Below are 115343 nucleotides of genomic sequence, written 5' to 3' on the forward strand. Positions count from 1 at the left end.
CTAACAGTTATTGATTTCTGTTCGTTTCGGGAAAGAAGTGGCATGGCAAGCAGCGCAAATCTCGGACAGCATCTGGAAGACTACGTGACGGATCTCGTGAAAACCGGACGTTATAATTCCCGCAGCGAAGTGCTGCGGGAAGGCGTGCGAATGATCGAGGAGCGCGAAAAGCGCCTCTCGGCGCTTGATCTGTCTATCGCCCGCGGTCTCGCCGATGTGGAAGCCGGTCGAGTGACCTCGGGCAAGACTGTTCTGGCGGACTTGATTGCCAAGCATGGAGACGAGGAGAAAGACAGCGACGTATGATCGTTGTTTTTACCGACGAGGCCGAACAGGATATAGGACGCATCGTTGACTATATCGCAGCGGACAATCCTGCTCGCGCAATGACTTTTGCTCGGGAATTGATTGATCGGTGCGAACAGATCGCTGATATGCCCCAATCCTTTCCGTTGGTGCCTCGATATAGGGCAATGGGTATTCGCCGGCGGCCTTCTCGCGGTTATCTGATCTTTTATATGATAGATGAACGTACCATCCACATCATCCATGTGCTGAATGGCGCACAGGATTACGAAGCGATCCTGTTTCCGGAAAACTGAAGTCGTTTCCCATTGCATGAATCGATATTGACATTTCCTCGCAGCCTTTTACTGCAACGTTGCAGTTCCCCCGTCCCCTGGAGTGCTTCCCATGATCGACCCCAAAACCCTTGCTGCCCGCTTCCCCGGCGATTTCGTTTTCGGTGTTGCGACGGCCGCGTTCCAGATCGAAGGCGCCACCAAGGTTGACGGCCGCAAGCCCTCCATCTGGGATGCCTTCTCCAACATGCCGGGTCGCGTCTACAAGGGGCACAATGGCGACGTCGCCTGCGATCACTACAACCGCCTCGATGAAGACCTCGATCTGATCCAGTCGCTCGGCGTGGAGGCCTATCGGTTTTCCATCGCCTGGCCCCGGATCATTCCGGAAGGCACCGGTCCCATCAATGAGAAGGGGCTGGATTTTTATGACCGTCTTGTCGATGGCCTGAAGGCGCGAGGCATCAAGGCCTTTGCGACGCTCTACCATTGGGATCTGCCGCTGGCCCTGATGGGCGATGGCGGCTGGACGGCGCGCACCACTGCTTATGCCTACCAACGATACGCCAAAACCATTATCCAGCGCCTCGGCGATCGTCTCGATGCGGTTGCGACCTTCAACGAGCCATGGTGCTCTGTCTGGCTCAGCCATCTCTACGGCATTCATGCGCCGGGCGAACGCAACATGGACGCGGCGCTGCATGCGATGCACTTCACCAATCTTGCCCATGGCCTCGGCGTGTCCGCCATTCGCAGTGAGCGGCCGGACCTGCCTGTTGGTCTCGTCTTCAATCCGATGCACGTTTATGCCGGCAGCGAAAGCGCCGATGACAAGGCCGCCGCCGACCGCGCCTTCGATTTCCACAACGGCGCCTTTTTCGGCCCGGTGTTCATGGGCGCGTATCCCGAAAGCTTGATGAGCGCGCTTGGTCACCGCATGCCGGCGATCGAACCGGGCGATATGGAAACCATCAGCCAGAAACTGGATTGGTGGGGCATCAACTATTACACGCCGATGCGCGTCAGCCATGATCCGGCACCCGGTGCCGAATATCCGGCAACGATTGGCGCCAGCTTCGTCAGCGACGTCAAGACGGATATCGGCTGGGAGGTGTTTCCGCAGGCGCTGGGCGATGTCGTGCGCAAGCTGAACGCGGAATACACGATGCCCGATTGCTACATCACCGAAAACGGCGCCTGCTACAATACGGATGTCGAGGATGGCGTCGTCGACGACCAGCCGCGCCTCGACTACATCTCCGACCATCTCGCCGTGACGGCCGACCTGATTGCGGAGGGCTATCCGATGAAGGGCTATTTTGCCTGGAGCCTGATGGACAATTTCGAATGGGCGGAAGGCTACAGGATGCGCTTCGGGATCGTCCATGTGGATTATGACACGCAGGTTCGCACCATCAAGAAAAGCGGCCAGTGGTACCAGGAACTGGCCGAGCAGTTTCCGAAGGGAAACCACAAAGTGGGCTGACAGGAGCCGTGCTACCTGCATGATCTCCTTTTGAAATCGATTCTGACAGGACTTCCTGCATGGCCGGCCTTTTTCTCTATGCTCTCTGTGGGAGCCTTCGAAAAAACTCATCGAACCTAGCGTTGCTTGAAGCCATCGGTGCCGAGGCACGAAATGGGCTCGGCGTCGAAATTTGCACGTTGATCGGCGATCTGCCGATCTTCAATCCGGATCATGAGGGCGAAGTCACGCCCAACGCAGTCCTCGAACTCGCGCAAAAAGTCCGAAGCGCCGATGGTCTGATTATTTCTGCGCCGGAATATGCCCGTGGCATTCCGGGTGGCCTCAAGAATGCGCTTGACTGGCTGGTCTCGCGTGACGAGCTTCCGCACAAGCCGGTTATGCTCGTCCACGCCTCGCATCGCGGCGACTATGCGCTGGAGGCCTTGACGGAGGTCTTGAAAACGATCTCCGTCACGCTCGTCGATAAAGCCTTCTTTCGGATCAACCTGCTCGGCAAGACGCCCGAGCAGCGGCGGGATATTCTTGCGGACCGGGAAACCCGCGATATGATGCGAACGCATCTGGAAACTTTCATCACAACCATCGAGTTTCGTGCGAAATTTGAGGTTTGACGCGCAGGGGGCATGATCTTGAAGGGTGGATGTCTTTGCGGCGCGGTGCGATATGAAGCGCATAGGAGACCAAAAGTTTCCGGCTTCTGTCATTGCCGCGATTGCCAGCGTGCAACCGGCACGGGGCATTGCTGCTACATGATCTTCAGCCGCGATGACGTTGTCTTTACCGGAGCTCTGAGGGCGTACAGTATGACGGGCGGCAGCGGTATGGAAACCGTGCGGTATGCCTGCGAAATTTGTAGCAGCCAGATCTTTGGTTCCGGTCCGCCGGAAGACGACCGCTGGACTGTCTATGCCGGAACACTCGACGAACCGTCTTGTTTCAAACCGGATATAGCAGTCATGACCCGTTGCCGCGCGGACTGGGATCATCTCGCCTGGGATTTCGCGGAGCATGACGGTATGCCGGGGTGAGAGGGTGATTGACACCTGTGGAGCGTGCGGCCTAATCCAGTTTCATGGCTCCTTCTCTTTCCGCCTTCGATCAGGAACTGCTCGCCGGCACCCATGGTGAGGCAGCTGCCTTCTGCATGCGGCTGCTGACGCGTTTTGCCGAGGCCGTCGGCGCTGAAAGCTTCATCGATATCGAGGCGGCGCATATCGACGGCTGTCTTTATCTCGGCGAAGTCAGCCTCGATTTCGTCGAGCATTTGGTGCGCCACGGCGGTCGGGTCCGCGTGCCGACGACGCTCAATGTCGGGTCGGTCGATCTCATCCACCCGGAACTCTTCATCGGCGAGCCGAAGATCGGCAGCGGCGGCGCGCGGCTCATGAAAGCGCATGAAGAACTGGGCTGCATGCCGACCTTCACCTGCGCACCCTATCAGACGATGTTCCGGCCGCGCTTTGGCGCGCAGATCGCCTGGGCGGAATCCAATGCCATCGTCTTTGCCAATTCGGTGATCGGTGCGCGCACCAATCGTTACGGCGATTTCATCGATCTCTGTTGCGCGATGACGGGACGGGCGCCGCTTTACGGCCTGCACATTACCGAAAACCGGCGGGCGGAAATCCTGGTCGAGATCGAAAGCCTGCCGGCGGAATGGGAGGACGCCGGTCCCGCTTGTGTTGCGGTCGGCCATACGATCGGAAAACGGTGCGGCAGCCTAGTTCCGGCGATCGTTGGCTTACCCCGGAATACAAGGGAAGACGACCTGAAGGCACTCGGGGCTGTTGCCGCTTCGTCAGGGGCTGTGGCGCTGTTTCATGCGGTCGGGCTGACGCCGGAAGCGGCGACGGTCGAACAGGCGTTTCAGGGGCTGCCACCCGTCGAGGTGATCCGGTTGACGGCGGACGATTTGCGCCAGACCATCTGCAATCTTTCGACGGTCCCGGATGGCACGCCGCTTTCCGGGGTCAGTTTCGGCACGCCGCATTTCTCATTTGCTGAGTTTTCCCGCCTGATGCCGCTGATCGAGGGCGAAAGGCCGGTGGTCGATATCTACATCAACACCAATCGCGGCGTTCTCGACCAACTCGCGATGCCGGGCTGGGACAAGGCGCTCGAGGCTGCAGGTGTCACCCTGGTCATCGACACCTGCACCTATGTCACCGCGATCATGCGCGACATGTCCGGCGCGATCATGACCAATTCCGGAAAAATGGCCTATTACGCACCGGGCAACATCGGCGTGGAGATCGCCTTCGGCTCGCTCGCCGACTGCATGGCCTCCGCGCGGGCGGGAAAGGTGGTGCGGCTGTGAGCGGGCCTCAGCGACAGTTTTCCGCCACCCTGCTTGCACCTGGCGCTGCCGCGGGCCTCGTCTTCCTGCTTGCCGAACCCTTGAGCTTCTGGGGTGGGCTCGATTCCTCCACGGGGCGGATCATCGATCGCTGGCATCCGCAGAAGGATGAGATTATCACCGGCAAAATACTGCTGATGAAGGCGGGCAGGGGGTCGAGTTCCGGCAGTTCGGTGCTAGCAGAGGCGATCCGCCTGGGCAAAGGACCGGCCGGGATCGTGCTTTTGAGCCGCGACGCGATCGTCATCGTCGGTGCCATGGTTGCCGCCGAGCTTTATGGCATCGCCTGTCCCGTCGTCATGGCGCGGGAGGAGGACTGGGCCGGGATTTCGACGGCGCCGCGTTTGGCGCTACATGCAACAGCCGATCAGGCGCACATTACCCTGTCCTAGCCACCTGCAAAGTCCTCAGCTGCCCAGATGCCTGAGGCCGCGCGCCTTGGCGATTTCGATCTGCTGCTGCCGCTGGCGGTAACGCTTGCGGTCGGCTTCGGTGCGGGTCTCGTGGCAATGGATGCAGGCGACGCCCGGCTCGTGATGCGGCGATTTCAGGTCTTCGAGCGTGAGCGGCTGCCGGCAGGCATGGCAAAGCGTGTGTTCGCCCTCGGCAAGGCCGTGCGTCACGGAAACACGGTCGTCGAAGACGAAGCAGGCGCCGTCCCAGAGGCTTTCCTCTTCCGGCGTTTCCTCAAGATATTTCAGGATGCCGCCCTTGAGGTGATAGACCTCGTCGAAACCCTGTTCCTTCATGAAGGCCGTCGCTTTTTCGCAACGAATGCCGCCGGTGCAATACATGGCGATCTTCGGCTTGTTGTGCAGGCCGGGATTGCTGCGCACCCAATCGGGAAAGTCCCGGAAGCTCTTGGTCTTCGGATCGACGGCGCCACGAAACGTACCGATCGCCGTCTCGTAGTCGTTGCGAGTATCGATGACGATCGTATCCGGATCGGAAATCAGCGCGTTCCAGTCTCTGGGCGCAACATAGGTGCCGACGACCCGCTTGGGATCGATATCCTCGATGCCCATCGTGACGATTTCCTTTTCAGCCGCACCTTCATGCGCAGGAAGGGCATGGCAGAGGCGCGGCTTTCCTTGTGCTCAAGGGTCGCAAACTCCGGCTGGGCCCGGAGATAGGACAGGACGGCATGGATGCCGGCATCAGTGCCGGCGATTGTGCCGTTGATGCCTTCATGTGCGACCAGCAGCGTGCCCTTGACACCCTCGGCGTCGCACAGCGCCTGCAGCGGCGCGCGGAAATCCGCAAAACGTGCGAAGGAAACGAAATGATAGAGCGCGGCCACAAGGAACTCGCCCTCGGCTTGTGGGCGAGGAAGCGGCGGGCGTGCAATGGAAAGAGCGTCGGTCATGCGGCGTGAAATACAGCGTTCCTCGCATCGGCGCAATTCCCCCGCTTTGCCGCACCTGTCGTCCTATTCCGGCGGGCGACCGTCCAGCGCCAGATACTGGTTGGAATATCTCCGCTCGCCGGTGACCTCCCTGCCGATCCAGTCCGGCAGGTCCGGCGTGTCGTCCTCGCTCGTCATCTCGACCTCGGCGATTACCAATCCCTGGAGGGCACCGTCATAGACATCCACTTCCCAGATAAACCCGCGAAAGGGCACGCGGTAGCGGGTTTTATCGATGACGATGCCGACGGCGAGATCGATCATGCCCTGTGCGTCCGCAAGCGGGATGACGTATTCGAATTCATCGCGCACCAAGGCGCTCTTGCCGACTTTGACGGTCATCCGCGCCGTGGTACCATCGGCGATCCGCACCCGCACCGAACGGTCATCCATGGTCACGATATAGGCCTGCCGGAAGACGCTTCCCGCGTCGGCGTCCGGGCGCCAGCCGTCGCTCGACACCAGAAACTTGCGTTCGATCTCTTTGGCCATTCCAACTCCCGAACGAAATCTGCCAGCGTCCTGCCTTTGCTCGTTGGCAAATAGATGTAAACCTAAAGCAGGTTGTCAATGCGCTGTCGCCATGTACGTATAAACGCATACGACAGGCAAAGCCGGCTTTGGTCTCGACAAAGCGGATCGGCGAGCGTATTCGGGGTCCAACATTCAATCGTTTTAAAAGGCGTTTCGGCATGAGCGAAAAAAACGACAAGCTCCTTTCCATCCTGAAATTGCAGCCGGTCGTTCCGGTTCTCGTGATCGATGATCTGGCCACTGCTGTGCCATTGGCACGCGCGCTCGTGGCCGGTGGCCTGAAAGCGATCGAAATCACGTTGCGCACGACGGCGGCACTGGAAGCCATCCGCGCTGTTGCCAATGAGGTCGAAGGCGCCGTTACCGGTGCCGGTACTATTCTCAATGCCGCCCAGTATGAGGCCGCGGTCGAGGCCGGTTCGCAGTTCATCGTCAGCCCCGGCACGACGCAGGAACTGATCGACGCCGCAGCCGATTCCGAAGTGCCGCTCCTGCCGGGTGCGGCCACCGCGAGCGAAGTCATGGGTCTGCGCGAAGAAGGCTTCACCATGTTGAAGTTCTTCCCGGCCGAACAGGCAGGCGGCGCCGCCTATCTGAAATCGCTGTCCTCGCCACTCGCCGGCACGTTCTTCTGCCCGACAGGCGGGATTTCGCTGGCGAATGCCAAGGATTACCTGTCGCTGCCCAACGTCGTCTGCGTCGGCGGATCCTGGGTCGCGCCCAAGGAACTCGTCGCCAGGGGCGACTGGGCCGGCATCACCAAGCTTGCCTCCGAGGCCTTTGCCCTGCGCGGCTGATGATGTCACGACCTGTTTATTTTCGAAGCCGGGCGGAAACGTCCGGCTTTGTCGTTTCCGTCATTCGATTGTATTTCCGCTCCTGCATTCCTATGTTCCCACGAACCTCAACACGGGACGGAGTGAGATACATATGTTCGACGCTAAAAAATTGCTGGACCAGTTGCTGGGCTCTCAGGTTCCGGGTGCCGGCGGCACGGTCCGCGATCGCGCCGGCCAGTTGACGCAACTGGCCAAGGACAATCCGCTGAAGACGGCAGGTCTTGCCGCCGTGTTGCTCGGCACGGGCACGGGCCGCGATATCGCCGGTGGTGCCCTCAAGCTCGGTGGCCTCGCCGCCATCGCCGGGCTCGGATACCAGGCCTACAAGAATTACCAGGCAGGACAGACGCCGGTCGCCGCCGATGCGCCAGCGCAGTCGACACCGGTTCTTTTGCCGCCGCCAGCCGATTCGGGTTTCAGCGCCGAGCCTGAGGTCATGCGCAATGATTTCGTCCTTGTGCTCGTTCGAGCCATGATTGCCGCTGCCCGCGCCGACGGCCATATCGATGATACCGAGCGCGCCCGCATCATGGACAAGGTCAAGTTGTCCGGCCTTGATTCGGAAGCCGAGAGCTTCCTGCGGGACGAATTGAGCAAGCCCGTCGATCTCGATGCCATGGTTTCGGCGGCAAAGACCGAGGAAGAACGCGTGGAGCTTTACACGGCTTCGCGCCTGGCGATTGATGCCGACAATCGCGCAGAACGCGGTTATCTCGATCAGCTGGCCGGTCGTCTCGGTCTGGCAGACGCCCTGATCGATCACATCGAAGCCACGGTTTCGGCGGCAAAGACCGGGGCTATCGAAGTGCAACCGGCCCAGACACAGACGTCCGTGCCGCAGGTTGGCGAAACGCCGATCAAGTCGCCCTGGTAATTTCCGCCGCCTTTTTAGGAAAAACGGATCTATAAAACTTGCGGCGCGTCGAAGCGCCGCAACTTCAATACCCTGTCGTCGGGCTTTACTGAGAGCCGCTTTCGGGGCATGGCTGTCGCCACTGGATGCAACATCCGCAGCGCAGCAAAGCTGCTGACGAAAATTCGGCCACTGACCCTAAGGATACAGCATGACCGATCCGGTCCAGAAAGAACGCTCGCCGGCAATCGCAGCTGCCATCATCCTCATCGTCGTTTGTGTCGGATTTTTCTTCCTGCCGCCGATGATGCTGTGGCTTGGTGATTTTTCGCCGTGGCTGGCCGCCGTGTTCGGCAGTCTTTTCGTGCTGGGTTTCTTCATTATCTTCTGGCTGCGCGCCCGGTATCAGCGTCGGCGCGGTCTTTGATCGAGCTCAAGCCTGCAGGGACGCGCCGAGCAGGATCAGGCCGAGCACCAGAACGAGCAGGGCACCGGCAATTTCGATGCCGTTCCCGACCCTGACGGCCACCGCCTCGCTCGAGGTATAACGCACCGCAAATCCCTTTGCCGTGACGGCCATGGTCGCCAGAAGCGAAACGGTCATCGCCGTACCGATCGACATGGCGAAGACGGAAAGAATGCCACCGAGATAAAGCCCGTTCAACAGCGCGAAGCTCAGCACGATCAGCGCGCCGGAGCAGGGCCGCAAACCGACGGCAATAATTGCGGACCAGGCCTCGCGCAGCGCGAAACGATCGCCTCTCAGCATCGCCGGATCAGGCGCATGCGCATGGCCGCATGTATCGCAAACCTCGCCATGCGCGTGGTTTTGGTGGCCATGGTTATGCGCATGATGGTCGCGGTTGTGATGCGTGTGCTCATGATGGTTATCGTGAGAATGGCCGTGGTCCTGCACCGCCGCCCGGCTTGCCGCCATCGCGCGTAATTTTCGAAACAGCAGCCAGCCGCCGAACGCCGAGATCAGGCCGAAGCTCACGACCTCAAGGAAATGCGTCGCCTGCGTCATCGAGATCGAGGAACCGCGCAGGACGAGATAGGTGGCGCCCACCAAAAGGATGGCAACGATGCCCTGCAGGAAGGAGGACAGGAAGGACAGCAGCACGCCGCGCTTCAGTTCGGTTTCGTTGGCAATCATGTAGGAGGAGATCACTGCCTTGCCGTGGCCCGGGCCCGCTGCGTGGAAGACGCCATAGGCGAAGGACAGGCCGACGAGCGAGGTCAGTTGCCACGGGTTTTCCCGCATGCCTTTCAAGGCACCGGTCAGGGTGTGGTAGAAGCTCTGCTGCTCCATATTGACCCAGGAGAAGAAGCCACCGAACAGGCCCGTCGTCTTGAAGGCCGGTTCCGCCGTGCCGATCCCGAGCGGCGACTGGGCATGGGCAACGGCCACGAAAGCAGCGGTGAGGCAAAGCGCGATCGTTGCGACACGAGCGGCAGTTCCCGTTTTCAGCATGTCAGCTCCATGCGGGTGGCAAACATCTTCGACATGTCGGTGCCTGTTGGATCGGTGAAAAAGGCGTCCGTCAGGCTGCTCTGGTTCTGGGCGAGAACTTCGTCCGGATCGGGCCGCACCACCTTGTGCGCGCAGGCGTTGACCTTGTCGCCGACCAGAACAAGATCCTCGTCGGTCGGAAAATCCATGGCCGTATACATCGACGGATCATAGACGCCGAAGGACATCTTACCCTTCAACGCAACCGTTTCTGCCGGCTTGACGCTGAAGAACAGGAGCAGCTGGCCGTCCTTGTAGTCGGCATGGATTTCCGCCGGTTTCAGGACTTTCACGTTCTTGCCGTTGTCGAGGATGGTTGTGTAATAATCATATTCCTGTAGGGAATCGAGAACCGTCTTGCCGACTTCCGCCAGTTCGTCTGGCTCAAGTTGCGCGTTGGAATTCTTGTCGAAATCGAGCACCACGCTGGAGGAAAACAATTCGTCGAACCGCCAGATGTTGCGTAGCTCGCTGATCTCGTTCTTGTCGTCGGAGACGATTTCAAGACGGGCCTCGGCAAAGATATGCGGGTGCGCGAAGGCGAGCGACGGCGTCAAAGCCAGTGCTGCAGCGAGTGTCCAGAACTTTGCCTTCATCGCGCCGTCATTCCGTTTGCCTGTGCCGAAGCAGTGTGGGTTGGACTTCCTTGTAGCGGAATTGGGACGGAATTGGGACCCCGATCAGGCGTTCTTCCGGAACCAGGCATGCAGGAAATCCACCAGCGTGCGCACCTTGGCCGGCAGATAGCGCCGGTGTGGATAGATGGCATAGATGCCGCGATCCTTGGGCAGATAGTCTTCCAGCAGCGAGACAAGCGTGCCGGCGGCAATTTTCGGCCGGGCGATGAATTCCGGAACGCCGGAGACGCCGAGGCCCGATTCGGCTGCACGCACCGAAGCCAGAGGGCTGTTGACCTCGATCGGGCCGGCAACGGGAACGCTGAAGCCTGAGCCATCCTTTTCGATAAAGCGCCAGTTGCTGTAGGAGCGGCCATTCGTGTCGATGATGCAGGGCACGCGCGACAGGTCGGACGGATGGCGGATCGGCCCATGCCGCTCCAGAAAATCCGGCGAGGCGCAGTAGTTGATGTGAAAATCATCAAGCTTGCGGGCAATCAGCGTTGAATCTTCCAGCTTGGTGATGCGGATGGCGACATCGAAACCCTCTTCGACCAGATCGACGAAACGGTCGTCGGAGACGATGTCAAGCGCAAGCTCCGGATGTTCCTTGGCGAAATCGATCAGCGACTGGCCGATATCCGCATCGATGAAGGTGCGCGGCGCGGTGATCCGCAGCTTGCCCTTGAGATCGGAATTGTTGGCGCGCACGAGGTCGGCCAGGTTGTCGATTTCCTTCAGGATTTCCGACGCCGTCCGGTAATAGGTATGGCCGGCTTCCGTCAGCGAGAATTGCCGGGTCGTGCGATTGAGCAGGAGCGCGCCGAGTTCGTCTTCAAGCTCGCGAACGTATTTTGACAGAAGGGCCTTCGAGCGGCCGATCCGCCGGGCCGCAGCCGAAAAGCCCTCCGCATCGACAACGTCGATGAAGGCACGAATCCGGGTGAGAGTGTCCATGACTTGTGCTCCTTGCTCGGTCGTGCGGAACGCCGCTGCTTGTGATTCGATCGCATCTCGGCATCACCCCGAAAACTTATGCAAAGAAGGGGTTTGCTGACTTTGTTGTGCCAGGTCAAAATTCTACTGGAATTTCTAAAGTAAAATCTTTGAAATTCAGTGGCTTGCCTCGCGATTTCGTGGTGGCCGCATTGTTCAGGAAATTTGAACGATCGCGCCGAGTTCGTCCAGAGGAAAAATTCAAAGGCGATTTTGAAAAAGCCTTGATTACGACAATGTTTTTTCTTATCTCAACGTCAGCCCAAAGTCGCACGTGCCCATGGCTGTCCGCCGACCCTCGAATTTGGTGAGGAAATCGGTAAGGTACCTGGAACTAACCCCTCCAGTCGCTATTCCGGCCAACCGGAAAATGCGAGGACATCTGAAGCAACGACGGTGCGGGCCTTTTTGTTCTCTTCCGGCTTTCCATCAGCCGGGGTTACTGAAGAGGCACACCTTCATTGCCGGAAGTGCGGGCGGGTCACCCCTCCAATCCATGGCAGACAAAGCCGGATATGAGCCTAGGCGGGCTTGTATCCACAATCAGCGCATCATGCGCATGTCTGGATCCGGGGTTTCCACCGGCTGGTTCCAGGTCGTGTTCATGTATGCCCTTTGTCCTCCGGTTTTTCCGGAGCGTTTGGAATATGGGGAATACAGCTATGACGACTGCACGCATCATCGACTTCATCAACACCCGACGTCCCGAAGGCCCTTGCCTGGTCGTGGACCTCAATGTCGTCGCCGGCAATTTCAACGCCTTCAAGCATGCGCTGCCGGACAGCTCGATTTATTATGCCGTCAAGGCAAATCCGGCCCCCGAGATTCTGCGCCTTCTCGCCGGTCTCGGCTCCAATTTCGATTGCGCCGGTGTGGCTGAAATCGAAATGGCACTGAACGCCGGTGCGACTGCCGCTCGCATCTCCTACGGCAACACGATCAAGAAAGAACGTGATATCGCCAAGGCGCATGCGCTCGGCGTGTCCCTCTTTGCGGTCGACAGCCATGAGGAAGTCGAAAAGATCGCCAGGGCCGCTCCGGGAGCCCGCGTATTCTGCCGCGTCCTGACGGATGGCGAAGGTGCCGAATGGCCGCTGTCGCGCAAGTTCGGCTGCGTGCCGCAGATGGCCGTCGACGTGCTCGTCTACGCCCACCAGCTCGGCCTCGTCTCGCACGGCGTCTCGTTCCATGTTGGTTCGCAGATGACCAAGGTCGATGCCTGGGATTCGGCCCTTGCCGATGCCAAGCGCGTCTTCGTTTCGCTGGCCAAGCAGGGCATTGAGCTGAAGATGGTCAATATGGGCGGTGGCTTTCCGACGAAGTACCTGAAGGACGTGCCGACGGCGGAAGCCTACGGCCAGGCGATCTTCGGTTCGCTGCGCAAGCACTTCGGCAACAACATTCCGGAGACCATCATCGAGCCCGGTCGCGGCATGGTCGGCAATGCCGGTGTGATCAAGGCGGAAGTCGTTCTGATTTCGAAGAAGTCGGACAATGACAACCACCGCTGGGTTTTCCTCGATATCGGAAAATTCGGCGGTCTCGCCGAAACCATGGACGAGGCGATCCGCTACCCGATCCGCACTGCCCATGACGGCGACGTCATGGAGCCGTGCGTGCTGGCCGGCCCGACCTGCGATTCGGCAGACGTGCTGTACGAGAAGAACATGTATCCGCTGCCGATCTCGCTTTCGATCGGTGACGAAGTTCTGATCGAGGGCACGGGCGCCTACACGACGACTTACTCGGCCGTCGCCTTCAACGGCTTCGATCCGCTGAAGTCTTACGTCATCTAACGGGCGTCATCTGATCCTGCCAGCCCCGTAACCAGCCGGGGTGGCACCTTCACAATTCATCATAACCGCCGCTAACTACGGTATTGGGTACGGGAGGCCGACATGGCCGCTGTTCTTGATTCTGTCCGCGCCTATTTTGCGCAGAATGCCTTCACCATCGACCTTGAAAACGCCGGCGACGTCGTCGCGCGCGAAAACCTGCTTGACCGCGCCATGGGTCCAGGCCGCCGCCGCAAGTCGTCCGAGACGCTGCGCCGCAACCGCGTGCCGGCCGAAGGTCTGGCACTGGTCGCCCGCGACGAGGACGGTCACGTCATCGGTACGGTTCGCCTTTGGAACGTCCATGCCGGTATCAGCCAGGAAGGCAATGCCGTCGATGCGCTGCTGCTCGGCCCGCTGGCCGTCGATGCCGCGCATGAAGGCAAGGGCATTGGTGGCGCGTTGATGCGGGCCGTGATCACCGAAGCCAAGAAGCGCGGCCACGGCGCTATCCTGCTTGTCGGCGATGCCGCCTATTACGAGCGTTTTGGATTCTTTGCCCACAACGCGCAGCATCTCGTGATGCCCGGCCCATTCGAGCGCAGCCGTTTCCTTGGCCTCGAGCTCAAGGCAGGCTGGCTGGGTGGTGCGGCCGGCATGCTGGTCGCCACCGGCCGCAAGCTGATGCAGGCGCCGATGAAGCGGGCCGCCTAAGCTGAACTTGGGTGATTTGGCGAAACGACCGGATATTCCAGTATCCGGTCGTTTTCGTTGAAATCCGCCCGGCATGCCGGAAATTGACATTTCGAACCTCATCTTGTAGCTAACGATCACGGGTGAGAGCCCCGGCCGTCCGCAAGCCACTGGCTTTGGTGAAGTCTCTCCGAATACATCCACTCGTTCATCCATCATCATGGCATGCGAACTGGCGGCAATGCGGATCCCTCCGAAAGATTGCATGCGAATGCTGGAGAACCGTCATGCGTGGAACAACCCCACTCCCATCTCTCGAAGCCCTGAAGGATCAGGCGAAGCGTCTGCGCTCGTCTCTTACTGCCAGGGGTGGAGACGTCAGTCACTCGAAAGCGCTGGAGATCATAGCGATCCAGCATGGTTTTCGTGACTGGAACACCTTGCACGCCGCCGTCGGCAATCGTCCGCCGCTCAATCCCTATATGCTGGGATCGCGGGTAAAGGGCCACTATCTCGGCCAGCCCTTCGAGGCCGAAATTCTTGGCGTCCAGGCTCTCACGTCCCATCCGGGCCGCTTCCGGTTGACCTTGAACTTCACTGAAGCTGTGGATGTCGTCACCTTCGAAAGCTTCTCGGCCTTTCGCAAACGGGTGAATTGCACCATCGACGAGACCGGCCGCACCAGGGAGAAGACCTCGAACGGCAGGCCACATCTCGAATTGATGTGGTGAAGGCTCCGTCGGGAGCGTCAGCCGCCGCTCTTGACCGCCAGCCAGATCGTGTGGCGGGCGCCGCCGCGCTTGCCGTTGGCGCGCACGCTCACTTCCTCTGCCGTAAAACCCGCCGTCTTCAACCTTCGCGTAAACTGGTTGTCGGGGGCCGAGGACCAGACAGCGAGAACGCCACCGGGGCGGAGGGCGGCCTTCGCGGCATGGAGGCCGGAGAGATTATAAATATCGTCATTGGCCGGCCGTGTCAGTGCCTCGGGTCCGTTGTCAACGTCGAGCAGGATTGCGTCATAGGCGTTGCGCTCGGATCGGATCAGGGCGCCGACATCGGTTTCGCGGATCGTCACCCGCGGATCGGCGAGGCTGCTGCCGAAAACCTCAGCCATCGGACCGCGAGCCCAGGCGACCACGGCCGGCACGAGTTCAGCAACGACGATTTCGGCTGTCTCCCCAATTTCGGCCAGCGCCGCACGCAGGGTGAAGCCCATGCCGAGGCCACCGATCAGGATGCGCGGTTGCGGGGCACTTCTGATGCGGTCGCAAGACAGCTTGGCGAGCGCTTCCTCCGAGCCGCTCAGCCGGCTGTTCATCAACTCGTTGGTCCCGAGCATGATCGAGAATTCCGCGCCGCGCTGCTTCAGGCGAAGCTCGTCGGTTCCACCCGGCATCTTGGCAGTATCGAGCACGGTCCAGGGGATCATCGCTTGCTCTTCCGGTGCGGCGGCGGCTGACTGCCGGCGCTCTTGTTTCAGGCGGTGATATCGACGACGCCGCAATCGCCGGCTTCCGATCCGAAGGCCAGTTGCTTGCCGTTCCGGTTCCAGGCCATGGCGGTGATTGCCCCCTTGCCGGGACGGCGCAACAGCACTTCCTTGGCGTCGGCAAAACGAACGGCGAGGATCATGCCGTCGGCGTAGCCGATGGCGGCGATCTCGTCGGTCGGATGGCAGGCGACCTGGGTAACCATGATATTGGCGCGGGTGCCGAGTTCGAGTGGTGCCTTGCCCATCGGGCCGTCCTTTGCCTGGAACGGCCAAACGATGGCGGCCGGTGCGCCCGAGGAGGCGAGCCATTTGCCCTTTGCCGACCAGGAAATCGATTTAATCTTGGCGGGATAGCCGGTCATGCGCATGTGGCGCGTCTCTGAGCCGGGTTTGGTGTCCATCTTCCAGCCGTGCAGCGCGTTTTCCTGCATCATCGTCACGACGAAGCGGCCATCCGGCGAAAAGCTGACGCCAGTGTGGGCGCCCTTCCACTCCAGATCAACCGGCTGACCTGCCGTGCCGACCCAATGCAGCGAGACGCCGTTGTAACGGGCGACAGCGATGCGCAGGCCCTTGGGTGCAAGGCGATGCCTTCGACCGTGCGGTCTTCGGTGAAATGCTTCGTTGTCCCGTCCGCCAGTCGGACATGGGTGGTCTTGCCATAGGCATAGGCGACGGCACCCTGCGGGCCTGCGGCAATCTGCGAGATCCATTTGCGCGGCACATGAGCGATCTCGGTCACCGAACCGTCGGCACCGACGCGCAGCACCTTGCCATCCTCGCCGCCGGTCAGCAACGTATCGGTCGCCTCGTCGCGTATGCAAGCGAGTAACCCCTCATGCGCCTCTATGGTCTTGTGGCCATGGTCAAGACGGTGGATCGGACCGGCGGATTCGGCAAAGAAGGGGATGTCGCCGAGATAGGCAACGCCGGCCACATGGCCGGCGAGATCGAGAGGAGCAACGGTCGGCATCAGTTCGGCTTCGCCTCTGCTGCGCAGGCGTTGAACGTCCGCTCGAGCTTTTCGCGGTCGAGCTCGCGTCCGATGAAGACGAGGCGGCTTTCGCGCTTCTCGCCGTCCTTCCAGGGGCGCTGGTGATCGCCTTCGATGATCATGTGCACGCCCTGAACGACATATCGTTCCTCGTCGCCCTTGAAGGCGATGATACCCTTGAGGCGAAGAATATTGGGGCCTTCCGTCTGGGTGATCTTCTGGATCCAGGGGAAAACCGGTCCGGGTTCATTTCGCCACCGCGCAGCGAAACCGACTGCACCGTCACATCATGGATGGGCGAGGGGCGTGATCGTGATGCCCATGATCGTGGCTATGGTCATGCCCGTGATCATGCCCGTGATGATCATGACCATGATCGTGGTGACCGTGATCATGATGGTGGTGGTCATGGCCGCAATCCGGGCCGCAGGTGTGATCGTGCTCATGGTGATCGTGATCGAGGAAATTCGGCTCGTTTTCCAACGCCCGTTCCAGGTTGAAGGCGCCCTGGTTGAGAACCTTGGTCAGGTCGATGTTAGAGCGCTCGGTGCGATGGATGCGGGCCGAGGGGTTGATAGCGCGCACGGTAGCCTCGATCTTCGCCAGTTCTTCCGGCGTCACGAGATCGGTCTTGTTGAGCAGCACGACGTCGGCAAAGGCGATCTGGTCTTCGGCTTCTCGGCTGTCCTTCAGGCGCAGCGGCAGATGCTTGGCATCGACAAGCGTGACGACGGCATCAAGCTCGGTCTTGGCACGCACGTCGTCATCCATGAAGAAGGTCTGCGCGACCGGAACCGGATCGGCAAGGCCCGTGGTCTCGACGATGATCCCGTCGAAACGGCCCGGACGGCGCATCAGGCCTTCGACCACGCGGATCAGGTCGCCGCGCACCGTGCAGCAGACGCAGCCATTGTTCATCTCGTAGATTTCCTCGTCGGATTCGACGATGAGATCATTGTCGATGCCGATCTCGCCGAACTCGTTGACGATGACGGCATATTTCTTGCCGTGATTGTCCGACAGGATACGGTTGAGCAAGGTCGTCTTGCCGGCGCCGAGATAGCCGGTGAGCACGGTGACGGGAATGGGCTTTATTGCAGCTGCGGTTTCGGTCATGGGAGGGCCTCGACAGATTGGCGGGCCGGCGATCCGGCCATCGGTGTTGAAATCTCATATAGGAGATGCAAGGCGGTCGCGCTACCCGTTGGCTGCAGCGAAATCACTCATATCAAACCGAGCGACATCCTGCAGCAGTTCGATGATGCCTTTCACCGCATGGGCAATGAGCGCTTCGCCCCTCTCCGCCGTTGCCGCTGCGGCATTCCCGGCGACGCCCTGTGTATTGAGGTCGGTCATCTTCCATCCGAAGGCATGCGGTCCGTAGGCGCGCAGGTGCCTGAAGCGCTGCGCGAAATCGCTCTGCCGCGAGGAAAATTTCCGGCCCTCGTCCTGTCGACCCTGTCCGGATAGAGTGCCAGCATGACGGAGGTCTCAATATCACCGCCATGGATGTCGATCGCCTTGTCCTCCGGGTTGATCCAGCCCTCCGGTTGGCCGAACCGCGTCCAACTGGTGGCAACGGCCAGCATGCCGAAACGCACGCGGGCCTCGGTGGCGACGATCGTCATCAAAGGTGCATTGCCGCCATGGGCGTTGAGCATTACGAATTTGCGAATGCCCTGTTTGCAAAGGCCCTCTGCGATACCAAGCCATCGCTCGATGGCTTCGTCGTAGGTCAGAGACCGCGTACCCTCGATGTCCATATGTTCGATCGAATAACCGACAGGCTCGGTCGGCAGGAAGGTGACCGGCAGGTTTTGGGGCAGGGCCGCGATGACACGGCTGGCGAGGCCTTCGGCGATCAGCGTGTCGGTATCGAAAGGCAGATGCGGGCCATGCTGCTCGTGTGCGCCGAAGGGCAGCACGGCAATCCAGTCGCTTCTCGCGTCGCGGGAAAGCCCGGCATCGGTGTTGGTCCAGCGGGCGGGCGGGAATGGCATTTCTTTTCAAGCCTTTCGCTTCTGCTTGCGGGAGTGGTGTTACTTGAGTCATACAGAGGTGATAAGGCCGTGCAAGAAATTTGGTGGAGGACCGATGGGAAAGAAAAGCAAGGCCGAGAAGAAAAGCAAGGGCAGCAAGAAGAAGCACGATATTTCCGGCGGCCCGCAGGATATTGCATCGCTTCTGGTTCAGGCTGCGCGCTCCATGCGCACGGTCCTGTCACGCAACCTGTTGGACAGCGGCCTTTACGCCGGCCAGGATGGCGTCATGCTCTCTCTGGCGGAAACGGACGGGCTGACCGCAGGCAGTCTCGCCGCCAAGCTCGGCGTCAAGGCCCCGACCATGACGCGCACCATCGGCCGCATGGAAGCGCAGGGTTTCGTCGAGCGACGCACCGATGATGGTGACGGGCGACTGACCAAGGTTTATCTGACCGAGCACGGCCGCAACAGCTTGCAGACCATCGAGGCGGCGGGAAAATCATCCGAAAAGATCGCGACGCAGGATCTCAGCGACAAGGATATCAAGACGCTGATGAAGCTTCTTCGGGCCGTGGATGCCAATCTTCAAGGCTCGACACCGGAGGAATAGCCCCGCTGTCCCCTTTGTTTTGCCGATTGCAGCGTCAATTTAAACAGTTTAAAGAGGATTTAAAAAGAGCGGCCTTGAGGCCGACATGGAACGGCCGGAGGAAACGTGGCTCAAAAGGTCAAACTGTCAACGATCGCCGAAACGCTTGGCGTATCCACCGCCACCGTGTCGCTCGCCCTGCGCGACAGCCCGCTCGTTGCCGCCACCACCCGAGACAAGATCAAGGAACAGGCCCGCGCGCTGGGCTATATCTACAATCGCCGTGCCGCAAGCCTGCGAACCTCGCGCTCGGGCATCATCGGCGTTGTCGTGCACGACATCATGAACCCGTTCTACGGCGAAATCCTGAAGGCGATCGAAGCCGAACTCGACCGCGACCGCCAGACCTTCATCCTCTCCAATCACTATGATTCCGTCGAAAAGCAGCGGGCTTTCATTGAAACACTGCTGCAACTGGGTGGCGATGGCGTGATCATGTCGCCCGCGATCGGCACGCCGCCGGAAGATATCCAGCTGGCCGAGGACAACGGCATGCCGGCGATCCTGATTGCCCGCTCGATCGAAGGGCTGGACGTCCCGATCTTCCGCGGCGACGACGCCTACGGCATCTCTCTTGCCACCAACCATCTGATCAGCCTCGGCCACCGGGTCATTGCCATGGTGGGCGGTACGGACCAGACATCAACCGGTCGCGACCGCTATCAGGGCTATGTGAATGCCTTGCGCAAAGCAAACATCGATGTCGATCCCAACCTGCGCATTCCCGGTCCCCGCTCCAAGCAGGGTGGTTTCGAGGCGGCGGTGCATCTGCTGTCCCTGCCGCAGAAGCCGACGGCTGTCGTCTGCTGGAACGATCTGGTCGCCATCGGCATGATGAACGGCATTGCCCGCGCCGGCCTGGTTCCCGGCCGCGACGTCTCGGTCACCGGTTACGACGACCTTGAGGAAGCCTCCATCGCCACGCCGGCCCTGACGACGGTCTGGAACGGCCAGGCGGAAGTCGGCCGCAGTGCGGCACGGGCGCTCCTGGATAAACTCTCCGGCAGCCATGAACCTGATGGTATACACCTGATCAAGCCGGAAATGCGCATTCGCCAATCGACCGGCCCGCTGCGCGTCACGGTAGCCGACATTTCATAACTGTTTTCAAAGGAGCGAACCATGCCGCAAGGCCGCCCTCGTATTCTCGTGCCCGGAAAGATCAACAAGCGCGTTCTCGACCGTCTGCCGGATCATTTCGAACCTGTCTTTGTCGCTGCGGTCGATCCGGCGCTGATCACGCCGGAGCTTGCAACTGGCGTTTCAGGAATTGCGGTGCAGGGCAAGGTTTCCGCTGATTTCATGGATGCATTCCGGAATCTCGAGATCATCGCCAATTTCGGCGTCGGCTATGATGGCGTCGATGCCGCGCATGCCGGTCGCAAGGGCATCACGGTGACCAATACGCCGGATGTTCTGACCGAAGAGGTGGCCGATACGACGATCGGTCTGCTGCTCAACACCGTCAGACAGTTGCCGCAGGCCGAGAACTGGCTGCGCGCCGGTCGCTGGGTGCGGGAAGGGGCGTTTGCGCTGTCGCCCCTGACGTTGCGCGGTCGCACTGTGGGCCTTTACGGCATGGGCCGCATCGGTCTTGCCATTGCCAAGCGTGTGGAAAGTTTCGGCGTTGCCATTCATTACCATACACGCACCCCACGCGAAGGGCTTGCCTATACCTATCACCCGACCTTGAAGGGCATGGCCGAGGCTGTCGACACGATCATTGTCATCGTGCCGGGAACCGAAAGCACCGCAAAGACGATCAATGCGGAAATTCTTGTGGCTCTGGGTGCAAACGGCGTACTGATCAATGTCGGCCGTGGCTCTACGGTGGACGAGGCGGCGTTAACGGATGCGCTTAAGCGTGGTGTCATCGCCGGTGCCGGGCTGGACGTCTTTGAAAACGAACCGCATGTCGGCGAAGACCTTATGGCGCTTGAAAACGTCTCGCTGCTGCCGCATGTCGGTTCCGCCTCGCAGGCCACCCGCGATGCCATGGCCGATCTTGTGGTCGATAATCTTGTAGCGTGGTTCACCACGGGCAAGGCGCTGACGCCGGTTCCGGAAACGCCGTTTACCCGCAAGGCAGGCTGAAGCATTCAGCCGGCCTTGCTGGCGGCATAGACCCGCACGGCATCGCCGAATGCTGCGAAAAGCGTCGAGGACGGTCCGTCCGTCCCGACCCAGTATTCTGGATGCCACTGCACGCCGACGGCGAAGGCCTTGGCGTCGATCACGGACACGGCCTCGATCGTGCCGTCCTCGGCGACGGCTTCGACGGCAAGGCGAGGTGCCGCCTGTGAAATGGCCTGACGATGCAGGGAATTGACCTGCACCGAGCCTGCACCGAGAACTGAGGCAAGGCAGGTTCCCTCGCGGACGATGACATTCTGCCGGATACCGTAGGCAACGTCGAGTTCGGGAACGTCTGGCTTGCGGTGATCCCAGTTTCCGGGGATCTCCTGGATTTCGCTGGCCAGCGTTCCCCGAGCGCGACATTGAGTTCCTGAATGCCGCGGCAGATCGCCAGCAGCGGAATACCGCGCTCGAGCGCCCTGCGGATCAGGGGCAGGCTGGTCGCGTCGCGGCCCGGATCGAACGGTCCGTCGCTTTCCACTGCGACCTTGCCATAGAGCGAGGGATGAACGTTCGAGCGTGATCCGCTGACGAGGACACCGTCGACTCGATCAAGAATTTCATCGGTCTCATTGCCGTTTTCCAGCGCCGGCACCAGAAAGGCCATGACCCCGGAACCGTCGACTGCTGCACGGACATACTGATGAGGAACCCCATGCCAGACGTTCCCGTCAAACTCACGGAAGTCTGCAGGAATGGCAACAATCGGCTTAGGCATCGTTCGTCTCCAGGCATTTCCAGCGGCGCTTCCCGCCGGCAGACCTATGGTTCTTGCGATCTTTTTGCCTTTTCGCTTTGCCGTTACAAAGGCCAAAAAGTCAACTCCGTTGCGCTATCGCAATCGATGGGGACGGAGAAAATGCAATTGCTGCGAGTCCTTGTGGTCAAATCTGGCCTATTTTATTAGAGACCAGGTAACCATTTCCCGATTTAAGTCATTGAACAAGCGGATACGCTGATGTTTCGAAGCAAGAACCGAAGGTAAATGATTTTGCAGCGATCACTATGCAAGGTTGCAAAAATCGAGTATTCTTTAGGATTGCTGCAATATTTGGTTGAATTACCTCAGGTAGTCTTTTCCACCACTGCATGTGGGGCCGATCAGCAACCCATTTTACCAGAGAATGACTGAAATCTTTCGTTAAAGCCTCCGGCATAACAATTCTCCAAACCGGAGCAGAGGGTTCATGAAAGCAAATGAGCAGGGCGCTCTTCCAACGGATGTCTACCTTTCGTTTGTAAGTTCGCTCTATGAGCATCGGAACACTCTTCTGATCGGCATGCTTTCGCATGTCGTAACGTTCAGCCTTGTTTTCGCGAAGACCTCGGATTTTTTATATCGCCTGCTGTGTGGCGGTCGTGCTTGTCTGGCTGGTGCGCCGATCGGGCATGCTTAAGTTCGACCGCGTTGATCTCTCTGCCTTGGATTACCAGAGCATCCGCACCTGGGAAAATCGCTACAATGCAGGTGCAGTCTGCGCAACGCTGACGCTGGGATCGGCGTGCGGCTATGCAGTCCTGGTTTCGCAGGATGCCTTTGCCGAGTTGGCCTGCATCTCGGTTACACTGGCAACCATGGTTTCCGTTGTCGGTCGCAATTACGGTTCAGCGCGCGCGGTGGTGTTGCTGACATTCTCCGCCTGCGGTCCGATCGTAATTGGATTGTTGGCCTTATTTGACGGCTACATGGCTATTCTGGCCCTGTTGATGGTGCCTTTCATCCTGACCACGTGGGCAATGGCAACGGGGGTCCGCGAGTTCCTCTACAAGAACGTTATGGCGGCCAGGGAAATTTCAACGATTGCGGCGCGTTTTGATGTGGCACTCAACAACATGCCACACGGTCTGTTCATGCTGGATTCCGGCAACCGGATTCTCGTTGCCAACCGCCGCGCCTGTGAACTGCTCAATCTGGGGGATCATGCGCGGCTCAAGGATTGCCATCTCGATGCGGTTCTCCGTTACGGCGTGCGTCATACATTCCTTGATCACGATCGGGCAAAGCAGGTCCTGCGCCAGCTCGACCAACTGGTGAAGGGCGTGCAGTCGCGCGCCTTGATCCCCTTCTCCGATGATCTGTTTCTTGAATTCTCGGCCAGTCGTCGTGCCCATGGCGGGGTCGTCCTGATTTTCGAAGATGTCACCGCAAGGGTCCGGGCAGAAAAGAAAATTCTGCAGATGGTGCGGTTCGATACGCTGACTGGTCTTCCCAATCGGGACTATTTCTCCGACCTCGTCAACAATGCGCTGGCGGAGCGCATGGAGCCCGGTCCGATCGGTTTCATGGTTCTCGATGTTGCCGAGTTCAAGCATGTCAACGACACGAAGGGCCATGTCGTCGGCGACAGGTTGTTGTGCGCCATCGCCGAGCGGCTGAAAAAATCAGCGCCGAATCGGCAATCGCCGCCCGCTTGATGGGCGACGAATTTGTGCTGTTCTTCCCGAACGAGTGCAATCGCGACGATCTCGAAGAGCGCATGCGCGCCGTTCACGGGCAAATGCGTGGCTCCTACAATGCACGCGGCTTCACCTTCAGCATGTCGATGAGCGCGGGCTACGTCGTTGCATCGAGCGCCGGTTTCCGCCTCGATGACCTGCAGATTAAGGCCGACCTTGCGCTTTTCGAAACAAAGAGCCGCAACAAGGGCGGCTGCACCGCGTTCGAGGCGGAGATGGATGCGCTTTATCTCGATCGCCAGAAACTGAAATCCGATCTACGGGAAGCGCTCGAAAATAGTCATCTTTCCGTCGCCTATCAGCCTATGTTCCTGCCGGATGGGACGGGGATAGAATGCTGTGAGGCACTGGCGCGCTGGACACACCGCGAGCGCGGGCCGGTGTCGCCAGTCGTTTTTATTCAACTGGCCGAAGAAATGGGCGTTGTCTCGGAGATAACGCATTTCATGCTTCGTCAGGCCTGCCGGGATTGTTTGACATGGCCCGCTCATATCGCCGTTTCGGTCAACCTGTCGGCATTGGATCTTAGAAACAGCGATATCGTCGCATTTATCACGGATACATTGGCGGAGACAGGGCTTGATCCTTCTCGGCTACATCTCGAGGTCACCGAAAGCTGCCTGCTGGAAGAGGCGGTTAAGGTTCAGACCATCCTGCAGGAATTGCGGGCACGCGGTATAACGATCGCTATTGACGATTTTGGTACCGGTTATTCCAGCCTCAGCTATCTCGATGCGCTGCCGCTGGACATCGTCAAGATCGACCGTTCTTTCGTTCGCAACATTCGCGAGGACGAGCGCCGCTTCAAGCTGTTGCGCGGCACCGTCAACCTTTCCCGCGAGCTGGGCCTGAAGATTGTCATCGAAGGGGTCGAAACAGAAGACCAGCTTGCCCTGATCAACGAGTTCAAATGCGCCGATCTGGTGCAAGGCTACGTGTTTGCCGCCCCGATGCCCTCCCTTTCGATCGAGAGTCTCTGCGAGACCCTGGCGAAGAAGACCCAAACTGCCAAGCGGCGCAGTCGACATATCGCCTGACATTCCTCCGAAATTTGCACCAGTCGGCTGGTTTGGAAAATTTCGGTGTTCCCCGAAATAGCTCTGATTGAATTTTACGCGCAGTTTTCTAGTGAATTATGGTTGTGAGGCGATTTCTTGCTATTAAAACTTAACCTTTTATTAACCTTAATAAATAGTATCTGACCGAGTTTATTTAATTAGATTGTGACTTTATCGACTCTTGATAGATTAATATTTCGTTAATGAGGTATTATTCATGAGTCCAGCCGCTTCAACGCAGGGTCGTTTCTCGGAAAAATTATTGGAGTTGCTGGATCACGTGGAATATCGCCGGGTCGAGACCGGGGAGGATATGGAAGATGTTGCCCGCATTCGATTCAAGGCCTACCAGATGGCCGACATTCTGCCCTTGTCCGGTTCAACGCTGATCGATGATATCGATTTCGATAGCCACGCCTACGTCTTCGGCATCTATTTCGAGGAACGGCTGATCAGCACGGTGCGCGTCCATCACGTGACGCCTGAGCATCGGGTCAGTTCATCCGGGTCGGTCTTTGGCAAGGAGATCGATGGTTTTCTCGATGCCGGGATGAGCCTGATCGATCCAGTGCGGCTGGCGGCTGATCCTGAAATCCTGAAAGAGATGCCGGCTATCCCCTATCTGACGTTGCGGGTCGCAACCATGGCGTCGGAACATTTCGATGTCGATCGTTGCCTGTCCCTGGTCAAGCCGCAGCATGCGGCATTCTACAAACGCATCTTCGATGCCGATACGATCGTTTCGCCGCAAAAGAACTGCGGCAACTATAAGATCGATCTCACGTTGCTTGCCGCCCGCGTCCGTGAAATCAGGCCATGGCTCTACACGCGGTTTCCATTCTTCGATTCGGAACCGTTCGAACGGCGCCTGATGTTCCAGGGCAATGAGCAGGCCGCATTCAGGCCGTTGACGATCCGGCCAACCGCGCGGCTTGCGATGACCACGCACAATCGAACGCAGCTGCCCGCCGAATAGCCTCGAGCGAGCCGCGTAAAGCGATATGCCGCAGTTTGGGGAGGCGGGTTTTTATTGCGCTTCCACGCTGGTTTGTATAAGGCCAAGAGACGAGGTTGTGGGCGTGTTGCGGGCCGGCTTCGGTGGCATTGGTTTTATACGAAGTGCGGTTTCGACGGCTTTGTCGTAGAGAGCGCAGAATTCTGGGAGATATTGACGATGGCTGAACATCAATCCGGACCGGTTGAAACCGGTGCACCGATGGATTATGCGGAGCATGAGAAGACATACACCTTCTTTCTGGCCGCGTCGAAGTATGTGACGATCTTCTGCGTCGCGCTTCTGATTGCCATGGCTGCCGGTTTCTTCACCAGTGCCGGCTTTTTTACGGCAACCGTGCTGTTCATTCTTCTCAACGTCGCCGGTGTCGTGCTTCTGCGCTAACCGGCCGGCTTTCCGGACATTGATCGAAACGGATCATGGGAGTGATGGTCCTGTTTCCTTTTTCCTGATGTTTCAGTCGGGTTGTCAGGCGCGTGCGTTGGCCGATGGTTAGGGCCGCGGTTCATGCGCGAATTAAATGAGGATGGAGGAGAGGATCCCGCGCAACGCCGGAAGGTGGCCGGGGCCTGTTCATCTGGGGGAGGACATGTGGTCCAGACTGTATTTGTAGCCAATGAAAGCCATCCCGACGAGGGGCGCGTTTCCGCATCGCCGGACAGTGTGAAAAAGCTGAAGACGCTGGGTTTCGACGTTGTCGTTGAAGCGGGCGCCGGTCTCCTGTCGCGCATACCGGACGCCGATTTCGAGAAAGCCGGTGCGCGGATTGGCGCGGCTGCCGATGCGAAGGAGGCCGATGTCGTGTTGCGCGTTCGTCGTCCGGCGAGCGCGGAGATTGCGGGCTACAAGTCCGGCGCCATCGTCATCGCGATCATGGACCCTTACGGTCAGGAGGCTGCGCTTTCCGAGATGGCGTCTGCCGGGCTGACTGCCTTTGCCATGGAACTGATGCCGCGCATCACCCGCGCCCAGTCGATGGACGTGCTGTCGAGCCAGGCAAACCTTGCCGGCTATCAGGCCGTCATAGATGCCGCGGGCGAATTCGACCGCGCCATGCCGATGATGATGACGGCGGCCGGCACGGTTCCGGCGGCCAAGGTCTTTGTCATGGGTGCCGGCGTTGCCGGTCTGCAGGCGATCGCGACCGCGCGTCGCCTCGGCGCTGTCGTCTCCGCCACCGATGTTCGTCCTGCCTCCAAGGAGCAGGTGGCCTCGCTCGGCGCCAAGTTCATCGCAGTCGAGGACGACGAGTTCAAGGCTGCAGAAACCTCGGGCGGTTATGCCAAGCCGATGTCGGAAGCCTATCAGGCCAAACAGGCCGTATTGACCGCCGAGCATCTTGCCAAGCAGGATATCGTCATTACCACGGCGCTGATCCCGGGACGTCCGGCGCCGCGGTTGATCACCCGCGACATGCTGAAGGCGATGAAACCCGGTTCGATCGCGGTCGATCTCGCGGTCGAACGCGGCGGCAATATCGAGGGTGCCGTTGCCGGCTCCATTGTCGAGGTCGAAGGCGTCAAGGTCGTCGGCTATAACAATGTGCCAGGCCGTATCGCCACCAGCGCGTCCTCGCTCTACGCCAAGAACCTCGTCACGTTCCTTGAGACCATGGTCGACAAGGAAACCAAGGTGCTTGCCCTCAACACCGAGGATGAACTGGTCAAGGCAACGATGCTGACTCATGGCGGAACCATCGTCCATCCGAATTTCGCACCGGTTCCGGCCGAAGGCGTAGCTACAGCTTAAGAATTTAAGAGGGCGGTTTTGCGCTTCGGGGAGAGGTGCTGCCGTTCAAGGGAGATGATTTATGGCCAATGACCTTCTCGACAAGGCAATCGGCGACCTCGACCGGGCGGTCGAAGCGGTGCGTATCGCAGCTGAATATATACCGGACGCGGCAGGTGCGGCCGCCCACGGGCTCAGCGGCGGCATGATCGATCCCTTCGTTTTCCAACTGGCGATTTTCGTGCTGTCGATCTTCGTCGGCTACTACGTCGTCTGGTCGGTGACGCCAGCGCTGCACACGCCGCTGATGGCCGTCACCAATGCGATTTCGTCTGTCATCGTCGTCGGCGCGCTTCTCGCGGTCGGCATTTCGGCGTCCGGCCTTGCCACGGGCTTTGGCTTCGTGGCGCTGATCCTCGCCTCGGTCAATATCTTCGGCGGTTTCCTCGTCACCCAGCGCATGCTTGCCATGTACAAGAAAAAGACAAGTGAGGGCCTGAGCCGATGTCACCCAATATCGCTGCGTTCCTCTATCTCGTCTCCGGCGTGCTGTTCATCATGGCACTGCGCGGCCTGTCGCACCCGACCACTTCGCGCCGCGGCAATATCCTCGGCATGAGCGGCATGGGCATCGCCATCGTTACGACGCTGCTGCTCGCGATGCCGTCCTTTGGCGGCCTTGTGCTGATCCTGCTCGGTCTTGCCATTGGCGGCGGGGCAGGGGCCTATATCGCCCGCTCGATCCCGATGACCTCGATGCCGCAGCTTGTTGCCGGCTTCCATTCGCTGGTTGGCCTTGCTGCCGTTCTGGTCGCAGCCTCCGCGCTCTATACGCCGTCCTCCTTCGGCATCGGCGCGGTCGGCTCTATCCATGCCGTGGCACTGGTCGAAATGGCGCTTGGCGTTGCCATCGGCGCGATCACCTTTACCGGTTCGATCGTCGCCTTCCTGAAGCTTGACGGGCGCATGTCCGGCAAGCCGATCATGCTGCCCTACCGGCACGCTATCAACATCGCGCTTCTGGCCCTGATTATCTTCTTCATCGTCGGGCTGGCCGCATCCGAAAGCCATTTCGATTTCTGGGCAATCGTTGTCCTGGCGCTGGCGCTGGGTGTTCTCCTGATCGTGCCGATTGGCGGCGCCGACATGCCGGTCGTCGTCTCGATGCTGAATTCCTACTCCGGCTGGGCGGCCGCCGCGCTCGGCTTCACGCTCGGCAATCTGGCGCTGATCATCACCGGCGCGCTGGTCGGCTCATCGGGTGCGATCCTGTCCTACATCATGTGCAAAGGCATGAACCGCTCGTTTATTTCGGTCATTCTGGGCGGCTTTGGCGGTGATTCCAGCGTTGCTGCTGGCGATGACGGCGTGCAACGCACGGTCAAGCAGGGTTCGGCGGACGATGCTGCCTTCCTGATGGCCAATGCCTCGAAGGTGATCATCGTGCCGGGTTACGGCATGGCCGTCGCCCAGGCGCAGCATGCGGTGCGCGAACTCGCCGATGCGTTGAAGAAAAACGGTGTCGAGGTGACATACGCCATCCATCCGGTCGCCGGCCGCATGCCCGGGCACATGAACGTGCTGCTCGCCGAAGCCAACGTGCCCTATGACGAAGTGTTCGAGCTGGAGGACATCAACTCGCAATTCGCGCAGGCCGATGTCGCCTATGTTATCGGCGCCAACGACGTCACCAATCCGGCGGCCCGCGATGACAAGACGTCGCCGATCTACGGCATGCCGATCCTTGATGTCGATAAGGCCAAGACCTGTTTGTTCGTCAAGCGCTCGCTCGGCTCCGGCTATGCCGGCATCGACAATACGCTGTTCTACAAGGATGGCACGATGATGCTTTTGGGCGACGCCAAGAAAATGACCGACGACATCGTCAAGGCAATGGCGCATTGAGCCGATTGGGCCGCCAATTCGAGCGGCCCAATCTTTCCCGCCTACTTTTTAATCGAAATTCAATGCTCTTCACATAATGGTTCTTTGTCACCCGCAATGGTTGGCGTAGGTTATGGAAGAGGAACATGACGTCACCTTCGCAATTCGGCTACTCAAGGGTCGGGCGGTATGTCCAACAGCTTGACGCTGGAATCGGGTGGTTGCGGTTTGATGACGACATCGAGCGTGAATACGCGCTGCAGGTCGACAGGGATCAGCGCCGGCCCGCGATGATCAGTGGGGTCTTCTCCCTAGCCTTCATGATTCTATTCGCGATATCCGATTGCGCACGATTGTCGCTGGTGGAGCGTTTTCCCGATCTGACCGTCGATATGTGGGGTATCCTCGCAAGCCGGTTGGTGACAATCCTGGTTCTGCTTGGCTGTCTGTATATTTGTTATCGACAGCAGATGGCGTCGCGGGTGGCGCCTTTGTCCGTGGTCGCGGTGTTGACGCTAGCGGCATGTGGGGCGGTGGCGGTTTGTCTCTACAAGCGTAACGGTCTCGGCCATGCCGAGTTCGCCCAACTTCTGTTCGTCATGGGTGCGTTCGCTCCGCTGGGGCTTCGCTTCCGTCACAGCATTGTGCTCGCAGCCGGCGTTGTCGCCATGACGTTCGCATTGCGATACTGGCTGCTGCCGATGGACATGCATGGGCAGCAATTCAACGCCATGCTGCTCTTGATGCTGATCTTCTCGGCGGTCGGCGGTTATCTCCGCGAGCGTGCGTATCGGGAGCAATTCCTGTTGCGCGGCATTCTCAAAGAGCAGGCGTCGCGCGATCCCCTGACAGGGCTCGCCAACCGGCGTGATCTTGATGAGCAGCTTGAGATGATCCGTCTGCAAGCCCGGCGGGAAAAAGTGTCGGTCGGCTTGCTGTTGCTCGATATCGACTTTTTCAAGCGTTACAATGATCGCTACGGGCATCAGGCCGGCGATCTGGCATTGCGGCGCGTGGCAGCGTGTCTGGACGCTTTTGCGCGCCGCCCGCTCGATATGGCCTGCCGGATGGGCGGAGAAGAATTCGCGCTTGTACTCTATGATTGCGGGGGAGCGTCGCTGAAGGACCGTGCGGATGAGCTTTGCGCAGAGGTGAGGGCGCTCCGTATCGAGCATGCCAAGTCCGATATCTGTGCTTTCGTGACGATCAGTATCGGAGGTGTGTTGTTCCTGCCGCAGGAAACGGCCTGGGCGGCTCTCGATCGAGCCGACCAGTTGCTTTACGAGGCCAAACGCGAAGGGCGCAATCGCACCTCTGTCGAGCGTCTATCGCCCACCGCTGCGGTCGCTTGACCGGAGCGGCGTCTTTTCTCGTCAGCCGGTCGCTTTTACGCGTGCAAGTCCGGCGCGGGCAGGTTCGTATTTGGTGTCGAGCGACAGCGCGTGGCCGTAGGATTTTGCCGCCTTGGCCTTTTCGCCGCGACGTTCATAGACCAGCGCCTGGTTTGCCCAGGATTCAGCGATCTTGCCGTTCAGGTTGATGGCGGTGTTGAAATCCGCGAAGGCATTGTCGTCGTCGCCCTGTGCAACATAGGAAATACCGCGGCCGTTATACGGCTCCGCCGAACTTGGCGACAGCGAAATCGCGGTCGAGAAATCCTCGATCGCCTGGCCGTGCTGGTTGCGAGCCTGGTAGATCAGGCCGCGATTGTGATAGGCGCGCGGGTCGGTGGTGTCGAGCTCGATCGCCTTGTTGAAATCCGCAAAGGCCTGATCGAGCTGGCCGGCTTGGCGATAGAGATTGCCGCGACCGATATAGGCAACGTCATAGCGCGGGTTGAGCTGCAGCGCCATGTTGTAGTCGCTGGCGGCGTCCGCCTGATTGCCCATGTTGCGCTGAACCAGCGCGCGGTTGGCATAGGCCTGGTAAAAGCGCGGATTGAGCTGGATCGCCTGGTTGAAGTCCGACAGCGCCCGGCGGAATTCACCGGCGCGGCCATAGGCCGAACCGCGGACATTGTAGCCTTCCGGATCGCTTGGGTTCGAGGCGATGACGCTCGACAGCGAAGCGATGTTTTCTTCCGTGCCCTGCGCCCGCTCGACGCGGATCATGTCCTCGGACGTGTCGGCGGTCTGGCAGCCGGACAAGGCGAGCCCGGAAGCAACCGCAATCAGCGAAGCGACAACGCGGCCGCGCGCGTTGATCTGACGAATACCGTTGCCGATCTGGCCCGAAATACCCGAAGTCATGGCAGCAAATGTCAAGATTGATCCCTCGATACAGCGATGCGTCCAGGCCGTTTCGGACGCTATAACATGAATATGCGTTGTTTTGCCTGCTTTGGAAACACTTTGGCCTCGCAAGGAAGCCTCTATCGTTCCGTTTTTCAAGGGCATCACAGCCCGGCCGCCAGGAACGCGGAAAGTTCTACGCAGCAGTCAACGCGTAAAACTGAAAAAGGCGGTGGCGACTGTGTCGCCCCCGCCGGAGTATACGTCTGAAAGCGTCGAAAAGACGACCGATCAGCGTGCAGGTGCTGCTGCTGCCGGACGGCCGGTGACGATGCCGCTTTCGCGCTGTGCGCGCTTGCGGGCCAGCTTGCGAACGCGGCGAACGGCTTCAGCCTTTTCGCGGGCGCGCTTCTGGGAAGGCTTCTCGTAATAATCGCGCATCTTCATTTCGCGGAAAATGCCTTCGCGCTGCATCTTCTTCTTGAGTGCGCGAAGCGCTTGATCGACGTTGTTGTCGCGGACTAGTACCTGCACGTTAATCCCGTTCCTTTGTTTCGAGTGTCTGCCCCTGAGAAAGCTCAACGAGGCAAAAAAATAACGTTCGCGGAGCCATGGGCTTTACGATTGGGTGAGCGGATACCAGATCGCTCTCTCAAAGTCCAGCCGGGAGTTTGCCGGGCTGGCCGAAAATTCCGTTGAGGGCATCTTTTCACCTTTGTTCGCCGTATCATACCCTATCGGCGCTGCAGCGGTGCGGCCGATGCTTTATAGGGTATTACTGCGGATGTGAGGCGGATCGTGGGCGCAATTCGTGACCATGTCGCAAGTCGTGCACGTCGCGGCGGATTGCGTCGCAAAAGAAACGTTGCGTCGTCGAAGGATTTGTCATCTCTAGCGGCGACAAGGAAGTTCACCGGATTACGGAGTGTGAAAGCGGATGCGCAAATATTCGGTTTTTGCTGTCGCTCGCGAAGCGATGCGCGGCCACAGGGGTTGGGAGGCGCAGTGGACCTCGCCCGAGCCGCGCAAGGAATATGATGTCATCATCATCGGCGCCGGCGGCCATGGTCTGGGCACCGCCTATTACCTCGCGAAGGAACACGGCATCACCAATATCGCCGTGCTGGAAAAGGGCTGGCTCGGCGGTGGCAATACCGGCCGCAACACCACCATCATCCGCTCCAACTATCTCTACGACGAAAGCGCTGGCATTTACGATCACGCACTGAAGCTCTGGGATGGCCTGAGCCAGGATCTCAACTACAACGTCATGTATTCGGCGCGCGGCGTGATGATGCTGTCGCACAACATCCATGACCAGCAGGTGTTCAAGCGCCATATCCACGCCAATCGCCTGAACGGCATCGACAATGAGTGGCTGACGCCCGAGCAGGCGCAGGAATTCTGCCCGCCGCTGGATATTTCCCGCTCGGCCCGCTACCCGATCAACGGTGCGGCCCTGCAGCGCCGCGGCGGCACCGCCCGCCATGACGCCGTCGCCTGGGGCTACGCCCGTGCTGCCGCCGATCGCGGCGTGCACATCATCCAGAATTGTGAAGTCACTGGGATTCGTCGCAATCCGGATGGTTCCGTTGCTGGTGTCGATACCAATCGTGGCCAGATCAACGCCAAGAAGGTTGGCGTCGTTGCCGCCGGCCATACCTCGGTGCTGATGGAAATGGCCGGCGTGCGCATGCCGCTGGTCAGCTATCCGCTGCAGGCGCTGGTCTCCGAGCCGGTCAAGCCGATCTTCCCCTGCGTCGTCATGTCCAACACCGTGCATGCTTATATCTCGCAGTCCGACAAGGGCGAACTTGTTATCGGCGCCGGCACCGACCAGTATTCGTCCTATTCCCAGACCGGCGGCCTGCAGATCATCACGCACACGCTCGACGCCATCTGCGAGCTCTTCCCGATCTTCCGCCGCATGAAGATGATGCGCTCCTGGGGCGGCATCGTCGACGTCACGCCGGACCGTTCGCCGATCCTCGCCAAGACCCCCGTGCAGGGCCTTTACGTCAATTGCGGCTGGGGCACTGGCGGCTTCAAGGCAACGCCGGGCTCGGCCAATGTCTTTGCCCACACCATCGCGAATGACGCGCCGCACAAGATCAACGCGCCGTTCACGCTGGAACGCTTCCGCTCGGGCCGCCTGATCGACGAAGCGGCCGCTGCCGCCGTTGCGCATTAAAGGGAAATACAATGCTTCTGATCTATTGCCCCTATTGCGAGGAAGAGCGTTCCGAGCTCGAATTCCGTCAGGGCGGCGACGCCCATATCGCGCGCCCGACCAATATGACCGAGATGTCCGACGAGGACTTCGAGGCCTTCTTCTTCCTGCGTGACAATGTGAAGGGCCTGACCTTCGAGCGCTGGCGCCACCTGAACGGCTGCGGCCGGTTCTTCAATGCCGCCCGCGATACCGTCAGCGACAAGTTCCTGACCACCTACAAGGCCGGCCTGCCGCGCCCGGATGTCAGCACGCTGCGCCCGGCCGCTTCCGCCCCTGTTGAAACCTATGAAGCCACGGAGTCAGACGCAAAATGAGCGGCGCCAATCGTATCCCCGGTGCAGGCCGTCTCACCCCTGCAAAGACTGCCCGTTTCTTCTTCGACGGCAAGAGCTATGCCGCGCTTGAAGGCGACACCGTCGCCTCGGCTCTGCTTGCCAACGGTGTTCATCTCGTCGGTCGCTCGTTCAAGTATCACCGGCCTCGCGGTATCGTTTCTGCCGGCGCCGAGGAGCCGAACGCCTTGATCGGTGTGGAGCGGGATGCCGCCCGCAAGCAGCCGAACGTCCGCGCCACGGTGCAGGACGTGTTCGACGGCATGAAGGTGATTTCACAGAACCGCTGGCCGTCGCTCGCTTTCGACGTCGGCGCGGTCAACAACCTTTGGCGCCGTTTTTGCCGCCGGCTTCTACTACAAGACCTTCATGTGGCCGAAGCAGGCCTGGAAGCATGTCTATGAACCGCAGATCCGCGCCGCCGCCGGTCTGGGCGTGTCGCCAACCGAAGACGATACCGACCATTATTCCAGCCGCTACGCCCATTGCGACGTGCTGGTCATCGGCGCCGGCCTTGCCGGCCTTTCGGCAGCGCTGGCTGCCGCCAAAACCGGTGCCCGCGTCATCATCTGCGACGAGCAGCCGGAAGTCGGCGGCGCGCTGCACTACGACAAGAGCGTAACCATCGACGGGCTTGACGGCTTCACCTGGGCGCAGGCAACCGCCGCCAATCTCAAGCAGATGAAGAACGTCAAGGTTCTGCCGCGCACGACCGCTTTTGGTTATTACGCCCAGAACTTTGTTGGCCTCAATGAACGCGTCACCGAGCATCTGGCAAAGCCGGACAAGAAGCTGCCGCGCGAGCGTCTCTGGCAGGTCCGCGCCAAGCGCGTCATCATCGCCACGGGCGCGATCGAACGCCATATGGTGTTCGCCAACAACGACCGCCCCGGCATCATGCTGGCCTCAGCCGCCCGCACCTTCCTTAACCATTTCGGCGTTGCCGTCGGCAAGAAGATCGGCGTCTACACGGCCAATGATTCGGCCTACGAGGCTGCGTTCGATCTGAAGCGGGCGGGTGTCACCATCGCTGCCATCGTCGACAGCCGCGAAAAGCCGGGCGAGGGCGTTCTGGCAGAAGCTCGTTCGCTCGGCATCGAAGTCCTGACCGGCCACGGCGTCGTCACTACCTCAGGCAATCTGCGCGTTTCGTCCATGTCGGTCGCCCGCAATGGCGGCGGCGCTGCCCGCAAGATCGCCATCGATGCGCTTTTGATGTCAGCCGGCTGGACGCCGTCGGTGCACATGTTCTCGCAGTCGCGCGGCAAGGTCGCCTATGACAACGAGACGCAACGCTTCCTGCCCGGCACCTATGCCCAGGATTGCCTGTCCGTCGGCGCCTGCAACGGCACCAACGACCTGCAGGCAACAATAGAGGAATCGCTGGCTGCCGGTGAACTGATGGCCCAGGCTTCCGGCTATTCCGCTTCGCAGAAGCTGGAGCTTCAGGGCAGCAACGCCTTCTCATGGAGCGGTGGCATGGCGGGTGCAGCCGAAGGCGCAGGCCCCGACACCACGGTCAAGGCGTTCATCGATTTCCAGAACGACGTCTGCGCCAAGGATATCCGTCTTGCCGTGCGCGAAGGCATGCACTCGATCGAGCATATCAAGCGCTTCACCACCAACGGCATGGCGACCGACCAGGGCAAGCTCTCCAATATCCATGGTCTGGCGATCGCCGCCGAAACGCTGGGTCGCGAAATTCCGAAGGTGGGTCTCACCACTTTCCGCGCGCCTTATACGCCGGTTACTTTCGGTACGCTGATCAACCATGCGCGCGGCGAATTGTTCGACCCGACCCGCAAGACGCCGACGCACGCGCTGGAAGAAGCACAAGGCGCCGTATTCGAGGATGTCGGCCAGTGGAAGCGCGCCTGGTATTATGCCAGGGCGGGCGAGGATATGCACCAGGCGGTGAACCGCGAATGCAAGACCGTGCGCGACGTCGCCGGCATGTTCGATGCTTCGACGCTCGGCAAGATCGAAGTCGTCGGCCCGGATGCGGCGCAGTTCCTCAACCTGATCTATACCAACAGCTGGGACACGCTGAAGCCCGGCCGCTGCCGCTACGGCATCATGCTGCGCGAGGACGGCTTCGTCTATGACGACGGCGTCGTCGGGCGGCTGGCCGAGGATCGTTTCCACGTGACGACGACGACCGGCGGTGCCGCGCGTGTCATGAACCACATGGAAGACTATCTGCAGACCGAGTTCCCGCATCTGAACGTCTGGCTGACATCGGCAACCGAACAATGGGCTGTTATCGCCGTCCAGGGTCCGAAAGCGCGCGAGATCATCGCGCCGCTGGTCGAAGGCATCGACCTGTCGAACGAAGCCTTCCCGCATATGAGCGTTCGCGAGGGCAAGATCTGCGGCGTGCCGACCCGGCTGTTTCGCATGTCGTTCACCGGCGAACTCGGCTTCGAAGTCAACGTTCCCGCCGATTTCGGCCCGGCGGTCTGGGAAGCGATCCGCGCCCAGGCCGAGCCGCTCGGTGCCTGCGCCTACGGCACGGAAACCATGCACGTGCTGCGCGCCGAAAAGGGCTACATCATCGTCGGTCAGGACACCGACGGCACGGTGACCCCTGATGATGCCTCGCTTGGATGGGCCGTGGGCAAGAAGAAGCCTGATTTCGTCGGCATCCGCGGCCTGCGCCGTCCCGACCTCGTGGCCGATGGTCGCAAGCAGCTCGTCGGCCTTCTGACCAAGGATCCGAAGGTTGTTCTGGAAGAGGGTGCGCAGATCGTTGCAGATCCGAACCAGACGCTGCCGATGACGATGATCGGTCATGTCACCTCCGCCTATTGGTCGGAAAATTGCGGCCGCTCGATCGCGCTTGCGCTCGTTGCCGGCGGCAAGGCCCGCATCGGTGAAACGCTCTACGTGCCCATGCCCGACAAGACGATCGCCGTCGAAGTCAGCGACATGGTGTTCTTTGACAAGGAAGGAGGACGTCTCCATGTCTGATCTTATCGCAGCAACAGACCTCTCCAATGCCCGTACTTTGGCTCTGGCCGGTCGCCATGGCGGCTCGGGTGCAGCAGCATTGACACCGGCCGCACCGGCCACGCGGCTTTCCCTGCGCGCCAAGCCGGAAGCCGTTTCCGCGCTGTCCGCAGCCCTTGGCGTTTCCTTGCTGACAAAGCCGAAGACCTCGGCCTCCTCGAATGGCCGCCATGCGCTCTGGCTCGGCCCGGACGAATGGCTTGTCATCGACGAGAACGAGGCGGACCTGATGGCTGCGGTTGCATCCAGCGGCGTGCTGCATTCGGCAACCGACGTCTCTCACCGCAACACCGCCATCCTCGTCAAGGGCTTCGGCGCCGAGACAGCGATCAATGGCGGCTGCCCGCAGGACCTGTCGCTCGCCGCCTTCCCGGTCGGCGCCTGCTCGCGCACGGTTTTCGCCAAGTCCGAGATCGTCCTCCTGCGCACCGCCGAGGATGCCTTCCGCGTCGAATGCTGGCGCTCGTTTTCGCCCTATGTGTTCGGGTTGCTGAGTGAAGCGGCGGAAGACGCGGGGAATTAATCTCGTTGGCCCGGTCTTAATGCAGCCCGGGCCAGCCTATCCATTCGACCCAGCGCCCGTGGAAATCAGCCCGACCAATCAGGTGCTTTTCGCCTGAAGGCCAGATCTGCAGGGTGAGTGCGGCGCTGCCTTTTTCCTCGTCGGCCTCCATCTGCAGGCGAGCCAGTGGCGCGTTCGCTGTTGCGCGCGCTCCGGCGGCGGCGATCAGCGCTTCGCCTTTTTCCTGTGACGCTTTCGGCAGATATTGCCAGGCTATCGTGTGATAAATCACATGCGCCTGACCCTCGTGGGTGGGACCGAGCCGCCGTTGCAGCCAGTCCACTGCATCTGCCTTTTCAACAATCTGTCGGTTGGCGGCGGCGATCGAGAGGGCAAAGCGCGTGCGATCCAGCCTGTCCTGCTGGTCGGCCCAGATATAGGACAGCAGCCTCAGGACATCGTCGCTACTCGCTGGGTCGAGCGGATTGAGATCGCAGCCGGCGCGGCTTTCAACATACAAGGGGACGTCGGGTGGCGGGGACCCGCGCCACTCCGGCGTGATCAGCACCGGCGAAGGCTGCAAGGCCCAGGCCCTGTCACCAAGCCGGTAGTCGTAGTGATCCCACTGCAGGTTGAGCCCCGCGCTGGCGCCGACCTCAGACAGCACAAGCGGCTTGTGGAACAGGCTTGATATCGTCAGGAAACCCGGCAGCAAGGCAGCGGAACGGCGGACCTCGTTGGTTTGGGGTGCCGATTTCAGCCGGTCGAGAATGAAGGTCGAATGGGTGTGGCAGGCATTATCCACAGCGGCCCACAGGTCATCATCGCTTGCCGACGCGGGCGCATAGTTGGCGGCCAGATCGCGGTCCATCCCGGACAGCACCAGCGCGTGCAGGGCTCCGGCAAGGCGGAGCGGCACGGAGTCGGCGCCAGGCGAGGGATCGCCGCTCCATGACAGGATTGTCTCGCCGAGGGAATGGGATGCGGTCAGCCGTTCAGCTGCAAGGGTGCACAGCCGCGCGGTAAAGGGCGAGCCGAGGCCGTTGCAGGCGCTGGCCTGCTTTTTGAAAGCCAGACGGACAGTCTTTTCTGTCGCTGCTCTCTCAAGCATCCTCCGGCCGGTCCTTCGGGTCGAACTGGATGATCGTCAGCCAGCTTGCGGTGAGTGCCGGTTTGCGTTCGTTTTCGATGTCGACGGTGACGTCGTAGGTGACCATGAGCATGCCGGCGCCGCGGAAGCGGGCTTCGGCCATGGTGAAGCGGCCACGGACTTTCGCACCGGCCTTTACCGGCGTCATGAAGCGGACTTTGTCGAAGCCGTAGTTGATGCCCATGGTCTGCTCGCGCACCTTGGGCAGGCAGTTGTAGTTCATGGCAGACAGCAGCGAGAGCGACAGGAAGCCGTGGGCAATGGTGCCGCCGAAGGGGTTTCGGCGGCGGCGCGCGCCGGGTCGGTGTGGATGAACTGGTGGTCGTCGGTAGCATCGGCAAAGCTGTCGATGGTCTTTTGCGACACGGTGATCCAGTCGGAGATGCCGATCTCCTTGCCGACCAGATCCTTGACATCAGATAGCGAAATTTCACGCGGCATGCTGTTTCCCCAAGGCTAAAGACGATGCCTCCCAATCCTGTATATGCGTTGCAGCCAAAAAACGGCAATCCGCAAGCGCAGCAACGGTTAAAAAACTTCGACGTGAAAACCGACGGAGCGGGCGGCCACGAGATGCGGCCCGGCCTCGGCATCTGGCAAGAGGCTTTGCCAGGTTCCGCCACTGCTCGCGGGCAAACGGAACGGATGCGGGGCGTGGCTGCGATTGATGACGACGGCAATCCGCGTCGGCTGCCCGGTTTCCCTGTCATTCGTTGACAGCAGCATGGACAGATTGTCCGTCGCCGGGCTTTCCCAGTCATGCACGCTCATGGGATGGCCATCGAGCGTCATCCACGCAACGTCGCCTTCGCCGGTGAAGAAGGCGGTCTCGCCGAAGACATCAAAGCGTTTGCGGATGGCGGCAAGGCTTGCCGTATGGGCGATCAGGCTGTCATCCAGCGCCGACCAGTCGACCCAGGTGATGGCATTGTCCTGGCAATAGGCGTTGTTGTTGCCGCGCTGGCTGCGTCCGCCCTCGTCGCCGGCGGTGAGCATGATTGCGCCGCGCGTGGCAAACAGCGTCGAGAGCAGGCCCATCACGTCGTGGCGGCGGGCTGCCAGCACTTCATGGTCATCGGTCGCGCCTTCGACGCCGTTGTTCCAGGACTGGTTGTCGCCATGGCCATCGCGATTGTCCTCGCCGTTAGCCTCATTGTGTTTGTTGGCATAGGAGACGAGATTCATCAGCGTGAAGCCGTCATGGGCGGCGATGAAATTGACGCTGCGGGTCGTCTTGCCGTCATTGCGGGCGAAAATGTCCGAAGAGCCGGCAAGCGCTGTTGCCAGCGCGCCGATGATATGGCGGTCGCCGCGCCAGTAGCGGCGCAGGTCGTCACGGGCGCGGTCATTCCATTCGAGGAAGGCCTGCGGGAAATTACCGAGCTGATAGCCACCCGGACCGATGTCCCAGGGTTCGGCGATCAGGATGCGGTCGCCGACAACAGGGTCTGCCAGCATCTCCTGAAGGAGAGCCGCATCGCGGCTGAAGCCATTTGCATCGCGGCCGAGTATCGAGCCGAGATCGAAGCGAAAGCCATCGACGCCTGCGGCCTGCACGAAATGCTTCAGGCTGTCGAGGATCAGCCGGCGGACCACCGGGTGATCGCAGGCAATGGTGTTGCCGCAGCCGGTATCGTTGATGAGTTCGCCCGGCCGGTCATTGGCGTGGCGGTAGTATGTGAGGTTGTCGATGCCGCGCATGGAAACTGTCGCGCCCAGCCGGTCGCTTTCGCCGGAATGGTTGAAGACGAGATCGAGGATCGTGCCGATGCCTTCCTTATGCAGGGTAGCGACGGTGTCCCGCAGCTCCGCGATGCCGCCCGGCACGAGGCGCGGGTCGAGCGCCATAAAGGCGACGGGATTGTAGCCCCAGCCGTTTGTCAGGCCAAGCGGCGGCAGATGGCGCTCGTCGATCCAGGCGGTGATCGGCATGAGTTCGACGCACCTGACGCCGATGCGCTTTAGATGGGCAATGAGCGAGGGTGCGAAAGCGCGCCGACCGTGCCACGCATGGCCTCCGGGATATCGGGATGCAGCATGGTGAAGGGGCGCACCGCGACCTCGTAGATCAGCCCGCCGGTGTCGAAGACGGGCGTTGCCGCGGGAACCGGTGCGTTCGCCGTGACGATCACTTTCGGGACCAGATCGGCGGTGTTGACGCCGAAGGTCGAGAGCTGCGGATCATAGCGGAAGGGCCGGTCGAGTTCCCTCGCATAGGGATCGACCAAAGCTTCGATGGATCGAACCAGAGGCCCTGATCCGGATCGTAGAGGCCCTCGGCACGAAAGCCGTAGCGCGTGCCGACGGACGCGTCGGTCAGAAGCAGGCTGTGCACGTCGCCGCTGCGCACCATCGGCAGGCGGCGGAGCTGCTCATGGCCCTCGCTGTCGAAGAGGCAGAGATCAATGCGTGAGGCATGGCGCGACCAGATTGAAAACAGGGTGCCTTGCGGAGTGAGCGTTGCGCCGAGAGGCGGAAGAGCGGATGGCTGCATCGAGAAGGCACCTTGGTGTGGATGAGCGGGCGAGGAACGAAGCGTGCATATCAGTTTGGTTTGACGGCGATTTGTCCCTGCTTTCGTGTGTGTTGCAAGCGGTTTGTTTTACCTCAAGGGGCGGCGGTGGCTTAGCGTTTGTGGTTCTCCTCATCCGCCCGTCGGGCACCTTCTCCCCGGGGGAGAAGAGGGAGCGCGCGGCAGCCGCAACGTCCGACAGCCACGCCCGGAAGAATTCCGTCGTGGGTCCGGTCCTTGCAAACTCGGCCGGGGCGCTTCGAAGTGCCGGGACAAAGTTTAAGTAAATGACGCTTCGCAGCGCCCCGTTCGGTGTGCGTCGGCGGACAACTCCGATTTCTCTGCGGGGATGGCGGCACCTTTTTTCGGTACAGGGCGACGCTGACGACATTCGTCGCGCCGCGAAAGCAGGTGTTGCCACCCACAGTCGCCGCTCCTCATGTGTGCCTCACAAAGCCGCGCGCGATCATTATCGCGCAAAGCTGGCTTTGCATTTTAGTGGGCATTTATCTTTCGCCCGGCTGCGCCGGGCGGAACATGCCTGCACGCCCCGCCCTGTTTCAGGCGAGAGGGAAACCATTTTCTATCCGTCCACCGGATAGGAGCTTACGTCTTTCCCAATCCGGCACCGGCCCCGCCTCGCCACGACGCCTCGTTGTGTATCCGATGGCGGAACGGGATGATCATGGCACAGATGAATGGGGCGGGGAAAACGGGGATGGTTTTTTGAGGGAGGCACTCCCTAAGCGTCTGACGCTGACCCTTCGCTGCACTTGGTGCTATCGGTCATGTCTTGATATACCCAAGCTGTTGGGTTATTGTCGATTATGGTAACGCTTCTGCGCTAATATGGAATGCATTTCGTGATCTATACGGCCGATCATGAGCCGCCTCATGCCCATGTCATCGGCGAGGGTGAAGCACGGATCGACATCATCAACTTGAAGGTGATCACGCAAGGTGGAATGACCGACAAGGATGTCCGTCGGGCGGTGGATGCCATTGAGGCGAATCAGAAACTGTTTCTCGATACATGGAGTAAATATCATGATTGATGTGACCGACAGCGAACTTGTGGCAGCAAAGCAGCGGTGGGTGGCCGAGCGTGCTGAAAGGCCAATTCCGGCTTCTGTCCGTTTCGATGGTCTGTCAGAGCGTGTGATCGTTGATTTTAAAAACGGCGCATCCTTTCTGTTTCCGGCACGTGCTCTGGAGGGGCTTCAGGAGGCCACAACAGCACAATTGTCCGAAGTGGAACTTCTTGGGGAGACCGGGCTGCATTGGGAAAGTCTGGATGTCGATTATACAATAGCGGGAATCATGAGCGGAATTTTCGGTTCAAAAGCCTACATGGAGGCCCAGCGTCGCGGGGGCAGTCCCGCTCCGCTGCGAAAATTGCCGCAAGCCGTGCAAACGGCGCAAAAGGCGGGCGGCCGAAAAAGATTGGAACGCTGCTCTAGGCCGCGTAGGCTTGCGCCTCCTCTACCGGAAACATGCGGGCCAGATTGAGAAAGCAGATCATTCCGTTTTCATGCGTGATGATGCCATCGGAAAAACTTCCATTGAAAGATGTGACCACGTCGGGAATGGGTTGGATCTGGCTGCCATTGACGGTCAGAATATCGGAGACCTGATCCACCAGAAACCCAACAACCATCGAATGGATCTCCGCCACAACAATGGCGCTGCGCTCGTTCGGTACGGTTGCCGGCATTCCGAGCTTGGTCGCCAGATCGATGACGGGAATGACGATGCCCCGCAAGTTCATGACACCGAGCATTTCATGGGGCGAGCGGGGAACCGGGGTGGACGGTGACCATCCGCGAATCTCGCGGATGGTTCTGGTCATAACGCAGAATTCTTGTCCTTGCAGACGGAAGGCGATGATTTCCATCTGATCGCCAATGAGACCGGCCAGGTGCTGGGGCTTAGACATCAGAATTCCTCCCAGCTATCGCCGCCCTTGAGCGCCGCATTGCCATTGAACGCCTGGGCTACCCTGGCCGTCATCTGCCGCGCCGGTGATGCGACCGGACGAGACTGCTGGCTGGCTGGCGACGGGGCGGCACGATAGCTCGGAGTGGCCGCTCCGACGTTAAATTCGCCGAGAAGCTGGAACAATTTCTCGGCTTCGCGGGCGAGACTGTGGGCGGCGGCGGTGGTTTCCTCGACCATGGCCGCATTCTGCTGCGTGCCCTGATCCATTGTGTTGACGGCGGTATTGATTTCCTTGAGGCCGGTGGCCTGCTCCTTGGATGCTTCAACGATCGCACCGACATTGCCATCGACCTGAACAACCTGGGAGACGATTTGTTGCAAAGCCTTGCCGGTATCGCCGACCAGGGCAACACCGCTTTTCACGTGCTGGTTGGATGCGTTGATCAGTTCCTTGATCTCTTTCGCAGCTTTTGCCGAGCGCTGGGCCAGTTCGCGCACTTCCTGCGCAACGACCGCAAAACCCTTTCCGGCATCCCCGGCGCGGGCCGCCTCGACACCGGCATTCAGAGCCAGAAGGTTGGTCTGGAAGGCAATCTCGTCGATAACACCGATGATGCTTGCGATTTCGCTGGCCGATTTTTCGATCTTGCCCATGGCGTCGACTGCCTGACCGACAACATTGCCGGAATGCTCGGCATTTTCCTTGGTCTTGCGGACCAGTTGCCCGGCCTCCTGGGCGCGATTGCTGGAATCCGCCACGGTCGTGGTGATTTCCTCAAGCGCCGCAGCCGTCTCCTCAACCGAAGCGGCCTGCTGTTCCGTGCGTTTCGCGAGGTCGTTGGAAGCAGACTGGATCTGCTGGGATGCCGCCGCAATCGCGCCGGCATTCTGCGAGATCGTCTGCAAGGTGCCGCGCAACTTGGAGGAGGCTCCGTTGAAGTCCAGACGAAGTTTTTCCAATGTCGGCAGAAACGGCACACTGAGCATTTGCGTCAGGTCGCCATCGGACAGGGCGTTGAGCGCACCCGCCAGTTGATCGACATTGCCGACGCGGGTGGTGACGTCGGTGGCGAATTTCACGACCTTGAACACCTTGCCGTTCATATCGAAAATCGGATTGTAGGAGGCCTGGATATAGACCCGCTTGCCGCCCTTGCCGATCCGCAGGAACTCATCCGCGACAAATTCTCCGGAGGCGAGCGTCGCCCAGAACCGGCGATAGTCGTCGCTGTTTGTATAGCTGGGCTCGCAGAACATCGCGTGGTGCTTGCCCTGAATTTCCGACAGCTGATAGCCCAGCGTGCTCAGGAAATTTTCGTTGGCCGTGATGATATCGCCCTTCGGTGTGAACTCGATCACCGCCTGGGCGCGGGAAAGGGCGCCGATCTTGCCCTCGTCCTCGGCGGCTTTCAGTTTCTGGGCCGTGATGTCAGTGGCGAATTTGACGACCTTATAGGGTTTTCCGCCGCGAAACACCGGATTGTAGGAGGCTTCGATCCAGACTTCGCCGCCATCCTTGGTGATCCGTTTGTACTGACGACGATCGAATTCGCCGCGTCCGAGCTTTGCCCAGAATTCCCGGTAGTCCGAACTCGCGACTTCCGTAGGGTCGACAAAAATGCGGTGGTGCTGGCCCACGATCTCGGAGACCTGATAACCCAACGCCCGGCAAAAATTCTCGTTTGCAGTGATGATCGTCCCGTCGAGCTTGAACTCGATGATCGCCTGCGATTTGCTCATCGCCACGAGTACCGCCTTCGCATCCGAGCCTGCGCCAAATCCCAACATATCCGTCCTCCAAAATCGTCATAGGGTGGAAAGTGCGCTTACTCAGTTGTCGATGAACAAGTGTCACTCTGATAACCCCAATTATTAGGTTCAGATACTTAAGAATAAGTGAAGCCTCTAATATGAAATGCTTATATTTGATTCAAATTGAACTTATTTTGGCCTTCACGGAGAGATGTTCAACTCCTTGGCGCAGAGCCTCTCGGTGTTTACAATCCTGAGTGATGAATATAGGGCTCAGTTAGAATTCGAGCACACTGTTTTTGCAACTGCGCGCCATTGCCGCGATCCTCGACGTGCCAGAAAAAGACAGCTTTGCATCAGTCCGGGCGAAGTTTATGCTGCCCACACAGACTGCACTCACGCGTTTGTTGCACGGCGTCCCGAAAGCGTTTCGATTTCGATGCTGTAGAAAACAGGAAGCAGATCAGGACCTGCGGTCGCGGCCGTATCGGGTTTGTAGGATCCCGGTTCCCACCAGTTGCCGCGCTCCTGCAGAAGCGACCAGGCCTGGATATGCTGGCCATGCCATTTTTCGTCGTCGGGCAGTTCCCGGTAAAGACCCTCGACCAGCACGCTCTGCCATTCTTCGTCCGTCGTCAGGGTCTCGATCTGGATGCAGGCGCGCGGGTTTGCGCGGAGACAATCGATCTTCTTACCGGGCAGGGAAAAGCTGTAGAACGCACCTTCCTTGAACACATACCGGATCGGGACGACATAGGGTCGGTCGCCTGCGATACAGCCGAGATGCCCGAACCGGTTGGCGGCGAGCATCAGCTTGCATTCCGCTGTTGTCATGTCTCGAACGTTCATCTGGCACTCCTTGACTCCGGCTGGAGCAAGGGCTCCGATCATCCGGAGAGTTGCAGCACGGCAGATACCTTTGCGCCTTTTAGCGCCATCTCGCAAATGCAAGGGTGCTTACAAACGATGGCCTTCGGCGCCCTGGATCAAACCAAGGCGCCGAATGGACCTTTGACCTCAGGTAATGACGCTTGGTTCCGTCCGGCCCGTGCGCTCCTTGATACCGGCGATTTCGTCGGCCACGGTGATCAGGTCGGCCAACGCTTCCTGCGTTTCGAAGTGATGGCGGTCGGCGTCCGGTTCGTAGCGTTCGATATAGACGCGCAGGGTGGCACCCGATGTGCCGGTGCCGGACAGGCGGAAGACGACGCGCGAGCCGCCTTCGAAGAGAATGCGGATGCCCTGGTTGTTGCTGACCGACTTGTCGACCGGATCGTGGTAGGAAAAGTCGTCGGCGGTCTCGACCTTGAGCGCGCCGAAGCTTTTGCCCGGCAGCGTGCCGATCTGGTCGCGCAGCGCCTGCATCAGGCCGTTTGCGGCATCCGAATCGACCTCTTCGTAGTCATGGCGCGAATAGTAGTTGCGGCCATAGGTCGTCCAATGCTGACGGGCGATGTCAATGACGCTTTCCATGCGTACGGCCAGGATGTTGAGCCAGAGCAGGACAGCCCAGAGACCGTCCTTTTCGCGCACATGGCTGGAGCCGGTGCCGGCACTTTCCTCGCCGCAAATGGTGACGCGGCCGTCATCCATGAGGTTGCCGAAGAACTTCCAGCCCGTCGGGGTCTCATACATGCCGATGCCGAGCTTTTCGGCCACCTTGTCGGCGGCAGCACTCGTCGGCATGGAGCGGGCGATGCCGGCAAGGCCCTTGGAATAGCCGGGCGCGAGGCTGGCATTGGCGGCAAGCATGGCAAGGCTGTCAGACGGTGTGACGAAAATGCCCTTGCCGATGATCAGGTTGCGATCGCCGTCGCCATCGGAGGCGGCGCCGAAGTCCGGGGCGTCGTCGCCCATCATCTCCTCGTAAAGCGCGCGGGCGTGGACGAGGTTGGGGTCGGGGTGATGACCGCCGAAATCGGGCAGTGGAATGAAATTGAGAACCGAACCCTTGGCGGCGCCCAGGCGGTTTTCGAGGATTTCCTTGGCGTAAGGGCCGGTAACCGCGCTCATGGCGTCGAAGACGATGCGGAAGCCGCCGCCGATCAGGTTGCGGATCGCCTTGAAGTCAAAGAGCTTTTCCATCAGCTCGGCGTAATCGGCGACCGGGTCGATGACCACGACCTCCATGCCGGCAACGGTCTGGCTGCCTTCGCTGTCGAGATTAACGTCGGCGACAGTGGCGATCTTGTAGCTGTCGATCACCTTGGTGCGGGCATAGATCGCGTCGGTGACCTTTTCCGGCGCCGGGCCGCCATTGCCGATATTGTACTTGATGCCGAAGTCTTCGGTGGGGCCGCCGGGATTGTGGCTGGCCGAAAGCACGATGCCGCCGAAGGCCTTGTATTTGCGGATGACGTGGGATGCAGCCGGAGTCGACAGGATGCCGCCGCGGCCGACCAGCACGCGGCCGAAACCGTTTGCCGCCGCCATCTTGATGACGAGCTGGATGACTTCGCGGTTGTAGTAGCGGCCATCGCCGCCGACCACCAGGGTCTGGCCCTTGAAGCCGTCGAGGCTGTCGAAGATCGCCTGGATGAAGTTCTCGGCATAGTTTGTCTGCTGGAAGACCGGGACCTTCTTGCGAAGGCCTGATGTGCCGGGTTTCTGATCGCCAAAGGGCGTGGTCGCAACGGTTTTGGTCATAGTATCAGCCTTTCACGAGAAGTCCGGAATAGAGGGCGGCATAACGCTCGGCACTCTTTTCCCAGGAAACGTCAGATTTCATGCCCTGCGCCTGCAGGCGTGCCCAGGCCTTCGGCTCGTTGTAGAGCGCAAAGACGCGGCGCAGTGCAAGGCGCAGCCCGTCGGCGGTGACGGGGGAGAACTGGAAGCCGGTGGCGACGCGCGCGGCAAGGGCTGCCTCATTGGCATCGATGATCGTATCGGCAAGCCCGCCGGTGCGGGCGACGACGGGCACGCAGCCATAGCGCAGGCCGTAGAGCTGGGTGAGCCCGCAGGGCTCAAACCGCGACGGGATCAGGATGGCGTCGGAGCCGGCCTGCAGCAGATGCGACAGAGGCTCGTTATAACCCATGACGACGCCGACGCGGCCGGGATGGCGGCTGGCAGCATCGAGGAAGGCATTTTCCAGCACCGGATCGCCGGAGCCGAGCACGGCCAGCTTGCCGCCGCTCTCGACGATATAGTCGATGGTCTCGGCAAGCACGTCCATGCCCTTCTGCCAGGTCAGGCGGGAGACGACACTGAAGATCGGGCCGGGTATCGCATCGAAGCCGAAGTGCTTCGACAAAGCGAGCTTGTTTTCCGCGCGCCGCTTCATCTTGTCGGCGCTGTAAGGGGCGGCGATATGCGGGTCGGTGCGCGGATCCCAGACATCGGCGTCGATGCCGTTGACGATGCCCTTCAGGCCGGAAAGCCGGGCGGTCAAAAGCCCTTCAAGCCCCATCCCGAATTCAGGCGTCAGGATTTCCTGGGCGTAAGATGGGCTGACGGTTGTGATCGCGGTCGCGGCCTGCAGGCCGCCCTTGAGGAAGCCGACATCGCCGTAATATTCGACGTAGTCCACCGTGAAGGCTTCCGGCGGCAGAGCGAGTTCCGGAAATACCATAGGGCCGAATTGCCCCTGGAAGGCGATATTGTGGATGGTCAGTACGGTCGGCATGCCTGACGCCGGGCCGAAGCGCATGTAGACCGGGGTCAGGGCCGCCTGCCAGTCGTGGACATGCACGAGGTCCGGTTTCCAGTCGGACAAAAGTCCGCCGGCGATCTCGGCAGCCGTCAGCGACAGGGCAGCGAAGCGGCGGAAATTGTCGGGATAATCCAGGCCAGCCTTGTCGACATAGGGGCCGCCCTCTCGGTCGAACAAGGCAGGTGCGTCGAGGACGAGGATGTCGAGGCCGTGATGATCGACGGCAAGGATTGACGCGGGGTGGCCGAACAGATTGTCGAAACCGCCGATCCGTTCCGCCTTGGTTGAGTTCTGGCCGATCTTCTGCAGGACAACGGGGTAGCCCGGCAGAAGCGTGCGCATCCGGATTCCATGAGGTTTCAGCGCCAAGGGCAGGGCGCCCGCCACGTCGGCGAGCCCCCTGTCTTGATCAGCGGAAAGACCTCGGATGCGACCGATAGGATTTCCATGTCAGAGGCCCAGTCTGTCGATCATCTGTTGGGTGATCAGGCAGATGCCGTTTTCCGAGCGGCGGAAGCGCTTGGCGTCAAATTCCGGATCATCGCCAACGACGAGCCCTTCCGGAATGACGACGCGGCTGTCGATGACGACGTTCTTCAAGGACGCATGCCGACCGATCTTCACATCAGGCAGGATCACGGCGCCATCGAGCCGCGAGTAGGAATTGACCCGGACGCCGGTGAACAGAAGGCTGCGGTTCAGCGCTGCGCCGGAGATAATGCAATCGCCTGACACAAGCGAGGAGGTGGCCGAACCGCGGCGGTTTTCATCGTCATGGACGAATTTTGCCGGCGGCTTGATCTCGGCGAAGGTCCAGATCGGCCAGGTCGAATCGTAGATGTCGAGTTCCGGCGTCACATGGGTCAGGTCGATATTGGCCTGCCAGTAGGCGTCGATCGTGCCGACGTCGCGCCAGTAGGCCTCGCGCTCGAAATCGGAACGGACGCAGGACTGGGTAAAGCGGTGGGCGACGGCTTTGCCGTGATCGACGATGTAGGGGATGATGTCCTTGCCGAAGTCGCGGCTGGAATTCGGGTCGGCGGCATCGCGGCGCAGAAGTTCCATCAGGAACTTGGTGTGGAAGACATAGATGCCCATCGAGGCGAGCGCCATCTCCGGATTGCCCGGAATGCCTGGTGGATTGGCCGGTTTCTCGACGAAGGCGATGACGCCGTCCTTTTCGTCGACGTGCATGACGCCGAAGCCGACGGCTTCCATGCGCGGCACTTCGAGGCAGCCGATGGTGACGTCGGCGCCCGAGATCGACGTGCTGCTGCAGCATCAGTTCGTAGTCCATCTTGTAGATGTGGTCGCCGGCCAGGATGACCATATATTCGACGCCGTAATCCTCGATGATATCGATGTTCTGGTAGACGGCGTCGGCCGTGCCTTCATACCACTGCGTCTCGGAGACGCGCTGTGAGGCCGGCAGGATGTCGAAGCTTTCGTTGCGTTCCGGGCGGAAGAAGTTCCAGCCGCGCTGCAGATGGCGGATCAGCGAATGCGCCTTGTACTGCGTCGCCACACCCATGCGGCGGATGCCGGAATTGAGCGCGTTGGACAGGGCGAAGTCGATGATTCTGGCCTTGCCGCCGAAATGCACGGCCGGTTTGGCACGACGATCGGTCAGTTCCTTGAGACGGCTTCCCCGGCCGCCGGCAAGCACATAGGCCATCGCGTCACGGGCGAGGGGCTGTATTCGTTTTTCCATGGTCTTCCTCCCGATAGAATGGTTCCGAAGCGAAAAGGGTGTCGATCCGACGCCCGCTTCACCCAAATTGCTTTTGCACGTCGCCGTGCTAGTCGTGCTCCAGCATCAATGTCGCCAAAGGCGGCAATGTGATCGATGCGGATATCCCTCCCGAACTGTTCCTGACTGCCTGAACGGCCCCTCCATTGCCCTTACCGCTGCCGCCATAAATCTCGGCGTCGCTGTTGAGGATTTCCTTCCACCGCCCCTCCAACGGCAGCGGTATGGAATAATTTTCGCGATAGACCGGCGTGAAATTGCTGATCACGGCGACGAGTTTCTCGCCCGGCGCTTTGCGCAGAAATGCAAAGACCGAATTTTCGCTGTCGTCGGCGATCAGCCATTCGAAGCCTTCGCCCTCGCAGTCACGGGCATGCAGCGATGCCTTGTTGCGATAGGTGCCGTTGAGATCGCGCACCAGCCGGCGCATGCCTTCGTGAAGAGGATATTCGAGCAGGTTCCAGTCGAGCGGGCGGTCCTCCGCCCATTCGCGCCACTGGGCGAATTCCTGGCCCATGAACAAAAGCTTCTTGCCGGGATAGCCCCACATGAAGCCGTAGTAGGCGCGAAGATTGGCGAATTTCTGCCAGTCGTCGCCGGCCATCTTGGCAATCAGCGAGCCCTTGCCGTGCACCACTTCGTCATGGGACAGCGGCAGAACGAAATTCTCGCTGAAGGCATAGATCAGCCCGAAGGTCATGTCGTTGTGGTGGTGCTTGCGATGGATCGGCTCGCGCGAGAAATATTGCAGCGTGTCGTGCATGAAGCCCATGTTCCACTTGAAGCCGAAGCCTAGGCCGCCAGCGTGGACCGGTGCCGACACTTTCGGCCAGGACGTGGATTCCTCGGCGATCGTCAGGATGCCGGGGTGGCTGCCATAGACCTCCTTGTTCATGGTCTGCAGGAAGCGCACGGCATCGAGGTTTTCGTTGCCGCCATACTCGTTCGGCACCCATTCGCCGTGCTTGCGCGAATAATCGAGATAGAGCATCGACGCCACCGCATCGACGCGCAGGCCGTCGAGATGGAATTTCTCCGCCCAGTACAGCGCATTGTTGACGAGGTAGGAAAACACTTCGGCGCGGCCGAAATTGTAGATCGCGGTGTTCCAGTCGGGATGGAAACCCTGGCGCGGGTCCTCGTGCTCGTAAAGCGCCGTGCCGTCGAACCAGCCGAGCCCGTGGGCGTCCGTCGGGAAATGCGCAGGCACCCAATCGAGGATGACGCCGAGACCGACCTTGTGGGCGCCGTTGACGAAGCGGGCAAAGCCCTCGGGTTCGCCGAAGCGCGCCGTCGGCGCATAGAGACCGGTAGTCTGGTAGCCCCAGGACGGATCGAACGGATATTCGGTGACGGGTAAGAACTCGATATGGGTGAAACCCATGTCGACGCAGTAGGGGATCAGCCGTTCTGCCATCTCGTCCCAGCTCAGCATGTCGCCATTGTCGCGCTTCTGCCAGGACGCGGCATGAACCTCGTAGATCGAAATCGGCTGGCGGCGGGCATCGACGCTCGCCCAATGGGCGCGGTGCGCCTCATCCTGCCAGACCTGGGCGATTTCGCCCGTGGTCATCGAGGCGTTCTTCGGCCGCAGTTCCGAGCGGCGGGCGAAGGGATCGGCCTTCAGCGGCAGCAATTCGCCGTTCTTGCCGACGATCTCGTATTTGTAGACCATGCCTTCCTGCACGCCTGGCAGGAAGATTTCCCAGATGCCGGTGTCGGAGCGCAATCGCATGACGTGACGGCGGCCGTCCCATTCGTTGAACTCGCCGACGACCGACACGCGCCGGGCATTCGGGGCCCAAACGGCAAAGTGAAATCCGTCGGCACCATCGTGTTTCAGCGGATGGGCGCCGAGCTTGTCGAACAGCCGCAGATGCGAGCCTTCGCGGATATAATAGTCATCCATCGGACCGAGAACCGGTCCGAAGCTGTAGGGGTCGGTGACGACCCATTCGCCGCCGTCATTGCGGGCGCGGTAGCGCAGCGGTTGGGGTTTCTTGAGGGCAACGGTGCCTTCAAAAAAGCCGGCATCGTCACGCCGCGTCAGCGTGCCGATGTCCTTGCCGGACAGGGTTTCCGCCGTTACCTCCCAAGCGCCGGGTATGAAACAGCGGGCAATATATTCCTTGCCGACCGCATGGACGCCAAGCACCGAAAATGGATCCGTATGCGTGCCGGACAGGATCGCTGCGATTGCTTCTGGAGCCAGCGAGCCCGCCATATTTGATGTGGAGCCATCTATTGGTGCTGATGTCATCCGGCTCTCCAGATTTCCCCGGCATATTGCCGGATTGTGCGGTCGGACGAGAACCATCCCATGCGCGCGGTGTTACGGATCGTCTTCGAATACCAGGACGCAGGTTGGGTCCAGAGCACGTCGATTTCGCGCTGGGCCTTGGCATAGGCGTCGAAGTCTGCAGCCACCATGAACCAATCGTGCGAATAAATGCCGTCGACGAGGCTGGTGAAGCGGTTGCGGTCATCCGGCGAAAACACGCCCGACGAGATCGCCAGCAGAGCCTGCGACAGTTCCCGCGATTCCTCGATGATGGCGCGGGGATTGTGACCCTCGGCGCGGACCTTGGCGACTTCGTCGGCAGTCATGCCGAAGATCTTGATGTTTTCCTCGCCGACCCAGTCGCGCATCTCGACATTGGCGCCGTCGAGTGTGCCGATGGTCAAAGCGCCGTTCAAAGCGAATTTCATGTTGCCGGTGCCCGACGCTTCCATGCCGGCGGTCGAAATCTGTTCGGAAAGGTCGGCCGATGGGACGATGATTTCGGCGAGCGAGACGTTATAGTTGGGTACGAAGACGACCTTGAGCAGGCCGCGCACGGCCGGGTCATTGTTGATGACCTTGGCGACGTCGTTTGCGAGCTTGATGATCAGCTTGGCGTTGTGATAACTCGGCGCCGCCTTGCCGGCGAAGAGCTTGACGCGCGGCACCCAGTCCATTTCCGGATGCGACCGCATCTGGTCGTAGAGCGCGACAGCCTCGATGATGTTCAGCAGTTGACGCTTGTATTCGTGGATACGCTTGATCTGGATGTCGAAGATCGCCGAGGGGTCGAGCTTGATGCCCATGCGGCCCTGAACGAGTTGCGCCAGCTTGACCTTGTTGGAGCGTTTGATCGCGGCGAACGCCTGCTGGAAATCTGGCTTGTCGGCATAGGCGTCCAGCGCCTGCAGCGCTTCCGCATTGTCCATGAAATCATCGCCGATCGTCTCGCGGATCAGGTTGAACAGGTCCGGATTGCACTGCATCAGCCACCGGCGAGGGTGATGCCGTTGGTCTTGTTGTTGATGCGGGCCGGGTACAATTTATGCAGGTCGGCGAATACGGTTTCCTTCATGAGCTCGGTATGTAGGGCGGAAACGCCGTTGATCGAGTGCGAGCCGACAAAAGCGAGATTACCCATGCGCACGCGGCGGTCGCCGCTTTCGTCGATCAGTGAAATGTTGCGCACTTCCTGGTCGGTGTGGATTTTCTGCTTGCGGGCCTCCAGCAGGATCTTGGCATTGATCGCGTAGACGATCTGCATGTGGCGCGGCAAAAGGCGCTCGAAGAGTGGCACCGGCCATGTTTCCAGCGCTTCCGGCAAAAGCGTGTGATTGGTATAGGAGAAGGTCTTGCGGGAAATTTCCCAGGCCTGCTCGAAATCCATGCCGTGGACGTCCATCAACAGGCGGATCAGTTCGGCGATCGAAACCGCGGGATGGGTGTCGTTGAGCTGGATCGAGACCTTGTCCGGCAGGGAGGTGAAGTCCGGGTACTGCTGCAGGTGGCGGCGCAGAATGTCCTGCAGCGAGGCCGACGAGAAGAAGAATTCCTGCCGCAGGCGAAGTTCCTGGCCAGACGGCGTCGCATCCGCAGGATAGAGTACGCGGGCAAGGCTTTCCGCCTTGTTGCTTTCCTTCAGCGCGCCGATGTGGTCCCCGGCGTTGAAGGCATCGAGCAGAATGGGATCGATCGGGTGGGCTGACCAGAGGCGAAGCGTGTTGACGCGCTTGGCGCGCCAGCCGACGACCGGGGTGTCGCAGGCCGTGGCGATGACGCGCTCGGCGGGCTTCCAGACGTAGCGTGTCAGTTCCTCGTCAACGTTCACGGTTTCGACCGAGCCGCCGAAGCCGATTTCATAGGAGCTTTCACGACGCTCGAACTCCCAGGGGTTGCCGTGGGCAAGCCAGGTTTCCGGCAGTTCAACCTGCCAGCCATCCGCCATCTGCTGGCGGAAGAGGCCGTGGACGTAGCGAATGCCATAGCCGTAAGCCGGAATATCGACGCTCGCCATCGATTCCATGAAACAGGCAGCGAGACGGCCAAGGCCACCATTGCCAAGAGCTGCGTCCGGCTCCAGCAGGGCGATGACGTCGATATCGACGCCGAGCGACGATAGCGCCTGGCGCAGCTCGTCCATCAGGCCGATGTTCGTCACGGCATCGCGCATCAACCTGCCTATCAGGAACTCCAGCGAGAGATAATAGACGCGCTTAGCGTTCGTCCGGTACGTCTTGCGGGTGGATTCCATCCAGTTGTCGGTGATCCGGTCGCGGACCACGAGGATGCTGGCGGTCATCCAGTCATGCGGCTTTGCCACCTTCGGATCCTTGCCGATACGGTAGGTCAGGCGCTCGAGGATTTCCTGTGCAAGGACTTCGGGGGTGGAGGCGCGGGGGCTGCGCTGAGGTGGTCGGAGTTGGACGGACGTGTCATGGAAACGGACTTACCCTCTTGAAGAGATTTGGGAGACCGGAGGCCGAACACCAACGGGGCGTGGCCAATTTATGCACCGATACGAAGCGCTTGCAATAAGTGTTTTCAATAAGATGAAAATTGAAGGACTTGTTTTTTAGCGATGCCTTTATATCCGCAAAAGCAGGCGCCCCGGCAATTTACAAACGCAAATCACCCGCCAGGATCGCTCCTGACGGGTGATTTTTATTTTCTGCTACCGTTTATTGGGTCAGGCGTGAGGTGAGTTCGGAAGCCTTTTCGCCGATATATTTGAAAGCGCTCGTCAATTCGCTGGCGTTTTCCGCCGGAAAATAATGCTTGCCCGAAGTGGCGCAATATTTCAGCAGTGCCTGACCTCTGGACGGCGCCATGAAGGCGACGCTGTACACTTCGATGTTTTCCGTGCGCGCCTTGTCGCAGTATTTCTTTGTTTCGGTGTCCGACGCGGTGTTGTTGGATTTGTTGTTGTAATAGTTGTTCTCGCCGTCCGTCATAAAGACGATGTATTTGGTCGGAACCTGGCCGTTCTGGTTTTTATGGGCCGTTTCCTCGGTGCTGGATACAATTTTGTTATAGGCAAGTTTGAAGGCCTGGCTCGAATCCGTGCCGCCTGTGGCGCTGAGCGCGTTGACATAGGCGAGCGCTGCCGTCTGCCCCCAGGCCAGATTCGTCTGGGGCTGCATGGCGTCATTGTAGGATACGGCACCCATTCGCACCAGCTGTCCGGTCGGGTCTGCCGTCTTCAACTGGGTCAGGAGATCCGCCGTCGCCAGCTTCAGCGCCGCGATTTTTGTCAGGTAGTTGTCGGCAGTGCAGGTTTTCGACACCCATTTCCAGCCACTGTAGTAACTGCAATCGTAAGTGTAAGTGGGATTGTCGCTGTCGATCGTGCTGGTCTTCTCGCCCATCGAGCCGGAACGATCGAGTACGAGGAACATCGAGAGCGCATTCTTCGCCTCCGTCGAGCTTTCCGCCTTTGAAACGGCGCTGACGGTGGCGCTCTCCTTGCCGAGCAGCCGTGTCATCGGGTTAAGCGCCACTGTATGGTCGTAGGCAATAGCGACCTTGAAGGTCTTGCCGTTGCCGAGCGTCGCGGCTTCTGTGATATCGACTTGCGCGACGGTGGCGATGTCGCCATCATCCCCGGCGCCGGCGTTTGATTTCCCTGTTTCGTCGAGGCTTTGGGTGTTGGAAAGCTGGACCTTCAGAAACTTCAGAGCAAGCAGCTTGGCGTCGGCATGGCTCACGCCCTGACCCGCGAGGGCCGAGGCGGCGGCAAGCGCTGCAGCATCGGTGGCATCCTGAATCTTGTTCTTCATCATGACCATATTGGCCATATCGATTGCCACGCCGCCCGAAGCGAGAAGAACCGGCAAGGCGATCGCCGTCATGATGCCGAAGTTGCCGGCCCGATCCGATAGAATGGTCGTAGCCTTGCGAAAAATGCTCCTCGCTCTGTCCATTTTAATTACCCTGAGATCGCCTGTGCGTTTGATAAGGCTACTCTAGTGCCTAAGTCTTAGGGCTCGATGGATCTCCGCGCTAAAATTTGATTCAATAGCAAGAAATGCCGCCATTGCAGCGGTTTCGCGCATTGAAGGTTGTCAGAAAAAGGAACACTTCGTGTTCCCATTCCGGGTCACTTGACCGGAATAACGTCCACGGCCTGTTCGGTCTTGTGGCTTCCGTAGCTTTTCAGCACACCAATAACCGGCGCGACGTCGCTGTAGTCACGTCCATGGCCGACAACAATATGGTCGGAGCCTGCCGGAATATTATTCGTCGGATCCAGTTCCATCCACCCGGACGTGGTTCCGCACCACAGGCGAACCCAGGCGTGCATGGCATCTGCGCCCTCCAGTCGCTCTTTGCCCGCCGGAGGGATGGTCCGCAGGAAACCGCTGACATAACCGGCGGGGATGCCGAGGCTGCGCAGTGCGACGATCATCACATGGGTGAAATCCTGGCAGACGCCCCGTTTGATCTTGAAGGCCTCCCGCGGCGTCGTGTCCACCGTCGTCGCCTTCGGATCATAGACGAAGTCCTTGTGGATCCTTTCGCAGATCGCGAGCGCGATCTGGCGGATGGTCATGCCGTCCTCGGCCACGTCCCGGGCATAGGCTGCGATACCCGGATCATCCGGCAGACGGGGGCTCGGCCCGATGAAATGGTGGGGTGAATTGGCGTCCAGTGTCCAACAATTGGCAATTTCAACTGGAAGGCCTGCCAGCCCCGGTGAAAAATCTGCCGTCAGAGCCTGCGCTTCCACCTGCACCCGCGCCTGCATGCGGATGACGAGTTTCTCATGGGCCTTGCGAAACAGGATCATCGTCGATGGATTGGCGAAGAAATCGGTATTTTCGCGGCGTTCTTCCGGTGCCGGGTGGCAGGTGACCGTGCCGGCCACGAGCCGTTGCCGGTCATGCAGCGAAATTGGCAGCACGCGCACGATATGCCGGCCGCCCGAAACCGGGGCTTCGTAGGCATAGGTGATCTTGAGGTTGATGTCGTACAGCATGGGACCCGATCAGCCGAGATAGGTTTGCGCGAGGATATCCGATAACCGATAAAGATCCTGTTCCAGTTGCTGATAGACTTCAACAGTCATGGCCTCCGGCGTCATCACGGCAAGTCCGGCATGCAGGCGCATCGCCTCGCGGTAGAAGGGTGACATCTGTCCATTCGAGAAGGCGTTGGGCAGTTGTTCGACCTCGGTCTTGATCTCGTTCAGCTGATAGAGGATCGAGCGGGGGTTGAGCGGGTCAAGCGCCAGAAGATCGGTAACAGTCAGCGAGGCGGTGTTGACGTTGTAGCGGCGGCGATGCGTCATGACGCTGTCGCCGATTTCGAGCAGCATATCATAGGCGCCATCAGGCGCATCGGCCCCGGACATATGGCCGAGCAGGCGCGTCATGTGCAGGCCGCGCTCCAGATAACGACCGATCGACAGAAAGCGCCAGCCGGTGAAGCGATACATGTTTTCGTGCACAAGACCGGCAAAGCCCGCGAGCTTGCGCAAAAGGATCGTCATCGCATGGGTCGCGTCGTCGCCGGCCTGGACGGTCGCCTGGAATTTCCTGGCGGTCTTCGCAAGGTCGTTGAGGGCAAGCCAGCCATCGGCGGAGAAGCGGTCGCGAATATTGCTGGCCGAAAACAGCGCGCTGTTGATGTTGGCGAGCAGGCTCGCCGGAACCGGCTCTTTCGTGTCGATGTCGAGCGCTTCGAGATACTCCGTCACATCCTTCAAAAGCGGGATGCCCGGATCGGCGGATTCGGCAAAACGTCCATGCCAGGCGCGCAGGATGCGCAGGGCGCCTTCGGCCCGCTCGATATAGCGCCCGAGCCAGAAGAGATTGTCAGCCGCCCGGCTTGGCAGGCTGCCGGGCATGTTGCGAGTAAAGCTTTCCTCGGCGGGCAGAAGCGTGGTGCGCTCGACCGGCTTCTCGCTGACGATCCAGACATCGGCGGCTGAACCACCCGCCTGCATGGCGATAGCGGCTGCATCCGCACCACTGCCGATGCGGGCAAAACCGCCGGGCATGATCTTCCAGCCATTGAGCGTGCGGGCGGCGTAGACGCGGAGACTCATCGGCCGCGGCGTCAGCTTGCCGTTCACCCACGCCGGCGTCGTCGAAAGAGTCACGACTTCCTGGCCGACGAGTTTGGCGCCATCGGTGCTGAGCCAATCGGCGATCGAGGCCTTGGCGGTATCGCGCAGGGATGAGCCGAGCACGGACTGGCCGTTGTCGTCGAAGAAGGGGCGCGTCGAATAGGCCGGACCGATGACCATCTTCTCGATGTTGTGGGCGACCTGCTCGCGTTCCGGCTGCTGGCCGCACCACCAGGTAGCGATGCTCGGCAAAAGCAGGTCCTCGCCGAGCAGGTGGCGACAGATGGTCGGCATGAAGGCGAGGAAGGCGCGGGTTTCCAGGATGCCCGAACCGAGCGAATTGACGATCGATAGGGACCCGGAGCGCAACGCCTCGACGATGCCGGGCGTGCCGATATGCGAGCTCTGGTTCAGCTCCAGCGGGTCGGCGAAGGAAGCGTCGAGACGGCGCCACAGTACGCCGATGGATTTGAGGCCGGCGACAGTGCGCACCATGACGCGGCCATCGACCACTGTCAGGTCTTCGCCCTCCAGCAGCATGAAGCCGAGATAGCGGGCGATATAGGCGTGCTCGAAATAGGTTTCGTTGGCGACACCCGGCGTCAGAACGGCGATGCGATCGTCGGGATGTTTCTTGCGCGACTGCAATTCGTCGCGAAAGGCGCTGAAGAAGCCGGCGAGCCGATGCACATGGGTTTCGGCATAGACGTCGGAAAAGGCGCGGGTTGTTGCGACGCGATTTTCCAAAGCAAAACCTGCACCCGAGGGCGCTTCGGTGCGATCCGACAGAACCCACCAGTTGCCATCAGGTCCGCGGCCGATTTCGAACGAGCAGAAGTGCAGGAAGTGGCCGTCCGCCGGCTGGACGCCGACCATCGGCCGCAGGAATTCGGGATTGGATGCGACCAGCGAAGGCGGCAGGAAGCCTTCGGCCACAAGCCGGTTCGACCCATAGATATCGGCGGCGATGCGCTCCAATAGTTCGACGCGTTGCACCAGCCCGCGCGACACGGCCTGCCATTCGGCGTCGGCGATCAGCACCGGAATATGTGACAGCGGCCAGCTGCGCTCTGAACTGTCCTTGGCGCCATAGGCCCGGTAGAACACGCCGGCATCGCGCAGGTAGCGATCGGCGCGGGCAAAACGGTTGGCGAGTTCGGTCTCGTCCATCTTGCCGATGGTTGTCAGCAGATGTTGCCAGACAGGTCGGACATTGCCCTGTGTGTCGAGCATTTCGTCGGCGATACCGGGAAGCGCCGCATAGCCGAAGACCGAATCACCCGCGATCCGGTCTCTTGTCTGCTGCGCCTCGGCCGTTTGCTTCTTGGACATTTATACCCCTGGCGGACGCCTCAGATCGAGCGTCAGCGGAAAATCGAATGACGGATGTTCCGGTTGCAGGGCGTAGCTGCCTGCCGTGTGACCCCACGGCTCGAAGCGGGCCAGCCTGCGCGCCTCGGCTTCATTGCCGTTGACCGGAAACGTGTCGTAGCTGCGTCCGCCCGGGTGGGCAACATGATAGATGCAGCCGCCGATCGAACGCTTCGACCATGTATCATAAATGTCGAATGTAAGCGGTGTATTAACCGGCAGTTGGGGGTGCAATCCCGACGACGGCTGCCAGGCCTTGTAGCGGACGCCGGCAACGGCGACGCCGCTCATTCCGGTTCCGGACAACGGCACGGCGCGGCCGTTGCAGGCGACGGTGTAGCGCTCCGGATTGGCGGTTTCGAGCTTGACCTGCAGGCGCTCCACGGAGCTATCGACATAGCGCACGGTGCCGCCCGGCGCGCCTTCTTCGCCCATGACATGCCAGGGCTCAAGCGCCTGGCGCAGTTCCAGTTTCGAGCCCATATACTCGACCTCGCCGCAGAAGGGGAAGCGGAACTCCAATTGTGCCTCGAACCACTCGGGCCTGAGATCGAAACCGTTGGCCCGCAGGTCGTCGAGCACGTCGAGGAAATCCTGCCAGACATAATGCGACAGCATGAACCGGTCGTGAAGGGCCGTGCCCCAGCGCACCAGCTTGCCTTCCGCCGGGTTCTGCCAGAAGCGTGCAATCAGCGCCCGCACCAGCACTTGCTGTGCAAGGCTCATGCGCGCGTTCGGCGGCATTTCAAAGCCGCGGAACTCCACAAGCCCCAGCCGTCCCGTCGGTCCATCAGGCGAAAACAGCTTGTCGATGCAGATTTCCGAGCGGTGGGTATTGCCGGAAGCATCCGTCAGCAAATTGCGGAACAGGCGGTCGACCATCCAGGGCAGGGGTTGCTGGCCCATGCCGGGCGTCGGCACCTGAGCCATCGCGATTTCAAGTTCGTAGAGCGTGTCGTGGCGGGCCTCGTCGATGCGCGGCGCCTGGCTGGTTGGGCCGATGAACATGCCGGAGAACAGGTAGGAGAGCGACGGATGGCGCTGCCAGTGCAGGATCAGGCTTTTCAAAAGGTCCGGCCGGCGCAGGAACGGGCTGTTGTTCGGGCTGTTACCGCCGACGACCACATGGTTGCCGCCACCGGTTCCGGTGTGGCGACCGTCGATCATGAACTTGTCGGCACCCAACCTTGTCAGGCGGGCCTCTTCATAGACGGCGGTGGTGATGGCGACGCAATCGGCCCAGTTGGAAGCTGGATGGATGTTGACTTCGATGACCCCCGGATCGGGAGCGACGCGCATGACGTTGATGCGCTCGTCCTGTGGCGGCGAATAGCCTTCGATGTGGATCGGCAGGCCAAGATCGGACGCGACCTTTTCAGCCGCGGCGATCAGCTCGAGATAATCCTCGATACGCTCGACCGGCGGCATGAAGATGCAAAGCCGGCCGTCGCGCGGCTCGACGCTGAGCGCGGTGCGGACCGCGCCGCGAATATCGGCATTGGCTGCCGCAAGAACCTGTTCGATGCGCTTCTGGCGCTCCGCTGCCGCTGCCTTGCGGGAAGCCTCGGCAAGGGCGCGCGCCGGTGCGCCGTAATCGGGCAGATCATCGCGGGGTATGGAAGGATCTGCCTCGTGGATATAGGGATATTGTGACGGCGGCACATAGGGCAGGGTGCCGAGCGGCATGCGGAACCCGATTGGGCTATCGCCGGGGATGAGGAAAATCTTGCCGCGACGGGTGCGCCATTTTTCGGAAATCCACTTCTGTCCCGAGGCCTTCGAATTCCACGCCTGAACGGGCAGGATATAGCCTGTCGGCGTCGTCAGACCGCGCTCGAACACCTTGGCGATGCGGGCGCGCTCCTCCGGGCTTTCCAGCTTGGAATTGGACGGGTCGACGTTTTCCGGCAGGCTGCCTTCCTTGATGATCCATTCGGCGGGATCCTCGAAGGCCGGAATGATCATTTCTGGTTCGATCTCCAGTTCGGCGGCGATGCCGTTGATCAGTGCTGAGGCGTCCTTGTCGGTGACCTTGGTATCCTGGCCTTCGGCGGCAATCAGGTCCGGATTGTGCCAGATCGGCTTGCCGTCCTTGCGCCAGTAGAGCGAAAACGTCCAGCGCGGCAGGCTTTCGCCGGGATACCACTTGCCCTGGCCATAGTGCAGGAAGCCACCGGGGGCGAAGCGCTCGCGCAGGCGGCGGATCAGTTCGTCGGCCTTTTCGCGTTTTGTCGGGCCAACGGCCGCGGTGTTCCATTCTTCCGATTCGAAATCGTCGATCGAGACGAAGGTCGGCTCGCCGCCCATCGTGAGCCGCACGTCGGCGCCGTTCAGCACATGATCGACGCGTTCGCCGAGCGCATTCAGCGCCTCCCAGCTTTCCTCGGAAAACGGCTTGGTGATGCGCGGATGTTCGGCGACACGGCTGACCTTCATCGCGAAGTCGAAGGTCGTGTTGGCGTCGCCATAGAGACCGCCGGAAATTGGCGCGGCATTGCGATAATGCGGGGTGGCAGCCAGCGGGATGTGGCTTTCGCCGGTGAGCAGGCCGGATGTCGGGTCGAGGCCCACCCAGCCGGCGCCTGGAATATAGACTTCGCACCAGGCATGCAGGTCGGTGAAGTCGACCTCGGTGCCGGAGGGGCCATCGAGCGCCTTCAGGTCAGGTGCGAGCTGGATCAGGTAGCCGGAGACGAAGCGGGCAGCGAGCCCGAGATTGCGCAGGATTTCGACGAGCAGCCAGCTCGAATCGCGGCAGGAGCCAAGCGCCAGCGAGAGGGTTTCCTCCGGCGTCTGGACACCGGGCTCCATGCGGATGACGTAATTGACCTTCTGCTGCAGCTTGGCGTTCAGCCCGACGATGAAATCGATGGTGCGCATCGGCGTCAGGTCGATGCCCTTGATATAGGCCTCCAGCGCCGGGCTCATCGGCTCCGGCTGCATATAAATCTTCAGGTCGTCGCGGATGTCTTCCGGATAGGTGAAGGGAAAGGTTTCGGCCTCTTCCTCGATGAAGAAGTCGAACGGGTTGTAAACCGTCATGTCGGCGACGAGATCAACCTCGATCTTCAGCTCGGTCACGGGGTCGGGAAAGACGTAGCGGGAGAGGTAGTTGCCGTAGGGATCCTGCTGCAGCGTCACGAAGTGATTGGCCGGCGTGACCTTCAGCGAGTGGCTGATGACCTTGGTCTTGGAATGCGCGGCAGGCTTCAGGCGGATGATCTGGGGGCCGAGCCGGACCGGCTTGTCGTAGGTATAGTGCGTCAGGTGATAGATGCTGGCTTTGATCGACATACGGCTTTTTATCCCCTTGATGACAGGTCTCTGCCGTCATTGGGAATGACTTTGTGCAATGCGAAGGGAGATTGCAAGGCTGAATCACCCAAAACCGCGCTGTGTCGACAGAGGCTTTGCTGCAATTATTGGCATTGGCTCCGAATGCACCCAAAATCAGCAGTGCGGTGCTTCAGGATATCTGTTCTCAAGCATTCGTGTGGATCGCGTCCACGCCGCAATGGCCGCGTGGACGCTCTCTTGCGTATGCTCTACCGTTTCATAGAAACGAGATTGAAGTGCGCGCCCTGCGGGTCGATGCAATTGATGATCCAGGAGCCGCCGGGAACCTCCATCGGGCCCATCAGGATCTGTCCGCCGCCAGCCTTGACGCGCTCGACAGCCGCGTCGATGGCATCGACATTGAAATAATAGCCCCAGTGGGGCGGGGCTGGCACATCCTTGGGCTTCGTCATCATGCCGCCGAAGCCGGGACCGCCATTGGCGCCGAAGGTCTGGTAGACGCCCATCTCGCCCATGTCCACGGCCATGTCCTTGGTCCAGCCGAAGGCGGAGGAATAGAAGGCCCAGGCGCTGTCGAGGTCGCCGGCCATCAGTTCGTTCCAGCCGACCTGGCCATTGCTGCCCGGAGGAAGCTGGGGACCCATGTCGCCATCATCGGTCGAGAACAGGGAAAAGACTGCGCCATGTGGATCGGCGATGACCGCAAACCGCCCGACACCCGGGATATCGCGCGGCTGCTCGATGATGGTGGCGCCCTTCGCGGCGAGGTCTGCCGCCGTCTTGTCGATATCGTCGACGCCGATATAGCCGACCCAGCAGGGCGGCATTCCGGGCGGCGCGTCTTCCGGCATGGCCATCAGGCCGGCAGCGCGCTGTTCGCCAGTGTAGAAAAGCGTGTAGTCGAAGCCGACCATGCCGCTGTCGGCGGCCCGCCAGCCGACGACGCTCGTGTAGAATTCCGTGGCGGCCGCAGTGTCCGTGGTCATCAGTTCGTGCCAGACGAACGTACCAAGTGGGTTGCTCATGCTCTTCCTCCTTCTTTGTCTTTGTCAGGTGCGGCTGTCTTTGAGGCTGCCGCCATACGTTTGTACTGCGATGCCATGACAGGCTTCCAACTGCCATCGGCTGCCTGCATGCGCGACGAGAAGAGGCGGGTGTCGGTGTCCACGATCTCGATGATATCCTGATAGCGTGCGATGCGGCCCGAGCCGTCCATATCCGGTCCGTCGCAATCAAGCGTCAGCACCTTGCCGGTCTCGTCGAGCGCGCCTTCATAGACCCAGAGATTTTTCATCATCGTGCCGATCGTCGATCCGACGAAGCATTTCCTGTCCGGGTCGTATCCGAGCGTCATGATCATCGTCGCCGTACTGCCGTCCGACATGGGGCCTGACATTTCGGCGATGAGCCAGAGACCGTCCAGGGAGCGTGCATCCTCCGTCCAGACCGAGTGTTTATCGAAATCGAAGATGACACTCCAACGGCCTTTCAATTGTTCCAGCCAGCGGTGTTCCGCTGTGCGTTCGATTTTCATGTCATCCTCCCGTTCAAGACTTCGGCAGTCAGGCGCAGCAGGAATGCGCCTTGGGTGCCTGCTCGTATTCGTCATGTCGCTTGAGGAAGCTCATCGTCGAGCTTTCGTTGCGGCCTTTCGGCGCCCGGTCAAGGATCATCATCGTCGCCAGGACTTCCTCGCCGCCGCGGGCATAGTCGGAATAGGTATGGTAGATGCTGCCGTCCTCGCCCCTGTAGAAGGCGCTCATGCCCGGCAGTTCATCATGGGCCTTGTCGGAGGAGATCTCCGAGAAATTGTAGAAGACCTTGCCACTGTCCAGTTCCTCCTTGGTAAAGGAGACGTGGAAGTCACGGTTGAAGTCACTGCCGAAGGACGAGACCCAGGGAATTTCCAGCCCATGCGGTTTTTATAGGCCGTGATCTTGTCAAGAGGTGCGCGAGCAACCGCGACGAAGGTCACATCATGATTGTTGAGATGGGGAAGCGTGCCGTCAATGTGATCGGCGAGGAATGAGCAGCCGGTGCAGCCGGCATCCCAGTCAGGACCGAACATGAAATGATAGATCATCAGCTGGCTGCGGCCGTCAAACAGGGCATCCAGCGTCTTGACGCCGGCCGGCGTGTCGAAGGTGTAAGTCTTGTCGATCTTCACCCAGGGCAAGGCCAGACGCTCGGCCCGGATCTTGTCGCGCAGGCGGGTTTCCTCTTTTTCTGTCGCCAGCAGTGCCCGGCGGGCCTCCAGCCATTCCTCGCGTGTTACAACCGGATTGTTCATCATCGTTCATTCCTCCTCAAGAAATCGCGTTTCGTTCCCGTTGACTAATTATGTTGATATCAACATTATTCCGAGATGTCAAAACCCATTGTGATTCCTTTCGAGACGACGCTTCTTGTTCGCGATACCTGCCTGTGCCTGCATGTACAGCGCGCCGCGCGCGCCTTGGCCCGCCGTTTCGATGATGCGCTGCGGCCTTTCGATCTGACCAACGGCCAGTTTTCTCTGCTGATGTCGCTCAATCGTCCGGAGCCTCCGGGCATGGCACCGGTGGCCTCACTGCTGGCCATGGATCGCACGACGCTGACCGCGGCGCTGAAGCCGCTCGAGCGGCGCGGACTGGTGGAGCTGGTGGCAGACCCGAAGGACCGCCGCTCGAAGCGCCTGAGGCTGACGCCGCGCGGTCACGCCGTGCTGGCGGAGGCGGTTCCCGTCTGGAAAAGCACGCATGCCGATGTCGATGCGCTGCTTCCAGGGCAGGAGGGTCCTGAGAGATTGCGCAGCGATCTCAGGGCTTTATCCTGACACATCCCATTTTACCCCTGCAGAAATAATGGAGGAGACTGCACATGAAGATGATTTTCGTGAACCTGCCGGTAAAGGACCTGGAAAAGTCGAGGGCGTTTTTCGGCGGCCTTGGCTACAGTTTCAATCCGGATTATTCCGACGACACGGCCGCTTGCATGGTGATCTCGGAGAGCATCTTCGTCATGCTACTCACCCATCCAAAATTCAAGGATTTCATCAACGGCGAGATCAGCGATGCGCACAAGGCAACGGAAGTGCTGACATGCCTTACCGCCGATAGCCGCGCCGAAGTGGATGATATTCTGGCCAAGGCGCTTGCCGGCGGCGCCAAGCCCTGGAAGCCCAACCTGGATCTCGGCTTCATGTACAGCTGCAGCTTCCAGGACCTCGACGGCCATATCTGGGAATATGTGCATATGGCGCAAGCTGCCTGACGACAGCACTTCGTCCAGAGAAAGGCCCGTCTCGCGAAGAGGCGGGCCTTGTCGTTTCTACATATTTTCGAACTCGCCGAGATCGCGCACCGCGCCGCGGGCGGCGGAGGTGGCGAAGGCGGCGTAGGCCTTGAGCGCCTGGGTGACCTTGCGTTTGCGCGGCTTGGCCGGCTTCCAGCCCTTGGCATCCTGCTCGGCGCGCCGGGCGGCAAGTTCGCTTTCCGTGACGCGGAGCGAGATCGAGCGGTTGGGGATATCGATATCGACCATATCGCCTTCGCGCACCAGGCCGATCGTGCCGCCTTCGGCTGCTTCCGGCGAGACGTGGCCGATCGACAGGCCGGACGTGCCGCCGGAGAAGCGACCGTCGGTGATCAGCGCGCAGGCCTTGCCGAGACCCTTGGATTTCAGATAGCTCGTCGGATAGAGCATTTCCTGCATGCCCGGTCCGCCGCGCGGGCCTTCATAGCGGATGACAAGCACGTCGCCGGCTTTGATCTCGTTGGAGAGCAGCGCCTTGACCGTATCGTCCTGGCTTTCGAAGACGCGGGCGGGGCCGGAGAATTTCAGGATCGATTCGTCCACGCCCGCTGTCTTCACGATGCAGCCGTCGATGGCGATGTTGCCCTTGAGGACCGCGATGCCGCCATCCTTGGAGAAGGCGCTTTCGGCGGAGCGGATCGCGCCTGTGTGGCGGTCGAGATCGAGTTCGGCCCAGCGGTTGGACTGGCTGAACGCCTGCGTGGTGCGCACGCCGCCAGGCGCGGCCATGAAGAAATTACGGACCGTATCGGAATTGGTGCGGCTGATGTCCCACTTGTCGAGCGCATGCGCCATCGATGTCGCGTGAACCGTCGGCTCGTCGCGGTTGATCAGGCCGGCGCGGTCGAGTTGGCCGAGGATCGACATGATGCCGCCGGCGCGATGCACGTCTTCCATGTGCACGTCGCTCTTGGCCGGTGCGACCTTGCAGAGCACCGGAACCTTGCGCGACAGCGCATCGATATCATCCATGGTGAAATCGACGCCGCCTTCGTGCGCGGCGGCCAGGATATGCAGCACGGTATTGGTCGAGCCGCCCATGGCAATGTCGAGCGCCATGGCGTTTTCGAAGGCTTTCTTCGTGGCGATGGAGCGCGGCAGCGCCGTTTCGTCGTCCTGCTCGTAGTAGCGACGGGCGAGATCGACGATCAGGTGACCGGCCTCGACGAACAGGCGTTTGCGGTCGGAATGGGTGGCGAGCGTCGAGCCGTTGCCGGGCAGCGATAGGCCGAGCGCTTCCGTCAGACAGTTCATCGAATTGGCCGTGAACATGCCGGAGCACGAGCCGCAGGTCGGGCAGGCGGCTTCCTCGACGGCCTGGACTTCCTCGTCGGTGTAGTGCTCGTCCGCCGCCATGACCATGGCGTCGACCAGATCCAGCGCCTGCAGCTTGCCCTTGAGCATCGCCTTGCCGGCTTCCATCGGGCCACCGGAGACGAAGATCACAGGAATATTGATGCGCATCGCGGCGTTCAGCATGCCGGGGGTGATCTTGTCGCAATTGGAGATGCAGACCATGGCGTCGGCACAATGGGCATTGACCATGTATTCGACGCTGTCGGCGATCAGGTCGCGCGACGGCAGCGAATAGAGCATGCCGTCATGGCCCATGGCGATGCCGTCATCGACGGCGATCGTGTTGAATTCCTTGGCGACGCCACCGGCAGCCTCAATCTCGCGGGCAACCAGTTGGCCCAGGTCCTTCAGGTGGACATGGCCGGGCACGAACTGCGTGAAGGAGTTGACCACAGCAATGATGGGCTTGCCGAAATCGCCGTCCTTCATGCCGGTTGCGCGCCAAAGGCCGCGGGCGCCGGCCATGTTGCGGCCATGGGTGGTGGTGCGGGAGCGATAGACTGGCATAGACGTCTTCCTTGAAAGCGCGTGGGTGGATGGCGGATCAGATAGTTACGGCCGCCGCGCGATTGCAGGGGTTCCTAGCGCAAATGCGGCCGCCCGTCACTGTCACTCTAGCACGAAACCGTCCATTCCTGACCGGAACCTGGCTGAAAAACACGCTTTTTGCCTGTGCTAAGGGTAGGGGCCGCAGAGTGCAGGCGCAAATTTCATCCGCGAGCGGGCGAAGCTCACAAGGAATGGGTTTGTCGGTGTTTTCGGCTTCATGTTGAATCTGTTTATTTTTTCTTTGAATTTTAAGTAGAGATCGCATGTGCGGAACAAGTTTTATCAAAATACAGAATAAAAAAGCTGGATGAATCGTCCTTCTGCATAGGCGTGCTGAAGTCATGGTGAGTTCCATCCCGCGACTACACCTGAGAGCTTCCGCCCTTATGAAAGGAGCGACTATGTATAGAATGTTTAGAGCCATCGGCGCTGCAGTCATTGCATTCGGTATCGGGTTTACAGCGGCAGTTCCGGTCACGGCAGCCCCGCTGATGCCGGTGCAGGTCGAAACGAAGTCCAAGGCCGAGACGGTCAACCATCGCCGCTGGCATCGCCGCAACCATTACCGCCATGGCTACGAGCGACACCATTCCCGCAGCTACGGCTATCGCCGTCATCACCGGAACAGCGACTATTGGGGCGGCCATGACGGACGTCGGGGTTATGGCCACCATCGCCGTCACTATCCCAGGTTCGGCATCTATTTCAATTGAGCAGCGCTGATCTTTACGATGGCAGGTACAGCCACCCGTGCCTGCCATCATCTCGTCGATTGTGCTTCGGCGAGCAGAGCTAAACAGACCATTTCTCGTTCACCGGAATACGCAGGTTTTATATTTTATCGTCTTATATTTATGAACAACTGCGCGCGTACTGTCTTCGACGCGCAAAGTTGGTGAAACTGAATGACAAGGGAAGGGCTGTTTCGATTTGGTGATTTCACGATTTGATCACTTATTCTGGGCAGCGTTATCGATACCAACTCTGGACCAGTGACACTGCCGTTCCACTGACCACGATCATAGCGCCACCGAACGTTAGGCTCCGGTTGCGAAAGCCCATCGACACCCGTGCGAATAAACGCATAGGCCAATTGTTACACCTCGACGTGCAACCCGTCGCACTGTACTTTCCGGAGCACACCGGGAATAGAGGTGATTTGATTTGACGATCGAAACCGCACTGCCAGCCGGGGCCTACCAGGCGCTGTTTGAATCCGCTCCCGGCCTTTATCTCGTCCTCACGCGCGAATTCACGATCGTCGCCGTCAGTGCCGCCTATCTCGAAGCGACCAAGACAAACCGTGACACGATCATTGGGCGCGGAATTTTCGAGATATTTCCTGACAATCCCAACGATCCGGAAGCGACGGGCGTGCGCAACCTGCGCGAATCGCTGCAGCGGGTCGTCGCGACCGGCCGCGGGGATGCGATGGCCGTACAGCAATACGATATCCGCAGGCCGGATTCGGAAGGGGGCGGTTTCGAGGAACGCTTCTGGAGCCCGTTCAACAAGCCGGTGCTGACGGAGGCCGGCGCGGTTTCCTACATCATCCACCGGGTTGAAGACGTCACCGAGTTTATCCGGCTGAAGCGCCGGGGCACCGAACAGCAGGAACTCAATGAGCAGTTGCGCACCCGTGCCGAAAAATGGAATCCGAGGTTTTCCAGCGGGCCCAGGAGGTTGGGGAAGCCAACCGCAAGCTGCGCGAACTGGACCGGCTGAAGACGCATTTCTTCGCCAATATCAGCCACGAACTGCGCACGCCGCTGACCCTGATCCTCGGGCCCGTCGGCAAACATCTGGCTGCACCCGCGCTTGACGCCGGTCTGCGCCGGGACCTCGAAATGGTGCAGAGAAACGCGCGCATCCTGCTCAAGCAGGTGAGCAACCTGCTCGATGTCGCCAAGCTCGAGGCCGGCCGGTTCGAGATGGACTATGTCCGGACAGATCTTGCACCCCTCGTCAAACTGCTGGCGGCGAATTTCGAAACGGTGGCGAGCGATCGTTCCATCCGCTTCGACATCGACGCCGATGTCCCCATGGTCATGGATATCGACCATGAGAAGGTCCAGCGGATTGTGCTCAATCTCCTGTCCAATGCGTTCAAATTCACGCCGGCCGGCGGCACGGTTCGGGTTTCTCTCGAAAAGACCGACGACCGCGCGATCCTGCTTGTGGACGATACCGGGCCGGGCATCCCTGCGCAGGCGAGGGAGGCGATTTTCGAGCGTTTTTACCAGCTGGATCGCGAGCATACGGGCCAGAAGGGAGGTACTGGGCTGGGGCTTGCCATCGTCCGGGAATTTGTCAACCTCTGCCGGGGCAAGGCCCGTGCGACGACCAATCCGCTGGGTGGCGCGAGATTCATCATCGAGCTGCCCTTGCAGGCGCCGGCCGGGGTGGTTGTGCGGGATGGCGAAGCGCTTGTCGATGGCGGTGGTGATCCACCGTTATTGGTCGATGCCGTCAGCCAGCCGCCGCCCCCGACGAACCTGTACCCCTGACGATCGGCACGTCGCTGGTCCTGCTGGTCGAGGACAATCCGGACATGCGCGGCTACATCGCCGGCCTGCTTTCGGATGCCTATCGCGTCGAAGTGGCGACAAACGGCAAGGATGGACTAGAAAAGGCACGTCAGCTTCTGCCTGACATTATCGTCACAGATGTGATGATGCCCGTCATGACAGGCGACGAGATGGTGCGGCAATTGCTGGCCGATCCCTAACCCAGGACCTTCCAGTATTGATGCTGACGGCGAAAACCGACGACCAGCTGAAGATGGAGATGCTGCGCGAAGGGGTCGGCGATTATCTCGCCAAACCGTTCTCCATGGAGGAATTCCGCGTCAAGGTGGAGAGGTTGACGGCCCAGCGCCGGCGCACCATCGCCGAGCGGGCGATCCTTCTGCAGAAGCTTCTGAAATCGAACCAGGACCTTGAACGCTTCGCCTATGCGACGGCCCATGACCTGCGCTCGCCGCTGCGCTCCATCGACATTTTGGCGCAATGGGTCGAGGAGGACTCGGTCGGCACGCTGCACCCGCAAAGCGCCGAGCATCTGCAGAAACTGCGACAGCAGATCAAGCGCATGGAAAAGCTGCTGCGCGACATGCTGGATTATTCCACCATGGAGCAGGCGACAGATGAGGCCGGTGAGATCGTCAAGGGCAGCGTGCTGCTCACGGATATCCTGGCGCTGCTCGCCCCTCCGGCAGAATTTACGATAAACGCGTCCGAAGCGTTTCAGCGGCTGTCGATGCCGCGCATGCCGCTACAGCAGATTTTCTACAATCTCGTCCAGAATGCCATCCGGCATCATGATGGTGAGACAGGTCGGATCGAGCTTGACGTCGAGGTGGATGGCCCGCGCTATGTGTTTACTGTGCGTGACGACGGCCCGGAATCGATCCGAAATATCACGCGAAAATTTTCGACATGTTCCAGACTCTGAAACCACGATCGCAAAAAGATGGCAGCGGAATGGGTTTGGCATTGATTCGCAAGCTTGTTGGCATGCACGGTGGAAACGTCACTGTTGAATCGGAGCCGGGCAAGGGGGCCAGTTTCCGATTCAGCTGGCCGCGGCCTTTAAAGCCTGGGCAGAGGGAGGAGCATCACCGCTATGCCTGAGAAAAACATTGATGTATTGATCGTCGAGGATAGCGAAATCGATACGATGGCGGTTTTACGCGCCTTCCGCAAAGCCGATATCACCAACGCGACACATCAGGCCTGTGACGGCGTCGAGGCACTTGACATGCTGCGCGGCACGGGCGGCAAATCCGCGCTGCCACAGCCCTGCCTGATCCTGCTCGACATCAACATGCCGCGGATGGACGGTATCTCCATGCTCGACGAGCTGCGCGAGGACGACGGTATAAAGGACAGCATCGTCTTCATGCTGACGACCTCCGGCCACACGGTCGATCGAAAGGCGGCCTACGAGCGCAACGTCGCGGGCTATTTCCTGAAGGAAAACCTCGGGCCGCTGGTCGAGATGCTGAAACCCTATTGCCAGGGCAATGAATTCCCGGTGTGAGGCAGAAGGAGGGCTCTGAGCGCCCCGTGGCGCCCTTGAACCGACCATGCCCAAAAGCAAAGGGCTCAGCGATTTCTCGCTAAGCCCTTGAAAAGGATGGTGGGCGTAACAGGGATTGAACCTGTGACCCCTACGATGTCAACGTAGTGCTCTCCCGCTGAGCTATACGCCCATCCGATGTCGGCGCATAGATCACAAAACCTCTTATGGCGTCAATAGGCTTTTATCGGCTTTTTGACAGGAAGTTTTGTGACCGTCCGGACGCCTTGCACAGCAGGCTATGCGGCCAGCATTTTGTTTACTTCATCCACCAGATCACGCAGGTGGAACGGCTTCGACAGGACCTTTGCGTCCTTCGGTGCTTTCAGAATCAGGGTTCAGCGCAACGGCGGCAAAGCCGGTGATGAACATCACCTTGAGATCCGGATCCAGTTCCGTTGCGCGGCGTGCCAACTCGATGCCGTCCATTTCCGGCATGACAATGTCGGTCAGGAGCAGGGAGAAGGGTTCTTCGCGCAGCCGGTCATAGGCACTGGCGCCATTGTCGTACGACATCACCTTGTAGCCGGCCTTTTCCAGGGCCTTCACGAGAAAGCGGCGCATGTCGTTGTCGTCTTCGGCAAGGAGGATTTTTGGACTCATGGGTTCAGCCGTTGCTACTTCCATCTAAATGTTGGGAATTGCGGAGCCTTCATGAAACCGCATGTGGGTAAATATCCGGTGAAGACTTGAGGTCAAGCCCTGCCGCCGGTCTGGATCGACTATGGACACAGATGCCACCAACTGGCAACATACACGAAGCAGTCACATTATGACATGGTAAAAAAGGGCTCAGATGGCGGGCGACGTCTGCGAAAAAGACCTGTTTGAGGTCCTGGAGCCGGAAACGCAGCGCATTCCCTTCGTTTTCAATTCTCCCCATAGCGGTAGGGTTTATCCACCGGCTTTTCTCAGCCAGTCGCGTCTCGATGCCATGTCCATCCGCCGCTCCGAAGACCATTATGTCGATGAGCTGTTCCATTTCGTGACGGATCTCGGCGCGCCGCTGCTGGTGGCACATTTCCCGCGTGCCTTTCTCGACGTCAATCGGGAGCCCTACGAACTCGACCCGCGTATGTTCGACGGTCCCCTGCCGCCGCATGCCAATATCAGCTCACTCAGGGTCGCCGGCGGTCTTGGAACCGTGCCGCGGCTGGTTGCCGAAAACATGGAAATCTACGCACGGCGCTTCCCCGTCGAGGAGGCGCTGACGCGTATCGAGGAAATCTACAAGCCCTACCATGCCTGCCTGCGTCGGCTCATTGCCCGCACCCATGTGCAGTTCGGCCTGTCGGTGCTGATCGACTGCCATTCGATGCCTGGCAATATCCGCGTGGCCGGCAGCAGCCAGCGCCCGGATTTCATCATCGGCGACCGCTACGGCACAAGCGCTTCCGCCGAACTGTCGCGCACGGCGGTCGGTCTGCTCGAGGACCTCGGCTTTTCGGTCGCCCGCAACAAGCCCTATGCCGGCGGCTTCATCACCGAGCATTACGGACGTCCGGCGCGGGGGCTGCATGCCCTGCAGATCGAGATCAATCGCGGGCTCTATGTCGATGAAGCGACGCTGCGCAAGAAACCGGGTTTCGGGGAGCTTGCCCAGGCAATCGCGATGTTCGTTTCGAAGCTCGCTTTGCATGTCGAGAGCTATCCCGAACATACGGCATTGGCCGCGGAATAATTTATTTCAAGACGATGTGAGAGATGGAGTTGCGCTTGGCGTAGCCTGCCGGCGAGCTTTGCCGCTGCCTATCGGCAGCCATCGAAAGGGCAAAAAAACCGCGCCTGTGGCGCGGCTAAGTCTAGGGAGGAAACACCCAAGGAGGGTATTTACAGCCACAAGTGACTGTAAGCAAAAATTAATATTGCAGCGCACCATTGTCAAGCGAAAAACCGGGGCGGCTTCGCGGTGCGGCCGATTCCAGGGTGAGCATTGTTGGCGTTTTGGAGCAAAAATTCGCATTTTTGATCGGGATTGAGTGACGTACATCCGATTCCGCGGTGACTCCGATGCGATTCCGGGCGTTGGTGCGATATTTTTTCGTTTTTGCTGCGATTGTTTTTCTTTTCAAAAAAATGGTCTAAGCAGGTTGAACGCCCTCCATGCTTCAAAATGAGGTTCTCATGCTGCCGGATCGTGACTTTTTCAACCGTCTCGCGGATGCCGCGAAGGCGGAAACCCTCCCGCGTTTCCGGACCGGCACCAGCGTTGCCAACAAGGAGGCCGGCGGCTTCGATCCTGTCACCGAAGGCGATCGCGCGGCCGAAGCGGCGATCCGGGCGCTGATCGAGGCGCATTTCCCCGATCACGGCATTCTGGGCGAAGAATTCGGCAATGTCGGTCTCGACCGCGATTATGTCTGGGTCATCGACCCGATCGACGGCACGCGCGCCTTCATCTCCGGCCTGCCGGTCTGGGGAACGCTGATCGGCCTCTATCACAAGGGCGAGGCCGTCATGGGCCTGATGGACCAGCCGTTTACCGGCGAACGCTTCCTCGCTGATGGACAACAGTCGTTTTACAGCGGCCCCGGCGGCGACAAGGTGATTGCGACCCGCCCGTGCAACGACCTCTCCGAAGCGATTCTGTTCACGACCTCGCCGCATCTCTACAAGGGCGACATCAAGACCCGTTTCGAAACGGTACAGGAAAAGGTGCAGCTGGCGCGCTATGGCTGCGATTGTTACGCCTTTGCGCTGCTTGCCTCCGGCCATATCGATCTGGTCATCGAATGCGGGCTGAAGCCCTATGATGTCGGCGGTTTGATTCCGCTGATCGAGCAAGCCGGCGGCATCATCACCGACTGGAACGGCGGACCGGCCGAAATGGGCGGCGAGATCGTCGCTGCCGGCAGCGCAGCACTTCATGCGCAGGCGCTCGCCATCCTCAAGGGCTGATATTCACGGCTTTGCGGCCTACTCGGCTGCACCGGCGAGGTCGGCCATGTCATCGTCGCTGCCGGGAATGAAGGCCTCGATGGCGGCGATGGCCTGGGCGCGATAATGGTCGGCCTCCTGCAGCAGTTCATGGCGGCCACCGTCGATGGGTATCATGTGTCCGGCGCGGAAGTTTCGGGCCAGGTTTTCCACCGCCAGATGCGGCACCAGCCGGTCCTGCGTTGGGGCGAGCACGATCGTCGGCACGCGGATTGTCGTCAGGTGTTCGCGCCGGGTGACACGACGGATGGCCTTGAAAGTCTCATGCAGCCAGCGTGCCGTGGGTGGGCCGAGAGCCAGCTGTGGCTGCGCCGCCGTCAAGGCCGCGTTGCGGGCAAAGCGCCTGGCGTCACTGGTCAGAAGGTTTTTCTCGAAGGGCAGCGAACCGCGATCACGCTTCAGCGGCAGAAAGCCGAGGCCGACGAAACTCACCGTCGCTGCGAGAAAGCCGATCAGTCCCTGGCCGAGGGGTTGTGCGCCGAGCGCGACGAAGGGTGCGCAGACCACGAGCCTGTCGATACGGTTTGCCATCAGCGGGGCATGCGACAGGGCAATGAGCGCGCCCATGGAATGGGCGACCATGAAGAAGGGCAGGCGGGTATCGGGCAACACGATCTGCTCGAGAAAGGTCGAGAGATCAGCTTCGTAATCGGCAAAACGCCTGACATGCCCGCGCCGTGACTGTTTGAGGAGCCGGTCCGAACCGCCCTGGCCGCGCCAGTCGAACGTGGCGACCCACAGGCCGCGGGCCAGGAACTCTGAAATCGTCTCGTAATATTTCTCGATGGATTCGTTGCGGCCCTGCAGAAGCACCACCGTGCCGCGGGCGACCTGCGCATCGCTGCGGAAGATCGCATAGCGGATCTGCTTGCCACCGACGCCGGTGAAGAAGCCGGCCGTCGTGCTGCCCTGTTTCTGGCCCGGCCCATGACCTGGTAGTGGATTGTCGGTCGAGGAGTAGAGGATGTCTGTCATCGGCAGGAAGTTATCCGCACATCTGGCTGGCGTTTCGATCCCCAAGGGATAGGCCGTGGTCTTAGGCGCGTCAAAGAAAACCGGCGCGTCAAAGAAAAAAGGCCGGAAACGGCGGGTAAGCCCGTGCCGTTCCGGCCTCGAAAGCTGAAGGAGAAGGGACATTCACTTCAGCGCCAGGACATTTCTGTCCCGATGCAGTCGTTATAAAGGGCGCAGGCTGAATGCGGGCCGAACCGACCGTTCATCGGCGGTTAATCCGAGAGGAAAATCGATTGGCAGAAACTCGCAAAAAACCTCTTGAAGCCGGGAAAATCAATTCCCATCTGTTGATCACGGTCGCCGATGACGGGGCCGTACCACCGGTTCTGCCGCAGCCTTTGACTGGGGTGGCAGAGCCTTAAACGCAAACCCGTTGCTCTCAAGAGGACATCATGCGTCACGTTGATTTTTCCCCCTGTATCGTTCCACGGTCGGCTTCGACCGGCTTTTCACCATGCTCGACAGTCTCGGCCAGCCGGACCAGTCGCAGACCTATCCGCCGTATAATATCGAGCGGACGGGCGACAATACCTATCGCATTACCATGGCCGTTGCCGGCTTCGACGAAACCGAGCTTTCGATCGAGGCACGCGAGCACACGCTGACGGTGAAAGGCGAGAAGAGCGAAGAAGCTGCAACTGAGAACCAGTTCCTTTATCGCGGCATCGCCAAGCGGGCCTTCGAGCGTCGCTTCCAGCTTGCCGAATATGTGGAAATCCAGTCCGCTTCGCTGAAGCACGGCCTGCTGCACATCGACCTGTTGCGCGAAATCCCGGAAGCGGCAAAGCCGCGCCGGATCGACATCGTCGCTGCCCAGTCTGCTCCAAAGCAGATCGAAGCGACCCAGATCGAAGGCAGCGCCCACTAAGCGCCGGAAACGGTTCGACGGAAAGAGGCGGCGTCCAGACGGGCGCCGCTTTTTTCATGCCTGTTAGATCAGCACGTCGCCAGAAATTGCCCGACATCGTCGTCCGTCGTGGCAAAGCTGGTTACCAGGCGGTAAAGGCCTTCGTCCTTCGCCATGGTCGCGACGACCTCCTGCGGGGCCGGCCAGTCGTAGAAGACCGCACCCTTCTCCTGCAGCGTCTTTGCCGTTGCTGCGTTCAGGATGACGAAGAGTTCGTTGGAGCCTGTCGGCCAGGCGAGCCGTGCGGACGTGGTTTTCGCAATGCCTTCGGCCAGTTTCGCAGCCATGGCATTGGCATGGCGAGCAAGGTCGAGCCAGAGATCGTCGCGCAGATAAGCGTCGAACTGGGCGGCGATGAAACGCGATTTCGAGAAAAGCTGGGCGGAGCGCTTGCGCAGGTAGCTCATCTCGCGTGCCTTTGCGGTATCGAAGAGGATCAGCGCCTCGGCGCACCAGCAGCCGTTCTTGGTGCCGCCGAAAGAGAGAAGGTCGATACCGCTCTTCCAGGTCATCTCCGCCGGCGTTGCACCGAGCGTCACAAGCGCATTGGCAAAGCGGGCACCGTCCATGTGCAGCGGCAGGTCGTGGGATTTGGCGATCGAGGAGATCGCCTGGATTTCGTCGAGCGAATAGACGGTGCCGGCCTCGGTCGCCTGCGTGAGCGTGATCGCCATCGGCTGGCCGCCATGCACGCCGCCGCTCATCGTCCGCTTAATTTCGGCTTTCAGGTTTTCCGGATCCATCCTGCCCAAAAGGCCGCCGACGGGGGCGAGCCGGCTGCCGTGGGCAAAGAACTCCGGTGCTCCGCATTCGTCGGCGTTCACATGGGCATGGGTGTGGCAGAAAGTGTGGCCTCCCGGCCGGTTGGCACTGGCAATCGCCAACGAATTGGCAGCCGTTCCCGTGCCGACGAAGAAGACGGCAACCTCGCGTTCGAAGATGTCGGAGAGCTTCTTCTCCACCGCCTTGTCGAGGTCGCTCGTGCCATAGGCCGAGGCATAGCCGCCGGCGGCCTTGACCAAGCTCTCGGCAATCACCGGATGGGCGCTGGCCCAGTTGTCGGAGGAAAAAATCATGGCGATGTCCTGTTTTTTGTGGCGCGAGCCGCGTCGTCTGGAGGTGTGCCCGGACAATAATGAACCTGATGGCAGGGTCAAAGTCTGATCGTATCAACAGGACATTTTCAGACCATTTTGAAACCAAATGGACGAATGTGCTGCGCTTTTGAAATATAATTACAAAACTCGGCAATTTTCCGCAAGTTTACGAAAAACACTTTGAATATTTTGTGGCAATGCCCTTGCGACACCAACGGCTTTCTGGCATAGAGCCTATGAAATAGGACAGTCTTGCTGTCCTATTTCGGTCTCCAGACCGGAAATCGCCGGAAAAGCCCCGCTCGTGCCGGGCACCCGGCCGTAACCCGGCTTCGTCTGCGGGTGCATTTCATCTGCTCGACAATGCCGGTGTGTACAAAGGTCGCGGACAATCTTGCCGGCTGCAGCCATGCTTTATTTGCGACCGGATCAGGATCATGCAACGATAATGCCAGTTCGGGCTTTCATGGACGATAACTCCCTGAAAGCAGATGCCGACTGCGGGATTGCCCGGATGAGCCGGGCATAACAGGAGGGAAGACGATGACGGACTTTACGCCATCCCACGATGCAGAACTCGACCTCGTGCGCCAGACGGCGACGGCCGAGAGCACGCCTGAATTCCGCGGCATGCCGAAAAAACAGGGTCTTTACGACCCGCGCAACGAACATGATGCCTGCGGCGTCGGCTTCGTCGCGCATATGAAGGGCCAGAAGTCGCACCAGATCGTTCGCGATGGCCTGTTCATTCTCGAAAACCTGACGCATCGCGGCGCCGTGGGCGCCGATCCGCTGATGGGCGATGGCGCAGGTATTCTGGTGCAGATCCCGGACCGCTTCTTCCGCGAGGAGATGGCGCTTCAGGGCGTGACCCTGCCGAAAGCTGGCGACTATGCCGTCGGCTATCTCTTCATGCCGCAGGACGAAGCCCAGATTGCGCATTTCAAGCAGGTGATCACCGACGTCGTTTCCGAAGAGGGCCAGGTCCTGCTCGGCTTCCGCGACGTGCCCGTCGACAACGCCTCGCTTTCCAAGGCGCCGGATATCGCCGCAACCGAGCCGCATCACGTTCAGGTATTCATCGGTGCCGGCCGCGATGCCGGGACCAGTGCAGAATTCGAGCGCCGTCTGTTCACGCTGCGCAAGGTTATTTCCAACCGCATCTACGACGCCTTCCAGGGGGCTGATACCGGTTTTTATCCGGTCTCGCTGTCGACAAAGACCATCGTCTACAAGGGCATGTTCCTTGCCTATCAGGTCGCGCAGTATTTCACGGACCTGTCGGACCCGCGCTTTGAATCTGCGGTCGCCCTGGTGCATCAGCGGTTCTCGACCAACACCTTCCCGTCCTGGAAGCTGGCGCACCCTTACCGCATGGTTGCCCATAACGGCGAAATCAACACGCTGCGCGCCAACGTCAATTGGATGGCGGCGCGCCAGGCGTCCGTTTCCTCGCCGCTGTTTGGCGCCGACATCTCGAAGCTCTGGCCGATTTCCTATGAAGGGCAGTCGGACACGGCCTGTTTCGATAACGCGCTGGAGTTCCTCGTACAGGGCGGTTACCCGCTGTCGCATGCGGTGATGATGCTGATTCCCGAAGCCTGGGCTGGCAACCAGCTGATGAACCCGGAGCGCAAGGCGTTCTACGAGTATCATGCGGCCCTGATGGAGCCATGGGACGGCCCGGCTGCGGTTTGCTTCACCGATGGCAAGCAGATCGGCGCGACGCTCGACCGCAACGGTCTGCGTCCGGCCCGCTATATCGTCACCAATGACGACCGCGTGATCCTCGCCTCGGAAGCCGGTACGCTTCCGGTCGAGGAGGAGAGCATCGTCAAGAAGTGGCGCCTGCAGCCCGGCAAGATGCTGTTGATCGACATGGAAGAAGGCCGGATCATCTCCGACGAGGAGCTGAAGTCGACACTCGCCAACCAGCATCCCTATCGCCAGTGGCTGGATAACACCCAGTTGATCCTCGAAGATCTGAAGCCTGTCGAGCCGCGGGCGCTGCGTCGCGACGTTTCGCTGCTCGATCGCCAGCAGGCCTTCGGCTATACCCAGGAAGACACCCGCGTTCTGATGTCGCCGATGGCGACCACGGGCCAGGAAGCCATCGGCTCGATGGGCACCGATACGCCGATCTCGGCGATGTCGGACAAGACCAAGTTGCTCTACACCTATTTCAAGCAGAACTTCGCCCAGGTCACCAACCCGCCGATCGATCCGATCCGCGAGGAACTGGTGATGAGCCTCGTCTCGTTCATCGGCCCGCGCCCGAACCTGCTCGACCATGCCGGCATGGCGCATGCCAAGCGTCTGGAAGTGCGCCAGCCGATCCTGACCAATGGCGATCTCGAAAAGATCCGCTCCATTGGCCACACGGAAGATCGGTTCGATACTAAGACGCTCGACTTCACCTATGCGGTGGAGCGTGGCGCCGAAGGCATGCCTGACATTCTCGAGCGGCTCTGCGAGCGGGCGGAAGCGGCCGTCAAGGGCGGCTACAACATCATCGTGCTTTCCGACCGGCAGATCGGCCCGGACCGGGTGGCGATCCCGGCGCTCTTGGCAACCGCTGCTGTGCATCATCACCTGATCCGCAAGGGTCTTCGCACCTCGGTCGGTCTCGTCGTGGAATCCGGCGAGCCGCGCGAAGTGCACCATTTCTGCCTGCTCGCCGGTTATGGCGCCGAGGCGATCAACCCTTATCTCGCCTTCGACACGCTCACCGACATGCACAAGCGCGGCGAATTCCCGAAGGAAGTCGATGGCAGCGAGGTCGTCTATCGCTACATCAAGGCGGTCGGCAAGGGCATCCTCAAGGTCATGTCGAAGATGGGCATCTCGACCTACCAGTCCTATTGCGGCGGCCAGATCTTCGATGCTGTCGGCCTGTCGTCCGAACTGGTCGACAAGTATTTCTTCGGCACGGCGACCCAGATCGAAGGCATCGGTCTCGAAACCATCGCCAAGGAAACGGTTTCCCGCCACCAGGCTGCCTTTGGGTCCGATCCGATCCTCAGCACCACGCTCGATATCGGTGGCGAATATGCCTACCGCATGCGGGGCGAAGGTCATGCCTGGTCACCTGACGCGGTTGCCTCGCTGCAGCACGCCGTTCGCGGCAATGCCGAGGATCGCTACCGCGAGTTTGCCGAGATGGTGAACGGCTCGGCGCTGCGCATGAACACCATTCGTGGCCTGTTCTCGATCAAGGGCGCGGAAACCATCGGTCGCACGCCTGTTGCCATCGACGAGGTGGAACCGGCCGTCGATATCGTCAAGCGCTTCTCGACCGGAGCCATGTCGTTCGGCTCGATCAGCCGCGAGGCGCACACGACGCTTGCGATTGCCATGAACCGGATCGGCGGCAAGTCGAACACCGGCGAAGGCGGCGAGGAGGCGGATCGCTATCTGCCGCGCCATGACGGGTCGAAGAACCCGGAACGTTCGGCGATCAAGCAGATCGCGTCGGGCCGCTTCGGCGTGACGACGGAATATCTCGTCAATGCCGACATGCTGCAGATCAAGGTCGCGCAGGGGCAAAGCCCGGCGAGGGCGGCCAGCTGCCCGGCCACAAGGTCGATGCGACGGTTGCCAAGACCCGGCATTCGACGCCCGGCGTCGGCCTGATTTCGCCGCCGCCGCACCATGACATCTACTCGATCGAAGATCTGGCGCAGCTGATCTACGACCTGAAGAACGTCAATCCCGAAGCCGATGTTTCGGTCAAGCTGGTCTCGGAAGTCGGCGTCGGCACGGTTGCCGCCGGCGTTGCCAAGGCGCGTGCCGACCATATCACCATCTCCGGCTATGATGGTGGCACGGGTGCATCGCCGCTGACATCGCTGAAGCATGCCGGCAGCCCATGGGAAATCGGTCTCGCCGAAACCCACCAGACGCTGGTGCTGAACGGTCTGCGGTCGCGCATCGCGCTGCAGGTGGATGGCGGCCTGAAGACCGGCCGCGATGTCATCATCGGGGCGCTTCTGGGGGCCGACGAATTCGGTTTCTCGACGGCACCGCTGATTGCCGCCGGTTGCATCATGATGCGCAAGTGCCACCTCAACACCTGTCCGGTGGGCGTGGCGACACAGGACCCGGTCCTGCGCAAGCGCTTCAAGGGCGCGCCGGAGCATGTCATCAACTACTTCTTCTTCGTGGCGGAAGAGGTGCGCGAAATCCTGGCATCGCTCGGCGCCAAGCGTTTCGACGACATTATCGGCCTCTCCGAACTGCTCGAAAAGGATGCGATGATCTCGCATTGGAAGGCAAACGGCCTCGACTTCTCCCGTATCTTCCACAAGGTCGATGCGCCGAAGGAAAAGACCTACTGGACCGAAAAGCAGAACCATCCGATCCATGACATTCTCGATCGCACGCTGATCGAAAAGGCCATGCCGGCGCTGGAATCAAAGACACCGGTTGCCTTCGAAGTCGCGATCAAGAACGTCGATCGCTCGGCCGGCGCAATGCTGTCGGGCGAAGTCGCCAAACGCTACCGCCACAAGGGGCTGAAGGACGACACGATCTCCGTGACCCTGCGCGGCACGGCCGGGCAGTCATTCGGAGCGTTCCTGGCGCGCGGCATCACCTTTGATCTGATCGGTGATGGCAACGACTATGTCGGCAAGGGCCTCTCGGGTGGCCGCATCGTCGTGCGTCCGCCGGAAAATTCCAAGATCGTCGCCAAGGATTCGATCATTGTCGGCAATACGGTTCTGTACGGTGCGATTTCAGGCGAGTGCTATTTCAATGGCGTCGCCGGTGAACGCTTTGCCGTGCGCAACTCGGGCGCCATCGCGGTCGTCGAGGGTGTCGGCGACCATGGCTGCGAATACATGACCGGCGGTGTCGTCGTCGTGCTGGGGCAGACCGGCCGCAACTTCGCAGCCGGCATGTCGGGTGGTGTTGCCTATGTTCTTGACGAGAGCGACGATTTCCCGATGCGTTGCAATATGGCGATGGTCGAACTGGAGCCAGTGCCGGAAGAGGATGACATGCTGGAGAAGCTGCATCACCATGGCGGCGATCTCATGCACAAGGGCCGGGTGGATGTCGCAGGCGATATGACCCGCCACGACGACGAGCGGCTTTACCAGCTGATCTCGAACCACCTGCACTATACCGGCTCGCCGCGCGCCAAGGAAATTCTCGACCACTGGGTCGAGTTCCGTCCGAAGTTCCGCAAGGTCATGCCGGTCGAATACCGCCGTGCGCTTGAGGAAATGGAGCGCATGCGGATGGGCGTTGCGGCGGAGTAACCGTCGATCTGTGATAACGCACCCCTGTTGTCAGGGTGGGGGTGCATCTGGCGCGCTCGGGGCGAGCGCCTCCTCGGATAGATATCAGGAATTTACGATGGGCAAGGTTACAGGCTTCATGGAAATCGACCGGCAGCTGGCAAAGTATCAGCCGGCGTCGGATCGCATCCGGCATTTCCGCGAATTCACGATTCCGATGTCTGACCCGGAAGTGCAGAAACAGGCAGCCCGCTGCATGGACTGTGGCATCCCCTATTGCCACGGCCCGACGGGTTGCCCGGTGCATAACCAGATCCCGGACTGGAACGATCTCGTCTACAACGGCAACTGGGACGAGGCGATCCGCAACCTGCATTCGACCAACAATTTCCCTGAATTCACCGGCCGCATTTGCCCCGCGCCTTGCGAGGAAGCCTGCACGCTGAACCTGGAAGATGCGCCCGTTACGATCAAGACCGTCGAGCAGGCGATTGCCGACAAGGCCTATGAGATGGGCTATATCGTGCCGCAGCCGGCAACCGTGAAGAGCGGCAAGTCGGTCGCGATCATCGGCTCCGGCCCGGCCGGCATGGCGGCGGCCCAGCAGCTGGCACGGGCGGGTCATACGGTTCACGTCTACGAGCGCGAAAGCAAGCCCGGCGGTCTGCTGCGTTACGGCATCCCGGATTTCAAGATGGAGAAGAACTTCATCGACCGCCGCGTCGAGCAGATGAAAGGCGAAGGCGTGACCTTCCATTGTGGCGTCAATGTCGGCGTCAACAAGACGATGGAAGCTCTTCAGGCCGAACACGACGCCGTGCTTTATTGCGGTGGCGCCGAAAAGCCGCGTGATGCCGGCATCCCCGGTGTCGAATTTGCCGGCGTACATGATGCCATGCCCTATCTCGTGCAGCAGAACCGCCGGGTCGGTCGCGAAAACATCGACAGCGTCGGCTGGCCGTCGGATCCGATCCTTGCCGGTGGCAAGCACATCGTCGTCGTCGGCGGTGGCGATACTGCATCCGACTGTGTCGGCACGGCGTTCCGTCAGGGTGCCGTCAAGGTCACCCAGCTCGACATCCGCCCGATGCCGCCGGAAAAAGAAGACAAGCTTTCCGTCTGGCCGTTCTGGGCCACGAAGATGCGGACGTCCTCGAGCCAGGCCGAAGGCGCCGTGCGCGAGTTCCAGGTGGCGACACTCGAATTCGTCGGCGAAGACGGTGTTCTGACCGGCGTGAAGTGCTGCCAGGTGGATGAACGCCGCAAGCCGATCGCCGGCACGGAATTCGTCATCAAGGCCGATCTCGCCTTCATCGCCATCGGCTTCAGCGGCCCGGGCGAAGACAGCGTGTTGAAGGACATGGGCGAAAAGCTTGTGATCGGCAAGGATCGCCGCGGCGGCACCTTCGTCACGGCCAACGACAAGGACTACAAGACCTCGGTCGAAGGTCTCTGGGCTGCCGGCGACGTGCGTCGTGGACAGTCGCTCGTCGTCTGGGCGATCCGCGAAGGCCGCCAGGCCGCCCGCGCCATCGACGAGGCCCTGATGGGTTCGACGGTGCTGCCGAGGTAGTCACAAAAGTCCCTGGGTGAAATCGAGGCTGCGCGAACATCCCTCAAGGTGTCTCGCGCAGCTTTTTTCTTTTAAGACTTGATTATCTCAGTTGCGAATAACCGGATTGCTGATCACAGTTTCGGGTTTTGCCAGCCGGAAGTCGTCGACGCGGCCGGCAGGAGCCTCAGCCAGCGCACCTTTTTCGACCAGAAGATCGCGTGGGCTCTTTCCGGCGGTGGATGTGGCGATCGGGCCGCCCATGAGGGCCGTGCCGCCATCCAGCGCCGGATCGTCGAGGCTGATCGGTTGGGTCTTGATGATCTCTTCGTTGACCACGGGGGCGGTGACCACCAGATCCTTCAGCCCGCCAGCGCCGAGCGCATCGCTGCCGGTGACTGCGGCATCGCCGAGAAGCCGGCGGATGTCCTTTTCGACGTAGAAGGCGAGCTTGCGCTTGCCGGCCTTGGTCAGGTTGATGCCGTCGGATCCGCGCAGGCGGACTTGCTGGCCGTTGATATCAGATCCGGTCAGCACAAATTTGCCATTCTCATCGACGAAGCCGTCCCAGATGTCGATGAATTCGCCGCCGGCCTTTTCGGTCTCCGTGCGGAAGATGCCGTTCAGCGTCACCATGTCGGCGGTCATCGAGCCGGACTGGAATGGCGGCATGCCGACCCACAGCAAGGGCACGTTCTGGCTGCGGGCGAGGGCTGCAAAGCTGAAGACGCGGCGGGTATATTCTGCAAGCCATTTCTCCGTGCGGAATTTCTCCTTCTGCCCGTCGATCGACATCTGCTGGCGGTCATTGGCGCCGATGCTGACGATGATCAGCGATGGTTTCAATTCCGCGCCATAACTGGGCAGGATCGCCGGCCAGTCGAAATAGTCGTCGCGCACCAAACCGGACGAGCCGTTCGCGCGTGTCTCGATGACGATACCCGGGGTGGCTTCGAACGCAGTTTTGAGGCCATCGCCAAGACTGCCGGCGATGAAATCTCCAACCACGAGAACTGTTTTGGCGTCGGGAAGTTTTTCAACAACGACGGGTGCCTCGGCTGCCGGCTGCGGCTTGGCCTTTTGGCGCGTCTTCTTCGGCTGCTGCTGTTGTCTACGGATAACCGGTTCATCTTCGAAGAGCCGGAAATCGCGCGGTTCCTGCCGCGGTGCGCGTCCGAAGAGCATCTGCATGATGGTGCGCCGCTCTACGCGTTCCTGCGCGTAGGTGGGTTCCGGAAACGCAATCATGGCGACAATGGTCGCCAGCATGATGAGACCGGACAACATTTTGTGAAGACGCCGAAGGATCGTCGTTTCTGATGTCATCGTCCGGTCCAGCCTGCTTGTCTTACTTGCACCAGGCCCCGCGTTTAATTGCGCAAGGCTTTCAGCAGATTTTGTGTCGGCTGGCCGTCGGGCGTCAAGCCGTTTCTGTTCTGGAAGGCCTGGATAGCAGCCTTGGAGCCGGAGCCGAAATTGCCATCGACCTCGCCGTCATAATAGCCAAGTTCCTTCAGGCGGTTCTGCAACTCGAACTTCTGCTTGATGTCGAGCGAGCCGTCCGGTCGGCTCCAGGCCTGGTGCATGCCGCCATAGCCGGCGATTTCGTCAGCCAGAAGCCCGACGCCAAGCGCATACGAATCGGAGGCGTTGTAGCGCTTGAGGACAAAAAGTTCTTGGTCATCAGGAAGCCGGGGCTACCGGCGCCGCCCGGCAGCTTGAGTTCGGCCCGCTGCCCGGCATTGCGGAAACCCTTGCCGTTCGGGCGCATGAAGCCAAGCGCTTCCCACTGCGCAAGTGTCTTCGTCTGGCCGGCATATTGAGCGGCCCCCTGCGGCGGCTTGATTTCGTAGCCCCATGTCTGGCCGGGCTGCCAGCCGTTCTTCTTGAGAAGATTGGCAGCCGTTGCCAGTGCATCGGGAACGGAGTTCCAGATATCGCGATGGCCATTGCCATCGGCATCGACAGCATAAAGCAGGTAGCTCGTCGGAATGAACTGGGTGTGGCCCATGGCGCCTGCCCAGGAGCCGTTCAATTCGCGCGGCGTGATATCGCCGCTCTGGAGGATCTTCAGAGCCGCAATCAACTGGGTCTTTGCAAACTTCGCCCGCTTCGGGTCGGCATAGGCAAGCGTTGCCAGTGCGCGCGGCACGTAATGCAGCCGGTCGTCCTTTTCCAACACCGCGCCATAGTTGGATTCCATCGACCAGATGGCAAGCAGAATGGTCCGGTCAACACCGAAATGGCGCTCAAGAGCGTCCAGAGTCCGCGCATGTTTCGCGGCCATTTCCTTGCCGATGCGTTGCGTATACGGATTGACGCGTGAATCGATATATTCCCAGATCTTGTGCTTGAATTCGGGCTGGTAGCGTGCTTTTTCGAGAACGGTCGGGTCGGGTGTCTTCACGCCCGAAAAAGCCTTCTGGTAGGTTGCCTTTGAGATACCGCTCTTGGCGGCTGTCGCGTAGAAACTGTTGATCCAGGTCTGGAAGCCGGCATCGGCGCGTGCCGAAGGGGCTGCCAGCAGCACGGTTGCGGAGATCATGAGTGCGGTGGAGGCGCGGCGAAGAAAAGTGGTGCAGGTCTTGATCATCAGCTGTCGTTTCCGTTTCTCGGCGAACCCCCAGGGCGCGACCTTTGCCGCAGCACGAAGAAAGTGCGCAAAATTACAGTCTTGGAACCAGTTTCACGCATATTCTGCATGAGGCTGTTCGGTTATCTGTGTCGGGCCATAGCCTTCAGAACCGAAACTCTACAAAAACGAAGTCAACAAATTCTTTACCATGAACAATCGGTGTCGTCTTCATTCGTAAAAAAATAGCAGTTTTCCCATAGTGCCCTGTTGATACCCAAATGTTCTGTTTTAAATCACATGATCGTGATCTGGAGACGTCAATGACTGACAAGCGCAAAGTCCGTAAGGCTGTATTTCCCGTTGCGGGCCTCGGCACCCGTTTTCTGCCTGCAACCAAAGCCGTTCCCAAAGAAATGCTCACCGTTGTCGATAAGCCGGTTATTCAATATGTCGTCGATGAGGCGCTCGACGCCGGCATCGAACATCTGATCTTCGTGACAGGACGCAACAAGGGGGTCATCGAGGATTACTTCGACATCCAGACCGAACTGGAACAGACCCTCAAGGAACGCAACAAGAATGCCGAACTGACGCTCCTTGCCGAGATCCTGCCGAAGGCCGGAACGACGAGCTTCACGCGCCAGCAGGCGCCGCTCGGGCTTGGCCACGCCGTCTGGTGCGCGCGCGATATCGTTGGTGACGAGCCGTTCGCGGTGCTCCTACCCGACATGATCATGCGCTCTGAAAAGGGCTGCCTGAAAGGTATGGTCGAACTCTATGAACAGAGTGGCGGCAATGTGCTGGCTGTCGAGGAATGCGCGCCGGAGCAGGCGCACAAATACGGCATCGTTGGCGTCGGCGATGCGGTCGGCGACGGCTTCAAGATCACCGCCATGGTGGAAAAGCCGCCGGCGGGAACGGCACCCTCCAACTTCTTCATCAACGGCCGCTACATTCTGCAACCGGAAATCTTCGGCATTCTCGAAACCCAGGAGCGGGGCGCCGGAAACGAGATCCAGCTGACTGACGGCATGCTCAAGCTTGCCAAGCAACAGCAGTTTGCCGGCTATCACTTCCGTGGCGAAACCTATGACTGCGGCATGAAGGAAGGCTTCATCCTCGCCAATGTCGCCTTCGCCCTGTCGCGCGGCGATATCCGTCCGGGCGTCGAAGATCAGTTGAAGGCGCTGATGGCTGCGCTGAAATAGGCCAGCTCTGCCAAATTTTACGAAAGGCCGCGCTGACAACCGTTTGCGCGGCCTTTTTCGTCAAATCAGCGCTTCAGCGTCAGACCGACGCCGATCTTGGCGACGTTGGTGGAGGGGCCGGTCTGTTGCATCGTGCGCTCGTAGCTTATGTCGCCCGTCAGCGCGAGATAACGTGTCATATCCCAGCTGAGACCGGCGCCTGCAAGCCATACCTTCTGGTCTTCCGAAGCGCTGCCTGAGGGATAGTTGCGGAAGGTCAGGCTGTTGCTCAGGCGGGCGACCAGGGACGAGCGCAGTTCGTGCGTCAGGCCGCTGTTCAGGGCATAGACCAGCGCACCGCTTTCCCCTGCCGTCGTCGAAGGCTCGATACCGGTCGAAACACCATAGGTGACGATGGTGCCGCGCTGTGGCGACCAGTTGAAGCTGCTGTCCACTGTCAGGCCGCTGATATCGTCAAGGCGGCTGTCCTTGAAGCGATAGGTCTCGTAGCCGAGCGCGATCTCGCCGTTCAGCTTCTCGCCAAGATCAACCGCCACGCCCGCGCGTCCGGCATAGTTGTCGTAGGAGCGCTCAAAGCCGAGCGTGTCGCGGCGCAGATCGTAGACCGACTTGCCGACCGAGGCCTCGAGGAAAGGAATGAGCGCCGGTGAAAGCTCGTAGCCGATGCGGCCTGTCACCGTGCCGGCATTGCGGTCGCGGTCGCTGAGCGACAGTTCCGTGCCGTCGCTGAGCTCCGCGCTGCCATAGACATAGCGCTCGAAATCGACTTTGGCGGAGCCGCGCAAGATGCCGAAATCCCGCTCGATGCCGGCGCCGAGGCTGTAGCGGTCGATGCCCGATTGAACCGACGCGCCCGAGATGGCGTTGGGGTCGCTCGAATCCTCGCGCTCGAAACGGTAGCCTGCGCGCAGGGTTCCCGTCGTGTCGTTGCTGATATCGAGGCGCAGTTCCGCGTCCAGATTGGCGGTCGGTTCGGTCGAACCTTCGCCGCTGACATTGCGTTGCCAGGTGCCTTCGCCGGTGACCGTCAGCTGGTGGCGCGACCAGTCGGAGGTCAGCGTGCCCTTCAATCCGGTTTCCAGATAAGAGCGGCTTTCCTTGGAGCTACCGGTTCTTGTGGTTTCGTGATTGAAGGTCTGGCTGAGCGACGGCTTCAGCGTGAAGGTGCCAAGTGCGATGCCTGGTGCCTCGTCGCGATCCGGATCGATGCTGGAACGCAGGCCGTCGACGCTGCCTTCGCGGAGATTGACCCGGCCGAGGTCTTCATCGACTGCAGGGCCCGTATCCGGGCCGTCATCGATGATCGAGGCCGTCGCCGTCGGATCGGTCGCGGCGGTTCCGGTCGTTGCAGGCGTCGTGCCCGCAGCGGAAGCCGTCGTCCCCGTCACGGGGGTGAGCGTCGTGTCGTCATCATCCGCGGTAACGGGCGAAAACGCCTGCGCGACGGCCGGCAGGGGTGACAGGAAGGCGCAGCCTGCCAGCAGCCACAGCACCGTTATCGGACGCTGGACGAAGGTCCTGGTGTTGACTCGATAAGATGGCGCCATGTGCCGTGTGCCCGGAAAACCTGTTTACAATCGTTGCGCAATCGTAAACCGATGTGGTTAACCATTCGTTTCCACGCTGGCGATCCGGCGCCATTGCAAAGGGATCTCAGGCACTTTCGACGGTGAGCTGGCGGCCCGAGCAGGCGATGATCCGTACCCGCGTGCCGGTCGGCATATCCGGCCCCTCGACGACCCATGTCGTATCGTCCAGACGCACGCGGCCGCGGCCCTCGGTGACCGGCTCTTCCAGCACGGCTGTGCGCCCGACGAGGCTTTCACCGCGTTGATTGAGTAGTGGCTGATCACTGATGTTGCCGGCGCGCGCGACGATCTTGCGGCCAATGAGGGCTGCGGCAACAGACAACACCGCGAAGAACACCAACTGGACTTCCCAGACCCAGAACCCTGCCTCCCAAAGTGCCAGCGAAACGAGGCCGGTAAGAATGGCGGCGATACCGATCCATACCAAGAAGACGCCGGGCAGCACGACCTCTGCTGCCAGCAGCACAAGGCCGATCACCCACCAGGTCCAGGGACCGAGTTCAAGCACGATGCGAGCGATCATGGCTCAGCTTCCCCGCTGCGTCGTGTCGAACGGATTGCGCACGGGCGTGGTTGACGGCGTCGACGGACGGACGCGGGCTGGCGTCTGCGCGTCGCCGAAAACCTCGCGGGCGATGGCGCCGATGCCGCCAAGCGAGCCGATCAGCGAGGAGGCCTCCATCGGCATCAAGACGATCTTGGAATTCGGAGCCGTGCCGATTGCGGCCATGGCTTCCGTGTATTTCTGGGCGACGAAGTAGTTGATCGCCTGCACGTCGCCGGCGGCGATGGCTTCGGAGACCATCTTCGTCGCCTTGGCTTCGGCTTCGGCGAGACGCTCGCGCGCTTCGGCATCGCGGAAAGCGGCCTCGCGCTGGCCTTCGGCCTGCAGGATAGCCGACTGCTTGGCGCCTTCTGCGCGCAGGATCTGTGCATTGCGCGAGCCTTCGGCTTCCAGCACCTGCGCGCGCTTCTCGCGCTCCGCCTTCATCTGCCGGGCCATGGCCTCGACCAGGTCTTTCGGCGGCTGGATGTCCTTGATCTCGACGCGGGTGACCTTGATGCCCCAGGGGCCGACGGCCTCGTCGACGACGCGCAGCAGCTTGTCGTTGATCGTATCGCGGTTCGACAGAAGCTCGTCGAGGTCCATCGAGCCCATGACCGAGCGGATGTTGGTCATCGTCAGGTTGAGGATGGCGCTCTGCAGGTCGGAGACCTGATAGGCGGCTTCGGCCGCATTCAGGATCTGGTAGAAGGCCACGGCATCGGCCGAGCAGCTGGCATTGTCGCGGGTAATGACCTCCTGCGTCGGAACGTCGAGCACCTGTTCCATCACGTTCATCTTTGCGCCGATCCGGTCGATGAAGGGAATGATAATGTTGAGGCCAGGCTCCATGGTTTTGGTGTAGCGGCCGAACCGCTCAACAGTGTAGCGATAGCCTTGCGGCACGGTCTTGATGCCCGCAAAAAGCACCAGGATGACGAGGACGACGAAGGCAATGACGACGATATCGAGTCCGGCCAGTGGCATGGAGAGCCCCCTCCCATTTGGGTTCAGAATTGAACCGCTACTATAGACCAGACGGGACGATCGGTCAGATTATTTGAAAGCCCGCGTTGAAAGAATCAGACCCAGCCCATCAGTTCGCGGCGCACGACCTTTTCGAGCACGGCCATGCCGCCCGCGCTATCGTTGAGACAGGGGATATGCGCGAATTTCTCGCCGCCATGCTCATGGAAGCTCTCGGCGGCCTCGACGGCGATTTCTTCAAGCGTTTCGAGACAATCGGACACGAAGCCGGGATTGATGACGGCGATGCGCTTCACACCGTCCTGCGCCAGCTTCTCAACGGTCTTGTCGGTGTAAGGCTGCAGCCATTCCTCGGGGCCGAAGCGGGACTGGAAGGTGACCTGCAGCTTCTCCTTCGACCAGCCGAGCTTCTCGCGCACCAGCCGCGCCGTCTTGTAGCACTGGCAGTGATAGGGATCGCCCTTCATGAAATAGGATTTCGGGATGCCATGGAACGAGGTCAAAACGACCTCCGGTTCCCAGTCGAGCGTGGCGAGATGGTCGGTGATCGAATTGGCCAGCGCCTCGATATAGGCCGGGTCGTCGTGATAGGGCGGCACGGTGCGCAATGCCGGCTGCCAGCGCATCTTCAGCAGCGCCTTGAAGGCCTCGTCATTGACGGTTGCCGTGGTGGCGGCGGCATATTGCGGATAGAGCGGGAACAAAAGGATCTTCTCGCAGCCGTCCTTTTGCAATTCTTCCATCTTCGAGCGGATCGACGGCTGGCCATAGCGCATCGCCCAATCGACCCGCACATTGGGCAGATCAGCAAAGCTCTTTGCCATCTGCTCCGCCTGGTTGCGGGTATAGGTGCGCAGATAGCTTTCGTTGAGACCATTATTCCAGATCGATTCATACGCCTTGCCGACCTTTTGCGGGCGCTTGTTGAGGACGATGCCGTAGAGGATTGGATACCAGAACAGCCGCGACCACTCGATGACACGCCGGTCGGTGAGAAATTCCGCGAGGTAGCGGCGCATAGACCAGTAGTCGGTACCATCAGGCGTGCCGAGGTTGACGAGCAGTACGCCGACCTTGCCGAACCGGACGGGCGGGTGGTTGACGGCGATCATTTCGGCATTCGGGTTCATGGCACAGCTTCCTGCAGGCGTTCGGACAAAACATTCGGGATTTCGTCATCTATACGACGGCCGGTCCCATCGGTTTATGCTCTTCTAAAAGAAAAACCGGCCCGGGAAAGCCCGGACCGGTCGGAAGCTCAGAGACAAATCGTCTCCTTTGGCATTTACTTGGCGGGAATTGTCAGTTCCGTGCCTATTTCCAGCTTCTCCGGCACCGGATTGCCGCTGGCCTGTGCAATGCGGCTCCAGAGTTCGCCGTCGCCATAGATGGACTTCGCCAGATCCCAGAGCGTGTCGCCGCGCACCACGACGTGTTTTTCGGCCGCCGGCGTTGCACCGCTAGCCGCAACGGGCGTGTCAGCTGCCGGTTTTGTTTCGGCGGTCGGGGTTTCCGCCGTCGTGGTTGTCGCGGCGGCTTCTGCGCTCTCGGCTGGCTTGGCATCCGGCGTTACGCTCTTCGCTGCCGTATCGGTGCTGGTCTGGGTCGAAGGTTCACTTGCCGTTGCGGCAGCAATCTCGGTGATACGGCCGTCGGTCATCGGCTTGTAGGGATTGTTCTTGGCGAGATAGTCGGCCAGCACGGTTTCAAGGCCCGGGCCGTAGTCATAGGCATTTTCGGCCTTCTTGAAGACGCTGTAGCCATCACCGCCGCCGCGCATGAAGTTATTGGAGACGAGGCCGTAGGTCTTGGCCGGATCGAGAGCGACAAATGCATCGCCTTCCTTCACTTCAATGTTCGACGCACGGCTGCCGGCCGGCTTGGACTTGTCGAAGGAGAATTTCAGGCCGGCGACCTGCGGGAAGCGGCCGCCGCCTTCCTCGACCTGGCTCAGGCCGTTCTCAAGGGCGGCCGCGATGTCGGCACCCTTCAGCTGGAAGGTCGAGAGTGTATTCTGGAAGGGCAGCACGGTAATCGCCTCGCCCATCGAGACATCGCCGGCATCGATCGAGGCACGCAGGCCGCCGCCATTGGTGATGGCGATCGTGATGCCCTGATCCTTGACGCGATCGAGCATCGCATCGGCAACGAGGTCGCCCATCTCGCATTCCATGGCGCGGCATGTCTCGCGGGAGCCGTCGATCGGCGCCTCGGTCTCGCCTATGATCTTGGTCTTCAGTTCTTCAATCGGCTTGGCGAGTTCGGCAACACGGGCCAGAACGGCTGCATCCGGCTTGATCTTGCTATCGATCAGGATCGGGTCGCCCTTGGCGGCCTTGACCACGCCTGCATCATCGAAGGTCACGACGAGATCGCCGAGATACTTGCTGTAGGAGCCGGCCTGCACGACGGGCACCTTGTAGCCGCCCGGGTTGTCGACCATGGTCGGGTAAGGACCTTCAGCCTTCTCATCCGTGTTGGAGAGCAGGCTGTGCGAATGGCCGCCGACAACCACGTCGACATCGGGGATCTTGGCGATCACCGCCAGATCGCGCGGATAGCCGACATGGGTCAGGGCCACGATCTTGTTGATGCCTTCGCCCTTGAGCTTCTGCACTTCGGCAGTGATCGTGTCGATATCCTGCGCAATCAGGATGCTGTCGCCGACCGAGGAAAGTTCCGGCGTGTCGTTGGCGACCGCGCCGACGATGCCGATTTTCTGGCCGCCGACGTCGAGCACGATCGACGGCTTCACCCGGTCGCCGACCTTGGATTTGAAGCCGGCCAGGACGTTGGAGGTCACGACGGGAAACTGCACCTTGTCGAGGAAGGTGGCGAGACCATCTTCGCCCTCGTCGAACTCATGATTGCCGACGGTCATCGCGTCGAATTTCATCAGGTTGAGGAATTCGGCTTCAGCCGCACCCTTGTAGGTGGTGAAGAACAGCGAGCCCTGGAAGTTGTCGCCGGCATTGAGCAGAAGCAGGTTCTTGCCCGTCAGTTCCTGGCGCTTCGTGTCGATCTCCGTCTTCAGACGCGCGACGCCGCCGAAGCACTCATTCTTGCCTTCCTCCTCCGCCGAGCAGGTCGAATCATACTTGTTGATCGATTCGATGCGGGAATGCAGGTCGTTGATGTGCAGGATATTGAGTTCATAATCGGCAAAGGCGGCACTGGTTGAAAGCGCGAGGATGGAGGCGGCCAGAAGCCCTGCCTGCAAATGTCTGATCATGATTGTCTCCTGTTTGGCGTTTATAGTCAGCAGAATAGAACACATCTGTGACACCTGGGTCGACGCGGATGGTTTCATCTGGAAGCGCCGACATCAAGTGGTAATTGCATCTCCTTTCCGGCGGTTTCCGGGCAAGGTTAAAATCGACGGCTATTCCCAAATAAAATGCCGCCGAAGCTCTTCGGCGGCACTGGACGGATGGGCGAGATTTCAGACCCGTAGAGGGAGGCGCGGGCTTTTGCTGGCATCGAACTCGAGCTTTGTGATGATGGCGACGATTGCTGCCTGGCCAAGGAGGAAAACCCAGCCGAGGGTGTTTGGGGAAACGAAGCCGCCGACAGGCAGGAGCAGGCTGAGGGCGACCCACAAGGCGTTGCCGAGGATGATCAGGCTGACCATCCAGCGGGATGCTGGCGCGAATGTAGCCGTCACGGCCATGAATGCGGCGATCGGCAGAAGGCTGAACCCGGCCCAGAACAACAGAGCCTGCGGGATCTGCGTGATTGCACTGATCGGGGCGGAGGCGACGAGCAGAGCAGCGCCCATCGCCGTGCAGGTCAGGGCATCGGTAGCCAGCAGCTTGTTCAGGGGCAGTTCGTTGATTTTCGGCATGATCTTGTCCTTTTCTCAGCAATAGGCCTGCATCCATCGCAACGCCTTGACCCTGATCCTGAGGCAGTTCGATGCAGCCGTCGATTACGCCGGAGGTAATTGCCAAAACTACCTTGTGCATCCATAGTTTGCTCATGTTGAAGGACAAAACCTCTGCCGGAAACCTGCTGCGTGACTGGCGTCAAAGGCGCCGCTTGAGCCAGCTTGCGCTTGCCGTGGACGCCGATATTTCGCAAAGGCATCTGAGTTTCGTCGAATCGGGACGTTCGCTGCCGAGCCGGGACATGGTGCTTCGATTGACGGAGCAGTTGGCTGTACCCCTGCGGGAGCGCAATTCCATACTGGTGGCGGCGGGCTTTGCGCCGATCTATCGTGACAGACCACTGGAGTCGCCGGAACTGGCCGGTGCCCGCACCGTCATCCAGCGCATTCTTGACGGTCACGATCCGCACCCGGCATTGGCCGTTGACCGGCACTGGTCGCTGCTTGCGGCCAACAAGGCGGTGGGAATGCTGCTGGCCGGCGTTGCCGATCATCTGGTTGCCGGGCCGGTCAATGTCCTGCGCGTCAGCCTGCATCCCGAGGGCTTGCCAGCCGCGTGGTGAATTTTCGGGAATGGCGCAGCCACATCTTCAAGCGGCTGTCGCATGAAATCGATGTTTCCGGGGACGCAACGCTCGTCGCGCTGCTTGATGAGCTCAAATCCTATCCGGTACCGTTCGAGGGGCGGACATCGCGCAAAGCCGCAGGCCCTGGGCATTCCGATATCGCGGTTCCTCTTATCCTGGCGAGCGAGAGGGGCCGCTGTCATTTCTGAGCACAACGACCGTCTTCGGCACGGCGACCGATGTGACGCTTTCCGAAGTCGCGATCGAAGCGTTCTTCCCGGCTGACCCCGAGACATCCGCGGCCATGACAGCCATGGCTGCAGCGGCCGCCCGGATTGGCGAGCCCTGAAAGAAAAACCCTCCGGGCGCCGGGCTCGGAGGGTTTTCGCATTCATGGTCATGAAACGACTATCAGCCTGTTTCGAATTCTGGATCAGATCCTGCGGGTCAGCGAAAACTGCGCGCCCGAATCCGTCGTGCAGTTCAGCTGTGATGTGCCGACCATGGCGCAATTGACCTTGGATTGGGTGTTGCGCACCATCGAGGTCATATTGATCTCGACCAGCGTCGGCGACACGTTGACGTAGTTGCCGGAGGCGAGCAACTGATTGGTATCGGTGGTCCGGGTCGTGAACGTGCCAGCAGCAAAGGTCGAGACGATGCCGTTCGGGTCAGCCCAGCTCCCCTCGACGGTCGGTGCCATTCGCATCGGCTCGACCTGTCGGATGGGCCGGTCGGATTGGCATGCGGTCAGGGCTGCCGATGCAGCCAGAACCGATACTATGGCGATGCGCTTCATGGATGTCTCCCGTTTCAGGACCGGAAATATAGCTTTCAGTTGAAAAAACAATGCCGTGAACGGCAATTGAAAGCAAGAGTTAGGCGGGACGGCGGCGTTTTTATCCAGCCCTCATGAAAACGCCCGGAGCTTTTGGCTCCGGGCGCAATTCTTATTCGATCGGTCGCGCGATATCAGCGAACGAGGATGTTCTTGAACTGCCAGGGATCCTTCGTGTCGAGGTCTTCCGGGAAAAGGCCCGGGCGGCCGTCGAGCGGGGTCCAGTCTGTGTAGTGGCCTTCGACCGGGCCGAGATAGGGCGACTGCACTTCCAGGCAGCGGCGATAGTCGATCTCGTCGGCTTCGACGATGCCGGCTGTCGGGTTTTCAAGCGCCCAGACCATGCCGGCCAGAACGGCGGACGTCACCTGCAGGCCGGTCGCATTCTGGTAAGGCGCGATGCGGCGGGTTTCTTCGAGCGACAGGCGCGAGCCGAACCAGTAGGCGTTCTTGTCGTGGCCGTAGAGCAGCACGCCGAGTTCGTCGATGCCTTCGACCAGTTCGTGTTCGTCGAGCACGTGATGAACCGGCTGGGCGTTGCCGCCATTGCCGAACATTTCATGCAGCGACAGAACGGCGTCGTTGGCCGGGTGATAGGCATAGTGGCAGGTCGGGCGATAGACGACTTCGCCATCCTTCTCGACCGTGAAGTAGTCAGCAATCGAGATAGATTCGTTATGCGTGACGAGGAAGCCATACTGCGGGCCAGGCGTCGGGCACCAGGTGCGTACGCGCGTGTTGGCGCCCGGCTGCTCCAGGTAGATTGCTGCCTTGCAGCCCTTCTTGTGCTTCTTGGCGTTCTTCGGCATCCAGTTTTCGTGGGTGCCCCAGCCGAGTTCGGCCGGCTGCAGACCTTCCGAGATGAAGCCTTCGACCGACCAGGTGTTCCAGAAGACGTTAAGCGGCTTCGGGTTCTTGGTCAGCTGGGTGTCGCGTTCGGCAATGTGGATGCCCTTGACGCCCACCTTCTTCATCAGCTTGGCCCAGCCTTCGCGATCGTGCTGATCAGGTTCTTCAAACTTGATTTCGAGGTCGTTTGCGAGGTTGAGCAGCGCCTGCTTGACGAACCAGGAAACCATGCCCGGGTTTGCGCCGCAGGTCGAAACGGCAGTCGCGCCGCCCGGGTTCTTCTTCTTTTCGTGGCGCAGCGTTTCGCGCAGCGCATAATTGGTGCGGTCGGAATTCTTCATGCTCTTGTCGAAATAGAAGCCGAGCCATGGCTCGATGACCGTGTCGATATAGAGAACGTCGAGCTTACGGCAGAGCTTCATCAGGTCGAGCGAGCCGGTGTCGACCGACAGGTTGACGCAGAAACCCTGGCCTTCGCCTTCGGTCAGGAGCGGCTTGAGCAGCGCCTTGTAGTTTTCCTTGGTGACATATTCCTTGATGTGGCGGATGCCGTGCTTGGCAAGGATTTCCATGTCGGCTGCATCTTCGCGCGGGTCGATGACAACCATCCGGCTCTTGTCGAACTTGAAATGGCGCTCGATCAGCGGCAGCGTGCCGCGACCGATGGAGCCGAAACCGATCATGACGATCGGGCCGGTGATTTCGCCATAAACCGGATAGGTGGTGTCTGCCATTTTTTGTATTCTCCTGAGAATTGTTTCTTCTGGCTGTTCGGCGGCGCCAATCTAGCGGCATTCCAGCCCTTTGAAAGGCCCTAGAGCATAGATTCCTGTCACAATAAAGGGCGAAGGCGCCGATCTTGGTTATATTGATTAACCGGTGGCCAGTTGCCGCAGAGCGGCAATCAGGCTGTCCCGCTTGCTGGCGAGGCCCTTATAGGCGGCCTGTTCGAGGGTGAGTTCTTCGAGTTGCGCGGCAAAGGAAAGGGCAAGGCGCGCTGCGTCTGGATGGCCGTTGAGAACGACGACGGGATCGGAATGGATGCCGATGGTGAAGACGATGTCGCCGCTGATCGGCAGTTTGCGCAGGGTCTGCCGCTCGATGCGCACGAAGGTGTTTTCGGCTTTCAGCGCAACGGATGCCGCCCCGAGACTTTCGGCATTGGATTTCGGCAGAAAAAGACCGCCATCGGTATTCACCGTCCAGTTAAAACGTTCGATGAGCCTGTCGGGTGGCAGGTTGTCGAACATGCGGTTGATCAGGTCCGCATTGCGCGTGCCGCCCTCGAAGCTCGGCACCGGACCGTGGATCTGGTCCATACTGCGGCCGAATTTCTCCGGCAGCGACCAGGACGAGGGAAAGGCGACGAAGCCGGCAACCAGATGCCAGCCGGACGGCTTGCGCCGCATGATGACGAGATCGTCCTGGATGAGGGACCCGGCGGCAATTAGCGGCGGTTCGCCGGCAAGGTCTACGGTACGGGCGCCGACGTGCATGGTTTCGCCGTCGTGCCTGTAAAGTGCCGGATAGTGCGCCGGCAGAAAATCGACGAGCATGGAGAGGACTTCGCGCTGTGCGGCTTCAGTGCCGGGTTCGGCCACGAAAACGATATCCGGATGGGTCTCCAGCAGGCGTTGCTTTTCGCCAAGATAGAAATCCAGCTCAGTGTCCGGAACGATCCACCGCTCGGGAGCGAGCTGGGCAAGACCGATCGTGAACGGCTTCGAGGAGCCGTCATAGGGGGTGAAGGTTGGCCTGAGGGGGATGCTGTCCTGCATGGTTGGGTGATCCGTCAGAGCTTCAGACCTTCAAGGCCGGGCGCCGTCGTCGTGGCGATGAATTCGGTGATCTCGTAATCGGCGACGCCGTGGATGGTGAAGGGGTCGGCGGCGACCACCGCCTCGATCTCGGCGCGCTCGCCGCGCGCCAGGATAACGCCGCCGGTGCGCGGGTTCTTGCGCCCCGAAGCCAGAAACATGCCCCGCTCATAGCCTGCCTTGACCCAGGCGAGGTGTGGTTCCATGTGGCGGTCCGCCTCGGAGAGATCGGTCTTGTAGCTGAGCGAGAGAATGAACATGCTAGGTGTCCCAAATCAGGTTTGCCCGGATCAGCCCGCGCAATGAGTTTCCCATGAAAACCGGTCTGCCTTTGAGGTCGTCGAGCGTCAGGCGCTGCACACGGGCCTTGCGCTGGCAGATCATCTCGGTGCGCAGCACGCCGGCCAGCAGGCCGCGGGAAATCGGCGGCGTCTTCAAGATGCTAGAACCGTCATCGACGAAGAGCGAGGTGATCGTGCCTTCGCACGGTTCGCCGCGCTCGTTGAGCAGCAGCACCTCGTCGGCCTCGTCCGTCCCGTACTCCGCGCGGGCAGCCTCATAGACGGCGCGGCGGCTGGTCTTGTAGCGCAGGAGCGGATCGGTGGAGACGAGGCGCGTTTTGGCGATGCGGACGGTCCAGACGGTGTCCGCGGGCAGGGGGTGAAGGGTGCGGTGGTCACATCGATGCGGCCGGTGTTGTTGAGCGTGAGACGGACGCGGAGGGGGATTGGGCTTTTGCGACCGTGCCAGCCTTACCCCCTCTGTCGGCCTGGCCGACATCTCCCCCACAAGGGGGAGTTCAATTCCGGGTCTGCTTTCGGGCAGGAGTCGTCCCCAGCGATCTCCCCCTTGTGGGGGAGATGCCCGACAGGGCAGAGGGGGCATTCCGAGCACTTCCGTCAGCCGCTTTTCCGCTTGCCCGGCGCCGGGAAATCCGAGCCTTGCCGCCGATCGTTTCAGCCGCTCCAGGTGCAGACGCTGCCGGACGATGCCGGTGTCCGGCTCCCAGCGCATGGTTTCGATCAACTGGAAATCGGTCATCGCGCGATCCTGACGTCGCCGACGGCGAAGCGGGCCTTGAGCAGGCACTCTTCATATTCCGACTCCGCCGTCGAATCGAAGACGATGCCACCGCCGACGTTGAAGATGGCTTCGCCGTCTGGAAACAGCGACAGCGTGCGGATGGCGACGTTGAAGCGCATCGTTCCATCAGGGGCGATGAAGCCGATGGCGCCGCAATAGGCATCGCGCGGGCCATCCTCCAGATCGTGCAGGATTTCCATCGCCCGCATTTTCGGGGCACCGGTGACGGAGCCGCAGGGAAAGAGCGCTTCGAAAATCTTGGCGATGCCGATATCCGGCAACAGTTTTGCCCGGACATGGCTGACCATCTGGTGCACTGTCGGGTAGGTCTCGATATCGAACAGCCGGGGGACATCGAGCGTGCCGACCTCTGTAATCCGCGAGATGTCGTTGCGCAGGAGATCAACGATCATCCGGTTTTCCGCTTGGCTTTTCGGGTCCTCGCGCATTTCGCGGATCAGAGCCTCGTCCTCGCCCGGGTCGCGCCGCGTGGCGCAGTGCCCTTCATCGGATGCGTCTCGATCCAGCCGTCCTTGTCGACGCGGAAGAACAGTTCGGGCGAACGCGACAAAAGGATGGGGCCGTCAAGCGAGACGAGCGCGCCATATTTTACCGGCTGGCGCTCGATCAGCGACCAGAAGGCGGCAACCGGATCGCCCTTCCAGCGGGCGGCGATCTGCATGGTGAGGTTTGCCTGGTAGCAATCGCCCATTTTCAGATGGTTGAGCAGCCTGTCGAAACGGTTCCTGTAGGTCTCGAAATCCCAGGCGGCGCGGGCTTCCGTAATGAAAGGCTCGTTTTCGGTGCGCCGTTGCGGTTCGCTGAGTTCGTGTCCGTCGGTGGGGCCGTCGAAGACGCCGAAGGACATCAGCGGCGTGCGGCGATTGTCCTTTGCAAAGGCTGCGAGTTTCTCCTCGAAGAGATAACCGGCCTCGTAGCTCATGAACCCGGCCAGCCATTTTCCGTCAGCCTTGGCCTTTTCCAGTTCGATCAGGCCGGACCGGAATTCGGTGGCCGTATGCGCCGTTATGACACGCGCCGGCTCGGCAAAGACCGTCGTGCGGTTTACGCTGTCGTCTCGGAAGAGGACGTAGGGGGCTTGAGTGGCGTTCATTTGAATGCGGGCTTGTGGGTGGATCCTCGGGTCAAGCCCGAGGATGAAGGAGGAGGGGATGCCGGTGGAGTTCCAGACGGGACTTCCCAGCTAGCACTAACAAACCAGCCAGCCGCACCCACACGTCAACCAGCCGCACCGACAAGCCAGCCAACCACATCCACAGGCCGTCGTCCTCGGGCTTGACCCGAGGATCCATCTCCGGAAACAACGTTCTCGCTGTCATAGACCCCTGCCCTTGTTACCCAATCACGCCTGCCTATCAAGAGCCTCAAGCTCGTCGATCAGCCCTTCCAGCATCGACAGGCCCTGTGCCCAGAACGACGGATCGGTGGCGTCGAGGCCGAAGGGGGCGAGCAGTTCGGAATGATGCTTGGTGCCGCCGGCCTTGAGCAGTTCGAAATACTTCTCCTGAAAGCCCTTTTCGGCATTCTGGTAGACCGCATAGAGCGAGTTCACCAGGCAATCGCCGAAGGCATAGGCATAGACGTAGAAGGGCGAATGGATGAAGTGCGGGATATAGGTCCAGTAGGTCTCGTAGCCTTCCGAGATGCGGATCGCCGGTCCGAGGCTTTCTGCCTGCACGGACAGCCAGAGTTCGCCGATGGTCTCGGCCGTCAGCTCTCCTCCTTGCGGGCGGTGTGGATCTTGCGCTCGAATTCGTAGAAGGCGATCTGGCGCACGACGGTGTTGATCATGTCCTCGACCTTCTGGGCGAGCATCGCCTTGCGCTCCCGGTTGTCCCTGGTCTTGTCGAGCAGGGCGCGGAAGGTGAGCATTTCGCCGAAGACGGAAGCCGTTTCGGCGAGCGTCAGTGGCGTCGAGGCCATCAGAGCGCCCTGCTCGCCGGCAAGCACCTGATGCACGCCATGGCCGAGTTCATGGGCGAGCGTCATCACGTCGCGTGGCTTGCCCATATAGTTGACGAGCACGTAGGGGTGAGCCGAGGGGACCGTCGGATGGGCGAAGGCGCCCGGCGCCTTGCCGGGACGCACCGGCGCGTCGATCCAGCCGCCGTCGAAAAACTTGCGGGCGATATCGGCCATGCCTGGATCGAAGGCGCCATAGGCGGAAAGAACGGTTTCCTTGGCGTCTTCCCAGGGGATCAGCGCGTTGGGCGTTTCCGGCAGCGGCGCATTGCGGTCCCAGAAATTCATCTGCTCCATTCCTAGCCACTTCGCCTTCATCGCATAATAGCGGTGCGACAGGCGGGGATAGGCCTCCTTCACCGCCGCTGTCAGCGCATCGACGACCTCGCGTTCGACGCGGTTGGCCAGATGCCGGCTGTCGGCGATGTCGGTAAAACCACGCCAGCGGTCGGATATTTCCTTGTCCTTGGCGAGCGTATTGGTGATCAGTGTAAAAATGCGCAGGTTTGCCTTGAAGGTCGCGGTCAGGGCTTCGGCAGCCTTGCGGCGCGTCTCCGGATTGGCATCCTGTAGCATGCTCAGCGTCACTTCGAGCGGCAGTTCTTCGCCGTCGATGGTGAATTTCAACGACGCCATGGTCTCGTCGAACAGCCGGTTGAAGGCGCTGGCGCCGGTCATCGACTTTTCGAGGAACAATTGCTCGATCTTGTCATCAAGCTGGTAGGGCTTGTCGAGCCTGAGATCGACGATCCAGGGCTTGTAGTGAGCGGCCAGCATGTCGGTCTGAAGGGCGGCGTCGATGACGGCATCCTCGATCCGGTTCATTTCCAACGAGAAAAACAGGAGGTGGCTCGCCATGTCGGTCAGCTTCGACTGGACATCGCCGTAGAGCTTGCCGTTGGCCGGATCGGACGTGTCGGAAAAATAGGTGAGGCCTGCGAAGGAGCCGATGCGGCCCATCAGGTCTTCCAGCGCTTCGAATTCGCGCACGGCAGCCCCGAGCCCCAGATCACCACTCTTGCCGGCAGCCTGTTCCAGCTTGCCCTTCCATTTGTCCTCGAAGGCTTTCGAGATCTGCCTCGGCCTTGACCATCGCATTCTTGAATTCGTCCGATGCGGCGGATGGATAAAGGTCGCTCAGTTTCCAGGTGGGCAGAGTGCCGAGATCGGCCGATGCGGCCGCTCCAGCGGTGTTCGGATGAGCGATCATCTGTCCAAACAGAAGAGGCGAGGCTTCAGGGAAACGGCTTGTCATCGGCAATCTTCTCTTTCAGGCAATTCGTTCTGATACGGTGCAGGCGTGCGATACGATCACCTTTGCTACTGCATAATTCCGCAAATCGGAACCGATTTAAGGCATGGCGCATGCCTCTTTTGACAGCAAGACAGGCTGTCTGCGCCGTTTGCAGGCCCCCCATGGTGCCATCTCGGCAAAGGTTAAAATGCGACCATTTCTCAAAAGAGGATTTTCAGGCCTTTGTGGGAGGAATCCCGATACGCTTGGCGCATGAGGTGCCGGGCGCGGATTTGCAAAAGCAGGAGGCCCTCCGTGACATCCCATATTCTTGTCATTGATGACGACCCTATACAGCGCCGCCTGCTGACCAATATGATCGAGCGGCTGGGCCATATCGCGCATCTCGCCGACAATGGGCGCAGCGGTCTGGAGATCCTTGATCGCAAGGGCGGGCTGATCAATGTCATCCTGCTCGACCTGATGATGCCGGAGATGAACGGACACGGTTTCCTGGAGGCGATTGCCGAGCGCGGGACCGATATTCCCGTCATCGTACAGACAGGGCAGGGCGGCATCGAGACGGTCGTGCTTGCCATGCAGGCCGGTGCATTCGATTTCGTCGTCAAGCCGGTTTCGCCCGAGCGTCTTTCCGTTGCCATCGCCAATGCGCTGAAGATGGAACATCGCGACGGCCGCGCCCGCGCGACCAAGCGACCGCGCGGCGGCGGCATCGGTTTCGACGACATCGTCTCGGCAAGTCCGGCGATGATCCGGGTTATCGACCTGGCGCGCCGCGCCGCGCAATCCAATATCCCGATCGTGCTCGAAGGCGAATCCGGCGTCGGCAAGGAAATGGTCGCCCGGGCTATCCAGTCCGCCAGCGAGCGCTCGAACAAGCCGTTCGTGACAGTTAATTGCGGCGCGATCCCGCACAATCTGGTCGAGAGCATTCTCTTCGGCCACGAGAAGGGCGCGTTTACCGGTGCGACCGAGAAACATTCCGGCAAGTTTGCCGATGCCGACAGCGGCACGCTGTTTCTTGACGAGATCGGCGACCTGCCGCTTGAAGTTCAGGTGAAGCTCCTGCGTGCCGTGCAGCAGGGCGAAATCGAGACGATCGGTGCGCGCCATCCGCAGAAGGTCAATGTCCGGCTGATCTCGGCCACCAACAAGGACCTGATCAACGAGGTCAAGGAAGGCCGTTTCCGCGAGGATCTCTATTATCGCCTCAACGTCTTCCCGATCGCCATTCCGGCGCTGCGCAAGCGAAAGGAAGATATCCCGGTTCTGGTGCGCGCCTTCGTCGAGCGCTTTGCCGGCGAGCAGCGGCTGTCGACGCCGCTCACAGTATCGAGCGGTGCCATGGCGCTTTTGACGGCCTTCGATTGGCCGGGCAATATCCGCCAGCTTGAAAACGCGATCTTCCGCGCGGTGGTCCTGGTCGACGGGCCGGAACTGACGGTCAAGGATTTTCCGCAGATCGCCACGCAGATACCGGGTTATGTCGTTGCCGGCGGTGCCGGATTTTCCTGGGAGGAGACGGGGCCGGCGCGTCCCGCAGTGGTCGAGACCGAGCACCTGCCGATGGTCTATCCGCAGTTTGGAAAGCCGGAGCGCGCCGATGGGCGGAAGGTTCATGCCGAGCCGCAGCCGGAGGCGGCGATCGCCAGCGTCGATGAGGGCGGCGATGTCCGCAAGCTTGCCGACGTGGAGGAGGAACTGATTCGGTTTGCGCTGAAATTCTACCGAGGTCAGATGAGCCAGGTGGCGCGCAAGCTCGGTATCGGCCGCTCCACGCTCTATCGTAAACTCAAGGATTATGGCATCGATCCGGACAATCCGTTCAGGGATGCTGCCTGAAAACGGTGGAAATCCTCGGGCGACCCCCGCCATTTCGTCCCCGCTGTTTAGACCTTGTTAGTGAACCCTTCACTATATTATAAGGATAGGTGACGACTGTGGCATAATTGCCATGCTGTTACCGTAATTGACAGTCATTTGGGGCAGCAGGGACGTTGTTCGCCGGACGGGGATTGGGTTTGCAGAAAATTTTCGGATTCAAGATGCCTGGCATGGGCCCGGTGCGCACAGTATGCGCCCGTGTCGCCAGCAAGATGCCGCGGGTTCTCGCATCGCTTCTGATTGCCTGCTCGCTTGTATCGCCCGGCATGGCGCCTCCGGTTGAGGCCGCGGGCCAAACCCGCTCGCTGAAGATTTATTTTATCCATACCAAGGAAAAAGCCACGATCACTTACAAGCGCAATGGGCGCTATGATAAGAAGGGCTTGCAGCAGGTTAACCGCATGCTGCGCGACTGGCGTCGCAATGAACCGACCAACATGGACCCCCGCCTGCTCGACCTCGTCTGGGAAGTTTACCAGAAGAGCGGATCGCGCGATTATATCCATGTCGTGTCCGCCTATCGCTCGCCGGCGACCAACGGCATGCTGCGTTCGCGCTCCAAGGGCGTGGCCAAGAAGAGCCAGCATATGCTTGGCAAGGCCATGGACTTCTACATCCCGGATGTGAAGCTGAAGACGCTGCGCGAACTGGGCATGAAATTTCAAGTCGGGGGCGTCGGCTACTATCCGACATCCGGATCACCTTTCGTGCATATGGACGTCGGTGGCGTGCGCGCCTGGCCGCGGATGAAGCGCAACGAACTCGTGCGGCTGTTCCCGGACGGCAAGACCATACATCTGCCGTCCGACGGCAAGCCGCTGCCCGGCTACCAAATGGCGATGGCTGACTATAAACGCCGCGTCGGTGCGAGCGCGATCGAAGTTGCCGGCGGCGGCACCAAGGGTGCGGGCGACGTCGAGAAAAACGCAAGGGCAATTTCTTTGCCGCGCTGTTCGGCGGCGGCGGCGACGAGGATGAAGAACCCAATGCAATCGCCAGCGGCGCGGATGCCGAGGGTGTAGAAGAAGCACCTGCCGTGAAGTCGCGGCCTGTCGTCGAAGAGCAGCCTGTCCTGGTTGCTGCCCAGGAAGACAATGTGAAAGCTCCGGTTCCGGCGATCCGCCCGGCCTTTGCAACGACGCCGGTCAATGATGGCCCGGTTGATGGCGGCATGGAGGTTGCGCTGGTTGCTCCGGCCAAGAACGCGGCCCAGGATGCTCTTGCTGCAGCGCTTCCGCAAACTGCGGCTGCTGAAAGCGAATTTGCCGACCTGAGCACCTACAAGATCCCGGTTCCGGAAATGCTTGGCAAGCGCGGCTCCAACGGCGATGCAGTTGGTGAACTGCTGACAGCGACGGCGAATGCGGATCTTGCCAATGCTCTGGACGAGGATGCTGATACCCTGGCCTTCGTTCCGGTTCCGGCATTGCGCCCGGCTGGGGAATCCTTGGCTGGAGAAGACGCGCTCAATGCCGTTGCAGAGGCCAATGTCGCTGTGCCGACGCTGGCGGAACGGTCTCTGACGACGGCTGTTGCCGTAGCGGAACAGCCGGCTGACGTGGCTGCTGCGGCCGAAACCAAGGTCGCACTGGCAGCACCGGCCGCTGTGCTGGATGATCCTTTGGCGCAACCGGATGGCCAGCCGGTCGAGATGGCGGCTTTTGTGCCGCAGTCCGGCGACCAGGCGCGGGCCGATCTGTTCGGTACGGTGTTTGATACCGAAACCGAGATGCCGCTGAAGGGCAAGCGTCCGAAGAAGCAGGAAGCGGACGCGGCAAGCAGCAAGTCGATCCGCACCGAGCCGAAGCTGACAAAACAGATCATTTCGGAATGGGCGTTGACGAATGGCCGCATGGCGACCCTGTCGAAGCCGGTGAAAGCGCCGCGGTTCGTCAGCAAGTCGCTGCGGGCTGCACCGACGACGGTTTATTCAGCTGGCTTCTCAAGTCCGGCAGGCTCCGTCGATACCGCCCGCTTCAGCGGCACGGCCGTCAACTTCCTCGAAGTGAAGAAGTTCAGTACGAACTGACGTTGGTGTGAAACGACGGCGTGAACGCAAATCATGAAAAAACCGCCGGGGCAAACCGGCGGTTTTTTGTTGGTGTAAATGGTTGATGCCTATTCGGCTTCCGGCGCGTCGATCATGCCGAGGGCATTTTTCACCATCATTCCGGTCTAGATGTCCCCATCGAACACTTGGAGCGTTTCGTGCTCGCGACCAAGGGTATGTCCGGGGCTGACATCGAAAGACTTGTGCGGCTGGCCAGACGTGTGGCCAGACGGCGATCTTCCAGTATGCAGATCGACGATGTTCTTGGTCTCGTTGGTCCACTGGTCCCACTCCCTCCGGAGTTTATCCGAAGCGCCGCCTTGCATGAAACCGGCCATGCCATTGTTGGGTTGGAGGTGGGGATCGGAGACCTCAGCTCAATCAAAATTACGGATGAAATTGTCCCTCGAAGTATCAGCGTGCTCGGGGTGCACTGTTCATAATGCCTGAGTTGGGAGGTATCGCCGCCGAAACACTGGCTCTGGATACCTCCGCTGATGGTGCGACAGGCGGCGCCGATTCCGACCTGGGTAAAGCGACGGAAATCGCAACGTTGGTTGAGGCCTGCTACGGCATGGGGAGCACGTTGGCCATCGAAACCGTTCATGTGCGGGAGTTGCCGCGTCTAAGAGCACAGAACGTTGGGCTACGTGCGGCGGTATAGGCTCTCTTGGCGGAGCAGTTTGACCGAGCGTCCAGAATTTTGACGGGCAACTCTGCGGCGTTGGAAGAGATCGCCGCAGAGTTGATGGCGGTCCGGCACGTTATGGGTGGGTCAGTAAAGGCTACGATTGAGAAATACAGACGGTCTCATGGTGAAGTCAGCCTAGTTAAGCGACCTTGAGAAAGTCGCTAGCATCGCCAGTGTGTTTGGCGACGGACCGCGCCGCGCGGCGAGCCGCTGTTCCGATCGCACCTACCCTGCCGAATTTGCGATAGCTCTCTAGGAAAGCCTTGTCGAGAGAACGGCGAAAGGGTCGTTTGCAATCACATCCCAACGGCAGCAAGTGTCCACGCCATTCCCGCGAGCGCGCAGACGAGAAGCGTGGCTATGACCGATGCCTTGAAGCGGAAGATTGCTACGGCCGCAGCGATTGAAAGCACGAGGGACGGAAACACGATGGATCCGAGGACGGGTGCCTCGATCGAAATCGCCCCGAAGTGCCAGGTCGTAACCTGTGCGAACAGCGTGTGGAGGGCGAACCAGACGGCCAGATTCAGGATCACCCCGACTACAGCTGCCGTAATCGCCGACATTGCACCCGTCAAAGCGACGTTGCCCCGTAGTTGTTCGATGAAGGGGGCGCCGAGGAAAATCCAGAGGAAGCATGGGACGAACGTCACCCATGTCGTCAGGATCGCCGCAAGCGTCGCGGCTGTCATCGGATCGAGCGAACCCGGATCGCGGTAGGCTCCCATGAAGCCGACGAACTGGACGACCATGATCAGCGGTCCCGGTGTCGTCTCCGCCATGCCAAGTCCGTCGAGCATCTCGCCGGGCTTGAGCCATCCGAAGTTCTGGACGGCTTCCTGAGCAACATAGGCGAGAACTGCATAGGCTCCGCCAAAGGTTACGACGGCCATCTTCGAAAAGAAGACTCCGATCTGGGTGAATACGTCGTTCGGCCCGAGATAGAGGTAGAGCAGCGCGAGCGGGACCAGCCAGAGCAGGAGGAAGACGGCCGAAACCTTGAATGACCACACGAGGTTTGGTCGGGCATGCACTGGGGTCTCTTCGCCGAGCGCGGAGTCCTCGTCCCTCAATGTCGGCCCCGATCCCGTCTTGTGTCCGCCGCCGACACGGAACAACGGCGAACCGGAGCGACCGCCGATGTAACCGATGATGCCGGCCGCCAGAATAATCAGCGGGAAGGGCACCCTGAATACGAAGATCGCGACGAATGCCGTCGCCGCGATGCCGATCATCAACCTGTTCTTGAGCGCGCGGCTGCCGATCCGGAACACGGCCTGCACGACGACGGCGAGCACTGCGGCCTTCAATCCGAAGAACAGCCCTTCGACGACGGTGACGTTGCCGAAGGCGGCGTAGATGTAGCTGAGGCCGAGGATGGCGATAAAGCCGGGAAGCACGAACAGGATTCCCGCCACAAGACCGCCCGCCGTCCGGTGCAGAAGCCAGCCGATGTAGATGGCGAGCTGCTGGGCTTCAGGTCCGGGAAGAAGCATGCAGTAGTTGAGCGCGTGCAGGAAGCGATGCTCGCCGATCCACCGCTTCTCGTCGACAAGAATACGGTGCATGACGGCGATCTGTCCGGCGGGGCCGCCGAAGCTGAGTGCTGCGATTCGCAACCAGACGCGGAATGCTTCGCCGAACGGGATACCGTGGTTGTAGGTTTCCGGGGCCGCAGGCGTGGAGGCCCGTTCGATAATGTCGGTCATGTTATGCTCCCTTCTTGCCTGCAGGCCAGTTATGCGTCTCCTCGGTTGCGTCCCTGCACCAGCGATAGAAGGCGTCGTAGAGAAGGAAACCTGCCTCCAGTTGCTCGTGATCGTCGGCAAACATCCGCGACAGGCCCAGCGAGGCGGCCAGCAGGCCGGGGGCCTCGGGCGCTAGGTCGAGACGCGAGGTGTCGGCCCCGCGGACGATCGTTGCCAGCCGTAGCAATGGCTTCGACGAAAGCCCGAACTGCTCGACCATGACATCGAAAGTGCAAAGCTCGCCGCGATGGCTCCACCGGATGTCGGCCTCGATGTCGAAGGGCGCGCCCCCGAAACGGTCCGCGACGAGTTCGACCTCCGATGGCGGCACGAACAGGAACACCGCGTTTGGATCGACGAAACGGCGGATGAGCCACGGGCAGGCGATGCGGTCGATCTTCGGGCGCGCCCGCGTCACCCATACGGTCTGTCCCGCAGCATTTCGAGGCGGCAACAGGGAGACAGGAACGACCGGAAGTTTCTGGGCGCTCCAGGCCTCGAAGCCGCCTTCCAGGCTGTCGGCTGGAATTCCGGCCTGCCGCAGCCACGCCGCCACGCCATGGCTGAGCTTTTGGCCGCGCTGGCAGATGATGATTGCCGAGGACCCAGTAAGGCTGCCGATCCATTTGTCGAGGGTACGGTAGTCCCGACGGACGGAGCCGGGGATCAGCCTCGGGTCGGCATCGAAGTCCTTGTCAATGCGGACATCGATGAGCACCGGGTTTTTGGGGGTGCCTATAAGGCGGGCAAGTTTGTCGGGGGAAATCTGCAATAGTGAAGACATGACGCGTCCTTCCGTTGATCGGTTGTTGGACGCGATACTTCGGCTGTCGCCTCGTGGGGTGATCGCGACCCCATGGATGTGTTTTGGAGCGATCTCGGTAAACTGTCAAGCAATCTAACGATTGGCTACCATGCTTGGAGGGTGCCGATCATGCACGTTGGGAAAGACAGGCGATACTGGTACAAAAGCAGGGTTCTTTCGACCTCGGCTCACCCTCGCGAGCGCCACCAAAGCTCGTGTAGCGCTAGGAAAACCAGCACCCCGCCCGATGCCGCCTGTAGCCCCCTGGTCAGCCGAAATATCAGTTTCGGCCTCGTCTCGAACAAGTGGACCATCTGCTGCCGAAAGAAGATCGCAACCAACGCAACGCTCGACAACGTCAGGGCGACACCGATCATCATCACGACAGCGAACATGATCCCAGCCTCCGGGACGCCGCGAGAGATGGCGAAGGTCATGACGAACAGAGTTAGCGGACACGGAATCAACCCTGCTGACAATCCGACCACGATGCCTTCCCGGTCGCCATGGGTATGGGGTTCGCGAGACAGGGCGCTCCAAAGCATCCAGACGCCGATGACACCAAGCAGTCCCCGGCTGACGGACTCCAGGATGGGCGAGGAACCTGCGCCCGTGCCACCGAACATAATCGAAACCAGGGGCAGCGAGAACAGCGTGATGACGACGGACATCGTAACATGGGTGAACGAGAGCGCGAGCGAGACCAGAAGGCCGCGGAGCATGCCCAAGGACGACCCCGCCAGATAGGTCGCGAGGACCGACTTGCTGTGACCGGGGGTCATCGCGTGGACCGCCCCGAAAGCAATACCCATCGGCAGGAAGGCAAGGAAGGCGCTCCACCCCGTTCCGCTGGCAAATGCCTTGATATGGTCGGCAAACCCAAGGTAGACGTCGCGCTGGATATCGATGACGAACTGCCACATGGATCGCATCCAGCTTAGCGTGATTGCCGTCAGCACCAGGTAACGGGAAACCTTGGCGATCGTGACCAGGATCAGGAAGATCCAGAACGGCTCCTTCAAAACGCCCTCGATCACCGTGATGGGATCGCCGATGATCGACAGCCAGCTTCCGAGCAACGACCACTTGCCGTATCGTTGATACCAACCCTGCGCCTGCGCAAGCCGTTCCGTGCTCACCGGGAACCAAGGCTTGTCCTTGAAACGTTGGATGCCGATCCCGAGCAGCCAGTTCGCGACCGCCCCGAGGACGTTGCCGACGCTGGCGACAGCGATCAACAACGCTGCCGGATAGTTCCCCGACAGGAGCAGGCCAACGAGGACGGCCCCCGACTGCAAGGGGAGGATCGTCGCAGCCCCGAAGGCCGCGACGAAGAGGCACCAATAGGCGAAGAGATCACCCACGGCTGGATGTCCGCGCCACGCTTCTAATGATGGTGCCCCGCAGGCTCGAGCATCTTGAAGGCCAGCCGCTCGCTATCCGACGCGTTGGAAAGCACAAGCTCTGCGTCGAACTCGTGCGGTTCTGCGGGAGCCTCGACGCTCTGCAGGAGATGGTGGTCGCCCGCAACCGGGAACAATGCATGCTGTTCGAGGCCAGCGTCGCGTTTGATGGCGACGGCGGCCGAGAGACCCTCGGCATGCCGCGATACGCGCAGGCGAAAACGCTCTCCGTCCGCGGTATCGACGATTTCGAGAAGTCCCTGCGCCAGCTTGCCGTTCACCCGGAACGGGTCAGGGGCGTGATGGTGTCCCTGCGGTTCCGGTGCGACGATCCTGACGGTTGCGACGGCAAGGGCTGGAATGTGGGCGAAGAGTTCGTCCTGAAGCTTGGCGGTGATGAGGTTGGCCTCGGCAAGCAGAACGCTCTCGTCGATAACCACCGCCACATCGACATGGAGCTTGTGGCCGAGCCAGCGGGCCTTCGCCTCCGTGACCTTGTCGATGCCTTTGACATGGGCGGCCGCGTGCTCGATCTCGTCGACGATCCCAGGCTCGACGCCATCCAGCATGCGCGTCAGCACGGATCGGGCCGACTGCCAGACGATGCCGAAGATGGCCACGGTGATCAGCAGGCCGACGATCGGATCGGCGATCGGAAAGCCCAGCCAGACACCGATGGCTCCGGCGACGACCGCAAGACTGGTCAGGCCGTCGGTGCGGGCATGGAAACCGTCTGCGATCAGCGCGGCGCTGTTGATTTCCCTGCCAACGCGGATACGGAAGACCGCGACGGCTTCGTTGCCGATGAAACCAATGACCCCAGCGGCAATCAGCCAGCCGAGATGAGATATCGGTTCCGGATTGATGAGGCGGTTGATTGCCTGGTAGCCCGCGACCAGCGCACTGAACAGGATAATCATCACGATGATGATGCCTGCCAGGTCTTCGACGCGGCCGAGACCGTAGGTGAAGGTCTTCGTCGGCTTGCGCCGGGATCGACCCGACCATCGATGCTCGCCTCTCCGGAAAGGCCTCCCTTACCCATGCGGTTAGTGTTCCTCGACCCGGATATCCAAGTGCCCTCATCGTCGCAGAGATGCAACGATCATGGGTGCGATAGTGCTCAAGTGCCGCCTGTTTCTCGGCCTCGGAATATTTTGGCGCACGAGCTACCGGCTGAATACGCAGGTCGAGATGCTGTATGTACTCCCGGTACCAGCCCCTCAAAGCATTCTTGGTGGGATAACCCAACTGCCGAATGGTCGCGTTAAGTCGCTTGCCAAGCCTGATATAAAGCTCAACGGCTCGAAGTCTGTCTGCATAGGAATACATGAACTACCTCTTGGTGGTCCAAGTTTTCGTCCGCACCCCAATCCTGATCGCCGACTTTTGACGCATCGTCGTCCGCAGAAACGTTACCGTGGTGATCGTGCTCGCCCATATGAGCGTCGGTGTGCATGGCTGCTGTGGCATTCGACAGCGAGTACCCTGCCAGTGATACAACGATCACCAGTCTGATCAGAATCAGCAATTTCTTGCATGTGATTCTGATACATCGCGCCCATCATTCAGCAGCTATCTTCAGCGCAGCCAAATTTCAACAGAACAAATATGCCGGGAAATTCGCGTCGTTTATGTGGCGACGATCTTCTCACGGATGTGACGATAAGGGTTCCAACGCTGGTAAGGTCAAGTGCCGCGGCCGATTACTCGGACATTAAATCTGGATATCTGGCCGTTGCCGGATGGGCTAAGGCGGAACCGATTCAGAGTTCAGGTGCTACACCGGGTTACACACATCTTGTGGCATCGTCTGTTTGCCCGTGTCAGCAGGCGACAGGTGGCGGCAAGGACCGTGAGGGCCAACGATCCCGGTGAACCGTCGGAATGATGGTCATCACGATTATCACGCCGAGCATAACCCAGAGATTCGCCCATCGTGGCATGCCGGGGTAGGGAGCCGGATCAACCATCGTCAGTGTCCTGCGGTATTTTGGCAACGCGAACATCGTGGCTGGGGATGGAGCCTCATTTCATAGCGCCAACCCCAAACCGGGCATTGATCTCCAGCATATCCTTTTCCGAGGCGTTCGCGATTTCTTCAATGATCGGGCAATCCGGTCGACCATTGCCTTGGCAATTGTTCGCCAGGTGCTTCAGGGTCTTGGTCATGGCTTGTATTGCCGCCGCCTTGCGCTCCAGTTCGGCGATATGCTCAAGAGCGATTGCTTTGACGTCTGCACTCGCTCTCGAACGGTCGCGCCATAGGGTCAAAAGCGTTTTCATCTGCTCTACTGAAAAACCGAGGTCCCGGGCTCCTCGGACAAACCGCAGTGTATGAATGTCGTTGTCGCTGTAAGTGCGATAGCTCGCCTCCGTCCGATGCGCGGGGCTTATCAGCTTGATCTGCTCATAGTAGCGGATCATTTT

General features: G+C 60.3%; 77 protein-coding genes, 1 tRNA gene and 25 pseudogenes (1 of these 103 cut by a window edge). 46 read left to right on the plus strand and 57 right to left on the minus strand.

Annotated elements, in window-relative coordinates; all coding sequences use genetic code 11:
- Window positions 1–42 precede the first annotated feature (42 nt).
- The 7 genes from P6U16_RS15460 (at window position 43) to P6U16_RS15490 (ending at window position 4818) form a co-directional block, all read left to right on the plus strand.
- Window positions 43–306: a type II toxin-antitoxin system ParD family antitoxin gene (locus P6U16_RS15460; RefSeq protein ID WP_277701291.1), complete on the plus strand. Its 264-nt coding sequence runs from the start codon at window positions 43–45 to the stop codon at window positions 304–306.
- On the plus strand, window positions 303–602 hold the full coding sequence (locus tag P6U16_RS15465; protein WP_277701292.1) for a type II toxin-antitoxin system RelE/ParE family toxin: 300 nt from the start codon (window positions 303–305) through the stop codon (window positions 600–602). The genes P6U16_RS15460 and P6U16_RS15465 overlap by 4 nt, the downstream gene beginning before the upstream one ends.
- Window positions 603–693: 91 nt before the next feature.
- On the plus strand, window positions 694–2067 hold the full coding sequence (locus tag P6U16_RS15470; RefSeq protein ID WP_277701293.1) for a GH1 family beta-glucosidase: 1374 nt from the start codon (window positions 694–696) through the stop codon (window positions 2065–2067).
- A gap of 59 nt (window positions 2068–2126) precedes the next feature.
- Window positions 2127–2681 (plus strand): NADPH-dependent FMN reductase, encoded by a 555-nt coding sequence (locus P6U16_RS15475; protein ID WP_277701294.1) that lies wholly within the window; start codon window positions 2127–2129, stop codon window positions 2679–2681.
- 12 nt (window positions 2682–2693) lie between these two features.
- Window positions 2694–3098, plus strand: coding sequence for a GFA family protein (locus tag P6U16_RS15480; RefSeq protein WP_277701295.1), 405 nt, complete (start codon window positions 2694–2696; stop codon window positions 3096–3098).
- Between the two features lie 44 nt (window positions 3099–3142).
- Window positions 3143–4387, plus strand: coding sequence for an aconitase X catalytic domain-containing protein (locus tag P6U16_RS15485; RefSeq protein ID WP_277701296.1), 1245 nt, complete (start codon window positions 3143–3145; stop codon window positions 4385–4387).
- Window positions 4384–4818 carry a DUF126 domain-containing protein gene (locus tag P6U16_RS15490; RefSeq protein ID WP_349017655.1) on the plus strand — a complete coding sequence of 145 codons (435 nt, stop codon included), beginning with the start codon at window positions 4384–4386 and terminating at the stop codon, window positions 4816–4818. Before P6U16_RS15485 ends, P6U16_RS15490 begins: the two co-directional genes overlap by 4 nt.
- A gap of 15 nt (window positions 4819–4833) precedes the next feature.
- Here P6U16_RS15490 and P6U16_RS15495 read toward each other — a convergent pair.
- Together P6U16_RS15495 and P6U16_RS15500 are read right to left on the minus strand one after the other, a co-directional pair.
- Window positions 4834–5792, minus strand: a pseudogene (locus P6U16_RS15495) (rhodanese-related sulfurtransferase).
- Between the two features lie 63 nt (window positions 5793–5855).
- The gene (locus tag P6U16_RS15500) at window positions 5856–6323 is read right to left on the minus strand and encodes a CYTH domain-containing protein (RefSeq protein WP_277701297.1); all 468 of its coding nucleotides are present in this window, start codon (window positions 6321–6323) and stop codon (window positions 5856–5858) included.
- 200 nt (window positions 6324–6523) lie between these two features.
- Here P6U16_RS15500 and P6U16_RS15505 point away from each other — a divergent pair, with 200 nt between their 5' ends.
- The 3 genes from P6U16_RS15505 (at window position 6524) to P6U16_RS15515 (ending at window position 8484) form a co-directional block, all read left to right on the plus strand.
- Window positions 6524–7162 (plus strand): 2-dehydro-3-deoxy-phosphogluconate aldolase, encoded by a 639-nt coding sequence (locus P6U16_RS15505; protein ID WP_277701298.1) that lies wholly within the window; start codon window positions 6524–6526, stop codon window positions 7160–7162.
- A 133-nt stretch (window positions 7163–7295) separates the two neighbouring features.
- Window positions 7296–8078, plus strand: a complete 783-nt coding sequence (locus P6U16_RS15510; RefSeq protein ID WP_277701299.1) for a tellurite resistance TerB family protein — start codon at window positions 7296–7298, stop codon at window positions 8076–8078.
- A gap of 190 nt (window positions 8079–8268) precedes the next feature.
- Window positions 8269–8484 (plus strand): hypothetical protein, encoded by a 216-nt coding sequence (locus P6U16_RS15515; protein WP_277701300.1) that lies wholly within the window; start codon window positions 8269–8271, stop codon window positions 8482–8484.
- Window positions 8485–8490: 6 nt separating this feature from the next.
- Here P6U16_RS15515 and P6U16_RS15520 read toward each other — a convergent pair whose 3' ends face one another.
- From P6U16_RS15520 to P6U16_RS15530, 3 genes are all read right to left on the minus strand, one after another.
- Window positions 8491–9531: a nickel/cobalt transporter gene (locus tag P6U16_RS15520; RefSeq protein ID WP_277701301.1), complete on the minus strand. Its 1041-nt coding sequence runs from the start codon at window positions 9529–9531 to the stop codon at window positions 8491–8493.
- Window positions 9525–10166, minus strand: coding sequence for a DUF1007 family protein (locus P6U16_RS15525; RefSeq protein WP_277701302.1), 642 nt, complete (start codon window positions 10164–10166; stop codon window positions 9525–9527). The genes P6U16_RS15520 and P6U16_RS15525 overlap by 7 nt, the downstream gene beginning before the upstream one ends.
- Before the next feature lie 84 nt (window positions 10167–10250).
- On the minus strand, window positions 10251–11144 hold the full coding sequence (locus P6U16_RS15530) for a LysR family transcriptional regulator (RefSeq protein ID WP_277701303.1): 894 nt from the start codon (window positions 11142–11144) through the stop codon (window positions 10251–10253).
- A gap of 701 nt (window positions 11145–11845) precedes the next feature.
- Between P6U16_RS15530 and odc2 the strand changes: the two genes are divergently transcribed.
- The 3 genes from odc2 (at window position 11846) to P6U16_RS15545 (ending at window position 14382) form a co-directional block, all read left to right on the plus strand.
- Complete coding sequence (gene odc2 / locus P6U16_RS15535) at window positions 11846–12979, plus strand: ornithine/lysine decarboxylase (RefSeq protein WP_277701304.1); 1134 nt, start codon at window positions 11846–11848, stop codon at window positions 12977–12979.
- 102 nt (window positions 12980–13081) lie between these two features.
- Entirely contained in the window at window positions 13082–13672 is a 591-nt protein-coding gene (locus tag P6U16_RS15540) for an N-acetyltransferase (RefSeq protein ID WP_277701305.1), read from the plus strand.
- A 266-nt stretch (window positions 13673–13938) separates the two neighbouring features.
- Window positions 13939–14382: a glyoxalase superfamily protein gene (locus P6U16_RS15545; protein ID WP_277701306.1), complete on the plus strand. Its 444-nt coding sequence runs from the start codon at window positions 13939–13941 to the stop codon at window positions 14380–14382.
- 17 nt (window positions 14383–14399) lie between these two features.
- Here P6U16_RS15545 and P6U16_RS15550 read toward each other — a convergent pair whose 3' ends face one another.
- The 4 genes and pseudogenes from P6U16_RS15550 to P6U16_RS15565 form a co-directional block, all read right to left on the minus strand.
- Entirely contained in the window at window positions 14400–15080 is a 681-nt protein-coding gene (locus P6U16_RS15550) for a spermidine synthase (RefSeq protein ID WP_277701307.1), read from the minus strand.
- Between the two features lie 47 nt (window positions 15081–15127).
- Window positions 15128–16116: pseudogene (locus tag P6U16_RS15555) on the minus strand (WD40 repeat domain-containing protein).
- Window positions 16116–17253, minus strand: a pseudogene (locus tag P6U16_RS15560) (GTP-binding protein). Before P6U16_RS15560 ends, P6U16_RS15555 begins: the two co-directional pseudogenes overlap by 1 nt.
- Before the next feature lie 81 nt (window positions 17254–17334).
- Window positions 17335–18137: pseudogene (locus P6U16_RS15565) on the minus strand (creatininase family protein).
- A 94-nt stretch (window positions 18138–18231) separates the two neighbouring features.
- Here P6U16_RS15565 and P6U16_RS15570 point away from each other — a divergent pair.
- The 3 genes from P6U16_RS15570 to P6U16_RS15580 all read left to right on the plus strand — a co-directional run bounded on the left by P6U16_RS15570 (window position 18232) and on the right by P6U16_RS15580 (window position 20862).
- On the plus strand, window positions 18232–18729 hold the full coding sequence (locus P6U16_RS15570; protein WP_277701308.1) for a MarR family winged helix-turn-helix transcriptional regulator: 498 nt from the start codon (window positions 18232–18234) through the stop codon (window positions 18727–18729).
- A 105-nt stretch (window positions 18730–18834) separates the two neighbouring features.
- Window positions 18835–19869: a LacI family DNA-binding transcriptional regulator gene (locus tag P6U16_RS15575; protein WP_277701309.1), complete on the plus strand. Its 1035-nt coding sequence runs from the start codon at window positions 18835–18837 to the stop codon at window positions 19867–19869.
- 21 nt (window positions 19870–19890) lie between these two features.
- Window positions 19891–20862: a 2-hydroxyacid dehydrogenase gene (locus P6U16_RS15580; protein WP_277701310.1), complete on the plus strand. Its 972-nt coding sequence runs from the start codon at window positions 19891–19893 to the stop codon at window positions 20860–20862.
- Between the two features lie 5 nt (window positions 20863–20867).
- Here P6U16_RS15580 and P6U16_RS15585 read toward each other — a convergent pair.
- Window positions 20868–21622 (minus strand): annotated as a pseudogene (locus P6U16_RS15585) (gamma-glutamyl-gamma-aminobutyrate hydrolase family protein).
- 469 nt (window positions 21623–22091) lie between these two features.
- On the opposite strand from P6U16_RS15585, the pseudogene P6U16_RS15590 reads away from it, so the two are divergent.
- From P6U16_RS15590 to P6U16_RS15620, 7 genes and pseudogenes are all read left to right on the plus strand, one after another.
- Window positions 22092–24398: pseudogene (locus P6U16_RS15590) on the plus strand (EAL domain-containing protein).
- A gap of 238 nt (window positions 24399–24636) precedes the next feature.
- The gene (locus tag P6U16_RS15595) at window positions 24637–25395 is read left to right on the plus strand and encodes a hypothetical protein (RefSeq protein ID WP_277701311.1); all 759 of its coding nucleotides are present in this window, start codon (window positions 24637–24639) and stop codon (window positions 25393–25395) included.
- Between the two features lie 198 nt (window positions 25396–25593).
- The gene (locus P6U16_RS15600; protein ID WP_277701312.1) at window positions 25594–25818 is read left to right on the plus strand and encodes an aa3-type cytochrome c oxidase subunit IV; all 225 of its coding nucleotides are present in this window, start codon (window positions 25594–25596) and stop codon (window positions 25816–25818) included.
- A 207-nt stretch (window positions 25819–26025) separates the two neighbouring features.
- Window positions 26026–27183: a Re/Si-specific NAD(P)(+) transhydrogenase subunit alpha gene (locus P6U16_RS15605; RefSeq protein ID WP_277701313.1), complete on the plus strand. Its 1158-nt coding sequence runs from the start codon at window positions 26026–26028 to the stop codon at window positions 27181–27183.
- A 61-nt stretch (window positions 27184–27244) separates the two neighbouring features.
- Window positions 27245–27646 (plus strand): annotated as a pseudogene (locus tag P6U16_RS15610) (proton-translocating transhydrogenase family protein); the annotation flags it as partial.
- Window positions 27647–27666: 20 nt separating this feature from the next.
- On the plus strand, window positions 27667–29067 hold the full coding sequence (locus P6U16_RS15615) for an NAD(P)(+) transhydrogenase (Re/Si-specific) subunit beta (RefSeq protein ID WP_277701314.1): 1401 nt from the start codon (window positions 27667–27669) through the stop codon (window positions 29065–29067).
- Window positions 29068–29267: 200 nt separating this feature from the next.
- Complete coding sequence (locus tag P6U16_RS15620) at window positions 29268–30398, plus strand: GGDEF domain-containing protein (protein ID WP_277701315.1); 1131 nt, start codon at window positions 29268–29270, stop codon at window positions 30396–30398.
- Between the two features lie 21 nt (window positions 30399–30419).
- Here P6U16_RS15620 and P6U16_RS15625 read toward each other — a convergent pair whose 3' ends face one another.
- Both P6U16_RS15625 and rpsU read right to left on the minus strand, forming a co-directional pair.
- On the minus strand, window positions 30420–31295 hold the full coding sequence (locus P6U16_RS15625) for a tetratricopeptide repeat protein (protein WP_277703867.1): 876 nt from the start codon (window positions 31293–31295) through the stop codon (window positions 30420–30422).
- A gap of 273 nt (window positions 31296–31568) precedes the next feature.
- Complete coding sequence (rpsU, locus tag P6U16_RS15630; protein WP_277701316.1) at window positions 31569–31811, minus strand: 30S ribosomal protein S21; 243 nt, start codon at window positions 31809–31811, stop codon at window positions 31569–31571.
- Between the two features lie 403 nt (window positions 31812–32214).
- Between rpsU and P6U16_RS15635 the strand changes: the two genes are divergently transcribed.
- The 4 genes and pseudogenes from P6U16_RS15635 to P6U16_RS15650 all read left to right on the plus strand — a co-directional run bounded on the left by P6U16_RS15635 (window position 32215) and on the right by P6U16_RS15650 (window position 37374).
- Window positions 32215–33468 (plus strand): sarcosine oxidase subunit beta, encoded by a 1254-nt coding sequence (locus P6U16_RS15635; RefSeq protein ID WP_277701317.1) that lies wholly within the window; start codon window positions 32215–32217, stop codon window positions 33466–33468.
- 11 nt (window positions 33469–33479) lie between these two features.
- Window positions 33480–33824: a sarcosine oxidase subunit delta gene (locus tag P6U16_RS15640; RefSeq protein ID WP_277701318.1), complete on the plus strand. Its 345-nt coding sequence runs from the start codon at window positions 33480–33482 to the stop codon at window positions 33822–33824.
- Window positions 33821–36812 (plus strand): annotated as a pseudogene (locus P6U16_RS15645) (sarcosine oxidase subunit alpha). The gene P6U16_RS15640 and the pseudogene P6U16_RS15645 overlap by 4 nt, the downstream one beginning before the upstream one ends.
- Window positions 36805–37374: a sarcosine oxidase subunit gamma gene (locus tag P6U16_RS15650; protein WP_277701319.1), complete on the plus strand. Its 570-nt coding sequence runs from the start codon at window positions 36805–36807 to the stop codon at window positions 37372–37374. Before P6U16_RS15645 ends, P6U16_RS15650 begins: the two are co-directional and overlap by 8 nt.
- A 16-nt stretch (window positions 37375–37390) precedes the next feature.
- Here P6U16_RS15650 and P6U16_RS15655 read toward each other — a convergent pair whose 3' ends face one another.
- From P6U16_RS15655 to glgX, 3 genes and pseudogenes are all read right to left on the minus strand, one after another.
- Window positions 37391–38464, minus strand: coding sequence for a DUF2332 family protein (locus P6U16_RS15655; RefSeq protein ID WP_277701320.1), 1074 nt, complete (start codon window positions 38462–38464; stop codon window positions 37391–37393).
- A pseudogene (locus P6U16_RS15660) lies at window positions 38457–38944 on the minus strand (MaoC family dehydratase). The gene P6U16_RS15655 and the pseudogene P6U16_RS15660 overlap by 8 nt, the downstream one beginning before the upstream one ends.
- 87 nt (window positions 38945–39031) lie before the next feature.
- Window positions 39032–40997: pseudogene (glgX, locus tag P6U16_RS15665) on the minus strand (glycogen debranching protein GlgX).
- Window positions 40998–41878: 881 nt separating this feature from the next.
- Here glgX and P6U16_RS15670 point away from each other — a divergent pair.
- Together P6U16_RS15670 and P6U16_RS15675 are read left to right on the plus strand one after the other, a co-directional pair.
- Complete coding sequence (locus P6U16_RS15670; protein ID WP_277701321.1) at window positions 41879–42070, plus strand: DUF4160 domain-containing protein; 192 nt, start codon at window positions 41879–41881, stop codon at window positions 42068–42070.
- Window positions 42063–42475: pseudogene (locus P6U16_RS15675) on the plus strand (DUF2442 domain-containing protein). Before P6U16_RS15670 ends, P6U16_RS15675 begins: the two are co-directional and overlap by 8 nt.
- On the opposite strand, the gene P6U16_RS15680 reads toward P6U16_RS15675, so the two are convergent.
- The 15 genes and pseudogenes from P6U16_RS15680 to P6U16_RS15750 form a co-directional block, all read right to left on the minus strand.
- On the minus strand, window positions 42472–42951 hold the full coding sequence (locus tag P6U16_RS15680; protein WP_277701322.1) for a chemotaxis protein CheW: 480 nt from the start codon (window positions 42949–42951) through the stop codon (window positions 42472–42474). The pseudogene P6U16_RS15675 and the gene P6U16_RS15680 overlap by 4 nt on opposite strands.
- Window positions 42951–44741 carry a PAS domain-containing methyl-accepting chemotaxis protein gene (locus tag P6U16_RS15685; RefSeq protein WP_277701323.1) on the minus strand — a complete coding sequence of 597 codons (1791 nt, stop codon included), beginning with the start codon at window positions 44739–44741 and terminating at the stop codon, window positions 42951–42953. Before P6U16_RS15685 ends, P6U16_RS15680 begins: the two co-directional genes overlap by 1 nt.
- A 360-nt stretch (window positions 44742–45101) precedes the next feature.
- Window positions 45102–45554, minus strand: a complete 453-nt coding sequence (locus tag P6U16_RS15690; RefSeq protein ID WP_277701324.1) for a pyridoxamine 5'-phosphate oxidase family protein — start codon at window positions 45552–45554, stop codon at window positions 45102–45104.
- A 168-nt stretch (window positions 45555–45722) separates the two neighbouring features.
- Entirely contained in the window at window positions 45723–47351 is a 1629-nt protein-coding gene (locus P6U16_RS15695) for an alpha-D-glucose phosphate-specific phosphoglucomutase (protein WP_277701325.1), read from the minus strand.
- Window positions 47352–47355: 4 nt separating this feature from the next.
- Window positions 47356–48806: pseudogene (glgA, locus tag P6U16_RS15700) on the minus strand (glycogen synthase GlgA).
- Window position 48807: 1 nt separating this feature from the next.
- Window positions 48808–50068, minus strand: a pseudogene (gene glgC / locus P6U16_RS15705) (glucose-1-phosphate adenylyltransferase).
- 88 nt (window positions 50069–50156) lie between these two features.
- A complete protein-coding gene (gene glgB / locus P6U16_RS15710; protein WP_277703868.1) occupies window positions 50157–52331 on the minus strand; it encodes a 1,4-alpha-glucan branching protein GlgB in 2175 nt (724 codons plus the stop codon).
- Between the two features lie 32 nt (window positions 52332–52363).
- A pseudogene (glgP, locus tag P6U16_RS15715) lies at window positions 52364–54708 on the minus strand (glycogen/starch/alpha-glucan family phosphorylase).
- A 358-nt stretch (window positions 54709–55066) separates the two neighbouring features.
- Window positions 55067–56308 carry a pilus assembly protein gene (locus P6U16_RS15720; protein ID WP_277701326.1) on the minus strand — a complete coding sequence of 414 codons (1242 nt, stop codon included), beginning with the start codon at window positions 56306–56308 and terminating at the stop codon, window positions 55067–55069.
- Window positions 56309–56484: 176 nt separating this feature from the next.
- The gene (locus P6U16_RS15725) at window positions 56485–57363 is read right to left on the minus strand and encodes a transglutaminase family protein (RefSeq protein ID WP_277701327.1); all 879 of its coding nucleotides are present in this window, start codon (window positions 57361–57363) and stop codon (window positions 56485–56487) included.
- A 9-nt stretch (window positions 57364–57372) separates the two neighbouring features.
- Complete coding sequence (locus P6U16_RS15730) at window positions 57373–59787, minus strand: circularly permuted type 2 ATP-grasp protein (protein WP_277701328.1); 2415 nt, start codon at window positions 59785–59787, stop codon at window positions 57373–57375.
- Window positions 59788–63120, minus strand: coding sequence for a transglutaminase family protein (locus P6U16_RS15735; protein WP_277701329.1), 3333 nt, complete (start codon window positions 63118–63120; stop codon window positions 59788–59790). It abuts the gene before it with no gap.
- A gap of 251 nt (window positions 63121–63371) precedes the next feature.
- Window positions 63372–64148, minus strand: a complete 777-nt coding sequence (locus tag P6U16_RS15740) for a VOC family protein (protein ID WP_277701330.1) — start codon at window positions 64146–64148, stop codon at window positions 63372–63374.
- Window positions 64145–64657, minus strand: a complete 513-nt coding sequence (locus P6U16_RS15745) for a DUF1579 domain-containing protein (protein ID WP_277701331.1) — start codon at window positions 64655–64657, stop codon at window positions 64145–64147. The genes P6U16_RS15740 and P6U16_RS15745 overlap by 4 nt, the downstream gene beginning before the upstream one ends.
- Before the next feature lie 28 nt (window positions 64658–64685).
- Window positions 64686–65413, minus strand: a pseudogene (locus tag P6U16_RS15750) (thioredoxin family protein).
- A 75-nt stretch (window positions 65414–65488) separates the two neighbouring features.
- Here P6U16_RS15750 and P6U16_RS15755 point away from each other — a divergent pair.
- Together P6U16_RS15755 and P6U16_RS15760 are read left to right on the plus strand one after the other, a co-directional pair.
- A complete protein-coding gene (locus tag P6U16_RS15755) occupies window positions 65489–65938 on the plus strand; it encodes a MarR family transcriptional regulator (RefSeq protein ID WP_277701332.1) in 450 nt (149 codons plus the stop codon).
- Between the two features lie 44 nt (window positions 65939–65982).
- Complete coding sequence (locus P6U16_RS15760; protein WP_277701333.1) at window positions 65983–66375, plus strand: VOC family protein; 393 nt, start codon at window positions 65983–65985, stop codon at window positions 66373–66375.
- 57 nt (window positions 66376–66432) lie between these two features.
- Here the strand turns inward: P6U16_RS15760 and ilvD are convergent, their stop codons facing one another.
- Window positions 66433–68280, minus strand: a complete 1848-nt coding sequence (ilvD, locus tag P6U16_RS15765; RefSeq protein WP_277701334.1) for a dihydroxy-acid dehydratase — start codon at window positions 68278–68280, stop codon at window positions 66433–66435.
- A 443-nt stretch (window positions 68281–68723) separates the two neighbouring features.
- Between ilvD and P6U16_RS15770 the strand changes: the two genes are divergently transcribed.
- The 6 genes from P6U16_RS15770 to P6U16_RS15795 all read left to right on the plus strand — a co-directional run bounded on the left by P6U16_RS15770 (window position 68724) and on the right by P6U16_RS15795 (window position 72363).
- Window positions 68724–69035 (plus strand): hypothetical protein, encoded by a 312-nt coding sequence (locus P6U16_RS15770; RefSeq protein ID WP_277701335.1) that lies wholly within the window; start codon window positions 68724–68726, stop codon window positions 69033–69035.
- 451 nt (window positions 69036–69486) lie between these two features.
- On the plus strand, window positions 69487–70047 hold the full coding sequence (locus P6U16_RS15775) for a PAS domain-containing protein (protein ID WP_277701336.1): 561 nt from the start codon (window positions 69487–69489) through the stop codon (window positions 70045–70047).
- A complete protein-coding gene (locus tag P6U16_RS15780; RefSeq protein ID WP_277701337.1) occupies window positions 69972–70829 on the plus strand; it encodes a HAMP domain-containing sensor histidine kinase in 858 nt (285 codons plus the stop codon). The genes P6U16_RS15775 and P6U16_RS15780 overlap by 76 nt, the downstream gene beginning before the upstream one ends.
- A 44-nt stretch (window positions 70830–70873) precedes the next feature.
- The gene (locus P6U16_RS15785; RefSeq protein ID WP_277701338.1) at window positions 70874–71050 is read left to right on the plus strand and encodes a response regulator; all 177 of its coding nucleotides are present in this window, start codon (window positions 70874–70876) and stop codon (window positions 71048–71050) included.
- Window positions 71051–71070: 20 nt separating this feature from the next.
- Window positions 71071–71775 carry a histidine kinase dimerization/phospho-acceptor domain-containing protein gene (locus P6U16_RS15790; RefSeq protein ID WP_277701339.1) on the plus strand — a complete coding sequence of 235 codons (705 nt, stop codon included), beginning with the start codon at window positions 71071–71073 and terminating at the stop codon, window positions 71773–71775.
- 171 nt (window positions 71776–71946) lie between these two features.
- On the plus strand, window positions 71947–72363 hold the full coding sequence (locus tag P6U16_RS15795) for a response regulator (RefSeq protein ID WP_277701340.1): 417 nt from the start codon (window positions 71947–71949) through the stop codon (window positions 72361–72363).
- Window positions 72364–72460: 97 nt separating this feature from the next.
- On the opposite strand, the gene P6U16_RS15800 is transcribed toward P6U16_RS15795, so the two are convergent.
- Together P6U16_RS15800 and cpdR1 are read right to left on the minus strand one after the other, a co-directional pair.
- Window positions 72461–72535 (minus strand) — tRNA-Val (locus P6U16_RS15800).
- Window positions 72536–72641: 106 nt separating this feature from the next.
- Window positions 72642–73005: pseudogene (gene cpdR1, locus P6U16_RS15805) on the minus strand (response regulator CpdR1).
- Between the two features lie 193 nt (window positions 73006–73198).
- Here cpdR1 and P6U16_RS15810 point away from each other — a divergent pair.
- Together P6U16_RS15810 and hisN are read left to right on the plus strand one after the other, a co-directional pair.
- Complete coding sequence (locus P6U16_RS15810; RefSeq protein WP_277701341.1) at window positions 73199–74083, plus strand: N-formylglutamate amidohydrolase; 885 nt, start codon at window positions 73199–73201, stop codon at window positions 74081–74083.
- Between the two features lie 443 nt (window positions 74084–74526).
- Window positions 74527–75300: a histidinol-phosphatase gene (gene hisN / locus P6U16_RS15815; protein ID WP_277701342.1), complete on the plus strand. Its 774-nt coding sequence runs from the start codon at window positions 74527–74529 to the stop codon at window positions 75298–75300.
- A gap of 18 nt (window positions 75301–75318) precedes the next feature.
- Here the strand turns inward: hisN and P6U16_RS15820 are convergent, their stop codons facing one another.
- Window positions 75319–76314 carry an alpha/beta hydrolase gene (locus tag P6U16_RS15820; protein WP_277701343.1) on the minus strand — a complete coding sequence of 332 codons (996 nt, stop codon included), beginning with the start codon at window positions 76312–76314 and terminating at the stop codon, window positions 75319–75321.
- Window positions 76315–76745: 431 nt separating this feature from the next.
- Between P6U16_RS15820 and P6U16_RS15825 the strand changes: the two are divergent.
- Window positions 76746–77221: pseudogene (locus tag P6U16_RS15825) on the plus strand (Hsp20 family protein).
- A gap of 68 nt (window positions 77222–77289) precedes the next feature.
- Here the strand turns inward: P6U16_RS15825 and P6U16_RS15830 are convergent.
- Window positions 77290–78336, minus strand: a complete 1047-nt coding sequence (locus tag P6U16_RS15830) for a low specificity L-threonine aldolase (RefSeq protein WP_277701344.1) — start codon at window positions 78334–78336, stop codon at window positions 77290–77292.
- A 564-nt stretch (window positions 78337–78900) separates the two neighbouring features.
- On the opposite strand from P6U16_RS15830, the pseudogene gltB reads away from it, so the two are divergent.
- Together gltB and P6U16_RS15840 are read left to right on the plus strand one after the other, a co-directional pair.
- Window positions 78901–83621: pseudogene (gene gltB / locus P6U16_RS15835) on the plus strand (glutamate synthase large subunit).
- A gap of 97 nt (window positions 83622–83718) precedes the next feature.
- Window positions 83719–85173, plus strand: coding sequence for a glutamate synthase subunit beta (locus tag P6U16_RS15840; protein WP_277701345.1), 1455 nt, complete (start codon window positions 83719–83721; stop codon window positions 85171–85173).
- 87 nt (window positions 85174–85260) lie between these two features.
- On the opposite strand, the gene P6U16_RS15845 is transcribed toward P6U16_RS15840, so the two are convergent.
- Window positions 85261–86478, minus strand: coding sequence for a DUF459 domain-containing protein (locus P6U16_RS15845; RefSeq protein WP_277701346.1), 1218 nt, complete (start codon window positions 86476–86478; stop codon window positions 85261–85263).
- Window positions 86479–86522: 44 nt separating this feature from the next.
- Window positions 86523–87745: pseudogene (locus tag P6U16_RS15850) on the minus strand (lytic murein transglycosylase).
- Window positions 87746–88047: 302 nt separating this feature from the next.
- On the opposite strand from P6U16_RS15850, the gene galU reads away from it, so the two are divergent.
- Window positions 88048–88935 (plus strand): UTP--glucose-1-phosphate uridylyltransferase GalU, encoded by an 888-nt coding sequence (gene galU, locus P6U16_RS15855; protein ID WP_277701347.1) that lies wholly within the window; start codon window positions 88048–88050, stop codon window positions 88933–88935.
- A gap of 65 nt (window positions 88936–89000) precedes the next feature.
- On the opposite strand, the gene P6U16_RS15860 is transcribed toward galU, so the two are convergent.
- From P6U16_RS15860 to P6U16_RS15885, 6 genes are all read right to left on the minus strand, one after another.
- Window positions 89001–90482, minus strand: a complete 1482-nt coding sequence (locus tag P6U16_RS15860; protein ID WP_277701348.1) for an outer membrane beta-barrel protein — start codon at window positions 90480–90482, stop codon at window positions 89001–89003.
- Between the two features lie 106 nt (window positions 90483–90588).
- Complete coding sequence (locus P6U16_RS15865; protein ID WP_277701349.1) at window positions 90589–91047, minus strand: NfeD family protein; 459 nt, start codon at window positions 91045–91047, stop codon at window positions 90589–90591.
- A 3-nt stretch (window positions 91048–91050) separates the two neighbouring features.
- Entirely contained in the window at window positions 91051–92049 is a 999-nt protein-coding gene (locus tag P6U16_RS15870) for an SPFH domain-containing protein (protein WP_277703869.1), read from the minus strand.
- Between the two features lie 101 nt (window positions 92050–92150).
- Complete coding sequence (gene hemH, locus P6U16_RS15875; RefSeq protein WP_277701350.1) at window positions 92151–93185, minus strand: ferrochelatase; 1035 nt, start codon at window positions 93183–93185, stop codon at window positions 92151–92153.
- A 155-nt stretch (window positions 93186–93340) separates the two neighbouring features.
- A complete protein-coding gene (locus tag P6U16_RS15880; protein ID WP_277701351.1) occupies window positions 93341–95287 on the minus strand; it encodes a 5'-nucleotidase C-terminal domain-containing protein in 1947 nt (648 codons plus the stop codon).
- 210 nt (window positions 95288–95497) lie between these two features.
- Window positions 95498–95899, minus strand: a complete 402-nt coding sequence (locus P6U16_RS15885; protein WP_277701352.1) for a hypothetical protein — start codon at window positions 95897–95899, stop codon at window positions 95498–95500.
- Window positions 95900–96033: 134 nt separating this feature from the next.
- Between P6U16_RS15885 and P6U16_RS15890 the strand changes: the two are divergent.
- A pseudogene (locus P6U16_RS15890) lies at window positions 96034–96856 on the plus strand (helix-turn-helix transcriptional regulator).
- A gap of 84 nt (window positions 96857–96940) precedes the next feature.
- On the opposite strand, the gene omp10 reads toward P6U16_RS15890, so the two are convergent.
- The 7 genes and pseudogenes from omp10 to P6U16_RS15925 all read right to left on the minus strand — a co-directional run bounded on the left by omp10 (window position 96941) and on the right by P6U16_RS15925 (window position 104175).
- Window positions 96941–97306 (minus strand): outer membrane lipoprotein Omp10, encoded by a 366-nt coding sequence (omp10, locus tag P6U16_RS15895; protein ID WP_277701353.1) that lies wholly within the window; start codon window positions 97304–97306, stop codon window positions 96941–96943.
- Window positions 97307–97479: 173 nt separating this feature from the next.
- Window positions 97480–98928 (minus strand): homospermidine synthase, encoded by a 1449-nt coding sequence (locus tag P6U16_RS15900; RefSeq protein WP_277701354.1) that lies wholly within the window; start codon window positions 98926–98928, stop codon window positions 97480–97482.
- Between the two features lie 138 nt (window positions 98929–99066).
- A complete protein-coding gene (locus P6U16_RS15905) occupies window positions 99067–99972 on the minus strand; it encodes a DUF3445 domain-containing protein (protein ID WP_277701355.1) in 906 nt (301 codons plus the stop codon).
- 14 nt (window positions 99973–99986) lie between these two features.
- Window positions 99987–100271, minus strand: coding sequence for a YciI family protein (locus P6U16_RS15910; protein WP_277701356.1), 285 nt, complete (start codon window positions 100269–100271; stop codon window positions 99987–99989).
- Window position 100272: 1 nt separating this feature from the next.
- Entirely contained in the window at window positions 100273–101052 is a 780-nt protein-coding gene (locus P6U16_RS15915; RefSeq protein WP_277701357.1) for an aminotransferase class IV family protein, read from the minus strand.
- A pseudogene (locus P6U16_RS15920) lies at window positions 101049–102208 on the minus strand (aminodeoxychorismate synthase component I). The gene P6U16_RS15915 and the pseudogene P6U16_RS15920 overlap by 4 nt, the downstream one beginning before the upstream one ends.
- Window positions 102209–102457: 249 nt before the next feature.
- A pseudogene (locus tag P6U16_RS15925) lies at window positions 102458–104175 on the minus strand (M3 family oligoendopeptidase).
- A gap of 451 nt (window positions 104176–104626) precedes the next feature.
- Here P6U16_RS15925 and P6U16_RS15930 point away from each other — a divergent pair.
- Window positions 104627–106174 (plus strand): sigma-54 dependent transcriptional regulator, encoded by a 1548-nt coding sequence (locus tag P6U16_RS15930; protein WP_277701358.1) that lies wholly within the window; start codon window positions 104627–104629, stop codon window positions 106172–106174.
- A gap of 203 nt (window positions 106175–106377) precedes the next feature.
- Window positions 106378–108245: pseudogene (locus tag P6U16_RS15935) on the plus strand (DUF882 domain-containing protein).
- 1008 nt (window positions 108246–109253) lie between these two features.
- Here P6U16_RS15935 and chrA read toward each other — a convergent pair.
- The 7 genes and pseudogenes from chrA to cueR all read right to left on the minus strand — a co-directional run.
- Window positions 109254–110666 (minus strand): chromate efflux transporter, encoded by a 1413-nt coding sequence (chrA, locus tag P6U16_RS15940; RefSeq protein WP_277701359.1) that lies wholly within the window; start codon window positions 110664–110666, stop codon window positions 109254–109256.
- A 1-nt stretch (window position 110667) separates the two neighbouring features.
- Window positions 110668–111489 carry a chromate resistance protein ChrB domain-containing protein gene (locus tag P6U16_RS15945; RefSeq protein WP_277701360.1) on the minus strand — a complete coding sequence of 274 codons (822 nt, stop codon included), beginning with the start codon at window positions 111487–111489 and terminating at the stop codon, window positions 110668–110670.
- A 209-nt stretch (window positions 111490–111698) separates the two neighbouring features.
- A complete protein-coding gene (locus tag P6U16_RS15950; protein WP_277703870.1) occupies window positions 111699–112433 on the minus strand; it encodes a sulfite exporter TauE/SafE family protein in 735 nt (244 codons plus the stop codon).
- Between the two features lie 464 nt (window positions 112434–112897).
- Window positions 112898–113854, minus strand: coding sequence for a cation diffusion facilitator family transporter (locus P6U16_RS15960; protein ID WP_349017698.1), 957 nt, complete (start codon window positions 113852–113854; stop codon window positions 112898–112900).
- 58 nt (window positions 113855–113912) lie between these two features.
- Window positions 113913–114245, minus strand: a pseudogene (locus P6U16_RS15965) (transposase); the annotation flags it as partial.
- A 46-nt stretch (window positions 114246–114291) separates the two neighbouring features.
- Window positions 114292–114478, minus strand: a pseudogene (locus tag P6U16_RS28395) (hypothetical protein); the annotation flags it as partial.
- Between the two features lie 463 nt (window positions 114479–114941).
- On the minus strand, window positions 114942–115343 hold the 3' portion of the coding sequence (gene cueR, locus P6U16_RS15970) for a Cu(I)-responsive transcriptional regulator (protein WP_277701361.1). It continues 42 nt past the right edge of the window; 402 of the gene's 444 nt are visible here — the last part of the coding sequence; the start codon falls outside the window, past its right edge — the gene reads right to left on this strand; the stop codon is at window positions 114942–114944.

The sequence above is a fragment of the Rhizobium sp. 32-5/1 genome (genome assembly GCF_029537235.1).
Classification (GTDB): Bacteria; Pseudomonadota; Alphaproteobacteria; order Rhizobiales; family Rhizobiaceae; genus Pararhizobium.

Excerpts from the sequence above, each read along its gene's own strand:
- P6U16_RS15950 (WP_277703870.1), bottom strand. The coding sequence starts at position 112,433 with ATGTGGCAGTTCGTCATCGATATCCAGCGCGACGTCTACCTTGGGTTT.
- omp10 (WP_277701353.1), bottom strand. The coding sequence starts at position 97,306 with ATGAAGCGCATCGCCATAGTATCGGTTCTGGCTGCATCGGCAGCCCTG.
- P6U16_RS15655 (WP_277701320.1), bottom strand. The coding sequence starts at position 38,464 with ATGCTTGAGAGAGCAGCGACAGAAAAGACTGTCCGTCTGGCTTTCAAA.
- P6U16_RS15730 (WP_277701328.1), bottom strand. The coding sequence starts at position 59,787 with ATGTCCAAGAAGCAAACGGCCGAGGCGCAGCAGACAAGAGACCGGATC.
- P6U16_RS15545 (WP_277701306.1), top strand. The coding sequence starts at position 13,939 with ATGCGTGGAACAACCCCACTCCCATCTCTCGAAGCCCTGAAGGATCAG.
- P6U16_RS15735 (WP_277701329.1), bottom strand. The coding sequence starts at position 63,120 with ATGTCGATCAAAGCCAGCATCTATCACCTGACGCACTATACCTACGAC.
- P6U16_RS15830 (WP_277701344.1), bottom strand. The coding sequence starts at position 78,336 with ATGATTTTTTCCTCCGACAACTGGGCCAGCGCCCATCCGGTGATTGCC.
- P6U16_RS15905 (WP_277701355.1), bottom strand. The coding sequence starts at position 99,972 with ATGCAGGACAGCATCCCCCTCAGGCCAACCTTCACCCCCTATGACGGC.
- P6U16_RS15600 (WP_277701312.1), top strand. The coding sequence starts at position 25,594 with ATGGCTGAACATCAATCCGGACCGGTTGAAACCGGTGCACCGATGGAT.
- P6U16_RS15840 (WP_277701345.1), top strand. The coding sequence starts at position 83,719 with ATGGGCAAGGTTACAGGCTTCATGGAAATCGACCGGCAGCTGGCAAAG.
- P6U16_RS15520 (WP_277701301.1), bottom strand. The coding sequence starts at position 9,531 with ATGCTGAAAACGGGAACTGCCGCTCGTGTCGCAACGATCGCGCTTTGC.
- P6U16_RS15785 (WP_277701338.1), top strand. The coding sequence starts at position 70,874 with ATGCGCGGCTACATCGCCGGCCTGCTTTCGGATGCCTATCGCGTCGAA.
- P6U16_RS15720 (WP_277701326.1), bottom strand. The coding sequence starts at position 56,308 with ATGGACAGAGCGAGGAGCATTTTTCGCAAGGCTACGACCATTCTATCG.
- P6U16_RS15515 (WP_277701300.1), top strand. The coding sequence starts at position 8,269 with ATGACCGATCCGGTCCAGAAAGAACGCTCGCCGGCAATCGCAGCTGCC.
- P6U16_RS15755 (WP_277701332.1), top strand. The coding sequence starts at position 65,489 with ATGTCAAAACCCATTGTGATTCCTTTCGAGACGACGCTTCTTGTTCGC.
- odc2 (WP_277701304.1), top strand. The coding sequence starts at position 11,846 with ATGACGACTGCACGCATCATCGACTTCATCAACACCCGACGTCCCGAA.
- P6U16_RS15470 (WP_277701293.1), top strand. The coding sequence starts at position 694 with ATGATCGACCCCAAAACCCTTGCTGCCCGCTTCCCCGGCGATTTCGTT.
- P6U16_RS15860 (WP_277701348.1), bottom strand. The coding sequence starts at position 90,482 with ATGGCGCCATCTTATCGAGTCAACACCAGGACCTTCGTCCAGCGTCCG.
- P6U16_RS15725 (WP_277701327.1), bottom strand. The coding sequence starts at position 57,363 with ATGCTGTACGACATCAACCTCAAGATCACCTATGCCTACGAAGCCCCG.
- P6U16_RS15740 (WP_277701330.1), bottom strand. The coding sequence starts at position 64,148 with ATGAGCAACCCACTTGGTACGTTCGTCTGGCACGAACTGATGACCACG.
- P6U16_RS15595 (WP_277701311.1), top strand. The coding sequence starts at position 24,637 with ATGAGTCCAGCCGCTTCAACGCAGGGTCGTTTCTCGGAAAAATTATTG.
- P6U16_RS15530 (WP_277701303.1), bottom strand. The coding sequence starts at position 11,144 with ATGGACACTCTCACCCGGATTCGTGCCTTCATCGACGTTGTCGATGCG.
- P6U16_RS15910 (WP_277701356.1), bottom strand. The coding sequence starts at position 100,271 with ATGTTCATTCTCTCGCTCAGCTACAAGACCGATCTCTCCGAGGCGGAC.
- P6U16_RS15650 (WP_277701319.1), top strand. The coding sequence starts at position 36,805 with ATGTCTGATCTTATCGCAGCAACAGACCTCTCCAATGCCCGTACTTTG.
- P6U16_RS15880 (WP_277701351.1), bottom strand. The coding sequence starts at position 95,287 with ATGATCAGACATTTGCAGGCAGGGCTTCTGGCCGCCTCCATCCTCGCG.
- P6U16_RS15465 (WP_277701292.1), top strand. The coding sequence starts at position 303 with ATGATCGTTGTTTTTACCGACGAGGCCGAACAGGATATAGGACGCATC.
- P6U16_RS15685 (WP_277701323.1), bottom strand. The coding sequence starts at position 44,741 with ATGTTGGGATTTGGCGCAGGCTCGGATGCGAAGGCGGTACTCGTGGCG.
- P6U16_RS15680 (WP_277701322.1), bottom strand. The coding sequence starts at position 42,951 with ATGTCTAAGCCCCAGCACCTGGCCGGTCTCATTGGCGATCAGATGGAA.
- chrA (WP_277701359.1), bottom strand. The coding sequence starts at position 110,666 with ATGACCGACATTATCGAACGGGCCTCCACGCCTGCGGCCCCGGAAACC.
- P6U16_RS15845 (WP_277701346.1), bottom strand. The coding sequence starts at position 86,478 with ATGACATCAGAAACGACGATCCTTCGGCGTCTTCACAAAATGTTGTCC.
- P6U16_RS15690 (WP_277701324.1), bottom strand. The coding sequence starts at position 45,554 with ATGAACGTTCGAGACATGACAACAGCGGAATGCAAGCTGATGCTCGCC.
- P6U16_RS15500 (WP_277701297.1), bottom strand. The coding sequence starts at position 6,323 with ATGGCCAAAGAGATCGAACGCAAGTTTCTGGTGTCGAGCGACGGCTGG.
- P6U16_RS15540 (WP_277701305.1), top strand. The coding sequence starts at position 13,082 with ATGGCCGCTGTTCTTGATTCTGTCCGCGCCTATTTTGCGCAGAATGCC.
- P6U16_RS15695 (WP_277701325.1), bottom strand. The coding sequence starts at position 47,351 with ATGACCAAAACCGTTGCGACCACGCCCTTTGGCGATCAGAAACCCGGC.
- P6U16_RS15790 (WP_277701339.1), top strand. The coding sequence starts at position 71,071 with ATGCTGACGGCGAAAACCGACGACCAGCTGAAGATGGAGATGCTGCGC.
- P6U16_RS15570 (WP_277701308.1), top strand. The coding sequence starts at position 18,232 with ATGGGAAAGAAAAGCAAGGCCGAGAAGAAAAGCAAGGGCAGCAAGAAG.
- P6U16_RS15945 (WP_277701360.1), bottom strand. The coding sequence starts at position 111,489 with ATGTCTTCACTATTGCAGATTTCCCCCGACAAACTTGCCCGCCTTATA.
- P6U16_RS15640 (WP_277701318.1), top strand. The coding sequence starts at position 33,480 with ATGCTTCTGATCTATTGCCCCTATTGCGAGGAAGAGCGTTCCGAGCTC.
- hisN (WP_277701342.1), top strand. The coding sequence starts at position 74,527 with ATGCTGCCGGATCGTGACTTTTTCAACCGTCTCGCGGATGCCGCGAAG.
- P6U16_RS15510 (WP_277701299.1), top strand. The coding sequence starts at position 7,296 with ATGTTCGACGCTAAAAAATTGCTGGACCAGTTGCTGGGCTCTCAGGTT.
- P6U16_RS15550 (WP_277701307.1), bottom strand. The coding sequence starts at position 15,080 with ATGATCCCCTGGACCGTGCTCGATACTGCCAAGATGCCGGGTGGAACC.
- P6U16_RS15810 (WP_277701341.1), top strand. The coding sequence starts at position 73,199 with ATGGCGGGCGACGTCTGCGAAAAAGACCTGTTTGAGGTCCTGGAGCCG.
- hemH (WP_277701350.1), bottom strand. The coding sequence starts at position 93,185 with ATGAACCCGAATGCCGAAATGATCGCCGTCAACCACCCGCCCGTCCGG.
- P6U16_RS15460 (WP_277701291.1), top strand. The coding sequence starts at position 43 with ATGGCAAGCAGCGCAAATCTCGGACAGCATCTGGAAGACTACGTGACG.
- P6U16_RS15525 (WP_277701302.1), bottom strand. The coding sequence starts at position 10,166 with ATGAAGGCAAAGTTCTGGACACTCGCTGCAGCACTGGCTTTGACGCCG.
- P6U16_RS15625 (WP_277703867.1), bottom strand. The coding sequence starts at position 31,295 with ATGACTTCGGGTATTTCGGGCCAGATCGGCAACGGTATTCGTCAGATC.
- galU (WP_277701347.1), top strand. The coding sequence starts at position 88,048 with ATGACTGACAAGCGCAAAGTCCGTAAGGCTGTATTTCCCGTTGCGGGC.
- P6U16_RS15485 (WP_277701296.1), top strand. The coding sequence starts at position 3,143 with ATGGCTCCTTCTCTTTCCGCCTTCGATCAGGAACTGCTCGCCGGCACC.
- P6U16_RS15865 (WP_277701349.1), bottom strand. The coding sequence starts at position 91,047 with ATGATCGCTCGCATCGTGCTTGAACTCGGTCCCTGGACCTGGTGGGTG.
- P6U16_RS15505 (WP_277701298.1), top strand. The coding sequence starts at position 6,524 with ATGAGCGAAAAAAACGACAAGCTCCTTTCCATCCTGAAATTGCAGCCG.
- P6U16_RS15635 (WP_277701317.1), top strand. The coding sequence starts at position 32,215 with ATGCGCAAATATTCGGTTTTTGCTGTCGCTCGCGAAGCGATGCGCGGC.
- P6U16_RS15885 (WP_277701352.1), bottom strand. The coding sequence starts at position 95,899 with ATGCCGAAAATCAACGAACTGCCCCTGAACAAGCTGCTGGCTACCGAT.
- P6U16_RS15615 (WP_277701314.1), top strand. The coding sequence starts at position 27,667 with ATGTCACCCAATATCGCTGCGTTCCTCTATCTCGTCTCCGGCGTGCTG.
- P6U16_RS15580 (WP_277701310.1), top strand. The coding sequence starts at position 19,891 with ATGCCGCAAGGCCGCCCTCGTATTCTCGTGCCCGGAAAGATCAACAAG.
- P6U16_RS15760 (WP_277701333.1), top strand. The coding sequence starts at position 65,983 with ATGAAGATGATTTTCGTGAACCTGCCGGTAAAGGACCTGGAAAAGTCG.
- glgB (WP_277703868.1), bottom strand. The coding sequence starts at position 52,331 with ATGGCGGGCTCGCTGGCTCCAGAAGCAATCGCAGCGATCCTGTCCGGC.
- P6U16_RS15900 (WP_277701354.1), bottom strand. The coding sequence starts at position 98,928 with ATGGCAGACACCACCTATCCGGTTTATGGCGAAATCACCGGCCCGATC.
- P6U16_RS15480 (WP_277701295.1), top strand. The coding sequence starts at position 2,694 with ATGATCTTGAAGGGTGGATGTCTTTGCGGCGCGGTGCGATATGAAGCG.
- P6U16_RS15820 (WP_277701343.1), bottom strand. The coding sequence starts at position 76,314 with ATGACAGACATCCTCTACTCCTCGACCGACAATCCACTACCAGGTCAT.
- ilvD (WP_277701334.1), bottom strand. The coding sequence starts at position 68,280 with ATGCCAGTCTATCGCTCCCGCACCACCACCCATGGCCGCAACATGGCC.
- P6U16_RS15475 (WP_277701294.1), top strand. The coding sequence starts at position 2,127 with ATGGCCGGCCTTTTTCTCTATGCTCTCTGTGGGAGCCTTCGAAAAAAC.
- P6U16_RS15780 (WP_277701337.1), top strand. The coding sequence starts at position 69,972 with ATGGAATCCGAGGTTTTCCAGCGGGCCCAGGAGGTTGGGGAAGCCAAC.
- P6U16_RS15795 (WP_277701340.1), top strand. The coding sequence starts at position 71,947 with ATGCCTGAGAAAAACATTGATGTATTGATCGTCGAGGATAGCGAAATC.
- P6U16_RS15770 (WP_277701335.1), top strand. The coding sequence starts at position 68,724 with ATGTATAGAATGTTTAGAGCCATCGGCGCTGCAGTCATTGCATTCGGT.
- P6U16_RS15745 (WP_277701331.1), bottom strand. The coding sequence starts at position 64,657 with ATGAAAATCGAACGCACAGCGGAACACCGCTGGCTGGAACAATTGAAA.
- P6U16_RS15915 (WP_277701357.1), bottom strand. The coding sequence starts at position 101,052 with ATGACCGATTTCCAGTTGATCGAAACCATGCGCTGGGAGCCGGACACC.